Below are 115,343 nucleotides of genomic sequence, written 5' to 3'. Positions count from 1 at the left end.
GGTGCCGCGAGCAGGGCGCCGACCGCGTGACCCTCTCGCGCGAGCTTTCCATCGACGAGATCGCCGCCATCCACGACGCCGCGCCCGACGTTGACCTGGAGGTCTTTAGCCACGGCGCCATCTGCTTTTGCTACTCGGGCCTGTGCCTGCTCTCGAGCTTTGCCATGGCGGGCCGCTCGGCCAACCGCGGCATGTGCGCTCAGCCCTGCCGTCTGCCCTACGAGCTGATCGACGAGAACGGCCGCACGCTCTCCCCCGCCGGTCGCGAGCGCGCGCTATGCCCGCGCGACACCAACACTTCACAGCTTGTTCGCCGCCTGTATGACGCCGGCGCCGCATCGCTCAAGCTCGAGGGCCGCATGAAGGCGCCCGATTACGTGTACTCCATCGTCGATGTGTATCGTCATCAGATCGATGACATGCTGGCCGAGGCCGTCGTAGATAAGGACGAGGACGCCGCTCGCCAGCGCCAACTCAAGCGCTGCTTTAACCGCGACTTTACGCACGCCTATCAGGACGGCACCTCGGGCGACGAGATGATGAGCTACGAGCGCTCCAACAACCGCGGCCAGATCGTGGGCACGGTGCTGGGCAGCCGTCTGGCCAACCGCGACGTGCGCGGGCTCAAACCCGACGACCGTCGTCGCCGCGCCGCCATCGCCCGCATTGAGCTGTTTGAGCCCGTGGGCAAGGGCGACCTGTTGGAGCTTCGTCACGACGACGAGTTCGACCAATTCCTGACTACCATCGCCGCCGATGATGCCGCCGTCGGCGACATCATCGAGTGCCGCGTGCCCCGCAGCATGCCCGAGGGCTGCCGCGTGCGTGTGATTCGCAGCCAGCGCGCCATTGACGCTGCCGGCGCTGCGCTCAAGCGCGATGTGCTACGCCGCCGCGCCGTAGACGTGTCCGTCGCGGCGCGCCTGGGCGAGGCGTTTACCGTCACGCTCACCTGCTGCGACGACCCCACGCTCACCACCACCGCCACCGGCTTTACCGTCGAGGCCGCCAAGACCCGCGCGGTTGAGGCGTCCGATCTGGTGGAGCATGTGGGCCGCATGGGCTCCTCGCCCTTTGAGGCCGCGAGCTTTGACGTGGCGCTCGATGAGGGCTGTGGCATGGGCTTCTCCGCTGTGCACAAGGTGCGCGCCGCCGCTTGCAAGGCGCTCGAGGAGGCCATTCTGGCGCCTTACGAGGAGCGCGCGAAAACGCTCGAGCTGCCGGCGATTGTCACCAGTGATTCCCGCCCCGCGCCCGAGCACTACCGCGATGAGCCTCAGATCTGCGCCACCGTCACCTCGCTCGAGGCCGCCGAGGCAGCGCGCGCGGAGGGAGCCGCGCGCATCTACATGACCACCGACGCGCTCGATGCGGCCGAGCTCTCCCCCGCCGATGCGTTTGAGCAGGGTATTGTTCCCGTGCTCGATGAGGTCTGCCGCGCCGTCGACCACGCGCGCGTCGACCCGTGGGTCGTTGCCGGTGCCACGGTCGCTATTGGCAACATCTCTGAGCTTGCCCTGGCCGCCCAGGTTGGTGCCACGGCCGAGATTCGCTCTTGCCTGCCCGTGCACAACACGCCTTGCATGGAGGCACTTGCCGAGCGCGGAGCCGGGGCGTTTTGGCTCTCGCCCGAGATCACGCTCGACGAGATTATCTCGCTTGGTACCTCCGCGCCCGCGGCCCTGGGCATCACCGTTTTCGGCCGCCCGCGCGTTATGACGAGCGAGCACTGTATCCTGCAGGTGGCCAATGGCTGCATCCACGATTGCGCCCACTGCCGCCTGCGCGCCCGCAAGCTGTCGCTCAAGAATATCGACGGCAAGGTCATGCCGGTGCGTACCGACATCCACGGCCGCTCGCGCCTGTACGACGCCTACCCCATCGACCTCACACCGCAGGTTCCACAGCTGCTCGACGCCGGCGTGCGCCGTCTCATGGTCGACGGGACCCTGCTCGAGGCCGATGAGATTGGCCGCGCCGTCGCACGCGTCCGTCGCGCCGTCGAGGCCGCGCAGGCCGGCCGTAAGCCCGCCGCCCGCCTGCGCGGCGCCACTTCGGGCTGCATGTTTGTGGGAATTAGCTAACCGAAAGGCTTACACGTGAACGAAGAACCTCAAGTCCTCTACTGCGACGCCTGGCTCATGGCCATCGATAAGCCCGCCGGCATGATCGTCCACGGCGACGGCACCGGCGAGCGCACGCTTACCGACTATGCCAGCGACCTTTTGCTGGCGATGGGCGACGGCTTTGCCGCGACCGACATGCAGCCGCTCAACCGCTTGGACCGCGACACCACCGGCGTGGTGTTGTTCTCGCTCGACAAGCAAACGCAGCCCGCCTTTGACCAGATGGTCATCGACCACGCCTTCGAAAAGCACTATCTGGCGCTCGCCGAGGGCAAGATCGACTGGAACGAAAAGCTCATCGACAAGCCCATCGCCCGCGATCGCCACGATAGCCGCAAGATGCGCGTCGGCGCCAGCGGCAAGCCGTCGCAGACACGCGTCAAGGTGCTCAAGCGCCTTAAGAGCCGCCGAGGCCTGCCCGCCCGTTCGTATATCGATGTTGAGCTGCTCACCGGCCGCAAACACCAGATCCGCGTGCACCTGGCAAGCGAGCATCATCCCCTGGTTGGCGACGACCTGTACGGAACGCCGCGCCCCTGTGGCCTCATGCTCCACGCCCACAGCGTATCCTTTACCCATCCCGTAACCGGCGAGCACATCCACATCGAAGCCTCCTGCCCCTGGGAGCCCTAAAACCTGCCAAAAAGGGACAGGTTTATTTTGGCAGGTTTTATCTGGGCAAACGTCAAGCCGCCACGATGGCTCAGCCGCGGCGCCAAAACGTCTCGATCTGTAACAGTTAGAACCCATTTTCCGGTCTATCTGTTACAGATCGAGACATTCAAATCCCCCTCAAGGGAAAATCTCGATCTGTAACAGCAACTCGGCAAAATCGGTCCCAGATGTTACAGATTAAGACAAAGGGATGGTGCGGTTCGGAAGTATCTCAATCTGTAACATCTAGCCCACTTTTAACGGTCCAGTTGTTACAGACTTAGACAAACCGGCGGACAACGAAAGCGGCAACGCCTGTGATGAACGTTGCCGCTTTTCTATTGAGAAAACTACTCGGTTTTCGTTACGAACCACCACAATGGGGACAGGCACCTTTGTGATGGTTTTGGCTTTGTCCCGTTGCTAGACCGTGATGACGTTGTCCATTGCCCGGTACTTGGCGGGCACCTCGCCCGCGGTAATAATCGTTGCGTCGCGAAAGTCCGCGAACTTGACGGGCGCCACCATGCCAAATTTACTGGCGTCCGAGATTACAAAGCGCTTGGCCGTATGGCGCATCGAGATGCGCTTAATCTGCGCCTCCTCGATATCGGGCGCCGTGAAGCCCTGCTCGGCGGCAATGCCGTTAGAACCCCAAAAGCCACAGTTGAAGTTGTAGCGGTCTATGGTTGCCAAGGCATCGGGGCCAACGAGTGCTTCGGTCTCGGGCTTGAGCTCGCCGCCCAGCACCACGGTACGCATGCCGCGCAAAGCGAGGTGCTGAGCATGGAGCACGGAATCGGTCACATAGGTGACATCTTCAAGGTGTGGAAGATGCTCGATGAGCTTGAGCGTCGTCGAGCCCGAGTCGATGTATACAAAGCTCTCGGGCTCCACCAGCGCCGCGGCGCGGGCGCAGATACGCTCCTTATCGTCGTTATGGAGGTCGCTGCGCTCATTGAGCGTTAGGTCGCGCGTCACGTGCGCGCGCTCAAGACTCGTCGCTCCGCCGTGGACCTTGGCGATGCGGTGTGCTCGATCGAGCGTCTGCAGGTCGCGCCGAATGGTAGACGCCGTCACGCCCAGGGTATCGGCAAGCTCTTGCACAGTAACCGAGCCAGCCTGCTGGACCATCGACACGATCGCGTTGAGCCTATCCTCCGCAAGCATCGCTTACTCCTCCTCGGGGTACACGACTCCCCAGTCGGCGCGGAGCTTGGTCATAAGCTCCATAACATCAGAAGCATAATCCAGAAGCGCGCGCTTCGAATCATCACCGGCAACGGCCTTCTCCAGGTCGGCCATCTCGTAGCACAGAGCGTATGCCTCGGTGCCGGTGTGGATCTCCTCACGGTGCCCGTCCGCAGTCCACACGATGGTCGCGTGATCGGCGCGGGGATACTCGTTGACCTCGATATAGCACTTATCGAAGCTGATGACCGAGCGCTTGGGCTGCTTGGAGTGAAGTGTAAGGCTCACCACGCCCAGCTGCTGCTGGGCATTACGGCAGACGATGCCGCCCGCAACGTCAACGCCGGTCTCACAGGTGTTGCCGAGCGAAACGACCTCAACAGGCTGGCTTGCCATAAAGAGGCGCATGACGGACAGGGCATACACGCCAATATCGAGCATGGCACCGCCAGCAAGGTTGCGATTGTAGAAACGGTTGGTCAGGTCGCCGTATTCCTTGTAGCTGCCAAAGTTGAGCTGAGCGAGGTTCATGCGGCCAAACTCGCCGGCATCCATGCGGCGACGCAGCTCCCGATACAAGGGCATGTGGAGCACCGTGGTGGCGTCCATAAGGACCACGTTATGCTCGTCGGCAATGGCACGCGCTTCGTCGAGCTCGGCGGAGTTGAGGGTGATGGCCTTCTCGCAAAGCACGTGCTTGCCAGCTGCCAGAGCGGCGCGCAGGTAGGTGATATGCGTGTTATGCGGCGTGGTGATATAAACGGCGTCGATGTCGGGATCGGCGTAGAGGTCCTCAACCGTCTCGTACACCTTCACGACGCCATACTGCTCGGCAAAAGCCTGGGCCTTGGAAAGCGTACGGTTGGCGACGCCCGCAAGCTTGCGACCGGCAAGGGCGAGAGACTGGGCCATCTGGTTGGCGATAACGCCGCATCCGATCACGGCCCAACGAAGCTCGGGAGCCGTAAAGATGTCGTTAGGGAACGGCTGATCTTGGACCGAGGCAAACGCCGCCTTAGCGGCGGCTTCGGCGTCGAGCGGAGCCTGTTTGGAATCTGTCATCATGTGCCTCCTGAGTTATCGGAAGTTCTTCATTTCCAACAGCCTTATATTCGCACAAATTTGCGCGCATTTGCTTGTATTTGCGTGTTTATTTGTTTATCGGTTATAATTAAACCATAACTAGCAGATATTTGCGCGGCTATGCGCATTATCGCGCAAGACTCTGTGCGTAAATACGCATGCATCGATCGTTATGATGCAGAAAAAGGCGGGACACCAAAACCCCTAAAGAAAAGCAGGCTGTCTTACTCTGCCCCCTAGGGGCATCAGACATCAAAAGACCATCCCTAACTGCCGACACATAGGGACTGTCCCAGGCTGCCGAAACCTGGGGGCGTTTCCCGTACGACGCTTTCGTGGCAAGACTGTCCCCATCAACCAGCCGTTAAAGAACGTCCCCAACGACCAGTCATTTATGTCTGTCCCCAATGAGGAGTAGCCACTCATTTATGTCTGTCCCCAATGAGTGGCCACTCATTTAAGTCTGTCCCCAATGAGTAGGGATAGAAAAAGGCCCGGGTGCCGTGGCATCCGGGCCTTTGCTAGCAACTTAGATGTTGCGGGCAGCTTAGAACTTGTGGCCGCACTTCTTGCAGACGCGCAGCTTGTTCTTGCCATCCTTCTCGTGACCGACGCGGGTAACCTTACCGCACTCGGGGCAAACGAGATTGACGTTGGAGGCATCGATGGGAGCCTCCTGCGAAACGATGCCGCCCTGCTGGTTGGCAGCGTTGGGCTTGACGGCCTTCTTGACGACCGAAACGCCCTCGACAACGACCTTGTTCTCGGCGGGGAGAGCACGCAGGACAACGCCCTGCTTGCCACGATCCTTACCAGAGAGAACCTGGACCTTATCGCCCTTCTTGATATACATATATCTCCCCTAACTACAGGGTCTCGGGAGCGAGCGAGACGATCTTCATGTACTTCTTGTCACGAAGCTCGCGAGCGACGGGCCCGAAGATACGGGTGCCGACGGGCGAACCATCGTTGTTGATGACAACGCAGGCGTTATCATCAAAGCGAATGTAGGAGCCATCCTTGCGGCGGATCTCCTTAACGGTGCGAACGACGACGCAACGGACAACGTCCTTCTTCTTGACGTTGGCGCCAGGGGTAGCCTCCTGGACAGCACCGATGAACACATCGCCGATGCCTGCATAACGACGCTTGGAACCGCCAAGCACCTTGATGCAGCGAATCTTGCGAGCGCCGGAGTTGTCGGCGACGTTCAGCATGGTTTGCATCTGAATCATGGTAGATGTTCCTCCGAACTAAGAACCGAAGAGAGGTGCGCAGCCTTTATGCGGCCCATGGTATGCAAGCCAGGCATACGCACATCTTCGGAAACGTACAAGTCGTAAGAGCGACTGCTTATTTAGCGCGCTCGACGACCTCGATGAGGCGCCAACGCTTCATCTTGGACATAGGACGGGTCTCCATAACGCGGACGGTATCGCCCACGCCAGCCGTGCACTCCTCGTCGTGAGCGTGCAGCTTCTTGGAGCTGGTCATCATCTTGCCGTACTTGGGGTGACGCTTGCGCTCGGTGATGGTGACAACGATGGTCTTGGCACCGGAGACGGAGGTAACGACACCCGTACGGACCTTACGCGAGTTACGCGAATCAGTCATATTCTCTCCTTAGGTCCTACTCGGCGACAGCGGACTTCTCCGCTGCGATCTCGCGGGCGCGCTGCTCCGTGAGGACGCGAGCGATGTCCTTCTTCACGGTGTTGACGCGAGCGGTGTTGTCCAGCTGGCTGGTGGCCATCTGGAAACGAAGGTTAAAGAGCTCGGCGCGCATTTCCTTCAGCTTCTCAACGAGCTGGGCGTCCGAGAGCTCACGAATCTCTGCGGGCTTCATTAGTTCTCCTCCTCGGCCGTCTCTGTAGCGGCAGGCTTAGCGACGATCTTGGTCTTGATGGGGAGCTTGTGCTGCGCCAGACGCAGAGCCTCGCGAGCGACCTCCTCGGGCACGCCCTTGACCTCGAACATGATGCGGCCGGGCTTGACGACGGCCACCCACTCCTCGGGGTTACCCTTACCAGAACCCATGCGAGTCTCGGCAGGCTTCTTAGTGATGGGCTTATCGGGGAAGATCGTGATGTAGACACGACCGCCACGCTTCATGTAGCGGGTCATGGCAATACGAGCGGCCTCGATCTGACGGTTGGTGATCCAATGGGCCTCGAGAGCCTGGATACCAAAATCGCCGAAATGCAGCTCGGTATTACCCTTGGCCTGGCCCTTCATGGAGCCACGCTGCACCTTGCGGTGAAGAATACGCTTAGGGGCAAGCACTACTGACCCCTCCTCTCGGAGTTACGACGACGAGGACGGGAAGAGCCCTCGAGTGCAGGGTTGGGAACAGGCTGGCCCGGGAGCTTCTCGCCCAGGTAGATCCAGACCTTCACGCCGCAGGCACCCATGGTGGTGCTGGCGACAGCCGTGCCGTAGTCGATCTTGGCACGGAGGGTGTGCAGAGGCACGCGACCCTCACGGTACCACTCACGACGGCCCATCTCGGCACCGCCGAGACGACCGGAGCACTGGATACGGATGCCCTTAGCGCCGGCCTTGCGGGCGGACTGGACAGCCTTGCGCATAGCGCGACGGAAGGCAACGCGGCCCTCGAGCTGCTCAGCGATGGACTGAGCAACGAGGTTGGCGTCGAGCTCGGGGCGCTTGATCTCGACAACGTCGACGGAGAGCTGGCCCTTGGAGACGCCAGCGACCTTCTCGAGCTCGGTGCGGAGGGTATCGATCTCGGCACCCTTCTTACCGATGACAACGCCGGGGCGAGCGGTGAAGATGATGACCTTCACCTTGTCGCCAGCGCGCTCGATCTCGACGCGGGAGACAGCTGCGCGGGAGAGACGCTTCTCGAGGTACTTGCGGATCTCGAGATCGTTACCGAGGGTCTTAGCGTAATCCTTCTCTGCGAACCAGCGGGAGCGCCAGTTCTCGGTGATGCCAAGACGGAAGCCGGTGGGGTAGACTTTCTGACCCATACAGCTTTACGCCTCCTTTCGAGGAGCAACGACGACGGTGATGTGGGAAGTACGCTTCAGAATGCGGGAAGCGGAACCCTTGGCGCGGGGACGGATGCGCTTAAGCGTCGGACCCTCGTCAACATAGGCAGCAGCGACAACCAGGTTGTCGGCACGCAGACCGTTGTTGTTCTCGGCGTTCGCAACGGCGGAACGGAGAACCTTCTCGACATCCACGGCGACGGCGCGGTCGCAGAAGTGGAGGATGTCGAAGGCCTGAGCGACAGGCTTGCGGCGGATCAGATCGACCACCAGGCGGGCCTTGCTGGGGGAAACACGCACGTACTTAGCGACGGCGCGAACCTCGGTGGCCTCAGTTTCAATAGACTTAGTTGCCATTTACGGTTAACCCCCTATTTGGCCTTGTGGCCACGGAACGTACGAGTCGGCGCGAACTCGCCGAGCTTGTGACCAACCATGGACTCGGTAACATACACGGGCACATGCTTGCGGCCGTCGTGGACGGCGATGGTGTGACCAACCATCTCGGGGAAGATGGTGGACGCGCGGGACCAGGTCTTCACGACGTCCTTCTTGCCAGCCTCGTTCATCGCGGTGATACGCGAGAGAAGGCGAGTCTCCACGAACGGGCCCTTTTTGAGACTTCTGCTCATAAGTGCTTTCTCCTAAAACTCGGTATCCGAAATTACTTCTTACGGCGACGAATGATGTGCTGGTTCGAGACCTTCTTCTTCTTGCGCGTACGAAGGCCCTTCGTCGGCTTACCCCAGGGGGTAACAGAGGGACGACCAGAGGTGTGGTTCTTGCCCTCGCCACCGCCGTGCGGGTGGTCGACAGGGTTCATAACGGTACCGCGGACGGTCGGGCGCACGTTCATGTGACGCTTACGGCCGGCCTTGCCGATGACGATGTTGGCGTGATCGGCGTTGCCGACCTCACCGACGGTGGCGCGGCAGGTAACGAGGATGCGGCGCATCTCGGAGGAAGGCATACGGACGATGGCGTACTTGCCCTCCTTACCCATCAGCTGGCAGGAGTTACCGGCGGAACGGGCGATAGCGGCGCCCTTGCCCGGCTGGAACTCGACGGCGTGGATGAGCGTACCGACAGGGATGTCGGCGAGGGGCAGAGCGTTGCCCGGCTTGATGTCGGCGTCAGAACCGGACATGACGGTCTGACCGACCTCGAGGCCCTTGGGGGCCAGGATGTAGCGCTTCTCACCGTCAGCATAGTGCAGCAGAGCGATGCGAGCGGAACGGTTCGGATCGTACTCGATCGTGGCAACCTTGGCGGGCACGCCGTCCTTGTTGCGCTTGAAGTCGATCACGCGGTAACGACGCTTCACGCCGCCGCCCTGGTGGCGGGTGGTGATGCGGCCGTTGTTGTTACGACCGGCCTTCTTGGGCAGGGGCTCGAGAAGAGACTTCTCGGGCTTGGTGCAGGTGATCTCGGAGAAGTCGGAGATCGTCTGCCAACGCCTACCAGCGGAGGTCGGCTTAAGGTGCTTTACAGCCATTACAATCCCTTTCAATAGGTATCCGTTAGCCATCGCAGACAGGGATTCGAGGTTCTGCCTCGGGTGCGATGACACCGGACGTATACACGGTTCCGGGCGTGTCCATTTTATACGCCCAAAACCTTGAGCTCTCGCCTCCCCTATTTGGGAGGCATGAGCTCACTCAACAGCAGCGAGTCTTAGGCCTGGTTGCCAAAGACCTCGATGGTGTCGCCCTCGGCCAGCGTAACGATGGCCTTCTTCCAAGAACGGGTCTTGCCGGCGACATAGCGCACGCGCTTGGTCTTGGGCTTGACCGTCAGGGTGTTCACGCGAACGACCTTGACGCCGAAGATCTCCTCGACAGCGTCCTTGATCTGATACTTGTTAGCATCCTTGGCGACCTCGAACGTGTACTTGTTCTGCTCCATGCCGGAGAAGGAACGCTCGGACACGATCGGACGGATGATGATCTCGTGGGCGGTCATTTATGCAAGCACCTCCCCGAAGTGAGCGGCGATGTCGGCGGGCATCAGCACAGCGTTGTTGTTGACGAGATCATAGGTGTTGGCCTCGTCGGCAGTGATGATGAACGTCTTGGGAATGTTGCGGAACGACAGGTAGGCGTTGACGTCCTCATCGCGAACGATGATGGTCAGACGCTTGCCCTCAAGGCCAAGAGCCTTGAGCATGGCAACGGCAGCCTTGGTGGAAGGCTTCTCGAAGCCGTAGTCGTCGACGAGCACGAGCTCGCCATCGGCCAGCTTGGCGGACAGCGCAGAGCGCATAGCCAGCTTGACCTCCTTGTTGTTCATGCGCTTAGCGTAGGAACGGGGCTTGGGGGCGAAGACAACGCCACCGTGACGCCACTGGGCAGCACGGATGGAACCCTGGCGGGCACGACCGGTGCCCTTCTGACGCCAAGGCTTCTTACCGCCACCGGAAACCTCAGAGCGGCCCTTAGCGGACTGGGTGCCCTGACGCCAAGAGGCCATCTGGCACTTGACGATGTGGTGCATAACGTGGATGTTCGGCTCGATGCCGTACACCTCAGCGGCGAGCTCGGCCTCGGCGACCTTCTTGCCCTCGCTGTTCTTTACTTCAAACTTTGCCATTTAAGTGTTCTCCTTGGTATGACGCTGGGCTAAATGGGCTGGGCCCTTAGGCCATACGGATGGCGACGAGACCATTCTTGGCACCCGGGACAGCGCCCTTGACCAAGATGAGGTTCTGCTCGGCATCGATGCGGACAACGGAAAGGTTCTTGACGGTAACGCGCTCGTTACCCATGTGGCCGGCCATCTTGACGCCCTTGAGGACGCGCGCAGGATAGGCGCACTGACCGATAGAACCGGGGTGACGCTGGAAGTGAGAACCATGCGTCATAGGACCGCGGCGCTGACCCCAGCGCTTGATGCGACCCTGGAAGCCCTTACCCTTGGAGGTACCGATGACGTCGACCTTCTCGACATCAGCGAAATCAGCGACGGTGACGACCTCGCCGACCTTGTGCTCCTCGCCGTTCTCGACGCGGACCTCACGAAGGAAGCGGACAGGCTCGACGCCGGCCTTGGCGAAGTGACCAGCCATGGGCTTGTTCACGTTCTTGGCCTTGATGTCGCCGAAACCGATCTGGACGGCGTCATAGCCGTCGGTTGCCTGAGTTTTAACCTGCGAGACAGCGCAGGGGCCAGCCTGGATGACCGTGACGGGAACGACGTTGTCGTTCTCGTCCCAAACCTGGGTCATGCCAATCTTGCGGCCGAGAATCATGCTGATCAAGATATGATCCCAACTCTCGCGTGGTCTTGGGACAATGCGTACACCACCGAGCGTACGCCCCTAGAGGACCACTACTTACACAACGTGCTCCCCAGCCTTGTATTGCGTCCGAACTACCTGACAACCCTATTAAGCAGGCATTTTGTCCAGCCAGAATACTCCCCTGGTTTCACACAGCTGTTTAGTATACACGGCTGCGGGCGTATCCATCGAGATTCATATTTCACTCACATTGTTTACGCAGGTAAAGTGCGTGGCACGTTCCCAGTGTGCGGCGGAGGGGGCGGGCCTGAGACATATTAAGGTTGCTGCTCTACAGTCCTGCTCACGACGGAGAGCACATTAAGTGCTCTCCTGTTCGTGCGGAACTCGCGACAACCTTAATATGTCTCAGGCCCGCCCCCTCCGCCGCACACTGGGAACGACACGTTGATGTCTGCTTAACTCTGCTCGCTCAGCTAATGACTTTGTTGGGGATCCACAATTTGCTGCAAGGTGAACTTGCATTGGGGCGTATCGTCCTCTTCTCGCGCATCGTCGAAATCGAAGATCATAATGGCGCAGTTGGGGAGTTTTGCTGGGAGCTCGAAGCCCTCTGGAGCTGCAGCCTTGATGAATTGGCGGCTGGCGCTGCCGTGGCTTACTGCTAGGAGGGTTTCGATGCCCTCGGCGCCCATGAGATTGGTGAGGGTGTCTACCATGCGTTCTTGCAGCGCGCGGCTTCCTTCTCCTCCAAAGGGGACCAAATCCTCGCCCGGATCCCAAACGTCGGTAGGCAATGCGTCGTGCGGGCCTTCCTCGAAGGTCCCATAGCCGCGCTCGATGATTCCTTCGCAGGGCTCGACAGTAGCATCCGGACCGAGGATCTCGCATGCGACGAGACTTGCCGTGTCCATGGCTCGGCCTAAAGGCGATGAGACCACTTTGTCGGGGACGACGCCGTGGGCTTTGAGCCATTCGGCTGCCGCTTGGGCCTGTTGACGGCCCAAATCGGTAAGCGGTGAATCACAGCGACCCTGGACGAGCTTTTTGACGTTGAATTCCGTCTGGCCGTGGCGGAGCAGATACAGCCTCTTCATATTCTCCCCTTCTGTATAACGTGCTTTGCCGGCGCAGACCTACTCGTGGGTATGCCCTACGTAGTCATCGTCGATCGTAATCTTGGCAATCGACTTGGGATATTCCGATTCGACCCTCTGGGCCAACGCGTGCTTGAGCTCATCGGACCCCATGCCCAAATCCGAGGGACGCACGCAGTCAAAGATCACGTTGGTGTGCGTAGGACCCGGCACGCAGCGCAGGTCATGAATCGAAAGGCGGCTATCGATCTGTTGGGCCATGGCGTGAATGCGCAAGCGCATGCTCGCCACCTTGGGGTCATCGGTCACGATGGGATCGTAGTGAAGCGTGACAATCATGTCGTCTTCGTCCCTAAATGCCTGTTCAATGTTATCGAGCGTGTCGTGACTTTCCAGCGGGCTAGCCTCGGCCGCCATCTCGGCGTGAGCGCTTGCGAACTTCCTGCCCGGGCCGTAGTCGTGAACCATTAGGTCATGAACGCCCAAAACGCCAGGGTAGCTCATGATCTTGCCGCGAATATGTTCGACCAGCTTGGGATCGGGCGCCTGACCCAAAAGCGGGCTCACCGTATCCTGGATGAGCTCAAAACCGCTCCAGCCAATATAGGCGCCAACGGCAAGGCCGACCCAAGCATCAAGATTGATATGCGTCACCTGCGAAACAATTGCGCACGCTAACACGGCGCCTGTAGCAAGGACATCGTTCTTGGAATCCTGCGCGGTCGCATGCAGCGTCTCAGACTCAATACGGTCACCGAGCTTTTGGTTGAGGGCCGCCATCCACAGTTTAACAACCATCGAAAGCGCCAAGACTGCCACCAGGGCAAGCGAGAACTCGACGGGTTCGGGGTGGACGATACGCTCAAACGAGGACTTCACCAGTTCGAGGCCGATGAGCAGCACGAGCGCCGCCACGACCAGACCCGAGAGATACTCGTAGCGGCCATGGCCGTAAGGGTGCTCGGGGTCTGCCGGCTTGCCCGCCAGCTTAAAGCCAAGCACGCTCACGATGTTTGAGCTGGCGTCAGACAGGTTGTTCATGGCGTCCGCCACAATCGAAACCGATCCCGACAGCACGCCAATTGCACCCTTCGCAGCGCATAGTGCCACATTGGCGAGAATGCACACCACGCCCGCCAACGTGCCCACGCGCGCACGGTCGCCCTGCGCACGACGAACGATCCACTCGACCATCTATATCTGCCCCCAACAGTTTTACTCATACACTCGTTTGTCGAATAGCTCAGTAGTGTAGACCCTTTACCCCATCGATACAAAAAAGGCCGCAACCCTTAGGGCTGCGGCCTTACAAATCGCACTATCGAGCAAAAAGCTTAGAGCTTGATGTCGATGTCGACGCCAGCGGGGAGGTCGAGACGCATAAGCGAATCAACGGTGCCCGAGGTGGGGTCGAGGATGTCGATGAGGCGCTTGTGGGTGCGCATCTCGAACTGCTCACGGGAGTCCTTGTCCTTGTGCGGCGAGCGGATAACCGTGTACAGGTTGCGCTCGGTGGGCAGGGGGACAGGACCGGAAACGCGAGCGCCGGTCTTCTGAGCGGTCTCGACAATGAGCTTCGCGGACTGATCGACGACCTCGTGATCATAGCCCTTGAGGCGAATGCGGATCTTCTGGGTAGCCAACTTAAACCTCCAAAGAGTGCGAGAGATGTTCTCGCGGATTACGTAACAGGGAGCTCGAACTTAGGCGTTCTTGCTCATGACCTCGTCCACGATGGACTTGGGCGCAGGCTCATAAGAGTCGAACTGCATCGTGTAGGATGCACGGCCCTGGGTCTGGGAGCGAAGGTCGGTAGCGTAACCGAACATCTCGCCCAGCGGCACCTTGGCACGGATGAGCTTGGTGTTCTTGCGATCCTCCATGCCCTCGATCTTGCCGCGGCGACCGGAGAGGTTGCCCATAACGTCGCCCATGTACTGCTCGGGGGTCTCGACCTCGACAGCCATGATCGGCTCGAGCAGCTGCGGATCGGACTTCTTGAGGGCGTCCTTGATAGCCATGGAACCGGCGATCTTGAAGGCGGCCTCGGAGGAGTCGACCTCGTGGTAAGAACCGTCGAACAGGGTGACCTTAACGTCGAGGACCGGGAAGCCGGCGATAACACCGGTGTTCAGGGCCTCCTGGATGCCCTTGTCGATGGACGGGATGTACTCCTTGGGCACGACGCCGCCGACGATAGCGTTGACGAACTCGTAGCCGAAGCCCTCCTCCATCTTCTCGAGCTTGATGACGGCGTGGCCGTACTGACCGCGACCGCCGGACTGACGGACGAACTTGCCCTCAGCCCTCTCGACGTCGTGACCAGCGGTCTCGCGGTAGGCAACCTGGGGCTTACCGACGTTAGCGTCAACCTTGAACTCACGGAGCAGACGGTCAACGATGATCTCGAGGTGCAGCTCGCCCATGCCGGCGATGATGGTCTGGCCGGTCTCGTGGTTGGTGGACACCGTGAAGGTCGGGTCCTCCTCGGCGAGCTTGGTCAGAGCCAGGGACATCTTGTCCTGCTCGGCCTTGGTCTTGGGCTCGATGGCAACGTCGATAACGGGCTTAGCGAACTCGATCTTCTCGAGGACGATCTCCTTGCCCTCGGCGCACAGGGTGTCACCGGTGGTGGAGTTCTTGAAGCCGACGCAGGCGACGATGTCACCGGCGCAAGCGTCGTCACGGTCGATACGCTCGGCGGCGTTCATCTCGAGGATGCGGCCGAGGCGCTCGCGCTGACCGTTGGAGGCGTTGACCACGTAGGAGCCGGACTCGGCGCGACCGGAATAAACGCGGACGTAGGTGAGCTTACCGACGAACGGGTCGGTCATGATCTTGAAGACCAGGCCGGAGAAGGGCTCGTCGAAGGAGGGATGACGCACGATCTCCTCGCCGGTTTCCGGATCGGTACCGGTGACGGCCTCAACGTCGAGGGGGCTGGGCAGGTAGTCGACGACAGCGTCGAGCAGCTCCTGAACGCCCTTGTTCTTGTAGGCGGAGCCCACAAAGACGAGGTTGAGCTCGTTGGCCAGAACGCCCTTGCGCAGAGCAGCCTTGAGCTCCTCGACGGTGAAGTCCTCCTCCATGAGGATCTTCTCCATGAGCTCGTCGTCAAAGCTGGCAGCGGCGTCGAGGAGCTCCTCGCGCTTGGTGGCAGCGATGTCGGCGAACTCAGCCGGGATCTCATCCATCGGCTCGGGGTAGGTCATGCCCTTCTCGTCGGCCTTGAAGTCCCATGCAGTCATGGTGACCAGGTCGATGACGCCCCAGAAGTTGTCCTCGGCGCCCATCGGGACCTGAGCGGCCACGGCGTTGGCGTCGAGACGATCCTTCATGGTCTCGATAGCGTTGAAGAAGTCAGCGCCCACGCGGTCATACTTGTTGATGAAGGCGATGCGGGGAACGTTGAAGGTAGAAGCCTGACGCCAAACGGTCTCAGACTGGGGCTGGACGCCGGCAACGGCGTCGAAGACGGCGACAGCGCCATCGAGGACGCGCAGGCAGCGCTCGACCTCGGCGGTGAAGTCAACGTGGCCCGGGGTGTCGATGATCTGGATGCGGTAGTCCTTACCGTCCTTGTTCCAGAAGCACGTGGTAGCAGCGGAGGTAATGGTTACGCCGCGCTCCTGCTCCTGAACCATCCAGTCCATGGTGGCAGCGCCCTCATGGACCTCACCGATCTTGTGGGTCTTACCGGTGTAGTAAAGAATACGCTCGGTCGTGGTGGTCTTACCGGCATCGATGTGGGCCATGATGCCGATGTTACGGGTATCGGAAAGCTTGTGCTTAGCCTTAGCCATATTAGTTCCTTACCTTAACTTACCAACGATAGTGAGAGAACGCGCGGTTGGCCTCGGCCATCTTGAAGACGTCCTCACGCTTCTTGACGGAAGCGCCCAGGCCGTTGGAAGCGTCAAGAATCTCGTTTGCGAGACGCTCAGCCATGGTCTTCTCCTTGCGAGCGCGGGAGAAGTTGACGATCCAGCGGATGCCCAGAGCGGTGGAACGACGGGAGTTGACCTCCATCGGGACCTGATAGGTAGCGCCACCGACACGCTTGGGCTTAACCTCGAGCGTGGGCTTGACGTTGTCCATAGCCTTCTTGAAGGTAGCGAGAGCGTCGCCACCCTCGGACTTCTCGGCAACGATCTCGAAAGCGGTGTAAACGATGCGCTCAGCGGTGGCCTTCTTGCCGTCAAGAAGGACCTTGTTGATGAGCTGAGTCACCAGGCGGTTGTTGTAAACGGCGTCAGGCTGAACCTCACGACGATTAGCTGCTGCACGACGCGGCATGTGAAATCTCCTTAAGTGTCTACCGTGCGGCGCTTAGGCGGCACACGGCGAAAGTATCAAAACGTTATCTGGCTTATTTGGCCTTGGGGCGCTTAGCACCGTACTTGGAACGGGCCTGCATACGGTTCTGGACCGGAGCAGCATCGTAGGCGCCACGGATGACGTGATAACGGACACCAGGGAGGTCACGAACACGACCGCCGCGGACGAGCACGATGGAGTGCTCCTGCAGGTTGTGGCCCTCACCCGGAATGTAAGCAGTAACTTCGATGCCGTTGACGAGGCGAACACGGGCAACCTTACGAAGAGCCGAGTTCGGCTTTTTGGGGCTCGTGGTGAAGACGCGGGTGCACACGCCGCGCTTCTGGGAGTTGTGCTGTAGAGCAGCGTTCTTGGACTTCTTGGGCGCGGAACGACGGCCCTGGCGAACCAGCTGGTTAATAGTAGGCAAAGCGTACTCCTTCTCGAATGATTCCAGCTTTCTGTAAAGTGCAACGGCTTGAATCGAGGGGTCAGCATCCCCCTACGAAACACGCAGTTCGATAGGATACGTGCCGTTAGCTGTGTCGTCAACAGACCACGCTGCCGGGCGTATCCTAAAATAGCCACATTTCCGCAAAGCCTACACAAAAGGAATCCCCTCCTGTGCGCGAGGGCGGATTTCCGGGACGGGCGGCCCTGGGGTTAAGTTTGCTGCTCTACAGTCCTGGCTCGCACGGAGGCCACATTAAGTGGCCTCCGGCTCGTGCGGAACTCGCGACAAACTTAACCCCGGGGGCCGCCCGTCCCGGGAATCCTACGTGCTCGTCAGGGCAACGTTCCTCAACAAAAAAGACCCGCTCCCCTGTTGGGAAGCGGGTCTTTGGAAGGGCGGTTAACGTACTGGGAAATTACTCCCCGTCGTTGTCCTTGGCCTCTTCGGCATCGTCGGTGTCCACGAGCTGGTTGAGCAGCTCGTCGAGGGAAGCCATGTCCTCGTTGATGGCACCGTTGGCGGAAGCCTTCTTGTCGTCGATCGGGGCGCCCAGGAGCTCCTCGTCGGCATCGGCGTGATGCGTCGGAGCGGAGGTGCCCAGCAGGATGTCGTCCGGACCGTCGGGGCTAAAGACCATCTGCAGCAGCTGCGAAAGGTCTTCCTCGTCGGCAACGTCGTCGTTGTTCTCGAGGATGTAGAGCAGGTCGTGGGCCTCGAGGCCGTCACGGAGCTCCTCGATCGCCTTGGCACCGATGCCATCGATGCGCAGCAGATCCTCCTCGGACTTGCCAACCAGGTCGCCGACCGTCTCGATGCCGACCTCGCTGAACTTGTTGGTCCAGCGCTGCGACACGCCAAGGTCGTCGAACAGGTACAGGCGAGCCTTCTCGGCGGAGATGGTGTGGCCGTTGCGGGTGAACGAACCGTCGGCACCGCCAAACTCGTCGTAGCCGGCCCAGTCGAGCTGCTGTGGGAGCCGCTCGTCCAGGTCCTTGAGCTCCACGGGAGCCCACTCGGGCAGCGACTTGGCGTTGGGCGAAGCCGGACCATCGATGTCCACGTAGCCGTCGGCCGTGCGATACGTCAGCTTGGCGTTAGCGTACGGCTTGAGGCCGGTACCAGCCGGGATCTTCTTACCGACGATGACGTTGGACTTAAGGTCGAGCAGGTGGTCGACCTTGCCCTCAATAGCAGCCTCGGTAAGGACGCCGGCGGTACGGATGAACGAAGCGCTCGACAGCCAGGAGTCGATGTTGGACGCAACCTTGAGCGTACCCAAGATGACGGGCTCAGCCACGGGAGCCTGACCGCCCAGACGGGCAACGCGCTCGACCTCGTCGGCGAACTCGTAGCGGTCGACGTACTGACCAAGCAGGTACTTGGAGTCGCCGGGGTTGGTAATCTGAACGCGACGCAGCATCTGACGTGCGAGCACCTCGATGTGCTTGTCGTTCAGGTCGACGCCCTGGCTGGTGTAGACGTCCTTGACGCTCTCGACGAAGGTGTGCATCGTCGACTCGATGTCGGTCAGCTTGCGCAGGTTGCGGAAGTTGACGAAGCCCTTGGTGATCTGGTCGCCGGCGCGAACCTCGCAGCCGTCCTCGATCTCGGGCATAAAGCGCACCGAAGCGGGGACGCGACGCTCGTCGAGGACACGGGTGTGATCCTCGGAGTCGGTGAGCGTCAGCACGTACTCGGACTTCTCGGGCTTAATCGAGAGGTGGCCGGAGTACGGAGCCAGCTCGGCCTCGCGACCCAGGATCTTCTCGTTGACGTTGCCGACGATATCGAACATACGGCTGACCGTAGGCAGACCCTGCGTAATATCGTCGACGCCAGCGACGCCGCCGGAGTGAATGGTACGCATCGTAAGCTGCGTACCGGGCTCGCCGATGGACTGGGCGGCAATAATGCCGACTGCGGTACCGATGGCGACCGGACGACGGGTGGAAAGATCCCAGCCGTAGCACTTCTGGCACACGCCGTACTTGGAGCGGCAGGTGAGCAGCGCGCGAAGCTTAACCTTCTTAAGGCCCGCATCGACCATCTTCTGGATGTCGGCGACCTTCTCGATATAGCCGTCCTGCTCAAAGAGCACGGTGCCATCGGGAGCCACGACGTCCTCAATGAAGCAACGGCCGACAAGATCGGTGTTGAGGTCGGTGGTGCCGGGGATGATGAGGTTGTAGGTGACGCCCTCGTGCGTACCGCAGTCCTCCTCGCGGACGATGACGTCCTGGGCCACGTCGACCAGACGACGGGTCAGGTAGCCGGAGTCCGAGGTGTGGGATGCGGTATCGACCAGGCCCTTACGGGCGCCGTAGGTCGAAATGAAGTACTCGAGCGGCAGCAGGCCCTCGCGGAAGTTCGCCTTAATGGGAAGGTCGATCGTCTCGCCGGACATATCTGCCATCAGGCCACGCATGCCGCCGAGCTGACGCAGCTGGGTCTTAGAACCACGGGCGCCGGAGTCGGCCATCATGTACAGCGGGTTCTCCTCGTCGAACATGTCGAGCATGAGCGCTGCGACCTTATCGGTACAAGCGGTCCACTCGTTAACGACTTCGATGTGGCGCTCCGTCTCGTTGATGAAGCCCTCCTCGAAGTACTCGTTGATCTGGTCGACGTTGGCCTGGGCGCGGTCGAGCAGCTCCTGCTTCTCGGCAGGGATGAGAGCGTCCCACACCGAGATGGTGAGGCCGGCGCGGGTAGCGTAGTGGAAGCCGGAGTACTTGATAGAGTCGAGGATCGGGCCGACCTTGGCCTCGGGGTAACGATCGCAGCAGTCGGCAACCAGCTTAGCCACATCGCCCTTGACCATCTTGTAGTTCATGAACTCGTAGTCTTCGGGCAGGCACTGGCGGTTGAAGATGATGCGGCCGATAGACGTCTCGAAGCGTGCGGTCTTGTTACCGGTGACATCGTAGTCGACGAACTCGTTCTTGCCGTTCTTGACGCGGAAGATACGGGTGCCGTCCTCGTTGATGACGTTGGCGTTCTCGGCGGACACACGGACCTGAATCTTGGCCTGCATGTCGACCTCGGAGCGGCAGTCATAGGCGTGCAGCGCGTCGTCGAAGCTCGAGAACACGTGGTTCTCGCCCGGCAGACCGTCGCGGACCTGGGTCAGGTAGTACACACCAATGATCATGTCCTGCGAGGGGATGTTGACCGGCTTGCCGGATGCCGGCGAGCGCAGGTTGTTCGCAGAGAGCATGAGCACGCGGGCCTCGGCCTGAGCCTGGCTGGACAGCGGCACGTGGACAGACATCTGGTCGCCGTCGAAGTCGGCGTTGAAGGGCGCGCAGACCAGCGGGTGCAGGTGGATAGCCTTGCCCTCGACCAGCACCGGCTCAAAGGCCTGGATGGACAGACGGTGCAGGGTCGGTGCACGGTTGAGCAGCACGACACGACCGTCGATGACCTCTTCGAGGATGTCCCACACAAAGGTGGCACCGCGGTCGATAGCGCGCTTGGCGCCCTTGATGTTCTCGACCTTGCCAAGCTCGACCAGGCGCTTCATGACGAAGGGCTTGAAGAGCTCCAGCGCCATGGTCTTGGGCAGACCGCACTGGTGCAGCAGCAGCTTGGGGTCGGTAACGATTACCGAACGGCCAGAGTAGTCGACACGCTTGCCCAGCAGGTTCTGGCGGAAACGACCCTGCTTGCCCTTGAGGGCCTCGGCGAGCGACTTGAGCGGGCGACCACCACGGCCAGAGACCGGGCGCCCACGGCGGCCGTTGTCGAACAGGGCGTCCACGGACTCCTGGAGCATGCGCTTCTCGTTGTTCACGATGATCGCAGGGGCGTCCAGGTCGAGCAGGCGCTTGAGTCGGTTGTTACGGTTGATCACGCGACGATACAGGTCGTTGAGGTCGGACGCGGCAAAGCGGCCGCCGTCGAGCTGGACCATCGGGCGCAGATCGGGCGGAATGACCGGGATGACATCCAGAATCATGTTCGCGGGGCTGTTGCCGCCCTTCAGGAAGGCGTCAACGACCTCGAGGCGCTTGACGGCCTTCTCGCGCTTCTGCTTCTGAGAGTCCTCGTCGGCGATGATGGCCTTGAGCTTCTCGGCCTCGGAGGGGAGGTCGATGGCAGCGAGCAGGTCGCGGACGGCCTCGGCACCCATGCCACCCTTGAAGTACATGGAGTAGTAACGGGTCATCTCGCGGAACAGCGGCTCATCGGAGATGAGGTCGCGCTCGGTGAGCTTCATGAAGGCGTTGAAGGCGTCCGTACGGAGCTGCTTCTCGTCCTTGCACTCTTCCTCGATGTCGACGATGCCGGAGGCGATCTCCTCGGGGGTCAGCGGCTCCTCGTCGGAGAACTCGTCAAAGTTCTCGGGGTTGCCCTGCTCCTTGAGGGACTCGATCTGGCGGGCGCACTCGGCATCGATCTCTTCCAGATCGGCGGCGAGCTCCTCGCGCAGGTCGTCAGCGTCGGCCTCGCGAGCCTCGTAGTCGACCTCGGTGATGATGTAGCTGGCAAAGTACAGAACCTTCTCGAGGTCCTTGGACTTGATGTCGAGCATACGGCTCATCGGGAAGCTCGTGGGGCTCTTGAAGTACCAGATGTGGGACACGGGAGCGGCGAGCTCGATATGGCCCATGCGGTCGCGACGCACCTTGGCCGAGGTGACCTCGACGCCGCAGCGCTCGCAGACGATGCCCTTAAAGCGGATGCCCTTGTACTTGCCGCAGGAGCACTCCCAGTCCTTGGCGGGACCGAAGATCTTCTCGCAGAACAGGCCGTCCTTCTCGGGCTTGAGGGTACGGTAATTGATGGTCTCCGGCTTCTTGACCTCACCGTGCGACCAGGAACGGATCTGGTCGGCGGAGGCAAGGGAGATCTTTACCGAGTCAAATTCAGTAGCTTCGAAATCTGCCACAGTCAACTACTCCTTATCAGTGGTCGTGGCGGCGACAGCCTCGGGTGCCTCGGCGGTCTCGGCATCCTGGGCCTCGACGTCGGCGTCAACGCCGGCGAGCGCAGCCAGGTCATCGAGGGCAGAGGTCTCCTCGGCGGTCACGGGGGCGGAGGCGTCCTCGTCGGCATCGCGCATGGGCTCGATGTCCAGTGCGAGGGAACGGATCTCCTTGACGAGAACCTTGAAGGACTCGGGGATACCCGGAACCGGGACGTTCTCGCCCTTGACGATGGACTCGTAGGTCTTGACGCGGCCCACGGTATCGTCGGACTTGACGGTCAGGATCTCCTGCAGGACGTTGGAAGCACCGTATGCGTACAGTGCCCAAACTTCCATCTCGCCGAAGCGCTGGCCGCCGAACTGGGCCTTGCCGCCCAGCGGCTGCTGGGTAACCAAGCTGTAAGGGCCAGTCGAACGGGCGTGGATCTTGTCGTCGACCATGTGACCGAGCTTGAGGATGTAGGACGTACCCACGGTAATGGGCTCGCGGAACTCCTCGCCGGTACGGCCGTCAAACAGGCGGGTCTTTCCGCGCTCGTCAAGCTGGGTGACAAACTCGGGGCGCATGTGATCGCCAAAGGCAGCGGTGGCCTTGTTGAGCATATTCTTGTTGGCACGACGGATGACCTCGGCGATCTCGTCCTCCTTGGCGCCGTCGAAGACGGGCGTCGCGGTAAAGAACGGACCGGGGACGTACTTGTCGGAATCGGCATCCTCGGTATCCCAACCGCAGGCAGCAGCCCAGCCAAGGTGGCACTCGAGCAGCTGGCCGACGTTCATACGCGAAGGAACGCCCAGCGGGTTGAGGATAACGTCGATCGGGGTACCGTCAGCCATGTAGGGCATGTCCTCGACCGGCAGAACGTTACAGATAACACCCTTGTTGCCGTGGCGGCCGGCAATCTTATCGCCCTGCTGGATCTTACGGCGCTGGGCGACGTAGACGCGCACCTGCTCGTTGACGCCAGGGGCCAGGTCGTCGCCGTTCTCGCGGCTAAAGCGGACGACGTCGATGACGCGGCCGTAAGCGCCGTGAGGCATCTTAAGGGAAGTGTCGCGAACGTCATGAGCCTTGGCACCGAAGATGGCGCGCAGCAGGCGCTCCTCGGCAGTCAGAGCGCTCTCGCCCTTAGGGGTAACCTTGCCGACCAGGATGTCGCCAGGGCCGACCTCAGCGCCGATGCGGATGATGCCGTCCTCGTCGAGGTTGGCAAGCATGTCCTCGGAGAGGTTCGGGATCTCGCGAGTGATCTCCTCGGGGCCGAGCTTGGTATCGCGGGCGTCGATCTCGTGACGGGTGATGTTGATGGTCGTCAGCAGGTCCTCGGCCACCAGGCGCTCGGACACGACGATACCGTCCTCGTAGTTGAAGCCTTCCCACGGCATGTAGGCCACGGTGAGGTTCTGGCCCAGTGCGAGCTCGCCGTGATCGGTCGAAGGACCGTCGGCCAGAGGCTCACCCTGCTCAACGGTGTCGCCGACGCGCACGAGCGGGCGGTGGTTGATGCAGGTGGACTGGTTGGAGCGCTGGTACTTGGCCAGGTGATACTCGTCCATGCCGCCGGCATGCTTGACGATAATCTTGGAGGCGTCGGCAAAGATGACCTCGCCGGCGTTCTTGGCCAGGGTGACCTCGCCAGAGTCCAGGGCGGCGCGACGCTCCATGCCGGTACCGACATAGGGAGCGGCGGGGTGAACCAGCGGCACGGCCTGACGCTGCATGTTGGCGCCCATGAGCGTACGCTTAGCGTCGTCGTGCTCGAGGAACGGGATCAGCGTGGCTGCGACGGAGAGCATCTGGCGCGGCGAGACGTCCATGTAGTCGACGTCCTCGACAGGCACGTCGGCGGGAGCGCCGAAGGAGCCGTCGAAGTCGCGGGTACGGGCGATCACGGAATGCGGACGGACGATCTTGCCCTCGGCATCGGTCGTGATGAACTCGTTGGTCTTGGGATCGAGCGGCGTGTTGGCCGGCGCGATAACGTGCTTCTCTTCCTCGTCAGCGGTCATCCAGTCGATCTGGTCGGTGGCAACGCCGTTCTCGACGCGGCGGAACGGGGCCTCGATGAAGCCATACTCGTTGACGCGGGCGTAGAGGGCAAGCGAGCCGATCAGGCCGATGTTGGGGCCTTCGGGGGTCTCGATCGGGCACATGCGGCTGTAGTGCGAGTTGTGAACGTCGCGGACGGCCGTCGGCACGTTGGTGCGGCGGCTGGAGCCCGACTTGTGGCCGGCAAGACCGCCAGGGCCGAGTGCGGACAGACGGCGCTTGTGGGTCAGACCGGTCAGAGGGTTCGCCTGGTCCATGAACTGCGAGAGCTGCGAGGAACCGAAGAACTCCTTGATGGAGGCCACGATCGGGCGGATGTTGATGAGCGACTGCGGGGTAATCTCGTCGATGTCCTGGGAGCTCATGCGCTCACGGACGACGCGCTCCATACGGCTCATGCCGATACGGAACTGGTTGGCGACAAGCTCGCCGACGGTGCGGATACGGCGGTTGCCAAAGTGGTCGATGTCGTCAACCTTGAAGCCCTGCTCGCCGGCAGCGAGGGACAGGAGGTAGCGCAGCGTCGCGACGATGTCCTCGTCGGTGAGCACCGTGACCTCTTCCTCGGTAGTGAGGTTGAGCTTCTTGTTGACCTTGTAGCGACCGACGCGGGCCAGGTCGTAGCGCTGCGGGTTGAAGAGCAGGCCCTCGAGCAGGCTGCGGGAAGCGTCCACGGTGGGAGGCTCGCCCGGGCGCAGACGACGGTAGATCTCGATAAGAGCATCCTCGCGGGTGAGGGCGGTATCGCGCTCGAGGGTGCGCTTGATCACATCGGAATTGCCGAGCAGCTCGATGATGTCGTCGTTGGTGACGGCGATGCCAAGGGCGCGCAGGAACATCGTGGCGCTCTGCTTGCGCTTACGGTCGATGGAGACCATGAGCTGGTCGCGCTTGTCAACCTCAAACTCAAGCCAGGCACCGCGGGACGGGATGATCTGAGCCTTGTAGATCTGCTTGCCCGAATCCATCTCGGAGCTGAAGTACACGCCCGGGGAACGGACGAGCTGCGAGACAACGATACGCTCGGTACCGTTGATGATGAAGGTGCCCTGATCGGTCATCATGGGGAAGTCGCCCATAAAGACGAGCTGCTCCTTGATCTCGCCGGTCTCCTTGTTAGTGAGACGGACGTCGGTCAGAAGCGGAGCCTGATAGGTCATATCCTTCTCGCGGCACTCCTCGACGGTGTGCGCGGGGTCGCCAAACTGATGCTCGCCGAAGGTAACCTCGAGAACATGGTTCTGGCTCTGGATGGGGCTGGATTCCTTAAACGCCTCACGAAGGCCCTCGTCCTTAAAACGCTCAAAGGATTCCCTTTGAACAGAGATAAGGTTGGGGAGCTCCATGGCCTCCGGGATTTTCCCGAAGCTGACGCGCTTGCGCTCAGTGGCAGTGTATGCGTAGGTCACCAGGTTTTTCCTCCTTCACGGAAATGCTCGGTGGGTTGGCGAGGCATAGCTTCGCCAGTTATCGCAACCTAATAGTTTATCAGGTACCGACCGTTGGGCAAGAAAAGCCTTGACGCGATTGAGTTTTTGGAGTAGCAAAGTTTTTTGACAGAAAATGCGGAGGTAGATGTGCTTATATCGAACATATGTTCATATATTTTCTGTGAACAGAGTTGCTGATGCACGTCGCTGAATGGCGGAATGGCGGCGAAGGCTGATCGGGCGGAAACTGCGTCCCGTTTTGAGGCCTCAAACTAGGTCGTAGTTTCCGATTGAGCCCTGTTTGGGAAACTGTATCCCGTCCTGAGCCGATATTCTGGGATGCGCTTTCCGCTAGGGTCCTCAGCCGGAAAGCGCATCCCAGAATTCGACCAAATTGTGGGTCGCACTTTCCGGAGCTAAGCGGCAGTTCGCAAAAAAACGGGTGCAGACCGAAGTCCGCACCCGTAAGCGCTGTTTACTTGCGCATCAAGCCGCCGCGCTCGTCGATGGCATCCCAGAAGGCATCGGCAAAGCGAGGATCGCTTGCGGCCATAAGGGCGTTGGTGGCCATCCAGCCAGAAGGCGTGCCGGTGTCGTAGCCCGACAGAGGATCGATGACGACGGCGTACATGGCCTCGCGGTCGAGCGAACGGGCCATGGCGTCGGTCAGCTGGATCTCGCCGCCCTTGCCGGCCTGCTGGTCGGCAAGCAGCTCCATGACCAGCGGGCTCAGCAGATAGCGTCCGACGATGTAAAGGTTAGAAGGCGCAGCCTCGGGAGCAGGCTTCTCCACCAAGCCGCCGATACGCCACACGGCGCCAGGCTCGGCATCGCCAACGCCCTCAGCGCCCTCGAGGGAGCCCACGCGCTCGCCGGCGATAACGCCATAGCGGCTGACCTCCTCGGGAGCACACGCGGCAACAGCGATAACCGAAGCGCCGCCATGCTCCTTGGAGACGGCAAGCATCTTGTCGCAAATGTCATGGTTGGGCACAACATAGTCGCCCAGAAGAACCAGGAAGTTCTCCCCCGCCACAGCATCGGCCGCCGAGCGAATGGCATGGCCGAGGCCCTTGGGCTCGTACTGATAACGGAAATCGACCGGCATACCGCCAGCGTGGGCGACGGCATCGGCATAGGCGTTCTTGCCGCGCTCGCGCAGCAGGTTCTCGAGCGAACGGTCGGGCTGGAAGTAGCTCAGCAGCTCGGGCTTACCGGGAGAGGTAACGATGATGGCGTCGTCGACCTCCTCGGGGTCGAGTGCCTCCTCAACGACGTACTGGATAACCGGCTTGTCGAGCACCGGCAGCATCTCTTTGGGCGTGCACTTAGTGCCAGGCAGAAAACGCGTGCCAAGGCCGGCGGCGGGGATGATTGCCTTCATATTATTCAAGGATCCTTTCGCAGGCGCAAAGCGCCCCAAGCGTGCGGCACGGCGGCCGCAGACCAAATTGCGATACCGAAGTATCTTACCGCCGGAGACATACGTCCCCGTAAGGCAAACGCAATTCTTCAGCAGGTCAACGCAAATTATTGCTCGAATGGTGCAATTTTATGCCCCAGCGGTAACGGGATTGGCACGGCGAAGACGGCGGTGTTCTGCGTGCCGAGCAATGGGAATGAGGGGCCAAAACAAAAAAGACGGGGCTCGCAATGCGAACCCCGTCTGCAAAGAAATCTGGCGAGAAAGCCTGATTACTTGAGGGTGACAGCAGCGCCAGCAGCCTCGAGCTTCTCCTTGGCAGCCTCGGCGTCCTCCTTCTTGGCGCCCTCGAGAACAGCCTTGGGAGCGCTCTCGACGACCTCCTTGGCCTCCTTCAGGCCAAGGTTGGTGAGCTCACGGACGGCCTTGATGACCTGGATCTTGTTGTCGCCGAAGCCCTCGAGCACGACGTCAAACTCGGTCTTCTCCTCGGCCTCAGCAGCGCCAGCAGCGGGAGCGGCGACAACAGCGGCAGGAGCAGCGGCGGAAACGCCGAAGGTGTCCTCGATAGCCTTAACGAGCTCGGAAGCCTCGAGAAGGGTCATTTCCTTAAGAGCATCGATGATCTCATCGGTGGTAAGCTTAGCCATTTCTAAGTCCTTTCGGTTTCCGTGTCTGTGCACGGAGATCAGTTAAAACACGGCGCGAATGCGCCAGGGGTGCGGCGTTGCCGCCGCGGGTGAAAACAGCGACTAGGCTGCCTTCTGCTCGGAGACCTGCTGGATCGAACGAGCGAGACCAGAGGAAACGCCGTTGACGCAGACAGCGATGTCGCGAGCGAAACCGGAGATGAGACCGGCGATCTGGCCGAGAAGCTGGTCCTTGGTGGGCAGCTCGGCGATAGCCTTAACATCATCAGCGGAAACGGCCTTGCCGTCGGAGATACCGCCCTTGATCTCAAGGACGCCCTTGGACTTAGCGGAGAAGTCCTTAAGGGTCTTAGCGGCCTCGACCGGCTCGGTCTCGTAGAACACATAAGCGACGGGGCCGGCGAGGATCTCGTCGAGCTCGGGCTGCTCCTGGTTCTTGAGAGCGATCTTGACCAGGTTGTTCTTGTAGACCTTCATCTCGGCGCCGCACTCGCGAAGCTGATGACGCAGCTCCTGAGCCTGCTTAACCGTCAGACCGTTGTAGTTGACGACGAACAGACCGGCATTCTCGGCGATACGGGACTCGATCTCTGCAACCTTGTCGATTTTGTACTGCTGGGGCATGAATTACACCTCCTCGAATTCTTTCCGGGCACGGTCCGCCACAAGGACGTGACGGGGGCATGTCCAAAAAAGAAAGCCCCCGCGCTGCATGAGCGACGGGGGCGAGAAGACATATCTACTCGACCACCTCGGCTGGCGGGATATCCCATTAAGCTCGCGGGCAATGCCCGTTTGCACCGGCTGTCTCTGGCAGCGGATTCGTGCGTGAACCGAAAGTATTATGGCGGGGACCCCGGCTTCGGTCAACGGCAACCCTGGCTGCACACAATTCCACCATCTCGGTCGCGCCGCCAAAGGCCAGGCGCAAGCTTTTCGCTCGGTCAGGTCCTGGGCTCGCACGAAGAGCACATTTAGTGCTCTTCGGCTCGTGCGGAATCTACGAAAAGCTTGCGCCTGGCCTTTGGCGGCGCGACCTGTGTTGACTTTGGGGCAGCCAGGGTTGCCGTTGGCCGACGCGCCCCACTCACAATCCTTATGTCGGTGGGCTGATGTGTTGCATCCCTGAGGACTACAAAGTCGAAATGAAGGTGGACAGGCGGCGGAGGCCTTCGTCCAGATCTTGGTCGGAGACGCAGTAGCTTAAGCGGACGTGGCCTTCGGTTCCGAAGCAATCTCCGGGGACTAGGGCTACGTTGGTTTCTTTGATGGCTTTGATGCAGAAGTCTTCGCTTGTTAGGCCGAATTGTTTGATGCTGGGGAAAGCGTAGAAGGCGCCGGCTGGTTCCACTACGTCGAGGCCCATGGTATCTAAGGCTGCGAGCACGCGTTCGCGGCGGGCTCGGTAGACTTTGAGCATAGGGGTTGGGTCGACGGTCAGGGCTCGGGCCGCGGCGTCCATCTCAAAGGAGACGGCGCTCGATACTAAGTATTGGTGGGCCTTTGCGATCTCGGCGATGACGGGGGCTGCAGCTGCGAGCCAGCCCAAGCGCCAGCCGGTCATAGCCCATGGCTTGGAGAAGCTCTCGATGACCACCGTCTGCTCGCGTAGCTCCGGGTGGCGCTGGGCAAAGCGCTCATAGCCATCCACATAGACCAGGCGGTTATATACGTCGTCGCAGATTACGTAGATGCCCGCTTGCTCTGCCACGTGTGCCACGGCGTCGAGCGATGCCGCGTCGAGGATACAGCCCGTGGGATTGTTGGGCGTGCAGATGACGATGGCCTTAGTCGCCGGCGTCACGCAGGCGCGAAGCGCGTCCTCGTCAATCTGAAATTGCGCGGGCTCCGTATCCAAAAAGACCGCTTTGGCGTGGTTGGCCACGACGATGCTCTCGTACAGACCAAAGGCCGGCGTGGGGATAATAACCTCGTCGCCGGGGTTGAGCATGGCCATAAATGTTGCCGACAGGGCCTCGGTCGCGCCGTCGGTCAGGATGACCTCGTCGGCCGAAAACGTAAGGCCCGCGTCTCCCATGTAGGTAGACAGCGCCTCGCGCAGGGCGGGGCGACCGTTGTTGGGCGGATAGTGCGTGTCGCCGCGGCCCAGCGCGGCGGTCACCTCGGCGCTAATCACATCGGGCGTGGGAAAATCGGGCTCGCCAAGCGCGAGCGCGATGCACCCCGGATGCTGGGCGGCGAGTGCGTTGATCCGGCGGATACCGGAGGGCTTAAGCGTGGCAAGCGAGGTGTTCATGGGTAGACGCATGGCGTTCCTTTCGTAAGGGTTGCACTAGGATAGCGCGCCCGCGCGCCACCAGACGGTGTAACCTAAACGGAAACCAACCGGAAAGGAGGCGGCATGGAGACAACTGCACGCGGCGATGTACCAAAAACGCTGCAAACCATTGCATATATCAGTATTCCCGAGAGCGCCGATCTTGAGTTTTTGCTTTGGGACCTGCAGGATGCCATCGCCGCCTATGCTCAGCTTTCCGACACCGCGCTCCCCCGTTCGGTCGACTTGGAGGCGGATGATGCCGGTGTAGTCGATGGCATGGTGTTCGCTGTTGATGATGCATTTGATGATGAGGCGATGATCGCTGTCGAGCAGATACTCGATCGCTTCGGGGATACAGAGACACGCGTCTATGTCGTCGTCCAGGCCCTGTCAAAAAACAACAAGCAGGCGGACGAAGTCCTCGACCACCTGTACCGGGCATGTATTCTACGCGACCTGCCATGGTGCGGTGGCGTTGTCATCTGTGCCGGCAGCGGTATTGCGGCGCTTCGCCACTCCCCGCGTATGGGCCTCTTACGCCGTCCATTTTCCGAAGCGATGGATAAGCTTGTAGGCGCTGTGCGCATGGGCTGTTCCATTGAACATGCGCAGCTGCTTGGCGGCGGCGATGCCGATAGTGTCGATGTCGACGGCATGGTGCGCGTCAAGCCCGCCGTGCCCGCACCAATCTGGCATGCCATCATCAAACGCCTCGGCGCCCATGCTCAATCAAGGATCTAGATTACCGTGCGGTCCAGTCAACTGCCTCGCGCCAGCGCTCGACAAGCCGCTCCAGGCGCCAGGCCGCGTTAGCGGGACTAGTTGACGGCAACACGACAGCGGACAGACCCGTCCGCTCCTGTAGATAGCGCTTATAGAGGCGCCCCGCCGTACCTCCGTTGCATACCACCCGCTCGATGGGCGCAGCTCCAGTGATGCGTTCGATATATGCCGGCACAACGTTTTTGATGCTCGCGTCGCTCGACCCCTTAATGTCGCAGCTCTCGACCACATCCCACAGGGCCACACCACCGTTCAACAGCATGGATCGCTTGGCGGCAATAGAGGCGTCGAGCGTCGCGGGCTCGCCGCCCACCAAAGGGTCGCCCTCGTTGGGTGGTACAGGCACACCAAGGCACGCGGCCATCACGCGCCAAAAGCGATTCTGAGGGTTGCCGTAATAAAAGGCATTGGCGCGCGAAAGCACCGAGGGAAACGACCCGAGCACCAAAACGCGCGAGTGCTGGTCAAACACGGGCTCAAACCCATGCTCAATATGTTGATAGCCCTCGTCTGACGCCGCCATGACCTAGGCCCTCAACAGATAGCGCACCTCGTAGGGCGCAAGTTCAAGCGCACCCGTCAGCTCGACCGTGGGTGCATCGTCGGCAAGTAGGTCGACGAAGGAACCGTTGAGTTCGCCGGCTCCAAAGGTATAAGGCTCGTTCACGGCATTGACCGCCACGAGCACCGTCGCGTCGTCGCAGGCGCGCTCGAACAGCAGCTGTTTGTTCTGAATCACCACGTTGCGGTACGCGCCGTAGCTGAGAGCGCGTGCCGCCGCGTCGTCGGCCGAGCGCAGGTGCGCAAGCTGTGTGATGAAGGCCGTCAGCTCGTTGGGCGCAGGCTCATCGAGCGCAGGGCGCAGCGCCCAGTCGCCATCGGGGCCGCCCTTTTCGCCAGCAATTCCCCACTCGCTGCCATAGTAGATGCACGGGATGCCCGGCATTCCAAAGAGCATGCCATAGGCGGGACGCAGGCACGACTTGTCGGTGAGGATGCTCGCCAGGCGCGGCACGTCGTGGTTGTCGACAAACGACAGCAGGTGCTTGCCGCGGTAGATGCACCACGGGTCGCCGCCAAACTGACGGTGCAGCGAGTGGGCGATCTCGAACATGTTGATCGAGTTAAAGCTGGAGTACAGTCCCTTGTAACACTCGTAGTTGGTGCAGGAGTCGAGCATCTCGTCGTTGACGATCTGGTTGTAGTCGCCGTGGAGCGTCTCGCCGATCAGCACAAAATCGGGCTTGAGCTCACGGGCAAAGGCGTGCAGGCGGCGCATAAAGTCGCGGTCGAGCATATAGGCGACGTCCAGGCGCAGACCGTCGACGCCAAAGACATCGGCCCAACGGCGCACGGACTCGAGCAGGTAATCGACCACGGCGGGGTTTTGCAGGTTGAGCTTCACGAGCTCAAAATGGCCTTCCCAGCCCTCGTACCAAAAGCCGTCGCCGTAGCACGAGTCGCCGTCAAAGCTGATGTGGAACCAGTCCTTGTAGGGCGAGTCCCACTTGCGCTCCTGCACATCGCGGAAGGCCCAAAAGCCACGGCCCACATGGTTGAAGACGGCGTCGAGCACCACGCGGATGCCGTGGGCATGCAGCGTCTCGCACACGGCGGCAAAGTCGGCATCCCCACCCAGGCGACGGTCGATGTGGCGCAGGCTGCGCGTGTCGTAGCCATGGCTATCGGACTCGAGCGGTGGGTTGATGAGCACAGCGCCAATACCGAGTTTTTGCAGGTAGTCGGCCCATTGGGCGATTTTCATGATGGGGGCATCGGGGTTGGGCGCGTCGCTGACAGCCTGGGCAAGCTCATCCTCGGCAACGGGCGCGGCGTTTTCGTGCGGAGCTCCACAAAAGCCCAGCGGATAGATTTGATAGAACGTCGTCTCGTATGCCCACATAGCAGCCTCCCGGTAAGCTCAACACAACGACATCCATTGTATGCCCGGCTTGCATCCTCTTCCCCAAAATAAGTTGCGGTGAAATAGTTCCCGCTTGGACCTTCAGGGGCCTTAAACAGGAACTATTCCACCGCAACTGATGAGGAAACGTGATTAGGCGACGGGCTTTGCGCGGCGTATGGCCGGGAACATCACCGTGATGGCGAGGATGACGCCCACGACGGCAATCGCCCCGCCCACGAAGCCGATCCAGGCGATACCGGGGCCCGAAACCACGGCGCCGCCGATCGCGGTGCCCGTGCCGATACCCAGATTAAACAGGCCCGAGAAGATCGACATGGCGACAGCCGACGAATCCGCGGGCGTGTACTTGATGAGCTCGGCCTGAAATGCCACGTTAAAGGCCGTGGCGCAGCAGCCCCACAGCACGCAGACGGCAAGCACTGCTGCGAGCGACGATGCGGCCGAACCCATGAGCAGCAGGGCCGCTGGCACGCCGGAGAGTGTGATAGCCAAAAACGGGAAGCGGTGCCCGTCGAACAGGCGGCCAAACAGCCAGCTGCCCACCAGACCGGAGCAGCCAAACGCCGTCAGCGTCATGGTAATGGCACCCGCGTCGACGTGCGCGACCTGCGCCAGGAAGGGCTCGATATAGCTGTAGCCTGTGTAATAGCCGGTCGCCATAAAAACCGTGACCGCGTAGAGCGCGATGAGGAACGGGTTCTTGAGCAGCTCGGGCAGCTGTTTAACCGCAAACCGCTCACCCGCCGGCATGGCCGGGAACACCGCTGCCTGGTACACCACCGCGGCGGCAGAAAAGGCCCCGACCACGGCAAACGTCATGCGCCAGCCCACGGCCAGGCCGATGGCGCGGCCGATCGGCAGGCCAAAGATCTGTGCGATGGACGAGCCCGTGGCGATCATGCTGATGGCGAGCGCCCCGTGACGGGTGTCGACCAGGCGCGAGGCCATAATCGAGGCGACCGACCAGAACACGGCATGTGCGCAAGCGACCACCAGGCGTGCGCAGACCAAAATAGGATAGGTGGGCGCCACGGCGGACAGGAACTGACCCAGAGAGAACACGGCGAGCACGCCGAGCAGCATACGCTTGAACTCAAAGCGCGAGGCAAACACCATAAGCGGCAGCGACAGCAGCATGACGCCCCAGGCGTAGACCGAAATCATGATGCCTGCCTGGGCCTCGGTGAGCGAGAACGATACGGCAATATCAGTCAGAAGGCCGATGGGCATGAACTCCGATGTGTTGAACACGAACGCGCAGCAGGCAAGCCCGATAAGCGGGAGCCACTGCTTGAGCGAGATGCCATCTTGTCTTGCCTGAGTCATGTAGGAAACCTCTCCGATTGTCTTGGGCGGTGGGCGATTATATAGCAACGGCCCCGCATCCGTCAGTACAGATGCGGGGCCACAATCAACTCAATACACAGAGGTTGCGCCGTCAATAAATAGCTAAGCCAACCCCAGCAATATGCCCGCCGAATGCACGACAAACGCCACAATCCAGGCGACCATCACCTGAAACGCGAACACGGCAACGGCATAGCGCGCGCCCAACTCGCTCTTGACGGCACCGATTGCCGCCACGCAGGGCGGGTACAGCAGCGTAAAGACCAAGAACACGTAGGCGGTAAACGGCGAAAACATGGTCGACAGCGCCGCGGGTGACGTTGCATCCAAAAGCACGGTGAGGGTCGAGATGACGCTCTCCTTGGCGATAAGTCCGGTGACGAGCGCCGTGGATGCACGCCAGTCGCCAAAGCCAAGCGGCGCCAACGCCGGCGCGATGATGCTACCCAGACCGGCAAGTAGACTCTGCGACTGATCGGCGACCACATTAAAGCGGATGTCAAACGTCTGGAGGAACCAGATGACCACGGTGGCGGCAAAGATGATGGTAAAGGCCTTGGTAATAAAGTCCTTGGCCTTATCCCACGCCAGCATCACCGTCGTCTTGATGCTCGGCAGGCGGTAATTGGGTAGCTCCATGATAAACGGCACCGGGTCGCCCTTAAATGCCGTGCGGTTGAGCACCAAAGCCGCGATGCAACCGACCGCAATGCCAATCAGATAGAGCGAGACCATGGCTGGGACCGTCGCCTGAGGGAAGAATGCTCCGCACAGCAAGCCGTAAACCGGCAACTTGGCCGAGCAGCTCATGAACGGCGTGAGCATGACCGTCATCTTGCGATCATGCTCGGATGGGAGTGTACGGGTCGACATGATAGCCGGCACGGTGCAGCCAAAACCGACGAGCATGGGCACAAAGCTGCGGCCCGACAGGCCAAAGCGACGCAGCACCTTATCCATGACAAAGGCCACGCGCGCCATGTAGCCGGAGTCTTCCAGAATGGAGAGGAACAAGAAGAGCACGACGATAATCGGCAGGAAGGTCAGCACGCTGCCCACGCCCGTAAGCACGCCATCGACAGCCAGCGAGCGCACCACGTCGTTGGTTCCGAACGCCTTGAGACCCGCATCGGCCGAGGCGATGATGACAGCGATGCCGTCCTCCATAAGTCCCTGCAACGCCGCGCCGATCACGCCAAACGTCAGCCAAAAGACGAGGCCCATGATCACCAGAAACGCCGGGATGGCCGTGTAGCGACCCGTCAGGATGCGGTCGATCTTAACGGAGCGCACGTGCTCGCGGCTCTCGTGCGGCTTCACCACGCAGCGCCCGCACACGTCGCCGATAAAGCTAAAGCGCATATCGGCCAGCGCGGACAGGCGGTCGGTGCCAGCCTCGCCCTCCATCTGGGTAATGATGTGCTCGATAGCGTCAAGTTCGTTGCGATCCAGGTGAAGTGCCTCGGTCACCAGCTCGTCGCCCTCAACCAGCTTGGTCGCCGCAAAACGCACCGGAATGCGGGCCGTCACGGCATGGTCCTCGATCAGGTTGGCAATGCCGTGGATGCAGCGATGCAGCGCACCGCCGTCCGGGCCATCGGGCGCGCAGAAGTCCAGGCGACCCGGGCGCTCTCGGAACCGCGCCACATGCAGAGCGTGATCCACCAGCTCGCCGATACCCTCGTTGCGGGCAGCGCTAATGGGGACAACAGGCACGCCCAACAGGCTCTCGAGCAGGTTGACGTCCACGGCGCCGCCGTTGGCCGTCACCTCGTCCATCATGTTGAGCGCGATGACCATGGGGCAGTCGAGCTCCATAAGCTGCAGCGTCAGGTAGAGGTTGCGCTCGATATTGGTGGCATCGATGATGTCGATGATGGCGTCGGGATGCTCGTCAAGGATGAATTGACGGCTGACAATCTCCTCGCCCGTGTACGGCGACAACGAATAAATACCGGGCAGGTCGGTAACGCTCGTCTCGGGGTGGTTACGGACAGTACCGTCCTTGCGGTCGACCGTCACGCCGGGAAAGTTGCCAACATGTTGGTTGGAACCCGTCAGCTGGTTGAACAGCGTGGTCTTGCCGCAATTTTGGTTGCCGGCGAGGGCAAAGTGCAGCGGCGCGCCCTCGGGCACGGCCGTTTTTGCCGCGCGGGGCGAATACGTCCCCTCACCGAGCGCCGGGTGCTCCGTCGTGCCGATTGCGGCGTTAACGCGCGGGCTCGTATCGGTGTCGTGAATACCCACGAGCTCAATGCGAGCAGCATCGTCTTTGCGCAGCGTCAACTCGTAGCCACGCAGGCGAATCTCGAGCGGGTCGCCCATGGGGGCGTACTTCATCATGGTGACTTCGGTGCCCGGCGTTAAGCCCATGTCCAAAATATGCTGTCGGAGTGCCTGGTCGTCCGATGCCACCGATGCGACAACGGCGTCCTTTCCAATCTCGAGTGTATCGAGCTTCACGTACGTGTTCCTCCCCCGACGCCCACAGGGCGTTGCATTTATGTTCACCATTGCTAACCGTTTGCCATGGCTAACCAATTTTAACCATGCATGATAGCGCGAACATGCAGCGACGTTCAATCAACAGATTGTTGCAATGGGGATTCCGGACCCCAGTTTTCCAGACGAGTCTGCTGCGGAAACTGCATCCCACTACTCAGGCGAATTCCGGTCCCCGATTTCCCGATGGGGCCTCTCGGGGAAACCGCATCCCACTCTGAAGCTTCAAAACGGGATGCGTTTTCCGGTTGAGGCATCTTGCGGAAAATGCATCCCGGAATCGTCGCTCAGACCGGGACGCATTTTCCCGATCGGCCCTCTGCGAGAAACTGTATCCCACCTTGAGGGGCAAAACTGGGACGCGGTTTCCGGCCCGGGCATCAAAACGAAGTTACGGTGGAATAGTTCCTGCTTGGGGCTTTAACCAGCAAAAACAGGAACTATTTCACCGCAAGTCATGAGGGACGGGAGGGACTGGCCCTCTTACTCTTACAGATGGCGCTCCAGGAAGCGGAAGGCTAGGCGAATCCAAGGGCGAACTGCCACCTGCTTGTCCTCGTTGTCGACCGCGGTATTGGCATTGCCGAGCGAAAGGCCGTGACCGCCTTGGTCAAAGACGTGCATCTCGCAAGCGACGCCCTCCTCGGCCATACGCTGAGCAAACGGATAGACCTGCGCGATCGGCGCCGTTTTGTCATCGGACACGCCCCACACAAAAGTCGGGGGCATCTGGCGCGAAACATGCGTGGTAGGGCAGATATCGGCCAGGTGCTCTTCGGTGGCCTCGCCGCCGGTCACCATCGACAGGTAATCGTTGAGCAAATCGCGCCCCGTCTTGCCACCTGTCTTGGGCACGCGCAAGTCGATGCGCGGATCGCGCGTCTGCATGTCGCGGACATAGGCAAAGTCGAGCAATGGATAGCCCAGCACCACGGCATCGGGACGAATGTCGTCCGGACGCGCCCCGGCAAGTGCCGCGAAGGGGCCGGTCTTCCATTGCGTTGCCAGCGAAGCGCAGATCATGCCACCCGCCGAGAATCCCACGACGCACACGCGCTTGGGATCGACATGCCACTCGTCGGCATTCGCACGAACCGTGGCGACCATCTTGGCAAGATCTGCCTGGGGGTGCGGAAAGCTCACGTCACCCGTGCCACTCGTGACATAGTTGAGAACAAAGGCCTGGTACCCGTGATCCAAAAAGGCAAACGCCACCGGATCTTGCTCGTGCGGAGCGATGTGCGTAAACGCGCCTCCGCCGCAGATGATCACTGCCGGGCGACGACCATTGGGCTTGCCGGGCAGCGGTTCGGCCCCCATATAGGTAAACGTCGCCGGATATTCCTCGGTCGGCTCCTCGCCCCACAGCGCATGGCTCTCGACGATCATATATGCTCCCTTCGCGCGATTCGCGCGCACGTTATGTATCGCCTTCAAGCGTACCCCACTTGGACGCACGGCATCGAAACGTATCCGCAATAAGTTCCCTTCAACTGATATATCACATAATCCCAGCTCAGGGCCGTCGTTGAGCAGCGTAAAATAGAGACGCTGACCGAGCCGGTAACACACACGAAACGTTTCCGGCAAAACTACGCGTGCGCCACATGCGCACTTGATACGTTGGAGGCATCTATGGGTCTACTCGATTCGCTCAAGTCCACGTTCAGCTCGTCGGGCGAGGCATCCGTACCGCCCGCAGCAAGCTTCGCCACCCGCGAAGGCGTCATCTACGCTCCCGTTAACGGTGTGCTCGTCAATCTAAACGAGATTCCCGACGAGACCATCGCCTCGGGTATGCTCGGCCAGGGCTACGGCATCGAGCCCATCACCGGCACCATCTATGCGCCCGCTAACGGCCGCATCGGCGCCACCACCGTCACCAACCACTCTATTGGCATGATCACCGAGGACGGCCTTCGCGTGTTCATCCATGTCGGCCTGGGCACCGTACAAATGAACGGCAAGGGTTTTGCCCGCTTTGTCGAGATGGGCGATGTGGTCAAGGCAGGCCAGCCGCTCATCAGTTTCGACCGCGATGCCATTAAGGCCGCTGGCCACGAGGACATCGTGACCGTCATCATCTCCGAGCTCGATCGTCTTAAGAGCATCGACCATGTCGGCGAGTCTGGAACGCTTATCGGCGGCAACCCGCTCGTCAAGCTGGGCGACCCGCTGCTGGTGGCTAAGACCAAGTAACGAGTCCTGCGCCGTACAGCCAATAGGCAACACGCAAGCGCCCACGACCATCTGGCCGCGGGCGCTTTTCGTTTGAAAACCGTCCCGTCAATGCCTTATCTGTATAGCCCAAATGAGCCGAGCTGCTAGAATATCGAACTATATGGATAACTATCATTCAACCGCTATGGGAGGATACGTGAACCGCACCAAAATCGCGCAGCTCTATGCCGATGCCGAGTCGCTCGGCGGCCAGACCGTCACTGTCGCCGGCTGGGTCAAGTCCGTCCGCGACATGAAGAACTTTGGCTTCGTCACGCTCAACGACGGCAGCTGCTTCCGCGACCTGCAGGTCGTCATGAACCGCGAGACGCTCGGCAACTACGACGAGATCGCCCACCAAAACGTCTCGGCTGCACTCATTTGCACCGGCACCGTCAAGCTGACCCCCGATGCGCCCCAGCCTTTCGAGCTTTCTGCCACCTCCATCGAGGTAGAGGGCACGAGCGCCCCGGACTACCCGCTGCAGAAGAAGCGCGCAACCGTCGAGTTCCTGCGTACCCAGCAGCACCTGCGCCCGCGCACCAACCTGTTCCGCGCCGTGTTCCGCATCCGCTCTGTCGCGGCTGCCGCCATCCACCGCTTCTTCCAAGAGCAGGGCTTTGTCTACGTCAACACCCCCATCATCACCACGAGTGACTGCGAGGGCGCCGGCGAGATGTTCCGCGTGACCACGATCGACCCCAAAAATCCGCCTCTCACCGAGTCCGGAGAGGTCGACTGGAGCCAGGACTTCTTTGGCAAGCATGCAAGCCTTACCGTGTCCGGCCAGCTCAATGCCGAGAACTTTGCCATGGCCTTTGGCGACGTGTACACCTTTGGCCCCACCTTCCGCGCCGAAAACTCCAACACCACGCGCCACGCCGCCGAGTTTTGGATGATTGAGCCCGAGATGGCCTTTGCCGACCTGAACGACTACATGGATAACGCCGAGGCCATGCTCAAGTACGTTCTTAAGGACGTTATGGCCACTTGCCCCGACGAGCTCAACATGCTCAACAAGTTTGTGGACAAGGGCCTGATCGAGCGCCTGAACCACGTTGCCAACTCCGACTTTGCCCGCGTCACCTACACCGAGGCCGTCGAGATCCTGGAGCAGGCCGTCGCCGCCGGTCACAAGTTTGACTATCCTGTCAGCTGGGGCATTGACCTGCAGACCGAGCACGAGCGCTTCCTGACCGAGGAGCACTTTAAGCGCCCGACCTTCGTGACCGACTACCCGGCCGAGATCAAGGCCTTCTACATGCGCATGAACGACGACGGCAAGACCGTCGCCGCCGCCGACTGCCTGGTTCCCGGTATCGGCGAGATTATCGGCGGCTCCCAGCGCGAGGAGCGCCTGGATCTGCTCGAGGCCCGCATCAAGGACCTGGGCATGGCCCCTGAGCAGTACAAGTACTACCTTGACCTGCGCCGCTATGGCTCCTGCAAGCACGCCGGCTATGGCCTGGGCTTCGAGCGCTTGGTCATGTACCTGACGGGCGTGGGCAACATCCGCGACGTCCTTCCGCACCCCCGCACCGTGGGCAACGCCGATTTCTAATCGCCACAGCTCCGTCCCGCGCGTTACAGCGTGTCGCACCAGCGCCTCTCGGCAAGCCGAGGGGCGCTTTTTTCAACAGCATCCGTCAGGCTTTTGTCAAGTTTTTGGTCAGCTGATCAGGGCTGTTGAAAACTCGACCCGCCGCTTGCCGACGACTACCGACCACCCAGAGTGCCCTGTGCCCCTAAGCAAACCCCGTGTCCTAGGCTCCGTAGCGTCATCACCCAAAAACGGAAAGGACGTGAACGCAATGGCCAAACCCGCTGTTGAGAACTACGAGGCCACGACCAGGGGTGCTGCTTCCATGGCAGCCTATCGCGCTGTGCGCATCCTGCAACTCTTAAGCGAGCATACCGGTGAGGACAAAGCGCTTCCTCCCGATGAGCTGATCGAGCGTCTCGCCCATCCCGACGACCCCGCTCGCATGCCCATCTCGGCAGCGCGGCGCAGTATCCATACCGCGATTTCCGCCCTGCGACATGCCGGATACGAGATTGAGTACAAGCGCGGCGCGGGTTACCGACTTCTCACCCGACCGCTCTCCGACGAGGAAATCATTCGACTCCATGGCATGGTCATGCGCAACCGCTCCACACCCATCGCGACCAGAAAAAGCATAGCGCGCCATCTGGTCGCCATGGCAAGCGCCGACGTTCGCGGCTACCTCGATACGTCCGAGCCGGCACCAAGCGCAGAGGGCAAACCCGCCAAGACCACGCGACCGCCCGCCAAACGCATCGATACCTGCGAGCTCATCGAGCGGGCCATCGACCACGGAACCACGGTGAGCTTTGACATTTCAAGCGTCACGACACATGACAAGATCGAAGTGACGCGGATGACCGTTCGGCCTTTTGCCATCAAACAGCGAGACGGCGTCTCGTATCTGCTGGGAACGGTCGTCGACGAGCACGGCTCCGACGACACCCTGCGCACCGTCGAGGTCGGCCGCATGAGAAACGTTAGCACGCGCCTGCTCGACGGCAAGAAGCTCTTTGCCGCGCTGGACGAGGGGGAGCGGCCCGCGCCCGCCGCCTAAGTCTTGCCGTTGCCCGCCAAATCCCCCGCCGTCCATCCGGTTCAGTATTAAAAAACCCGACAGGTTGTTGAAAAAATGGGCATCGGCGCTACTATAGACCCACTTGCACTTTGTTTGAGTGCAGTGTTTCCAGCAATTTCTATACTGGGGGTAATGACATGAACGACATCACCATCAGCCGCAGGAGCCTTCTGGTCTCCGCCGGCCTGCTCGCACTGGCCCCGCTCGCCGGATGCGGCGGCAACTCTGGTTCCGGCTCTGCAGCCGCCGGTTCCGACTACACCATCGGCGTTCTGCAGCTCACTGAGCACTCCGCGCTCGACGCCGCCAACGACGGCTTTGTCAAGGCCATCAAGAAGAGCGGACTCAAGGTCAAGATCGACCAGAAGAACGCCCAGAACGACCAGTCCACGTGTAAGTCCATCGCCGACAAGTTTGTGGGCGACAACGTCAACTTGATCTACGCCATCGCCACGCCTGCCGCACAGGCTGCCGCCGGCGCCACGGCCGATATCCCCATCGTGGGCTGCGCCATCACCGACTACGCCGCCTCCGGCCTGGTCCAGGACAACGACAAGCCCGGCACCAACGTCACCGGCGCCTCCGACCTCACCCCGGTCGCCGAGCAGCTCGAGATGATGCAGAAGGTCCTGCCCGACGTTAAAAAGGTCGGTCTGCTCTACTGCACCGCCGAGTCCAACTCCGACGTCCAGATCAAGGCCGCCAAGAAGGAACTCGACAAGCTGGGCCTGGAGTACACCGATTTCACCGTCTCGAGCTCCAACGAGATCCAGTCCGTCGTCGAGTCTGCCGTGGGCAAGGTCGACGCGCTCTACTCCCCCACTGACAACACCATCGCCGCGGGCGCTTCGCAGGTCGGTCAGATCTGCAAGGAGAACAAGCTTCCCTTTGTGACCGGCGAGGAGGGCATGTGCATGGCCGGCGGCCTGTTCACCCTTTCCATCAACTATGAGGACCTGGGCTACGCCGCGGGCGAGATGGCCGTTAAGATTCTGAAGGGCGAGGCCAAGCCCGAGGATATGCCGATCAAGCACCTCCCAAGCAAGGATCTGGTCGTCATCAAGAACGACGAGATGGCCGAGGCCCTGGGCATCGACCTTTCCGCTCTAGACGAGTAGCGCCATGCGCGGTAACGCAGCTAGGCACGCGCTTGCGCCATAGCTGCGTTATTCAATATCTGAGTCATTGGGGCGAACGCTAAAGACCGGCGTTCGCCCTGCTTGTTTTTGGTAAAACAAAATGTCCGTCCGCTGCTCTTTTATGCATTGGTACCGCTATTATGGAAAATCACGTGTCCACCCTATCCTAGGAGGTATGAAGCATGCTCATTGCGTTGCAGGGCGCCGTTTCGCAGGGTGTCCTCTGGGGCATTATGGTGCTTGGCGTGTTTATCACGTTCCGCCTGCTCGACATCCCCGATATGACCTGTGACGGCAGCTTTGCCCTCGGCGGCTGCGTCTGCGCCGTGCTCATCGTCAACAACAATGTCGACCCGTTGCTCGCCGTTTTGGCCGGCATGTGCGCCGGCGCCATTGCGGGCGCGGTCACGGGCATTCTGACCACCGTCTTTGAGATTCCCGCGATCCTCGCCGGAATCCTCACCCAGATCAGCCTGTGGTCCATCAACCTGCGCATCATGGGCAAATCCAACACGCCCATCCTTGCCAAGGGCACCGTGTTCTCGGCCGTCAGCAATATGACGGGCCTGCCGCAGTCCACCGTTGCCATCATCCTGGGCATCTTGCTCGCCGTGGCTATCGTTGCCATCCTGTATTGGTTCTTTGGCACCGAGATCGGCTCGGCGCTGCGCGCCACCGGCAACAACGAGTACATGATCCGTGCCCTGGGCGTCAACACCAACTCCACTAAGATGATCGCCCTCGTGCTCTCCAACGCCCTCATTGGCCTTTCGGGCGCGCTCATCTGCCAGAGCCAGAAGTACGCCGACATTGGCATGGGCACCGGCGCCATCGTTATCGGTCTTGCCGCCATTGTTATCGGCGAGGTGCTCGGCCGCCTGCTGCCCGGCGGTCTCACGCAGTTTAGCGTCCGTCTTGCCTCCGCCGTCTTTGGCTCCGTGGTGTACTTCCTCATCCGCGCCATCGTGCTGCAGCTGGGCATGGACGCCAACGACATGAAGCTGCTCTCCGCCGTGATTGTCGCCGTGGCCCTATGCGTGCCCGTGGTTTGGGAGCGCTATAAGCTCCGCAGCTCCTACACGAAGGGGGATGAGGCAGATGCTTAAGCTCTCGCACGTCAAGAAGACCTTTAACAAGGGCACCGTCACCGAAAAGCGCGCTCTTACCGGCGTCGACCTTACCCTCAACGATGGCGACTTTGTAACCGTGATTGGCGGCAACGGCGCCGGCAAGTCCACGCTGCTCAACATGATCGCCGGCGTATATCCGCTCGATTCGGGCGTTATCGAGCTCGACGGCACCGACATCTCGCGTCTGAGCGAGTCGCAGCGTGCCAAGTACCTGGGCCGCGTGTTCCAGGACCCCATGCGCGGCACCGCAGCCGACATGCAAATTGCCGAGAACCTGGCACTCGCCAAGCGTCGCGGCCAGCGTCGCGGCCTTTCGTGGGGCGTCACCAAGGCCGAGAAGGACGAGTACGTCAAGCTGCTCAAACGCCTGGACCTTGGTCTGGACACGCGCCTCAACGCCAAGGTCGGCCTGCTCTCGGGCGGCCAGCGCCAGGCACTCACCCTGCTCATGGCCACGCTCACCAAGCCGCGCCTGCTGCTGCTCGACGAGCATACCGCGGCACTCGACCCCAAGACGGCCTCTAAGGTGCTCAATCTGACCGAGGAGATCGTCGACGAGAACCACCTGACCACGCTCATGGTCACGCATAACATGAACGACGCTATCCGTCTGGGCAATCGCCTGATCATGATGCACGAGGGCCACGTAATCTACGACGTGGCGGGCGATGAGAAGAAATCGCTCACCGTGGCCGACTTGCTTCAGAAGTTCGAGGAGGTCTCGGGCGGCGAGCTCGCCAACGACCGCATGCTGCTGAGCTAAACCTACCAAAAAGGGACAGGTTTATTTTGGCAGGTTTTATCTGCGCAGACGTCAAAACCGCCGCAAAGGGACAGACACCTTTGCGGCGGTTTTCGCATATTATGTCGATAATCCAGCGTCAGCAGGGACCACTGGTTAAGAACTAAGGAAACTGCCATGAGAGGATCTCTTCCTCGTCTTGCTTGACCGCCGCACTCCTTGCCGGCGTACTCGCCGGCGCCCCAGCTTACGCCACCGCGGACGCCCCATCTCAAGCTATCGGCCCGTCCGTTGTGATCGGACGGGCTTTTTGGTGGGTATCATGGTTGAACGATCTTGAGGAGGTTTTCCCTACATGGAATTGTTTGAGCCGATTCTTCATTTCTTTGAGCAGCGGTGGGTCCACAACATCATCTGGGCTGGTATCTTGGCGATAGGCACCGCCGTCGCCGCCAAAGTCGTTTCCAAGACGCTGCGTCACCTGCTCAACCGCGACGATAACCCGCTTCCGGCATCGAGTATCTTCATCAACATTGCGCGCGCCGTCATCTGGATGATCGGCGGCAGTTTTATCCTCGACAACTGCTTTGGCATTAACGCAAACGCGCTCGTCGCCGCTCTTGGCGTCGGCGGCATTGCCATCTCGCTCGGCTTTCAGGACACGCTGTCGAACCTTATCGGCGGCATGCAGGTGACCTTTATGGGCATCATCAAGCCCGGCGACAATATCGAGGTCGGCGGCGTGTCGGGCGTGGTACAGGACATCACCTGGCGCCACACGACCATCGAGGATGCCTACGGGCAGACCATCATTGTGCCCAACTCCAACATCTCCAAGGACACGCTCGTGCATCTGATGCCCTTTGGGCGCGTGGCCGTGCCCGTTGCCGTAAAGGACACGTCTAAATGGGCTTCCCTTGACGCGCTGGCAGACGAGCTGACCAGCGCCACCAAGGCCGCCGTGCTTCCCATCTCGGGCTTTGACCAGGAGCCCTACGTGCTCTTTAGCGAAATCGGCGACTTTGGCATCAAGGGCAAGATCATCTTTATCGTCAGTGACGACAGCACCACACTCACCGCTGCCGACGCCTGCATCCGCGCTATCGCTCCCATCATCGCCTAAACCGCCACAAAGGGGACAGTGAACTGCCTCCCATTTCTTTGACATCGGGAAATGGGAGGTTTTCATTCGTGGTACCATAGTTCATACAGTTGTTTAAACGACTAAGGGAGCAAACTATGGAAGAGGCCTACCGTCAAGCACGCAAGCGCGGCGAGCAAGGACGTCGACGCGCCATTAGCCAAAGCGAGCATCCATACCTTACGGACCTCGACAGTTTGGTTGCCCAGCTCCCCCTAGGTCAGCGAGAGAATGTCGGCCTGCGGGATATTCCGCTCGAAATGGTTGTCGGCACGGTTACCAAGGGCCGTCAGTCCGCCTTTTCATGCAACTTTATGCCCCTGCTGCCGTTTAGCACCGAGTTCGCCCGCAAGTGGTCCAACCTCTACGACATTCAGGTAACCGAGGGCTATCGCGACCCCATCATCGTCACCGAGTTCATGCATCGGTTCTATGTCCAGGAGGGCAACAAGCGCGTCAGCGTCCTCAAATTCCTGGACGCCCCGACGGTTTCGGCCAAGGTCACCCGCCTCTACCCCGGCAAATGGGATTCCGTCGAAAGTCGCCTGTACGGCGAGTTCTGCGCGTTTTGGCGTGTCTGCCCCCTATACGAGATCGAGTTCTCGCGCGAAGGAAGCTACGAAACGCTCGCCAAGATGCTCGGTCAGAACCTTATCGAAAAATGGCCCCAGAAAAAGGTCGATTACCTGCGCCACACCTTCCTACTCTTTAAGCGCGCCTACCTTCGCGCGGGCGGCGACCACCTGGACATTACGCCCGCCGACGCCATGCTCGTGTACCTCAATGTGTACAACCAGGACCGCCTGCTGGATACGCCGACAGATATCGTCGTAAACCGCCTGTGCAAGATCTGGCGCGAGCTGGTCATTGCCGGGAAAAGTGACGAGGACAAGGTCGATCTTGTCGAAGCGCCGAACGTCGATGAGGAGGAGTTGCCCGCCAAGTCCACCTCCGGCATGCTCAACTTCTTTATGGGCAAGACCGTCTATTCGGCGGCCAACCCCCTGCGCATCGCCTTTATCCATGAATTCACCTGTGCGACGTCGAGCTGGGACAGCCTGCACGACCAAGGGCGTCAGTATCTCGATGAGCACTTTGGCGGTATCGTGCGCACCGAGGCGTTTGAGGACTGTCACGATCCGGACGTGTTCTACGCCGCCGTGGAAACGGCTGTCAAACATGGAGCTAACGTCATCTTCTCGACCTCGCACCGCCTGATGGAATACACGCTCAGGGCTGCCGTTGAATATCCCCGGGTTCGGTTCCTTAACTGCTCCATCGGCCTTCCCCACCAAAGCGTCCGTTCGTACTTTGGCAAGATGTACGAAGCCAAGTTTCTCCTGGGCGCCCTTGCCGCCAGCATGGCGGACAACCACCGCATCGGTTACCACGCGTCGGTCTTCGCCTCGGGTGCACTCAGCGAGATCAATGCCTTTGCGATTGGCGCCTCGCTGCTCGACCCCCGCGCGCAAATTATCCTGACCTGGGGCGATGTGCCCGCCGGAGGCCTTGCCGAGGCCATGTGCCGCGAAGGTGTGAGCGTCATGACCGGCGCCGACATGTCAAAGTCGCTCGAAGACCCCACGGCCTACGGACTCCACCGCCTGGTCGATGGCAAGGTTGCCGGCATTGCCATGCCGGTATGGAACTGGGGCCGATACTACGAGCTTATCGTGCGAAGTCTGCTGCATGGCACCTGGGATGAGACCAGTGACGACAGCCAGCTTCGCGCCGTCAACTACTGGTATGGCATGAGCTCGGGCGTTATCGATATTCGCTACGCTCCGGGTCTGCCCTATCAGACGCGCAAGCTTGTTCAGCTCCTCCGCAATGGCATCGTCGAGGGCTCCATCAATCCATTTGGCGGCGAGCTCCATAGCCAAGACGGCGTGGTGCAGATTGAGGGCTTTCCCCCACTGCCGAGCACGCAAATCGTCGAGATGGACTGGCTGGCAGACAACGTGGTGGGCACCATTCCGCAGCCCGACGATGAGCCGAAGGTCCGTGCTCTATGAAAATCCTTGCCATAGCCGATACCGAAGAGCGATGCCTGTGGGAGTGCTTTCGCAAGGAACGCTTTGAGGGTGTCGACCTAATTTTGTCCGCTGGCGATCTGGACCCGGACTATCTTGAGTTTTTGGTCACGGTCATCAACAGACCGCTCATCTACGTGCGTGGCAATCACGATGACCGCTACGCGCGTCATGCACCGGGCGGCTGCATCTGTGTCGAAGACACCGTGTACGTGTATCGCGGCGTCCGCATTGCGGGGCTTGGCGGCTCCATGCGCTATCGAGATGGCGCTAACATGTACACCGAGCGCGATATGGCCAAGCGCATGCGTAAGCTGTCCCGCAAAGTGAGGATGGTCGGCGGCTGCGACATCTTGCTCACCCATGCGCCCGCCGCCGGCATGGGCGATCTGGACGATCTGCCGCATCGGGGATTCGAATGCTTTAACACAGCGCTCGAGACATGGAATCCCGACTACATGGTGCACGGGCATGTGCACCAATGCTATGTTCGCGACTTTCAACGCGAACGCCAGCACGCATGCGGGACGACGATTATCAACGCCTGCGGCTATACGCAGTTTGAGCTGGACGAGGCGCGCTACCCCATCCGTGGATGGCAGGCAGCCTGGCTCAATTCGCAAACCATGCGCCGCGAGCTCAAGCGCCACGAGGCAATCGAGTCCTCAACCGCCAGAACCCCCTGGTAACCACCACAAAGGGGACAAGCACCTTTGTGGTGGTTCCGGACATCTCGACGCTACAGCGCGGCGATGACCTTATCGCCCATCTGGGTCGTGCCGAGGATCTTATCGGCAGGGGTACTGGCATCGGCAATGTCGCGGGTGCGCCAGCCTTCGTCAAGCACACGTGCCACGGCATTTTCGATCCAAGCAGCCTGCTCACCCATGTCGAGCGCGTACGTGAGCAGCATTGCCGCCGACAGGATCTGCGCGAGCGGGTTAGCGATACCGAGCCCCGCGATGTCGGGCGCGCTGCCGGCGCTCGGCTCAAACAGCGACACACCATCGCCCAGCGAAGCCGAGGCAAGCATGCCGAGCGATCCGGTAATCTGCGCCGCCTCGTCGGAGAGAATGTCGCCGAACATGTTCTCCGTAACTACGACGTCAAAGTCGGCCGGTCGGTTAATGAGCTGCATGGCGGCGTTGTCGACGAGCAGGTCCTCAAGCTCTACATCTGGATACTCCTCGTCATGCACGCGATGCACGACCTCACGCCACATGCGGCTCGTCTCCAATACATTGCGCTTATCCACGCTTGTCACCTTGCCGCGGCGCTTGCGAGCTGCCTCGAACGCCTGGCGGGCGATGCGCTCAACTTCGTACTCGCGGTACTCCATTACGTCAACCGCGCGCTGGCCAGCCACACCGTCGGTGCCCGCACCGCCCTCGTCATAAAAGCGCTCGTGCTTGCCAAAGTAAATGCCACCGGTAAGTTCGCGGACGAGTACCATGTCAACGCCCTTGATGACTTCGGGACGAAGCGTCGATGCGCTGGCAAGTGCGTCGTAGATTTTTACAGGGCGAAGGTTGGTATAGAGGCCGAGTTCTTTGCGGATACGCAGCAAGCCTTGCTCGGGGCGCGGGACCGCCGGATCGGTCGAATCCCACTTTGGGCCACCGACGGATGCCAACAGCACGGCGTCCGACGCCTTTGCCGCCGCAAGGGTTTCATCGGGCAGCGGATTGCCGCACGCATCGATCGCCGCGCCACCAATCAGGTGATCCTCAAAGGCAAACTCTACGCCAGCGCGCTTGCCCACGGCAGCCAGCACCTTCTTACCCTCGGCAATGACCTCGGGCCCAATGCCGTCACCAGGAAGACAGCAGATCTTATAGGTCTTCTTCACGTTGCAGCTCCAGCTCTCGCTACTCGGCCCGTTTGCAAACGGATTATCCAGCTTGACCGTCATAATCGCTTACGCCTCCTGAGCCTTTGCCGCGACAATCTTGGCACGCGTGCGCGCAACCAAACCGCCGGCCTCGATAATCTCGGCAATAAATGGCGGGAACGGCTCAGCTGTAAAAGTCTCGCCAGTACGCTCGTTGGTGATGACACCCGCATCGGTATCGACCTTCACGGTATCGCCGGCACAAATCGCATCGACAGCTTCGGGGCACTCCATAATGGGCAGGCCCACGTTAATGGCATTGCGATAGAAGATGCGTGCGAAGCTCTTGGCAATAACACACGACACCCCTGCAGCCTTAATGGCAACCGGGGCATGCTCACGCGAAGAACCGCAACCAAAGTTCTCCTCAGCCACAATGATGTCACCGGGCCTCACGGCAGAGGCAAACGCGGGATCAATATCCTCCATAGCATGCGCCGCCAAGTGCGCATGATCCGACGAGTTCAGATACCGAGCAGGAATAATCACGTCCGTATCAACATCACGACCATATCGAAAAACCGAACCTTCAAAGTTCATATCATTCTCCGTTCAAACATGGAATGCGGGGGATTTGATATTTACTTACTTACTCGGACAGTCCTGCTCGCACGGAGAGCACATTAAGTGCTCTCCGGCTCGTGCGGAACTCGACGCAAGCAAATATCAAATCCCTCGTTCGCGTTTCGGCTACAAAAAAGCTAATGGAAAGTTAGCGTTCGCCTTCGGCGAACAAAAAAAGTGCCAGGACTGTCCGCAGTAGCGAGCAAAGGTCGAAGGACCCCGTAGCCCCTACAGGTCAGACGGCAAGCATATGTGCCCCGCCACGGCAGAAGCAGCCGCCACGGCCGGCGAGGCCAGATAGACCTCGGACGTGGGGTCGCCCATACGGCCGACAAAGTTGCGGTTGGTCGTAGAAACGCAACGCTCCCCCGCCGCCAAGATGCCCATGTAGCCGCCCAGGCACGGACCGCACGTGGGCGTGGAGAACACACAGTTGGCATCTAGGAAAATGTCGGTCAATCCCTCCTTCATGCACTGGCGGAAGACCGCCTGGGTCGCCGGAATCACGATGCAACGCACCCCGTCGGCAACCTTATGGCCGCGCATGACTTCGGCCGCAGCACGCATATCCTCGATACGTCCGTTGGTGCACGAGCCGATGACCGCCTGGTCGATCATGATGTGACGGCTCTCGCTCACCGGATGGGTGTTGCTGGGCAGATGCGGCCACGATACACACGGCTTAATGTCGGCCGCGTCAATGGCAATAACCTGGGCATACTCGGCGTCTGGATCGGCGTGATACTCAACGTAATCACGTTCGCAGCGCCCCTTGAGCCAGGCGCGGGCAACATCATCGACCTCGATAATGCCCGCCTTGCCGCCCGCTTCGATCGCCATGTTCGAAATTGTCATGCGACCTTCCATCGACAGGCCCTCGATGGTGTTGCCGGCAAACTCCATGGCCTGGTACAGGGCACCGTCCACGCCGATCATGCCAATAATGTGCAGGATGATGTCCTTGGCGGTGGCACCGTCCTCAAGCTCGCCGTTAATCTCAAAGCGAATCGTCGGCGGAACCTTAAACCATGCGCGCCCCGTGGCAATGCCCACGCCGGCGTCTGTTGAGCCCACACCGGTCGAAAACGCACCCAAGGCGCCATACGTGCAGGTATGCGAGTCGGCACCGATAATCAGATCGCCCGGGACCACCACGCCGCGCTCGGGCAGCAGGGCATGCTCAATGCCCGCGCAGCCTTGCTCGTAATAGTGCGTCACATGCTGCTCGTGCGCAAAATCTCGCATCTTCTTTGTCTGCTCGGCGCTCTTAATGTCCTTGTTGGGCGCATAGTGATCGGGCACCAGGCAAACGCGGTCGCGATCGAACACCTCGGTGGCACCCAGCTCGCGAAAGACATCGATCGCGATAGGTGCGGTAATATCATTGGCGAGCACGATGTCCAGGTCGCATTCGACCAGCTGGCCCGGCTTTACCTCGTCCAGGCCTGCGTGTGCCGCCAAAATTTTCTCTGCTACGGTCATGGGACGTGCCATGTGATTCCCCTCTCAAGCGGGCTTTGCCCTGCCGAATATCGTTACTTGCCCGCCTTGGAACGGTTGGTCTGAATCATGCGGTTAATAGCGTTGATGTAAGCCTTGGCCGAGCTCACGATAATGTCGGTATCCGCGCCGCGGCCGGTGTAAATCTTTCCATCCTCGGCGGTGATGCGCACCGTCACCTCACCGATGGCGTCGATACCACGCGTAATGGCCTTAACGTTGAACTCCGTCAGCTCGCCATGGGCAGAGATGGCCTTGTCAACCGCCTTGTAGGCCGCATCAACCGGACCGGTACCCGTCGAGCAAACCACCCGTGTCGCGCCGTCCTCGTCCGTGATGGTCGCCGTGGCCGTAGGAATAAGCGGGTCGCCGCAGGAAACCTGGAGCGCGTCGAGGGTGTAGATCGCCTTGACCTCGCGCTGGCGCTCCTGAATCATCGACTCCAGGTCCTCGTCAAAGACCTCTTTCTTTTGATCTGCAATCTCCAAGAAGCGCTGATAGATCGACTCGAATTCCTCATCGCCAAACGTATAACCCAGCTCGGCGAGACGATGGCGCAGTGCCGCATGGCCCGAACGTGCCGAAAGGATAATCTCGGATCCCGCTGCACCCACGTCCTTGGGATCGATAATCTCGTAGGTGTCACGCGCCTTGAGCACGCCATCCTGGTGAATGCCCGAGCTGTGGGCAAACGCATTAGCACCCACAATGGACTTGTTGGGCTGCACGTTGATACCAGTGATTGAACTGACGAGCTTGGATGCGCGCGTGAGCTCGGTCGTTACGATATCGGTATGTGCATCCAGATCCTGCTCGTGCATCCTCATGGCCATGACGACCTCCTCGAGCGCCGTGTTGCCCGCGCGCTCGCCCAAGCCGTTGACGGTGCACTCGATCTGCGTCGCGCCATTGCGGACCGCCTCGAGTGCAAGGGCTGTGGCCATGCCCAGATCGTTATGCGTGTGGACCGAAATCGTAACGTCCTCGATTCCGGCCACGCGCTCGCGCAGATCGCGAATACGAGCACCAAACTCCCAAGGCATGTTATAGCCCGTGGTGTCCGGAATATTCACGACCGTAGCGCCGGCCTTGATCGCTGCCTCGATAATGCGGACCAGGAACTCCTGATCGGAGCGGCCCGCATCCTCGGCATAAAACTCGACATCGTCGACAAACTTACGAGCGTGCTTTACAGCGTGAACGGCACGCTCGATAGCCTCGTCTTCGGTCATATGGAGCTTGTCGCGCAAATGGCTGGGGCTCACACCCAGACCGGTATGGATACGGGGCCTCTGAGCCGTCTTGAGGGCTTCTGCGGCCACTTCGATATCCTTATCGACCGCACGGGTGAGACCGCATACCGTGCACCGGTCACCCGCGATCTTGCCAATCTCCTGTACGGAACGATAATCACCGGGGCTCGAAATAGGAAATCCCGCCTCGATCACATCGACATTCATACGTACCAGCTGGCGTGCAATAACGAGCTTTTCCTCGGTATTCATGCTGGCGCCGGGAGACTGCTCCCCGTCACGAAGCGTTGTGTCAAAGATTGCGATTTTGCGGCTCATGATTTCCTCCTGACAGGCTAAAGATACAGATGGCTTTCAGGAGAGATGGAGTGCCCCAAGATAGAATAATACCCGTGTCGCCCATCACGCCCAAAAGCGGCGGAAGATAGCGCACCCGGGTACAACTAATCGTTATAGCGAAATTACAACCCTAGCGCGCTATCTAATCTAGTAGCGCTAGGCCTAGGAGCTGCTGTTTGTTATAGAACATGTCTGGCTCCTTTCAGCCTCGGGTATTCACTACATTGGGCTAAAGTGTAACACAGGCAAAACGACGCGCAACGGGGATTTTGAACCAAAACCACCACAAAGGCGCCTATCTCCTTCGTGTTGGTTTTGGCCCGAAACAGCAAGGAACCCGGTCCTGCACAAGACAGAACCGGGTTCCTTTAGCAATGCTTGCTTTGCTCAGGCAGTAACTAGAAGTTACTCAGCCAGGAAGTCACGCTGGACAGCGGGATCGACCTTGACGCCAGGGCCCATGGTGGAAGACACAGAGATGGACTTGACGTACTTGCCCTTAGCAGAAGAGGGCTTGACGCGCAGGATCTCGGTGTACAGGGCAGCGTAGTTCTCAACGAGCTGCTGCTCAGAGAAGGACTTCTTGCCCAGGGGCACGTGGCAGATGCCATAACGGTCGGCGCGATACTCAACGCGGCCGGCCTTGAGCTCGGAGACCATCTTGGCGACGTCCATGGTCACGGTGCCGAGCTTGGGGTTCGGCATGAGGCCACGGGGACCAAGGATCTTACCGATGCGGCCAACCTTGGCCATCATGTTCGGCGTAGCGATAGCGGCGTCGAAGTTGATCTCGCCCTTCTGGATCTGGGCGACGAGCTCGTCGGAACCGATGATGTCGGCGCCGGCAGCCTCGGCCTCACGGGCCTTCTCGCCCTCGGCGAAGACGGCAACACGAACGGTCTTGCCGGTGCCGTGGGGCAGGGAGATGGAACCACGGATGTTCTGGTCAGCCTTACGAGTATCGATGCCCAGACGGAAGTGGGCCTCGACGGTCTCGTCGAACTTGGCGGTGTCGAGCTCCTTGATGAGCTTGGCAGCCTGAAGGGGGGTGTAGAGCGTGGCGCGGTCGACCTTCTCGGCAGCGGCGTTATAGCTCTTACCATGCTTAGCCATGTGCATTACCTCCTGTGGTTAAACGGGCGTGAGCCCTCCCACATCGTATCGTGTGCCCTATTGCACACATTTAACGGGCGTCCCGGTCGGAGCACCCGTCGTTACCTAGAAAAACGCTACTCAGCGATGGTGACGCCCATGGAACGGGCGGTACCGGCGATGATCTTCTTGGCGGCGTCAATGTCGTTGGCATTGAGGTCCGGCATCTTGATCTCGGCGATCTTGGTGAGCTGCTCCTGAGAGAGCTGGCCAACCTTGTCGGCCTGGGGCTTAGCGGAACCAGACTTGAGGTTCAGCTCCTTCTTGATGAGGTGAGCCGCCGGCGGAGTCTTGGTGATGAAGGAGAAGGACTTATCCTCGTAGACAGAGATCTCAACGGGGATAATGTCGCCCTTCTTGTCCTGCGTCTCGGCGTTAAAGGCCTGGCAGAACTGCATGATGTTCACGCCAGCAGCGCCCAGGGCGGGGCCGACGGGAGGAGCGGGGTTAGCGGCACCAGCAGGAATCTGGAGCTTAATGACGTTGGCAACCTTCTTCTCAGCCATGGTCATTCCTTTCGAATCACGAGTGTGAAGTACTTGCTATATCGTAAGCACGCACGTGTTAGAAGCACTCCTGAGATGAGCAGTCACAGAAGAAGCACGCTCGCGCGAACGGACGAAAACTTAAGCGATGACAGCGACCTGGTTAAAGTCAAGCTCGACCGGCGTCTCGCGGCCAAAGATCATCAGCGTGACCTTGAGCTTGCCTGCCTCGGCGTTAACCTCGGAGACCTTGCCATCAAAGTCGGTAAGCGGGCCATCGGTGACGCGGACGGACGTACCAACCTCAATATCAACCGACGTACGCTTGGGCGAATCGCCCTTACCGGGACGACGAGTCATCTTATTGTACTCGTCGCGGGAAAGCGGAGCGGGCTTGCCGTTGCCGCCCAGGAAACCGGTGACGCCGGGCGTGTTGCGAACACACGTCCATGCATCGTCATCCATCTCCATGCGAACCAGGACATAACCCGGGAAGATCTTAGAATCCTTGGTCTCGCGCTTGCCACCCTCTTTGATCTCGGTGACGCGCTCCATAGGAATCTCAATATCAAAGATACGATCCTGCATGCCCATGGTCTCGATGCGATGCTCGAGATCGGACTTAACGCGGTTCTCGTATCCAGAGTAAGTGTGGACGACGTACCAACGCTTAGACATGGTTTAGCCCCTCAATCCCGAGAACAGAGCAAGAGCCTCGCCAAAGCCAGCATCGAGCAGAGCGATGACGACGCCGACGACGATCAGAGAAGCGCAAACGACGACCGAGTAGTTCACGAGCTCCTTCTTATCGGGCCACGTGACACGCTTCATCTCGGACTTCACCGAAGCAAAATACTTCTTGGTGCGGGCGAAGAAACCGGGCTTCTCGTTCTTCTTGGACTTCGCAGCCTTCTCGCTCTTCTTGGCAACGGCCTTCTTGGCCTCAACCTTGGAGTTGGCGGCAGCTTTGTTGGCAGGCGCCTGCTGCTGTGCCTTCTTCTTGTTCTTCTTGTTGGCCATTTGGGTTACCTCCGCGCAATGCGCTTATACATGAGTAAACCGTAAGCCCCCAAATGGGAGCTTACGGAATAATGACTGGCACGCCAGGAAGGACTCGAACCCTCAACACTCGGTTTTGGAGACCGATGCTCTACCAATTGAACTACTGGCGTATGTTACTAGAGACTAGCGAGTCTCTTTGTGCAGCGTGTGGTGACGGCACCAGGGGCAATACTTCTTGATCTCCATACGATCAGGCATGTTCGCCTTGTTCTTAGTGGTCGTATAGTTGCGGCGCTTGCACTCAGTGCACGCAAGAGTAACTAGAGTACGCATGTATCCTGAACCTTTCATATCCGCCCCGTACGGGCACGAGTTGGTACTTTATCAGCTCTACGTAAGTGCTGTCAATGAAAACCTCGCATCAATTGGTTCTCGGTAGATCCATTCATATTTGGAACACATCAATGGAGCCAACGAGATCTAATCGATCCCTCACGCTCAACTTAAGAGCGAGCTAAGCGTAATCATCAGGCAAAAAGACCCACGTAGAAAAGAACCCGGCACCCATATAAGTGCCGGGTTCTCTAAGTCAGCTGTATCAGAGAGCTAATTTACTCAATGATCGTGGAGACGATGCCCGAACCGACGGTGTGGCCACCCTCGCGGATAGCGAAGCGCAGGCCCTCCTCCATAGCGATCGGGTGAATGAGGTCGCCCTCGATGGTGATGTGGTCACCAGGCATAGCCATCTCGGTGCCCTCGGGGAGCTTGACCGTACCGGTAACGTCGGTGGTACGGAAGTAGAACTGAGGACGATAACCATCGAAGAACGGGGTGTGACGGCCGCCCTCCTCCTTGGTCAGAACGTAGATCTCACCGGTGAACTTGGTGTGCGGGGTAACCGAACCGGGCTTGCAGAGAACCTGGCCGCGCTCGATGTCCTCGCGCTTGATGCCGCGGAGCAGCAGACCGACGTTGTCGCCAGCCTCGCAGAAGTCCATGGACTTACGGAACATCTCGATACCGGTAACGACGGTGTTCTGGGTATCCTTGATGCCGACGATCTCGACGGGCTCGTTGAGCTTGAGCTCACCGCGCTCGACACGGCCGGTAGCAACGGTACCACGGCCGGAGATGGTCATAACGTCCTCAACGGCCATCAGGAACGGGAGGTCGTTGTCACGAGCAGGCGTCGGGATGTACTCGTCGACGGCAGACATGAGCTCGCGAATGGCGTCCATCCACTTGGCGTCGCCCTCGAGAGCGCCCAGAGCGGAACCACGGATGACGGGGATGTCGTCGCCGGGGAACTCGTACTCGGAAAGGAGCTCACGGGTCTCCATCTCGACGAGGTCGATGAGCTCGTCATCGTCGACCATGTCGCACTTGTTCAGGAAGACGACGATGTAGGGAACGCCGACCTGACGGGCGAGCAGGATGTGCTCGCGGGTCTGAGCCATGGGGCCGTCGGTAGCGGCGATGACCAGGATAGCGCCGTCCATCTGAGCAGCACCGGAGATCATGTTCTTGACGTAGTCAGCGTGGCCCGGGCAGTCAACGTGGGCGTAGTGACGGGCAGCAGTCTCGTACTCGACGTGGGAGACGGAGATCGTAATGCCGCGCTCGCGCTCCTCGGGAGCCTTGTCGATGTTCTCGAACGCAGTGAAGTCAGCCTTGCAGCCCTCGGTCTCGGAGAGAACCTTGGTGATGGCAGCGGTCAGCGTGGTCTTGCCGTGGTCGACGTGACCGATGGTGCCGATGTTAACATGCGGCTTAGTGCGCTCAAACTTCTCTTTGGCCATAAAGCCCTCCTCTAAACAGGTCGTCCCCGGACGGGACTATGCCTTTATACCATAGTGGCCTCTCAACATACTATTGAGAAGCCACCGTGTTACCTATGGTAGCGGTGACTGGATTCGAACCAGTGACGCCACGGGTATGAACCGTGTGCTCTAACCAACTGAGCTACACCGCCGGATGGAGCCTGCAACCAGACTTGAACTGGTGACCTCTTCGTTACCAACGAAGTGCTCTACCGACTGAGCTATACAGGCACTTGACGGGTGGGAGCTATAGGATTCGAACCTATGTAGGCAGAGCCAACGGGTTTACAGCCCGTCCCCATTAACCACTCGGGCAAACTCCCAATCGTTCAAGTATCCGCAGGTTCTTTGGTCTTTTGGGCCTCCGCCCCCGCGAACGAAAAAGATAATACGATGCAACCTTGGGGGCTGTCAACGAAAACCTCTAAATACACGGTGCCGGGCGTATCTATATACCTTTGACCTGCGGTTTTGCTGAATTTAGATATGAAGGACGGCGGATTTGGCTGCGCTGGCGACATTTCCCGAGGGAACACTTTGGTGTGGTGGAGTACCCTTGCGGTATCGACTTTCGATACCGATCCTCGTGCGTCCGAATATCCTCGCTCAACCAGGATGACTGGGACCAGTCCGGCCTTTGTCTCGATCTGTAACATTTAGAGAACATTTTCTCCCCTATTTGTTACAGATCGAGATGTTTCCCTGGCGGTTTCCCATTTATCTAAATCTGTAACAACAAGAACGGTTTTCCTTCCCTAGTTGTTACAGATTGAGATGTTTCGCAGAGACCCCAGCTTACGTCTCATTCTGTAACAGTTAGAACGGTTTTCCTTCCCTAGTTGTTACAGATTGAGACACTTCTCAGCTCGCCCCCAGATTGTCTAAATCTGTAACAGCTGGGAGCTGAACGCTCGTCCTCGTGTTACAGATCGAGACAAACCTGAAGCTTGGTGGGAGTCAAACCCGCTTACATATCGACATAAATAGAAACGGACCCTGTCCCACAAGGAACAGAGCCCGAAACTCTCATGGAGCCAGTGACAGGAATCGAACCCGCAACCCACTGATTACAAATCAGTTGCGCTACCGTTGCGCCACACTGGCACACTTGGCGCTTTCGCGCGAAGCCAATTAAGAATAAAGGAATTGCGGACGGGGCGCAACAGGCCCTTTGATCGACCATATCTCAAAACTATTCGTCAGAACGAATAGTTTTATCTGTTCGCCAGAACCAAAAACTATTCGTTTTGGCGATGCCAAGCCGCAACCCATTGATTACAAACCAGTTGGTTGATCAATCGAGAAAGCAGCTCCCCATAGAAGGTTTACCTACCTCCCGCGCAGGGCCTTGAGCTTGGCCAGTGCCTCGGGGCTCAGGCGACTGCCCAGAGTCATCTTGATCTGCGGAGCCTCCTCGGCCTCGCGGACGTCGTTATCGATCTGTTTGATCTCGTCCACCAGCATGCGGCTCGAGATGCGCGTAACGCCCTTGCCCATGACGACGGCTTGAATTGTGCCGTCACTCGATACCACGGAGCACGCGCGGCCTTCCTCGCGCGCCTCGATGCAGAGCTTTTGTACCACGGTATCGGCCGATACACCCGTCGGCGAAAACTCGATGCGCACGCCGCGAGCCGGCAGGTTGGGGCGCTCGCTAGAGATATTGCCTGCACCGTCAAACACAATTACGGCCTCGTAGCGGCCCTGGGCAAAGGCGGCGACGTCGTTGATAAGGGCGGTGCGCGCCATATCGTGAACGTCGCTGGAATACGGATCGTCGGAATGGTCGTACACGAGCTTTTCGTAGCGCGGCGTGCAGTGGATCACGTTGTAGCCGTCGACCACCAGCAGCTCGGGCTTATTGGAGTGCACCGTGGAGACCGGGTCGGCGATAGCCTGCGCAAACGCATTGCCGCCCACGCCGTAGGTCGCGGCCGAGACAATCGGCTTGGCCGAGCCTTCGCCAAAGCGCTTGGCCTTAGACTTGGCGCGGTTCTTCTTGGACATGCGCTACTCCTCCCCCATGAGCTCGCCGGCGTTGCGACGTAGCCACTCAAAGCACAGCGCCGTCGTTGCCTGGGCAACGTTGAGGCTCTCGGTCATGCCACGCTGAGGAAGCTTGGTCAAAAAGTCGCATTTCTCGAGCACCAGGCGCGAGATACCGTCGCCCTCGGAGCCCATGACGAGCGCCACGCGGCCCTCGAAGGGAGCATCCCAGCAACTGCCCTCGGCGTGCTCGGAGGCACCGCCCACCCAAAAGCCAGCGGCCTTAAGATCGTCGAGTGCACGAGCGATATTGGGGACCTGTGCGATAGGCAGATGCATGACGGCGCCGGCTGAGGTCTTGTAGCTGCCCACGGTCACGCCGGCAGCGCGCTTGTTGGCAATAATGACGCCCGCCGCGCCCACGACCTCGGCGGAGCGCACGATAGCGCCAAAGTTACCGTCGTCGGTCACGTGGTCGAGCACCACGACAAGTGCCGGACCCTCGCCTGCACGGTCGAGGATATCGGTGACATCCGCATAAGGGAAGCTGCCCACCTCGAGCGCAATACCCTGGTGAGCGCCATGGCTCGACAGCGCATCGAGCTGCGCGCGCGGCACATACTTAATGCGGACACCCGCGGCGTTGAGGTCATCGACCAGACGAGACAAGGCGGCATCGCGCTCCCCGCCCTCGGCAATGAGCGCGCACTTGATGGGAAAACCGGTGCGCAGCGCCTCGACGGCAGCACGACGGCCTTCGATAAACTCGCCCTTGGGAGCCTGGACAGCGTCGCGGTTGCGATCGCGCTGCGGACGCGCAGCTTGGGTGCGATCGCGCTGGCCCTTGGAAGCGGCAGCACGGTCATTTCGGCGAATCGAACGCGAGCCAGAAGCGGCCTGCTTGCCGCCACGAGGCGCACGCTTGCGATTGTCGGCCATAGGACGGCCTCCTAAATACAACTATCAAACGAAACAAATAGACCGACCGCCCGAGGTGCGGCAGATTGCCTTGAAAGAGGAGGGCATAGACCTTGGGGCCATGCCCGACGATTGAAAGGCAAGGTGCCGTGGCTCGGGCGGTCGGGTGCTTGGGAAACCCGCGGGGATTAGAGGGATTTGATACGGGTGCCGGCGGCGGTATCTTCAATCGTCAGGCCCAAGTCCTTGAGTTGATCGCGGATGGCGTCTGCCAAGTCCCAGTTCTTGGCGGCACGGGCCTCGGCGCGAGCCTCGAGAATCTTGGCAGCGGCCTCGTCCACGTCGTCACCAGTGTAGGCGACCAAGCCGGCGGCAACGCCCAAAAGACCCAGCGGCAGCTCGACCTTGGGCTCGGGAAGCTCAACGCCAAACGTATCGAGCAGCTCGACCAGCGTATCGGCGGCAGCAAGAGCCGCGGCCTTGTCGGCAGCGTCGCCCGCCTGCTCCAGATACTGATTGCACTCGGTGACAAAACCAAAGACGGCGCCCATGGCACCGGCGGTGTTAAAGTCGTCGTCCATGCACTCCTTAAAGGTGGCACGGGTCTCGGCAGCCTTGGCGGCAAACGCCTCAGATGCTGCCTCATCGGCATCGGCCGTCGCATGGTTCGCGGCCCAGCGCAGGTTCTCGACCGTACCGGCGATACGCGTGAGCGAATTCTCGGCACCCTCCAGGCGCTCCCAGGAAAAGTCGAGCGGCGAGCGATAGCTCGTCTGCAGCATCAGCAGGCGCAGGGCGGCAGCGGAGTGCTGCTCGAGCACCTCGGCCAGCGTAAAGAAGTTACCAAGCGACTTGGACATCTTCTCGCCGTCGACCAGCAGCATGCCCGTGTGCATCCAGGTGTTGGAGAAGCCCTGGTGCCAGGCGCAGGCAGCCTGGGCGCACTCGTTCTCGTGATGCGGGAAGGCAAGGTCGGAGCCACCGCCGTGAATGTCGATCGGGGTACCCAGGTAGCGGTGCACCATGGCGGCGCACTCGGTGTGCCAGCCGGGACGGCCCTCGCCCCAGGGGCTCGGCCAGCTGGGCTCGCCGGGCTTGGCGGCCTTCCACAGGGCAAAGTCGAGCGGGTCGTTCTTGTCCTCGTTCTCCTCGATGCGCGCACCCACCATAAGGTCGTCGATGTTGCGGCCCGAGACCTGACCGTAGTTGGGATCGCTGCGCACGGAAAAGTACACGTCGCCGTTATCGGCGGCGTAAGCGTGGCCCTGCTCGATGAGCGCCTTGATCATGGCAATCATGGGGCCGATCTCCTTGGTGGCGCGGGGGCGCACATCGGGATCGAGCACGTTGGCAGCGCGCATGACGCCAATAAACTTATCCGAGAACTCCGTCGCGACCTCGGCGGCCGTACGGCCCTGCTCGTTAGCGCGCTTGATGATCTTGTCGTCGACATCGGTGAGGTTCTGGGCGAACGTGACCTCGTAGCCGCTCGCGATGAGCCAGCGTCGAATCACATCGAAGCTGATGAACGTGCGGGCGTTGCCGATGTGGATGTTGTCGTAAACCGTGGGGCCGCACACGTACATGCTGACCTTGCCGGGCTCGATGGGCTGGAACTCTTCCTTTTTATGGGTAGCGCTGTTGTAGATACGCATTCGTTACTCCTTAACGGTTTTCTGTAGCAGGCAGACGGCCCAGGCGCCAATTCCCTCGCCTTGACCTTCCCAACCGAGCTTTTCGGTCGTGGTGGCGGCGACGCCCACGTTTTCAACGTCAACGCCCAGGGCATGGGCCAAGTTGGCACGCATGGAATCGCGGTGCGGGGTGATCTTAGGCTGCTGGCAGGCAATGGTGCAGTCGGCATCGACAAACTCAAAGCCCAGCTCGCGCGCATAGTCCATTACGCGGGCAAGCAACACCATCGAGTCGGCACCCTCGTAGGCGGGGTCGGTGTCGGGGAACAGCTTGCCAATGTCTCCCCCGCGGCAGGCGCCCAGAATAGCGTCGGCCAGCGCGTGCGCGAGCACATCGGCATCCGAGTGGCCCAGCAGGCCGCGCTCGTAGGGAATGTCGACCCCGCCGATGATACATCGACGCCCCTCCACCAAACGGTGGACGTCGTAGCCGTGGCCAATGCGCAGGTTACTGAACATGGGGAAGGTCCTCTCTCTCGGCCATCCGCCCGAGCAAAATCGCGGTTACGGGACGCAAGTCCTCGGGCACCGTCACCTTAAGGTTGTCGCGCGGGCTCTGGACGCAGCGGACGCGCCCACCCATGCGCTCGACCAGTGACGAATCGTCCGTACCGATAAAGCCCTCGGCAATCGCCGCGGCATGGGCGCGTTTCATGGCGTCGACACTAAAGATCTGCGGCGTCTGCGCGGCCCAATAGAGTTCGCGTGGCGGCGTCTCGACGATGTTGTCCCCATCGACGATCTTGAGCGTGTCGATCGCGGGCTGGCCACACACGACACCGTCGAGCGAGCGGTCACTCACGAGCACGTCGATAGCGTGATCGATGGCCTCGGTAGTAATGAGCGGACGAGCGCCGTCGTGAATGGCGACGTATTCAAAGCCTGCCGGCACCGCATGCACGCCGGCACGAGTGGAGTCCTGGCGGGTATCGCCGGCATCGGCGAAGCTGATGGGCGTGTTATACGAATACGGGCTGATGGCCAGGCGGCGCATCTCGGCACGACGCTCGGCAGGGCAAACCACGACGATATGGCCGACCTTATCGCTACGGTCAAACGCGCGGATGGACCAGCTCATAAGCGGACGGCCCGCTACATTGACGAGCTGCTTGCCACCGGGATTACCAAAGCGCTGGCCGCTGCCACCGGCAACGACCACGGCGCATACGGGCGCCATTATGCGTTCCCCTGTTTGGTGCCCTTCATGCGGTACAGGGAGTCCGCAAGAATGGCAGGGTTGTTAACGCCAAAGTCGCCCAGGCGCTCCGGATCCTTGCTGATGTCGTCCATGAGCTCCTGCAGCGAGCCATACTCGTCGACGATCTTCTCGGCCACGCCGTCGCGCACGACGGACACGCGCGAAAGCGTGCGCAGGCCCAGCGGCGTCATGACGGAGTCCTCGTCCAGGTCGTCGTAACCCAGAACCGCCGCCACATGCTGCGGGTCAGACAAGTCCTTGGGCGTCATGCGGCTAAGCTCGGCACGGATCTTCTCGGCGTTTGCCTCGGAGGAATCGCTTGCGTAGTCGCGAATCATCAAGTCGTACTCGGTATCCATGCTGGAGCCGGCGAGCTGCTCGAGCTGCATCTGCACGAGCTTGCCCTGGTTGCCCAGCTTGACAATGCAATCCTTAAGCTCGGTCTTTGCCTGCTGCATAATCTCGAAACTCGAGAAAATGCCGGTGATGTCGGCGAGCGTGACGTAGTCGTCCAGCTCGAGGGCCGTCAGACGCAGCAGGGAGCGGTCGAGCGACTGACGGGTGGTCTGAAGCGTAGCGACGAGCTGGTTGACCGAGCTCATGATGGTGGTGACGGGCTGAATCTCATAGCTCTTGCCGTGCACATACACGTTGACGACGGCACGACGGGCCGAGACCGAGATCACGATGGCGTCGGTGAGCACCGACATGCGAGCGGCAGTACGGTGACGCATGCCCGTCTCGCTCGTGGCGAGCGAGGGGTCGGGATTGAGGTGGAAATTGGCGCGCAGGATCTGGGTAAGGTCGCCGTCGATGACGATGGCGCCGTCCATCTTGGAAAGCTCGAACAGGCGGTTCGAGGTAAACGAAATGTTGAGCGGGAAGCCGTCGTTACCGGCAGCGAGCACGTTTTCGGTGTCGCCGACGCAGATAAGGGCGCCCAGGTGACCGGCGATGATCATGTCAAGGGCGGTGCGGATCGGCTGGCCAGGTGCCGTCAGGCGGATGGCCTGTTCCATACGCTTTTGCAGCTCGTTCTTATCCAAGGCATCGCTCCCATCGTATACGCTCCATAAACGTCAATAAGTTTCTCACGGTTTGCCCCTGTGACGCCCGCAAATTCCGATGCTTACAGAATGAGCGAACACCGCTTAGGTAGCTCATTTGGGACGGGGCTCTTTTGGCTGCTCATGTGGTAGCATCGGGTCTCATATAAATGAGGGAGTGGTCGTGTAATCGGGTTCGCCCGCAGAGAGGGGGCCAGACTATGGGACTCGCAGAGCTCGTGTTGCTCGCCGTTGGCCTTTCGATGGACGCCTTTGCCGTTTCCATCTGCAAGGGTCTCGGCATGAAAAAGATCAACCTTAAAGTCGCCGTTGTGCTCGGCCTGTTCTTTGGCGGCTTTCAGGCCGGCATGCCCGTAATCGGTTGGGCACTCGGCAGCCAGTTCATGGGCATCATCGGTCCCATAGACCATTGGATCGCCTTTATCCTTTTGGCCTTTATCGGCGGCAAGATGCTGTGGGAAACCTTTACCGAAGACGAGGATGAGGACGAAGGCGACGGCAAGGATGCCGAAAAGATCGACCTGGGCGAATACCTAATCCTTGCCATCGCCACCTCGATTGACGCGCTCGCCGTGGGCATCTCGTTTGCCGCGCTCTCGGTCGATATCGTGCCCTCTGTATCACTTATCGGCGTCACAACGTTCATCTTCTCCGTCGCCGGCGTAGCGATCGGCCACACCTTTGGCGCGCGCTACGAAAAACCCGCCACCATCGTGGGTGGCGTCGTACTCGTCCTCATCGGGCTTAAGATCCTACTTGAGCACCTTGGGATCCTCGCACTGTAACGAATAACGGCCGCCCGGCATTACGCCAGGCGGCCGTTTTCATAGCCAGCCGTTTTAGAGCGGCTTAACCAAGGCGACCTTTACGCGGCAAGGCGCTTGAGGACGTCGATGAGCAGCTCGTAGAAGCGCTCGGCAGAAGCGAGCTCCATGCTCTCGTCCGGGGTGTGGACATCGGAGAGCGTCGGGCCCACGGCGATGGCGTCCAGGCCGTGCAGGGCCTCGGCAAACAGGCCGCACTCAAGGCCGGCGTGAATGGACTCGATGCGCAGCTCGGAGCCAAAGAGCTCGCAATAGCTCTCGATAAAGACGTCGCGGACCGGCGAATGCTCGGCATAGCTCCAGCCGGGATACTCGAACTCAAACTTGGCGTCGAAGCCCAGGACATCGGCCAGCGTCTGCAGGCGGTCCTTGAACTCGTTCTGCAGCGAGGTGATCGAGGAGCGCGGGGACAGCATGATCTTGACCTCGTCGTCAGAAGTGGCAACCACACCGATGTTGGAGGAAACCTCGACGGAGCCGTCGGTAGCGACGTTGCGACGGATCACGCCGTTGGGGGCAAGACGCAGGGCGCGGATGAGGGCAAGCGCGGACTTCTCGTCCATGGCCTCGACCTCGGCGTCGTCGGCAATCTCGACAGTGCAGGTAAAGCCGGGGTCGAAGACCTCGAGCTCGGCAGTGACGTCGGCGATAGTGCCCTTTGCGATCTGGGCCGCGGCCTCGGCGGCAGCGTGGTCGGCGTAGACCAGAACAGCCTTGCACTCACGGTTGATGGCGTTGTCCTTGGTGCCGCCGTTAAAGCTAACGATGGCGGGCTCGCCGGCAACCATCAGGCGGTCGATGATGCGGGCCATGATGAGGTTGCCGTTGCCGCGCTCCAGGTGGATATCGCTGCCGGAGTGACCGCCCAGCAGGCCGGAGATGTCGAACGTGAGGGTACTACCGGTCTTGTGCTCGCGCGCGATCGGGCAGGTGTAGGTAACGACGACGCCGCCGGCGCAGCTGACGGTGGCAACGCCCTCTTCCTCGGAGTCAAGGTTGATCATGGTGCGGGCGCTAATCTGGGACTTGTCGAGCGTCTCGGCGCCGACCAGGCCAGTCTCCTCGTCGGTGGTGAATACGCACTCGAGGGCGGGGTGAACGATCGAATCGTCATCGAGAACAGTGAGCATCAGAGCGACGGCGATACCGTTGTCGGCGCCCAGCGTGGTGCCGTTAGCGGTGAGAACGCCGTCCTTGACGAGCAGGTCGATACCATCGGTCGTAAAGTCGTGCTCAACGGAGCCCAGCTTGTCGCACACCATATCGATGTGGCCCTGCAGCATCACGGTCGGGGCATTCTCGGCACCGGCAGATGCGGGCTTGCGAATGATGACGTTGTAGACCTCGTCCTGGTACACATCGAGGCCGCGCTCCTTGGCAAACGCAACCAGGAAATCGCTGATACCCTTCTCGTTGCCAGACCCACGGGGAATCGCGCTGACCTCCTCAAAGAAATGGAACAGCTGGGCGGGCTCATAGCCGGTGATCTTGTAGTCCATGGTGCCTCCTTGGCGCAACTGGTTAGACAATAAGACATGCGCCTTGTATATTCCCAGACTTCGTTTGCATAAACCAGTCGAAAACGCCGAGCGCTCTCGCATCATCGGCTAACGGCGGAGAAACGCCACTTTATTAAGATAAAGCAGGTAGACGGACCGCGCCGAAGGGACGTTGGACCCTTCAACCAACCTCAACGCTTGATCAACGCTTATGCATACGCCGTTGGTATGTTTAATGAGCTTTACTTTGAACGAGGGGCCTTTCCAACAGAAAAAAGGGCGCTCCTTTGGAACGCCCTCGTGGACACAAGGTTTTGTTACGCCCTACAGCGCGCCGGAACCGGCTTGCATCATGCCGCCGGGGCCCGAGCTTACGCCACTGCTCACAGGCGCGGCGTTTCCGGTGTGCGGCGCTTCCGGAGCGGTATCGCCCCCAAGCGCACCTGCCGGACGCGGCGCTGGGATCTCGCCCGTACCGTGGCTAAAGACGAACTTGCCGTCGGCCACGTCGCACATGACGGTATCGCCGCTGCCCCACTCGCCGGCCAGCAGCTCCTCGGACAGCGGATCCTCGATGAGCTTTTGGATGGCGCGGCGCAGCGGACGTGCGCCGTTGGTGAGGTCGGTACCCTCGGCTACGATCTTGTCGTAGGCCGCATCGGTGAGTTTGATGTTCATGCCGTTGGCAATCAGGCGCTGGCGCAAGTCGTCCACCAGCAGGTGAGCGATCTTGGTCAGGTTCTCGCCCGAAAGCTTCTGAAACACCACGATGTCATCGATACGGTTGAGCAGCTCGGGGCGGAACAGGCGCTTGAGTTCGCCCATCGCACGGCCCTTAATCTCGCTCGAGGTAAGACCCTGCTCACCGGTGGTGCCAAAGCCAACGCTCGCATCCTGCGCAATCTCGCGGGCGCCCACGTTGGACGTCATGATGATCACGGTGTTGCGGAAATCGACCGTCTTGCCCTGGCTATCGGTCAGGCGACCCTCCTCAAGCACCTGCAGCAAGATGTTGAAGATATCGGGGTGCGCCTTCTCGATCTCGTCGAACAGCACGACCGAGTACGGGTGACGGCGAACGGCCTTGGTGAGCTGACCGCCCTCGTCGTGGCCCACGTAGCCCGGGGGGCTACCGATAAGCTTGGAGACCTCGAACTCGCTGCCAAACTCCGACATGTCGAAGCTGATGAGCGCGTCCTTGCTGCCAAAGAGATACTCGGCGAGCGTCTTGGCGAGCTCGGTCTTGCCTGTGCCGGTAGGACCCAAGAAGATAAAGCTGCCGCCGGGACGACGCGGGTCCTTGAGCGGCGAGCGGCTGCGGCGCACTGCCTTGGCCACGGCCTCGACAGCCTCATCCTGGCCGATAATGCGGGTCTTGAGCACGCTTTCGGTCTGCAACAGACGACGGCTTTCGCTCTCGGTGAGCGAAGACACCGGCACGCCCGAGGTCACGGACACGATGTCGGCAACCTGGGCGACATCGATGGTGAGCGGGCTGGCGTCGAGCTCGGCCGTCCAAGCTGCCTTGGCCTCGGCGAGCTCAATCTCGGCAGCCTTCTGCTGCTCGGTAATCTCGGCGGCCTTGTTCATGTCGTCGCCCTCGGTGGCCTCCTGCGCGGCAGCCTTGAGCTCCTCCACGCGATGCTCGGCCTCGCGCACCGGCTCAGGCGCACGGTTGGCGGCAATGCGGGCGCGGGCGCCGGCCTCGTCGATGAGGTCGATGGCCTTATCGGGCAGGAAGCGATCCTGGATGTAGCGGTTGGAGAGGTTCGCGGCGGCCTCGATGGCACCCTGCGTATAGCGCACGTGGTGGTGCTCCTCGTAGCGCGGCTTGAGCGCGGTCAGGATCTTGACCGTGTCCTCGACGCTTGGCTCCTCAACATCGATGGTCTGGAAGCGGCGCTCGAAGGCCGGGTCCTTGGTGAGGTACTTGCGGAACTCCTCGGCCGTGGTGGCACCGATGATCTGGAAAGCGCCGCGCGCGAGCACGGGCTTGAGCATGGAGCTTGCATCGATGGATCCCTCGGCAGAACCGGCACCGATGATGGTGTGCATCTCGTCGATAAACAGGATGACGTCGTCGGCTTCGGTTGCCTCCTGGATTACGTTCTTGAGACGCTCCTCAAACTCACCGCGATATTTGGCGCCCGCGACAAGACCCGGCAGGTCGAGCGTCCAGATGTTCTGGTTCATAAGGTTCTCGGGCACGTTGCCGGCAGCGATCTGCTGCGCCAGGCCCTCGACGATGGCCGTCTTGCCCACGCCGGGGTCACCCAAGATAAGCGGGTTGTTCTTGGTGCGGCGCGAAAGGATCTCCATCATGCGCTGGACTTCCTTTTCGCGACCGATCACCGGGTCGAGCTCGCCGTCGCGCGCCTTCTGCGTAAGGTTGGTGGCGAACTGCTTGAGCGTGTCGGTGCCGCTCCCCTTTTGCTGCGAGGCGTCCGAGCCGCTAAAGAACGGCAGGCCTGTACCGGGACGCCCGGCACCGGCACCGGCGAGCGGGCGCTTCTTGTCTTGATCCTTGGCGGTAAGCTTCTCGATGGCTTTTTTAATGGAAGCGGACGAAACACCCAGGCGCATGAGAATGTCCATGGCCATGCCGTTGCCCTCTTCGACGATACCGATGAGCAGGTGCTCGGTCGACACATAGGTCTGGTTGTTCTCGCGCGCCACGCGGAAGGAACGCTCCATCACGCTGATGACGAGCGGCGTAAAGGCGAGCTTAGCGGCCTCGGTCTCCTCGCTGGGCTCGGGAACGGTGGTCTGGACCTCCTTGAGCGTGTCCATGATGTCATCGTAGGAGATATCGAGTGAGCGCAGTGCCTCGGCGGCAATGCCCTCGTCCTCCTTGGCGAGCGCGAGCAGCAGATGCTCAGTACCCACCTTATTTGAGTGAAGATCGAGCGCCTCCTGCTTGGCCATGGACATGACCTTGCGCGCGCGATCGGTAAAACGGTCCAACATGCTAGTTCCTCTTAGACGAGCTAGTTTTTCAAGCGCAAAGCGCCACTCGTGGCGGCGCTTTGGTCTCTTTACCCATATGGAGTATATGTTAACCGCTGTGGCCTTTTCCGCGTGCAGCCATACGACAACGTCTACAAAAAAGGAATCGCCGGGTGCGGCGGGTGCTCTAGGTTAGAGGCTCTTGCCTAGCAGGCTGGCTCGGCGTCCATGCTCTCGGCATCGTCATCGTCGACATCGGCAACGGGAGCGCCCGGCATACGTACGAGCTCCATATGCTGCTCTTCAAAGACGGTTCCCATGGGGAAGGCGCGTCGGAAGATAAAGCGAGCAACCGGACCAGCCACCAGCAGGTTCCAGGGCAGGGCCATGATAAAGTTGCGCGGAATGTTGACGAGCCACATCATCGGCAGCACCTGCAGATTGGCAAGCGGGCCGCCGGGCATATGGAGCAGGCCTTCGCACGCGCCGTAGAGCGACATGATGATGACCATGGGAACGACCATGCAGGAGCTGACGGCGAGCGTCATGGCAAGCGGTGAGCTCTTACCCGGCGTGACCAGGAATTTAAAAGCGAAACCCTTGGCAAGGGGGCTGGCAACAAACCAGTCGCAGCACATGGCAAAGACATAGGCAACGGGGAAGCCGAGCCACGCGGCGGCAATGACCTCGCCGTTGATGGCCCCGTGCTGCAGGGCAACGTTGTAGATGCTCATCCAGAGCACCATGCAAAAGCACATGATAAAGGTGAACAGCAGGCTCTCTCGTTTGTTGATAGGCATAAAGGGCATGGTCCTTTCTGTGTTGCGTCGCGGCGCCGCCAACAAAAACGGGCGGGCGAGATGGAGTTACTGGGACTTCATCTCGCCCGCCCGTGGTACGTGCGTCTGCGACTACTTATGTGGTGGAACCACCCTAACACGAACGGCGCGCGCTTCGTAAGCGTTGAGTTTATGAAGATGCAGGGCACCGATAATCCCCCGACCTCATAAGTTGCAGTGGAATACGGACTGTTTTGACCCTTTAAGCAGCAATTCAGTCCCTATTTCTCCGCAACTCATTTGGTGCAAAGTAACCTGTCCCCCTTGTACCAATTAGCTGGTGTAGCGCCAGCGAGGGTCGGTGAGCGTACGCGCCACACCCAGCCCAACGGGCAGAAACGCTACGATGAGCACTGCGCGCACAAACCAGCCGAGCATATTGACTGTGTCGAAGGTGCACATGTAATACATAGAGCGATAGAGATACAGACCGGGCACCATAATGACAATCGAAGGCACCGTGAGGGCGATGCGCGGGTAGGTGAGCTTGACTTCGGCCAAGCTTGCCAGCAGACCCGATACCAGCGCGCCGATAAACGCTGCTGCCTCGGGAGGCATTCCCGTGCTGAGGCCCAGGAAGGGAATCATCGTCGGCGCATCGACAAGGGTCAGACGCAGGGTATTGGACACGGCGCCGATCAACCCAGCCGCCGCGGCCATCTTTACCGGGCTGTTGAACATCACCGAGAAGCCGAATACGCCAACGAAGCTCATCACCACGCGCAGGAGCGTAAGGGCATGCGGCGAAAGGCCCAATGGGGCAAAGTCGTCCGGCGCCAGTCCCACACACTCGGCAACCATCCAACCTACGAGGGTCGCCATCACAATAATCGACACAGCATACGAAAGACGCTCGATACCGCTTCGCATGTCGAGCTTAGCGATGTCGAGACCTGCCGTAATGAGCGGAAAGCCAGGAATCACAAAGAGCATGGCGCCGATATAGCCTTCTTGGTGCGACATTGCACCCGGAACAACCTGGGCGAGGCCGAGCAATGCCAGCAAATATGAGATACAGGCCAGTGCGACACCGAGCGTCAAAGCGCTGAACTGGCCAAGGCCTTGCTTGAGAATATGGGAGCGGGCAAAGTTGCCGACACCCGCGCCCACGAACGCGCATGCCATCTCAATGGGACCGCCACCAAGTAAAAAGACAAAGGCGCCACAGGCGCAGGCTGCCGCAAGGCCCTGTTGCCAGGGCGCGTAATCAGGTTTTGAACTCTCAACGGTCTTGAGCATCTCGTGATACTCGTGCACCGTAAAACGGCGGCCATATGTCTCGATTTCCTTTAGGAAGCTCTCCATCATCCAAATGCGATGGGTATTGACGCCCGTTGTGGGCAGGCTGACGACCTCGTTAAAGCAGTGGCCATCTTCGATGCAAGTACACTCAAACGACAGGAGACTTAAGTCAACATGGATGGTGACACCGAGTACGGCGGCGACTCGATTCATGGTATCGCGTACGCGCCAGGCACCCGTTCCACTCGCGAGCATAAGCATACCGGTGCGGCAGACGATGGATGATTTATCGGTGAGCGGCGCATCGACGGCAAATTCATCGCCTGCCGTCACGATCTGGTGCCAGTCAGTTTTCATATGGAGCGCGCCGGCACGAACGCCGTGGTGCATGGGGGCTCTCGAAAGCAGCGAGTTAAGGCGCGAAGACTGTGGGGACTCCGTTGATTCGTCCTCAACCTCATCAGTCTCTTCATCGACCAGATCAAAGGAATCAAGCGGCGCTGGCTCGCGACGGTCGATCAGCTCCTCGTCCTCATCATCAAAGTAATTGAACTGATCGAGCATGTCCTCTTCGATTGCGCGCTCGCTCGCATCGTCCATATAGGCGCTCCCTTCCTGCCGACTAACCCCCATCCTAGACAGCGACAGCTAAAGGAAACATAAAAGAGACAACTGTCATGCGAGACATGTGCACAATAGCCGTTGGGTAGTCGTTTAAGAACGTCCCCAACGACTACTCCGGCAACGCCGATGTTTTGGCAACGACAGCGAGCGACGTCCAGGGCGAACAAGTTGGCATGAAAAAGGCAAGGCATAGACCTTCTGGTCATGCCTTGCCTTTTGAATGACAAATTGTCGCCCTGGGCGGCGCGCAGCGTCGGCTGGTCCGCCGTTCGGTAGAACGGCGGAACCAATTAGTACATCTTTGCGCCGGCGGGAATGGAGGCGTCGAGCTGGATCAGGTTGAGGCGCTCCTCGCCCTCCTCCTCGTGGATGGCACTGATGAGCATGCCGCAGCTGGGGATGCCCATCATCTTGCGCGGAGGCAGGTTGGTGATGGCAAGCAGGGTCTTACCGACCAGGTCCTCGGGCTCATAGTATTCGTGGATGCCGGAGAGGATGGTGCGGTCGGCACCGGTACCGTCGTCGAGCGTAAAGTTCAGCAGCTTCTTGGACTTCTTGACGGCCTCGCATGCCTTGACCTTCACAGCGCGGAAATCGCTCTTGGAGAAGGTATCGAAGTCGACGAACTCCTCAAACAGCGGCTCAACGGCGATCTTGGAGTAATCGAGCGTGGGCTTAAGCGACTTAACGAACGGGCTCGCGGCGTTGCCGGCCTCGGCAGCCTTGGCGGCAGCGGCACCGGACTGGAAACCCTTCTCGGGCTTCATGTGCGGGAACAGCAGGACATCGCGGATGGAAGCCTGGTTGGTGAGCAGCATGACCACACGGTCGATACCGATGCCAATGCCGCCCGCGGGAGGCATACCGTACTCGAGGGCGCGCACGTAGTCCTCGTCATACTCCATGGCCTCATCGTCGCCGCCGGCCTTCTCGGCCATCTGGGCGGCAAAGCGCTCAGCCTGGTCGACCGGGTCGTTGAGCTCGGAGAATGCGTTGGCGTACTCGTGGCCGGCGATGACCAGCTCAAAGCGGTGGGTCAGACGCGGGTCGTCCTCAAAACGCTTGGCGAGCGGGCTGACCTCGATGGGGTAATCGCACACGAAGGTCGGGTTGACGATGGTGTCTTCGCCCAGCTCATCGTAAATCTCGGCGATGATCTTGCCGGCAGTCCACTCGGGCTTGATCTCCAGGCCCTTCTCGCGCGCGGCGGCAGCAAGCTCCTCGACAGGCGTGTCGATGGTGACCTTCTTGCCGAGCACGTCAGAGACAATATCAGTCATGGGGCGGCTTGCCCACTCACCGGAAAGATCGATGGTCTGGCCCTGGTACTCGATGACCTCGGGGTTGCCGATGGCCTTGTTGGCAGCCTTGATGACGCCCTGGGCGAGCGCCTTCATGCCCTCGAGATCGGAGAAGGCACGGTAGGCCTCCATCGTGGTGAACTCGGGGTTGTGGGTGAGGTCCATGCCCTCGTTACGGAAGATACGACCGATCTCGAAGACGCGCTCAAAGCCACCGACGATGCAGCGCTTGAGGTGCAGCTCGGTAGCAATGCGCAGGTAGCACTCCTGATCGAGAGCGTTAAAGTGCGTGATGAACGGCTTAGCCGTAGCGCCACCCTGAATGGTCTGCAGGATGGGGGTCTCGACCTCCATGTAGCCGTCGGACTCCATAAAGCGACGGAAGGTGGAGAGGATCTGCGAGCGCTTGCGGAAGGTCTCGCGGACATCGTCGTTGGCGATCAGGTCGACATAGCGCTGACGATAGCGGGTCTCCTTGTCGGAGAGACCGTGGAACTTCTCGGGCAGCGGGCGAACGGCCTTGGAGAGCAGGGTCGCGCTCTTAGGGGCGACGGAGAGCTGGCCGCGCTGAGTACGCACAACCACACCGGTCACACCCAGGATATCGCCAAGGTCGAGGGCCTTGAGCGTATTCCAGGCTGCCTCATCCATGTCGTTGATGCGGCAGAACAGCTGAATCTCGGCGGTTGCGTCGCGCACGACGATGAACATGATCTTGCCCTGACCACGCTTGGCGACCACGCGGCCGCCGATCTTCACGACGTCCTCGGTGTCTTCGCCATCGGCAAGATCGGCATACTTAGCCTCGATGTCGGCAACGTAGTCCTCGATCTCGGAGTGCTCGGGATAGGGGTTCTGGCCCGCCTCGAACAGGGCGGCGCGCTTGGCCAGGCGCGTGGCGCGCTCGTCGTTGAGCGTCGATGCCTGCTCGGCGGCGTTCTGGTTCTCTGCCATAAGTTAGCTCCTCAAACTAAAACGCTCCCCAGGATTCGGTCCCAGGGAGCGAAAACATACCTTTACGCGGGACCGTGGTCTAGCGTGCGATCTTGGCGATGGTGTAGACGCGAGTCTTGCCGGAAGGCGTAACGACCTCGACGGAGTCGCCCTCGCCGTGGCCGATGATGGCGTGGCCGACCGGGGACTCGTTGGAGATCTTGTGCTCGAGCGAGTTGGTCTCGGTGGTACCGACGAGCGTGACTTCCATGACCTCACCGTTGGGATCAATCAGCGAAACGGTGGAACCGATGGAGACGGTCAGATCGCCCGTGGTGGCAGCAACCTGAGCGTTGGCGAGAATAGCCTGAATCTCGGCAATGCGAGCAGCATTCTGAGCCTGCTTGTCCTTGGCGGCATCGTACTCGGAGTTCTCCGAAAGGTCGCCAAACGCGCGGGCTTCCTTGATGTCCTCGACGATCTCCTTGGCGTAATCGCCCTCACGCCAAGCGAGCTCCTCGACGAGCTTCTGGCGGCCCTCAGCGGTCAGTACGATCTGGCTTGCGTCCATACGGATATCTCCCCAACTATGATGTAACAATCAACTGTCAACATAACGAAAAAGACCGGCTAGCCTGCGGGCAAGCCGGTCAGGTGCTCACCCCAAAGGGATGGGACTACTCTGCGTCCGCGTCGCCGTCCTCTGCCTTCTTTTTCTTGGCGGCGGCGAGCTGGGCCTCGAGCTCTGCGATCTTCTTGTCCTCCTCGGACTCCTCGACCACAACGTCCTCGGCCTGCTTGGTCTCGTCCTTATCGTCGCCCTCCATACCCTCGCGGATATTCTTGACGGTAGAGCCGAGGGACTTGCCGAGCTTCGGCAGGTTCTTGGGCCCGAAGATAATCAGGACAACGACGAGAATAATGATGAGCTCAGGAGCCCTCAGTCCAAACATGTAGACCTCCACAAAACAGCGAGACAAGCTCGAATGAGTATACCGCGGGTATCGCGGTATCACAACAATAGCTAAAAAAAGGGACCGCAAGAAGCGGTCCCTTCTCATGCTCTGGTCGGGTTGACTGGATTTGAACCAGCGACCCCTGCGTCCCGAACGCAGTGCTCTACCAAACTGAGCCACAACCCGTTAGCTCGACTATAGTAACAAAGTTTTTCGCCGCGTGCTAGAGAAATTTTTATTTCTTTGGCGCGTCGATTTGTACCGTGTTGGGAATAAGCTCAGTCGCGCAGGACCACCAGCCATTTTGCTGGGCGGCGTCGGCAAGCCTTTCGGCCGTGGCGGCGGTGTCGCAAATGGCAAACGAGCAGGCACCCGACCCGCACACGTCCACGGCAACGATTCCCTCCTGTTCGCTCAGCCAGTCGAGAACCGCCTGGATCTGCGGCTCCATCAAAGCAGAAATGATGCCCAAGTTGTTATGGATGAGCGAATACGCCATCTTCGCATCACTCACGCGAAGAGCCAATGCAATGGCACCGGGCGCAGTCGCGGGCACCGGGGCCTCGTCAAAACGTCGATAGGCCTCAATTGTCGAAACGCGCGCCTCCCGCGGCTTGACCAGCACAACGGGCGTCACAGGAAGCGCGGGGTACTCAGTTGCCAGAACGTCTCCCCCACCCACGTAGAATGCGGGGCTCGTATGCAAAAAGAACGGCACGTCGGCGCCGATGCCACGCGCAATCTCGTCCAGCGCAGGATCAGTGCGGTCGATGCCCCACAGCTCAGCCAGGGCAACGATAACCGCCGCGGCATCCGTCGAGGGGCCGCCCAGGCCGGCGCACAGCGGGATGCGCTTCTCAATCGTCACGCACACGTTTGCCTCGCGCCCGAAATGATCAGCCATGGCGACGGCGGCGCGGTAGGCAGTATTCTTTTGCATGGGAAAATCTGATGCCGGAACCGTCTGGACGGTCAACGCCTGCGCCGGCGTGACCGTCACGGTATCGGCTAGGCCGACAGCTGCCATCAGGGAATCGACGTTGTGGTAGCCGCGGGTATCGCGCTCGGTATGAACCCCCAGGTAGAGGTTAATCTTTGCCGGCGCAGTAAGGATGAGGGACCGATCGGTCACCGTTAATGCTCCTCGAGCTGGTTGCCGAGCGGAGTAAAGATGTGCTCGCCGCTCTCGGGGTCGAACAGTTCAACCTGACCGGTAAGGACGTCGATGTACTGGTAGGACTGACGCGACTTGCGGCCGCGGCGCTCGTCAACCTCGACGATAAAAACAGCCGGGTGGACGCTCTTGATGGTACCCATGCGCTCGACAACGCGGGTACGGCCCATGTTGGCCTTCACCTTGACGCGATCGCCCACCATATCGGTCAGCTTCTCGTGGATGTCGTCGACGTAATTGACTTCCATCTCTTCCATGAACAGGGCCTCCAGAAGGTGCAATTCAAAAAGGGGATAATACCCCTAAGATAGACAAAACTCTAATACTATAGCACCCTGTTACAATCCCACGCAAGTAGCTAATTAGGCTACTTACAGATTGTCGGTATCGAGGACAATGGTGAACGGGCCGTCGTTGACCAGGTCGACTTTCATGTCGGCGCCAAAGATGCCGTGCGCCACGTGGTCGACGTCCTGGGCGACGAGCGTCAGAAAGTACTCATAAAGCTCGTTGGCGACATCGGGCGCGCCAGCATCCGTAAACGACGGACGACGGCCGTGGCGGCAATCGGCAAACAGCGTAAACTGCGACACCACGAGCACCTCGCCGTCGACATCGGCAAGCGCCAAGTTAGTCTTGCCGTTCTCGTCCTCGTTGATACGCAGCCCGCGGAGCTTGCCCCATAGTTTATCGGCCTCGGCACGCGTATCGCCATGGCCCACACCCAGCAATACCAGATAGCCGCGCCCAATGCGGCCCACGCACTCGCCGTCGACCGTCACACCGGCGTTGAGCACGCGCTGCACCACCGCACGCACGGCCTACTCCTCGCCCGTGAGTTTGGCGGACAGGTGCTCGAGTGCATGGAAACGATGGCTGATGGCGTTCTTCTCGTCCGCTGTGAGCTCGGCCATAGTTTTGCCCGGCGTATCGACCGGCAGGAACAGCGGGTCGTAGCCAAAGCCGTGGTCGCCGCGGCCCTCGTGTGCGATAACGCCCTCGCAGGCACCCTCGCCATAGGTGACCAGGCCGTCTTGGTCGATGAGCGCAACGACGCTCATAAAGCGTGCGGTGCGATCCTCGTCTGCCACGCCTTCCAGATTAACGAGAAGTTTGGCATTGTTGGCGGCATCATCGCCGTGTACGCCCGCATAACGCGCGCTATACACACCCGGCTCACCGTCCAGCGCGTCGACGACCAAGCCGGAATCGTCGGCGATGGCCATAAGGCCCGTCTCCTCGACCGCAGCCTGCGCCTTGATGATGGCGTTCTCCAAAAACGTCGTGCCGTTTTCCTCGGGGTCCTCAAAATCGCCCAGCTGGCCGAGCGCCACAAAGCGCACCTCGGGCATGACCTTGCCCAAAATGGCCTCGATCTCGGTGAGCTTATGGGCGTTACCCGTGGCCACAACAATGGTCGCCGCCGGGTCGAGGGTGTCGATATCAATCTTCTCAAGTGCCATAGATGGCCTCCTTGTCTCTTATAGCAATGCCGTGTAGAGGACGACGAGGGCCTCGGCCTCTCCCCTCTCAATCAACGGCAGTCTTATACTTCGGCGTTTTCGCAGATTAAACCTGCCAAAATCAACATCCCCTTTTGGCAGGTTAGGCGAGGGCTTGACGCTGAAGCTCGATGAGCTCGGCGATGCCCTTGTCGCCCAGATCGAGCAGGGCGTTGAGACGCTTGCGGTCAAAGGGCGCCTGCTCGCCGGTACCCTGGAGCTCGATCATCTCGCCGGAGTCGGTGGCGACGAGGTTCATGTCGACCTCGGCGTGGCTGTCCTCGGAATAATCCAAGTCGAGCAGGGTGTTGCCGTCGACGACGCCCATGGAAATAGCGGCAACCTGACCGGTAAGCGGAATGCGCTCGAGCTTGCCCGCCTCGACCCACATGGCAAGGGCGTCGTGCAGCGCCACCCAGGCGCCGGTGATGCTCGCCGTACGCGTGCCGCCATCGGCCTGGATCACATCGCAGTCAACGGTAACGGTGTACTCGCCGAGCGCCTTCATATTGACGACGGTGCGCAGGCTGCGGCCGATCAAGCGCTCGATCTCCATGGAACGGCCCTTGCGGTTGGCATGTTCGCGCTTGCAGCGCTTGCCGGTCGACGCCGGCAGCATCGCATATTCCGCCGTTACCCAACCGGCCTTAGCGCCCTTGCGCCAGCCCGGAACGCCCTCCTCGATGGTGGCGGCGCACAGCACGCGCGTGTCGCCAAACTCTGCCAGGCACGAGCCGTGGGCGTGCTTCATGACGCCGCGGGTGAGCTTAACGGGACGCAGCTCATTTGCGGCGCGGCCGTTGGCGCGGTTGACCTGCATATATTCCATGGAACTATCCTTTCGGCAAAAGATGTGGCGAAGACTCCGGCGACATTGCGTGCCTAACCGAGTTCGTCGATATCGACATGCTCGATGCTTTTGAGCGGCTGGCCAAAGATAAAGCTGCCCGCCACCGCAAACTCGGCAATGTTGTCGGACGTGGTGGCAAAGCGATGCTGCGGCTCGGCGGTGTTGCCCGCCAGCTGCTCACGGCGCGTGAGGATATCGGTCAGCTCGCGGGTGGTCTCCTCGGCGGAGCTCACCACGCGCACCCCGGGCCCCAACGCATGACGGATGGGGCCCACCAGCAACGGAAAGTGCGTACAGCCGAGCACCACGGTATCGATGCCACGATCGTGCAGTGGCTCGACTGTGGCGTTGACCAGCGCGCGAACGGCTGGCGTATCAAAAATATCCTCGTTCTCGAGCCATTGCTCCTGCAGATGCGCGCCCGAGGCGAGCTCGTGCTCGACAACCTCGACAAAGCTCGAGGCAGGGCAGCCATACACGTCCACGCCGGCATCCAAGTCCTGGATGGCGCGCGTGTAGGCGCCCGAGCGGATGGTGAGGTTGGTGGCGAGCACGCCCACACGGCGCGTGCGGGTGCTGTTGATGGCGGCACGCGCGCCCGGCGCGATTACGCCAATCACGGGGACATCGAGCACCTGCTGAGCCAGGCGAAGCGCCGCTGCCGTCGCCGTATTGCAGGCGATGACCATGATCTTGACGTCGTGTCTCGAAAGCCAGCGCCCTGCCTGTAGCGCAAACGAGCGCACCTCGTCCTCGGTGCGGGTGCCGTAAGGGCAGCGCTTGGTATCGCCAAAGTAGTAGACGGACTCGTGCGGAAGCGCCGTCGCAATCGCGCGCGCAACCGTCAAGCCGCCCAGGCCCGAGTCGAACACGCCGATGGGGCGCGTATCACCGGCCAGATTCTCGATATCGGACATTACCTCACCAGATTCTCTCTCGAAAAGATATGGCCAAGCGTAACGGCACTGCGCTATGAACGGGCCGCGACGAGCAGCTCCGCCGTCGCCGCCCAGCCGTCAACGATCCTGCCACGCGTGACAAAGGCGTTATCGCAGGACGCAAGAAACTCGGACGCGCCGGCGCTGGTCAGACCGTTCTCGACCAGGCAGAACGTGCCCACGTGGTCGGCCATGTAGAAATCAGACTCGGAATCGCCGAGTGCCAGCGTCTCGTCGCGCTCGATGCCCAGATGCTCGCAGAAACGCGCGACCGCCACGCCCTTGTCGAGACCCGACGGATTGATGTTAAAGGCACGACCGTCCTCGACGCGATCGAGCTCGAGGGTCGTCGGCTTGGACAGATGAGTCAAGTGGCCGTTGCAGGCCCAGACCAGACCGCAGCCGGCCTCGTCGAGGATGGCCTGCGCCTCGTCATCGGGAATATCGCCGCGCATGCCGACGGTGACCTCGCGGTACTTATAGCCAGTCGACATGTCGTTGTGGTACTCGATCTTGTGCGGCCAGCGAGCGAGAATCTTCTCGCACACGCCGGTCTGCTCAATCACCTGGTGCGGCGTAAGGCCGCAGGCGGGGTCGTAAGGCATGTCGCCGGTCAGATACTCCCAGTCGTTGGCCTTGAGGTCGTACATGACCAGGCCACCCATCTCGCCAATGTAGGAGTTGAGGCCGAGCACGCGGGCATCTTCGTGGATCATGGTGCGGTTGCGACCCGAGGTGGGAATTACCTGGATGCCAGCGCGGGCAAGCGCCACGACGGCCTCGACGAGCTTGGTCGAGGGATTGCCGTCGTTGTCGCGCAGCACGCACGAGCCGGGCGCGAGCATCGTGGCGTCCAGATCGGTAAAGACGTACTTGACCTTGGCAAGGCGCTCGCGCATCTCGCCCGAAAGCTCGGCAACGGTCGGCAGGGTGTTGTGGGACATGGTCACTCCGTTTACGTAGAAGGGTTTGGACTTGGACGGCATGTTTTGATTGAGGGAACACGCTTATGGCGACAGCGCACTCAGGGCGCCGCCGCCATCATGGTTCATTAGTCAAACTGGGTAACATCGATCAGGCGATTGGCCAACGAAAGGTCGCTCTCGATGGGCACGAACTCGTCGCCCACGTGCATGAGCTCCTCGTCACCCTTTGCCAGCAGCAAGACAATGGTGGGAGCATCGGGGTTGACGTACTCCTCGCGCGCCGCCTTGAACGCCGCATGCACAGCGGCTTCGCGATCGAGGATGATCTTGTTCGGCGTATCGTCGGGAACATGTTCGGCAAGCTCGCGACAGACCTTCATCGGGTCCTCGTGAGCCGGGTCCTCGTTGGCAAAGATCATCAGGTCGGAATATGGTGCGGCCTCGCGCGGAAGCTGCTCGCGGCGCTCCTGCGCCTTGCCGCCGGCAGCGCCAAACACCGCAATGACTGGACTAGCGGGAAACGCGCGCTTGACCGACGAGAAAAGCGAACGGAACGAAAGCTGGTTATGCGCATAGTCAACGACACAGATCACGCGGCCGTCCTTCGACTCCACGACCTCCATACGGCCCGGCACACGCAGTTTGGAGAGGCCCTTCTTGATGGCCTCGATACCGATGCCGATCTCGCGCGCGGCGGCGATAGCGACCAGCGCGTTCTCCACGTTAAAGTCTCCCGCGATACCCAGCAGGATCTTCTCCCCCGCCTCGGACTCGTCGGCACACAGGCCATGCAAGTTGAACTCGATGCTAAAGCCGACCATGCGCACGTCGCTCGCCCACAGGCTTGCCTCGGGATGCTCGACACCAACGGTCACCAAGCGCTCGGCCGTCGACGCTGCCTCCAGCACACGGTCGACCTCTTCGGTGCCCAGATTCACCACGGCGGTCTTTGCCTGGTCAAAGATCCTGAGTTTGCTCTCAAAATAATCCTCAAACGTGGGGTGTTCAATCAGCGAGATGTGGTCGCGGCCGATGTTGAGGAAGCACGCCACGTCAAACGGCAGATTCTCGACACGTTGGTACTTGAGCGCCTGGCTCGAGACCTCCATGACCATGGACTGGCGACCGGACGTGCGGCAGTTGGCGATATGGCGCCAAACCTCGGGGGCCTCGGGCGTGGTGTTGGTGCTCTCGTAGCACTCGATACCATCGTCGGTACTCACCGAGCCGATCATGCCGCAGGACTCGCCCGCCGCCTTGATGATGGACTGGAGCATAAAAGCGGCCGTGGTCTTTCCCTTGGTGCCGGTGATGCCCACGATCTTGACGTCGTGGTCAGGACGGTCGTAGACCTCCGGCGGCAACAGGGCCATGGCCGTGCGAACACTATCAACAACCAGCATCGCAGCACCGCTCTCCTGCGCCAGCGGCTCCAGAGACTCGACCAGCGACTCCTCGCACACAAATGCGACGGCGCCCGCATCGAGCGCCATGCTCAAAAACGCGGGCTTAAAGGCAGCACCTTTGCAAAAGAATACGTCACCTGCCGAGACCACGCGCGAATCAAACGAGCAGCCGGTCACGGCACGCTCGTCAACCTGCTCTGATGCGCGCAGCTCGCCGCACACGTCGAGAAGCTTGGCAAGCGTATCGACCGTGGTCACGGTCGCGGAATCCGAATGGTGCATCTTTCACCTTTCTCAGCCATTTGGCAGGGACGGTTTTTATAGTAACTGAAACGCACCCATGCAAAAACGGCTCCCGGAGGAGCCGTTACGCGCAGGCGTTCGTAAGCCGAGGCTAGGCAGCCTGAACAGAAGGCTGGCCCTCGTCGATAAAGAAGCGCTTGTACCACACTAGGAACACGAGCGGCGTATAGATCTTGCGCTGGAAATCGCCCTTGCCCGCAAAGTGCAGATCGAGCAGGTGCATGAGCTCGTCGGTATTGAAGAACTCGCTTGCCCACGGCGCGGTGAAGTACTCCTTGACATAGTCGTACCACTTTTGCTCGCGCAGCCAGTAGACAATCGGCACCGGGAAGCCCACCTTGGGACGGGTGGCCCACTCATCGGGCAGCGACTTGTTGGCAGCGTGGCGGAGTACCTGTTTGTTGCCGTTCTCGTTGATGCGGTAGCGGTCGGGAATGTGCTCGGCGAACTCCATGACTTTGCGGTCCAGGAAGGGCACGCGCAGCTCCAGTGAGTGTGCCATGCACATCTTGTCGGCCTTGAGCAGAATGTCGCCCGGGAGCCACATGTTCATGTCCAGGTACTGCTTCTTGACCAGCTCGGGCTGACCCTTCACGCGCGCATAGATGGGAGCGGCAAGCTCGAAGGCGCCATCGCCGGTGTTGTACTCGGGCTTGAGCACGCCGTCGACCTCGCGCTCCGGCCATACCAGAGCCTGTCCCAGGAACGACTTCTCAGGGATCTCGGCACCCTTGACCAGGAAGTTATGTCCCTTGAAGTACGGCATATGCAGCGCCAGGTTACCGAGCGCGCGACGGATGGGCAGCGGCACCATCTTTTTGTACTTGCGGACCGGGACCGTGTCCTCGTAGTAGGCGTAGCCGCCAAAGAGTTCGTCGGCGCCTTCGCCCGAAAGCACTACGGTGACGTCCTTGCGGGCCATCTCGGCCAAGAACCACAGCGGCACAGAAGACAGGTTGGACTGCGGCTCGTCCATGTGATACTGGATATCCTCGAGCGCACCGAAGAACTCGTCGGCGGTAATCATCTTGCGGACGTTCTCGACGCCGAGCTTATCGGAAAGCTCCTTGGCGTAGTTGGTCTCGTTGAAGTTCTTGTAGTCAAAGCCCACCGAGAAGGTCTTGTCGGGCATGAGGCAAGCAGCAATATAGCTGGAGTCGACGCCGCCGGAGAGGAACGACGCGACCTTGACGTCGGCGATGCGATGGGCCTCGACACTCTCGTGCACGACCTCGTCCAGCTCATCGACATACTCTTCGAACGGCTTCTCGACGGCAGAGTAATCGCAATCCCAGTAGCGCTCGATGTTCATCTTGCCGGTCGGGATATCGACGGTAAAGTAGTGCGCCGGCGGCAGCTTGTAGACACCCTCGAAGAAGGTCTCCTCGGTTGCCGAATACTGCAGCGTCATGTACGGACGCAGAGCCTTTTTGTTGACCGCCTTGTGGAAGTGCGGGTAGTCCAGGAAGCTCTTGATCTCGGAACCAAAGAGCACGCCCGGAGCGCCGTCGCCCGCATCGGCCATGGGATAGTAGTAAAGCGGCTTGATGCCAAAGATGTCGCGGGCGCCAAAAAGCTTGTTCTTCTTTTTGTCCCAGATGACGAAGGCGTACATACCGCGCAGGCGATCGAGGACGGCCTCGCCCCACTCCTCGTAGCCGTGCAGGAGGCTCTCGGTGTCGGCGCCGCAGTGGAACTTGTAGCCCTTGGCCTCGAGCTCGGAACGGAGTTCTTGGAAGTTGTAGATCTCGCCGTTGAAGACAATGACGACGCTACCGTCCTCGTTGGCCATGGGTTGGGCGCCAGCCTCGGTCAGGTCAAGGATCGACAAGCGGCGGAAGCCGAGGGCAACGCGGCCGTCGATAAACTGACCGCCCATGTCGGGACCGCGATGGACGATGCGGTCCATCATCTTGGTGAGCACCTCGGATTGGTTATCCGTCCCACCGACAAAACCGACAAAACCGCACATATACTATCCCCTCTGCTGTTGCTGGGCATCAAATCGAATCAGTAGCTTTTAAGTATACCCGAGGGCGTAAAGAGGGGCGGAATGTTCAGGCAATCTCAACTGAATCAGCTCCGCTGTGACACGCGCCGGTTACCTTTAATGGATATGAGGTGAATGGGGCGATTGTTTTGCTATACTCTCTCCGCACGGGCGATTGGCGCAACGGTTAGCGCAGGTGCTTTACACGCACAAGGCTGGGGGTTCGAATCCCTCATCGCCCACCACTGATTTGATAGGCTCCCAGCAATGGGGGCCTTTCTTTTTTGGACCCATCGCAGAGGGATTCGAACCCGACAGGGTGCGAAGCTGAGGAAACGCGAAGCGTTTTCCAGCGCAGCACGCGAGGAGCGGAGCGACGAAGCGGATGCGGGCGGCGCCAGCCGCACGCGGACATCCCTCATCGCCCACCATTGAATTGTTAGGCCTCCGGTGTTGGAGGCCTTTCTTTTTTGTGCCCGGCGCATGGGATTCGAACCCTAAGGACCCCTTATTTCAAGGTCCGTGGTCAAAAATGGCAAAAATGAGTACTGCTACTTTGCTTGCAACATATAAACAGATAGTGTTTGCTTAGGTTACGCAACATATGTCCATTATAAGGACTAACAGTCAGATCAAAATCGTGTATTCATCGCCATTTCGACTTGCCATCTGGCCTTATTAGTCCAAAATTGCTGCTACCAAATCGGTAACAGTACTCATATTTGATGTTTTTTGACCAGCAGGTCTCCCTGCCTTAGCAAATCTAAGGCAAAACGGGCTCCAGACCGCTGAATCATGCCGCATAGGGCACGTCCGCAGTCCGGAATCCGGTCCAAATTGAGTTATTGCGCCGCGTTAGCCCAAGACACCCGACAGAATCTCGATCAGACTGTCTACGTCAGCTTCCTCGCAGACGAGAGGCGGCAAGAAACGCAGCGTATGGGCACCCGTAGCGTTGATCACGGCACCAGCCCCCAATGCATGGGCCACAACGTCGTGAGCATCACCCGCAGTATCGTCCAGATCGCAGCCGAGCATCAAGCCACGGCCACGAACCTCTACCACATGCGGAAGCTTAGCCAGCGCCTGCTCCATATAGGCACCCACCTTGGCGGCATGGTCTGCGTAGTCACCGCGCACAAGCGCGGAGAGCGTCGCGGCACACGCCGCGATGGCCAAGCAGCTGCCGCCGAAGGTCGAACCATGGTCGCCGGACTTAAAGATGTCAGCGATTTCTTTCTTTGCCACCACGGCACCCATGGGCACGCCGTCGGCGATGCCCTTGGCAAGACTCATGATATCGGGCTCCACACCATAAGTCTGGAACGCAAACGGCTTGCCGGAGCGGAAAATACCACACTGGACCTCGTCGGCGATAAGCACGGCACCCACCTCGTGTGCCAAGTCTCGCGCCGCAGCCATAAACTCCTCGGTCATGGGATGCACGCCGCTTTCGCCCTGGATCGGCTCGAGCATCACAGCGCAAATCTCGCTTCCCAGCTGCTTAAAGATTGCGTGCAGTTCATCTACATCGTTGGGCGTGCATGCCACAAAGCCACCCGGCAGCGGGCGGAAACTGTCCTGCAGCCAATCCTGCATGGTCGCCGCAATGGTCTCGAGCGTACGACCATGAAATCCGCCGCGCATACACACGATGGTGTTGCCACCGTTGCCGGCACGTTTGGCGTACAGACGCGCGAGCTTCATAGAGCCCTCGTTGGCCTCGGCGCCGGAATTGGCAAAGAACGTCTCCCACACCTGCTCGCCCGCAGTCGGAGCGCCAAGCGCCGCCGCCGTGGTCTCGTCGCCAGCGGCAATCGCGTCGGCAAGCACGCGCGCACCGTCCACATCGTCGTTAGCGAGCTTGGACAGCAACGCCGCGACCTGGCCGCGCTGCTCAATGTAGAAGTAATTGGAGACATGCAGGAGCTTTTTGGCCTGGGCCTCGAGCGCCGAGAGCACCGCCGGATTGCCGTGGCCTAGGCTGCATACGCCAATACCTGCAAGAAAATCGAGATATTCGCGACCGTCGTCGCCGGTGAGCTTCATGCCGTGGCCCTCGACAAACTCGACCGGCGAGCGGCCAAAGGTTTGCATAACGTAGTGGGATTCGAGCGATTGTTGAGCTGCAAGTGACATGAGATGCCTTTCGTTAAGCGCCAGGTGGCGCGGACTGTGGGTGTAACGGTGTGACGATTTCTAACCAGCTAGACCATCTGGAGCTTCTCGACCTCGTCGAGGTTCTCGGTCAGGCGCGCCGCAAAGGTCGAAAGCGGGTGCGGGTGCGTATCAAATTCGTAGGCCGTCTCGGTAGAGTGGATCACGGTGCCGACGCCGGCATCGGTCAGCAGCTCCAGGAGCAGCGAATGCGGCGTGGTACCGTTAATGATGTGAGCGCGAAATACGCCGCCGACAAGCGCATCGACGGCCGCGCGCAGTTTGGGAATCATGCCCTTATCGACCTCGCCACCGTAGAGCATCTCATTAACCTCGTCGAGCGTTAGGTTGGAGATGAGCGAGTCTTTATCGCTAAAGTCCTTGTACAGGCCGTCGACGTCGGTCAAAAAGATCGCCTTGTGCGCGTGGAGCGCCGCCGCAACGGCACCGGCGGCGGTGTCGGCGTTGATATTGAAGAAGCCACCGTCCTCCCCCGCCGCGACGGTAGCGATGACGGGAATATACTCGCTATCGAGCAAGTGCTCGATGTAGTCGGTGTTGACGTGCGTCACTTTGCCCACGCGTCCGAGCTCGGGGTCGAGCGGCTCGGCGATGAGCGTGCCGGCGTCGCTGCCCGATACGCCCACGGCCAAGTTACCGTGGTGGTTGATTGCCGCCACCAGCTCTTGGTTAACCTTGCCGCCCAGCACCTCGCGCACGATATCCATGGTCGCCGGCGTGGTCACGCGCTGGCCGTTCTTAAACTCGACGGGCATATCGTAATGGCTCAGCGCCTCGTTGATGGCTTTACCGCCGCCATGCACGATGACGGGGCGCATGCCGATAATCTTGAGCAAAACGATGTCGCTCATCACGTCGCGACGCAGTTGCTCGTCTACCATGGCGGCCCCGCCATACTTGATAACGACCGTCTTGCCGGTCAGGTTTTTAATCCACGGCAGCGCTTCGAACAGCAGCTGCGCAGTTGCTTCGTTGGATTCGCTCGAACGACAATCGCGTGCGAATTTCATAATCTGCCTCGTCTTTCGTATCGTTATCGCGCTGTGCTTCGCTGCCCGCAATCGCGGCGAGATGCGCAGCGTGCCTGGAGTCTAGGAGCGGTAGTCACCATTGATTGAGATGTACTCGTGCGTGAGGTCACAGGTCCACACGGTCGTTGCCGCGTCGCCTGCGCCCAGGTCGGCCGAAATCACGATCTCGGGCGCCTCAAAACGTCGCAGGGCCTCGTCCTCGTCAAAAGGAACAGTCAGGCCATCGCGGCAGACGGGCATGCCCATCATGTCGATGGAAACGTCTTCCTGATTAAACTTTACGCCGCACTTGCCGAGCGCCATGGCAACGCGACCCCAATTGCAGTCGTGGCCAGCGATGCAGGTCTTGACGAGCGGCGAGTTGGCGACGGCGCGGGCGGCGATATCGGCTTCCTCGTCGTTGGCGGCGCCGGTGACGTTAACCGTCACGAGCTTTGACGCGCCCTCGCCATCGGCCGCGATGTTACGCGCCAGGCTCTCGCACACCTCGTGCACGGCAAAGGCCAGCTCGTCAAAGGCGTCAGTGCCCTCGACGATGGCCTCGGCATCCGCGGCGGCAGCGCCAGAAGCCAGCATGATACAGGTGTCGTTGGTCGAGGTATCGGAATCGACCGTCACTTTATTAAAGGTCTGTTTAACGGTCGAGAGCAGTAGGGTGTGGAGCGCCGCCGACTCGACGGGGGCATCGGTAGTAATGACCGCGATCATGGTGGCCATATTGGGCATGATCATGCCCGATCCCTTGCACATGCCGCCCACCGTATAAGCGTTGCCCACATGGCCCACAGCCTCACTGCGGTAGCGAATGGCATACTCCTTGGAATGCGTATCGGTCGTCATGATGGCACGGGCTGCATCGGCGCCGCCATGGGCAGAGAGTGCCTCGTAGGCGGACGGAATTGCCGTCTCAAACGTGCCGATCGGCAGAATCTGTCCGATCACGCCCGTGGAGGCAACTAAAATCTGTTGGGGTTCACAGCCAATGACCTGCGAGGCGATATTGCACGTCTCGCGCGCACAGGCAAGGCCGGTCTCGCCCGTGGCGGCGTTCGCGTTGCCGGAGTTGATTGAAACACCGGCGATGATGCCATAGCCCTTGTCCGTACCGCCCAGGTTGGCACGGCTCACCTGCACGGGCGCCGCACAAAAGCGGTTGGTCGTAAACACGCCGGCCCCGGGACAGGGTTTATCGGGCACAACGAGCGCGTAATCCAGGCGCTCGGGATTCTTGCGGAATCCGGCATGGATGCCCGCCGCCTTAAAGCCGGCTGCCGCCGTTACGCCGCCCTTGACGGCGTGAATCTTGATATCGAACTGCTCAGCATTCATCGTCTTTACGACTCCTTATGTCAAACAAAAAATGGGCATCGGTTGGTGCGCCATGCCAGCCACAATCATGAGACCAGCTTAAAAGTGGCGCCAAACTCGATACCCGACTACCAAATCGTTAATAATCGAATGTGCTACACCGGGCACGCCACTGTGGGCAAGCCTCGTCGCTCGTCAAAACCAAAGACGATGTTGGCGCACTGGACCGCCTGGCCCGCAGCGCCCTTGCACAAATTGTCGATGGCGCCCGTCGCCACCAGCACGCCCGCACGCTTGTTGAGCGCAAGGCCGATCTGGGCGGCATTGGTACCGACAACCGAAGCCGTCTTGGGCTGCTGGCCGGCATCGAGCACGCGCACAAAGGTACGACCGGCGTAGAACTTCTTGTAATGGTCGACGGCATCCTCAAGAGTCAGCGCTTCGAGAGCCTGCGTTGCGAGCGGCAGCGTCACCGTAGAGAGCAGGCCGCGCTTGAGCGGTGCCAGGTGCGGAGTAAAGACGACGCGATCGGTAAGGCCCAGAATTTGCTCGATTTCTGGCGTATGGCGATGTTTTCCTACGCCATAGGCCTCCAGATTCTCGTCCGCGCTGCAAAAATGGGTGCGGGTGTTGCACGACTTACCGGCACCCGTCACGCCACTGATGGCGTCGACGACTACGGGGCCGCTCTGGGCCACCCAGCCCGCACGCACGGCAGGCGCGGCAGCAAGACTCGTTGCGGTGGGATAGCAACCGGCGCAGGCGACCAGCACGGGTCTGCCAGCGGCATGGCTGGAAGCAGCGGTCTCTAAGTCCTGGCAGAACAACTCGGGCAGACCGAAGGCACGTGTTTTAAGCAACTCGGGGCTCGTGTGCTCGGCGGCATACCATGTCTCAAAGACAGACGCGTCGCTCAGACGGTAATCGGCCGAAAGATCAAAGCAAGAGACACCCGATGCAAGCAGAGCGGGCACCTGTGCCATGGCAGCCGTGTGCGGCACGGCGAGAAAAACCGCATCGCAGCTCTTGAGTTCAGGGGCGTCATGCGTGGTGAAAACCAGATCGCTCACGCCAGCAAAGCTCGGATACACCGCGGACAGCAGCTGGCCGGCATCGGCGTTGGACGTAATGGCAACAAGTTCAAACTCGGGATGGCCGAGCACGAGGCGAATAAGCTCGGCGCCGGCATATCCAGCCGCGCCGACGATTCCAACCTTTAAAGACATATCGGACTCCTTGTCTGCGGTCTTATGCGTCATTGCGCATTCCGCAGCCGTCGTTATGAGGTAGGTTGAAACTTTAGCACCCGAGAATGCATATTTACGCAAATAATTTGTGTCTTCATGCATTGAAACATACCCGACACATTCGCTTGAAAGAATTGACAAAAATAAGCGAGCTCTGCATTAGCCGCAGCGCATCATGCTGCTGGCCAATGCAGAGCCCACCTTATACGGAATACCAAACTTAAGGGTCGCCCAGAGCAGCCTAGAGCTCGACCGGAACCCATTCGTCGTGATTGCAGATAAAAGCCTCGGGGTCCTCGACGCTAAAGAAGACAAGCGTGGGATCGTTAGGCCCCTCATAGTGCTCGCTCAAGCGCTCAAGATGCTTCCACCCGGCCTCGCGCATTTCATCCGAAGCCCGGTCGTCCAGACCCGCACGTCCTCGCAGGATCAACCAACCATGGCCCGGCCACCAACTCGTGGCCTCAAAGCGCTGGTTTTGCAGCAGCTCTTGCCACACATCTTTGGTGCGCGCCGTTACAAACCACAGTTTGCCGTCCTGAATCTGCGCAAACGAGAACGGACGCACATGCGGCTGCCCATCCACGCTCGTCGCTAGGTACCACGCCGGCACCGACGTCAGATACTCCAGCACCGTATTCAATCCGTCCACGTTTCCTCCTGTCATCTGACCAGTCTTTTTGGAATGGGCAGCTAATTTGGGAAATTAAAGCTCGAGGAGCTCTTCGCTGCCGTCGATATCGCAGAACCGCGCGGCGATGTTGCGGACCGAGAAGAACGCAAGGCGGCCATCGTTGGCACTATCGTGTTGCTCGCCAATGCCCACCATATGCTTAAAGCCCGTCTGGCGCACCTTGTCACTCACGAATGCATCGTCCTCGAGTGCGGCCTCGCCAGTTAACACGATCCAGCACTCCCCCGGCTTCCAGCCCGATACCTCAAACTTGGGATTCTTGCTCAACTCCGCCCACACGTCCTTGTCGCGCGACGTGCAAAACCACAGCTTGTCGTTATCGACCATGGCAAACGAAAACGGCCTCACGCGGGGCTGATGCCCGTCGCTTGCATCGGTCGTGGCAAGATACCACGCCGGAATGCGCCTGAGATACGAGCAGACGCGCTCGAGCTGAGCCGTGCGATCGATGTCGGTCATAGAGACCCCTTTCTTGCGCTCGAATCGAGCTTAGACGAGTTGAAGATTGATAACGACAACGCATGCCACCAGCAGCGCCATCGCCACCGCGGCCAGTGCATCCCCGCGGCCAAACGTAAGCGCATGCAGACGCGTGCGTCCCCGCTCGCCGTGATAGCAGCGCGCATCCATGGCGGCCGAAAGCGTCTCGGCATGACGGAACACGCCAGCAAACAGCGGAATCGCCACACTGCCGAGCATGCGCACGCCACCGAGCGGACCGCCCGTCACGCGCGCGCCACGGCTTGCCTGTGCATCGGCCGTCTGTTTCATCTCGGTGGCAAATTGTGGCATAAACCGCAGTGCGATACCCATAATCATGCCGAGCTCGTGCGCCGGAAGCCCCACACGCGCGAATGGTGCGAGCAGGCGCTCAAAACCCGCGGTGAGGTCGAGTGTCGGCGTGGTGAGCGTAATGGCGCTCATGCCGGCCATCATCATCGTCAGGCGACACGCCATAAACGTCGCAGAACGCAGCGAGCCCTCGCTCACCTGCAAAAAGCCAAACTGCCACAGGATGCGGCCACTCTGATCGGAAAACAGGTTGAGCACCGCGACCACCACGACAATCGCCAGCAGTGGTGCCATCGACGATAGGACCCGACGCAACGGAACCCGGGCCGCGACATAGACCAGCACGACAAAAATTGCGACCGGAACCAGCCCGCGGAAGCTGCCGACGGTGAGCGCAGTGATCAGAAATGCGAAACCTAGGAGCAACTTAGTGCGCGGATCCAGACGATGCGCTGCGCTTTCCCCCGGATAGTAGCTGCCAAATGAGAATGCCTCCATTAGCAGCCCTCCTCTTGCGTGGCCATCTTGGAACCAGCCTGACGCGACGCCCTCAAAGGTCCGTCCGCGCAGCCTAGCAGCATGCCGGCCAACTCGTCGGCCAGCGCCTCAACCGTATAAAGCTTGTCGTAGCGGAGCGGCACACCGGCTTGCACGAGCGACAATGCCATGCGCTGCGCAGCGGGAACGCCCAAACCGATCGATTTGAGCTCGTTCGCGTGCGCAAAAACCTGTGCGGGCGTTCCATCGGCAAACACCGCGCCCTCGTTCATCACAACGATACGGTCACAACAATTTGCCAGGTCATCCATGCTGTGCGAAACCATGACAACGGTCAGGCCCTCACGATGGAGCCGATCGATGAGCTCCAGGAAATCCCTGCGCGCAGCCGGATCGAGCCCCGCCATGGGCTCGTCGAGCACCAGGACCTCGGGCTCCATGGCGAGCACGCCGGCAAACGCCACGCGGCGCTGCTGGCCGCCCGAAAGCTCAAAGGGGCTCTTGTCGCCTATCGCGGCAAGGTCGAGGCCCACGCGCGCAAGCGATGTTGCGACACGGCGAACAACCTCGTCTTGCGGCAGGCCAAGGTTGCGCGGGCCAAACGCCACGTCCTGCGCCACGGTCTCGGCAAATAGCTGGCGCTCGGGATACTGAAACACCACGCCGACCTTGGCCTTAACCGCGGCGGCGCCTTTCTTGCTTGATAGGTCGAGTCCCAGTGCGCAAACGCTCCCCTCCTGTGGACGAATCAGCCCGTTGAGATGCTGAACCAGCGTTGATTTACCCGAGCCGGTATGACCCGCCAGGCCCAGAAACTCGCCGCGACGCACCGTCAGCGAAACATCACGTAGCGCCCAGGGGCTGTTTGGATCGTTGCCCCAAAGAGCCTGTTTGCCCGATGCGCCCACAGTGGTCGAGCGCTTGCGCCATCGGCGGCGCTCGCGGGCGCTCAGCGTGTAACTATGCGAGAGATGCGAAATCTCGATGACGGGTTCCGACGCGACCATCCCGTCGGCTGCTGAGGATGCATGGTCAAGTACACGAGAATCGGATGCGGAGGGCCGCCCAGCGACGTCCGCCCCGCTCCGCTCAGCATAAACCCGTGCAATCTCGGCGACCATATCCGCCTCACGCACCTGCGCGCAAACGGGTACGCCCTTCGCGCGGAGTGCCCTACCTAGACAGCACGACGCCGGCATATCCAGGTTGAGCTGGGCAAGTTCGTCCGCCCGCGTCAAGATTTCCTCGGGCGCACCGAGCATGGCAACGCGCCCCGCCCGAAACACCGCGACACGATCGGCCTCGGCGGCCTCTTCCATAACGTGCGTAATCATCACGATGGTCATGCCGCGATCGTGCAACGCGCGGCAAACCTTCATGAGGCCCTTACGTCCACGCGGATCGAGCATCGAGGAAGCCTCGTCCAATATGAGCACGCGCGGTTCCATGGCGAGCACGCCGGCAAGCGCCACGCGCTGCTTTTGGCCGCCCGAAAGTGCATGGGTCTCGTGGCGCTCAAAGCCCACCAGGCCCACACCCTTCAGCGCCTCGCGTACGCGCTGCGCAATTTGCGCCGATGGCACGCCAAGGTTTTCGGGACCAAACGCAACGTCATCTTCGACAAGCGTTGCCACCAGCTGATCATCGGGATTCTGGAACACCATGCCCGCGGTCGAACGAATGTCGTAGACCAACTCGGGATCGGATGCATCCATGCCGTTGATACGCACCGTTCCTGCATCGGGCTGCAGCAGCGCATTCAGATGCTTGGCAAACGTCGACTTGCCCGACCCATTGCCGCCGAGGATGCAGAAAAACTCGCCATCCTCGATGTTCAGATCGATACCGTCGAGCGCCGGCGTGACACCGTCATAGCTAAAGGAAACGCCTCGACAATCAATCATGCGCGGCCTTTGACCTGGTTCTTTTTAGGCGTGATGAGGTTGGAGACCGCCTTGTACACTGCAAGCGTGAGCACCGAGTTGAGCACGGTCTTGATAAGGTTGAACGGCAGCACGGCAGGAACCATGAGCGGAGCGATCGCATCGACCGAGCCATACCAGAACCATACGCCAATGGTAAGGTTTGCGACCATAGACAGCGCCGTAGCGGCAATGACGCCGAACACCAGGCCAATCACAGCACCCTTATAGGTATGCATCTTCTGGTAGACGATAGCCGCGGGCAGAATGTAGCCCAGCGTGGCAACCAGGTTCATAAGCGCACCGACCCAGTCACCCGTGGTGAGCGCGTGAATAACGATAGCCATAGCGGCAACAGCAGTACCGGCGCCGGGACCATACGCAAAACCGCACACCATCGCCGGCACCAGCGACGGGTCGTAGGTCAAAAACGGCGCCGAAGGAAGGATGGGCAGCTGCACGTACATAAACAGGGCGCCCAAGGCGCACATCAGCGCCATGGTAACGAGCTGTTTGGTGCTCCACCTATTCGTGTTCTCAAAATGGATATGCTGCGACTGTTCAGACATAAGATCACCTGCCTCTTTCATCCGGACTCTAACCGTTGGTACTGGGATCTCACCAGTTCAGCCGGCATGCGAACCAACGCACGTACGGGTCGCGGACTCATCGGCTCGGACGCAGGTATCTCGCCTGCGCCACGGCACCCCTCTGGCACCGTCCGATTTACCGCCAGTGGGGAATTACACCCCGCCCTGAAACAGCAATTCCAAGTCTAGCACGGGCAGGCTTTCGCGCAAGTATGCCAAAGGTAATTTGTGGTGGGGATCAGTTGCCGCAACAACCACGTTCCCCACCCTCCCCAAAGTAACGCGCTTTTCGCGGCAAAGCCGCGAAACAGCGTCCGGGATACGTATCCCCAACAGCCACGTTCTCCGCCCGCCGACTTCAAGGCCGTAAACGCAGGGGATCCGGGGGCGTGACGGGGTTTCTCTCCGGAACATTCCGCAGGACGCAAAGAGGCTCCGCAGCGCGAAGCGCGATGCGGAGCCTCTTTGCATGTCCGAGGACGTTCCGGAGAGAAACCCCGTCACGCCCCCGGGATTCCCGGTGGGAGTTCTAGACCTTGTCGGCCTTAGTACATACCGCCGCCCTGCTGACCAGCGGTAGCAGCAGCGATAGCATCCTCAAGCTGAGTGTTCTTGGGCACATCGGAAACCGTGGCCTCGGTGATGAGGATCAGGCTGGCGACAGAAGCAGCGTTCTGCAGGGTGACGCGGCTGACCTTGACGGGGTCGAGGACGCCCATCTCGATCATGTCGCCCCACTCGCCGCTGGCAGAGTTGAGACCCTGGCCAGCGGGCAGCTCGGCGACCTTGTCGACCACGACAGCGCCCTCAAAGCCAGCGTTCTTGGCAATGGTTGCGACCGGAGCGGTCAGAGCCTTCTTGACGATGTCGACGCCGATCTTCTCCTCGGGGTCGTCGATCTCGACGGCATCGAGCGCAGGCACAGCGTCCATGAAGGCGACGCCGCCGCCAGCGACAATGCCCTCCTCGACAGCAGCGCGGGTTGCCTGCAGGGCGTCCTCGACGCGGTGCTTGATCTCCTTGAGCTCGGACTCGGTGGCAGCGCCGACCTTGATGACGGCAACGCCACCGGAGAGCTTGGCCAGGCGCTCCTGGAGCTTCTCGCGGTCGAAGTCAGAGGTGGTGTTCTCCATCTCGCCCTTGATCTGAGCAATACGGGCGTCGATGGCCTCCTTAGAGCCAGCGCCGCCGACGATGACGGTGTTGTCCTTGGAGATGGTGACGGACTTAGCGGTACCGAGCATATCGGCGGTGATGTCAGCGACCTTCACGCCCAGCTCGTCCAGAGCAGCCTGACCACCGGTGAGAACGGCGATGTCCTCGAGAATGCGCTTGCGGCGATCGCCGTAGCCCGGAGCCTTGACGGCGCAGACGTTGAGGGCGCCGCGGATCTTGTTGAGGACGAGGGTGGGCAGAGCCTCGCCGTCGATGTCCTCAGCGATGATGAGCAGGCCACGGCCAGCGCGCTGGACAGCCTCGAGAACAGGCATGATGTCCTGGACGCTGGAGATCTTCTGGTCGGTGATGAGGATGTACGGATCCTTCATCACGGCCTCCATACGGTCGTTGTCCGTGACGAAGTAAGCGGAGACGTAGCCCTTATCGAACTGCATGCCCTCGACGGTGTCGATGGTGATGTCGAACGTCTGGGAATCCTCGACGGTGATGACGCCGTCCTTGCCCACGACTTCCATGGCCTCGGCGATCTTCTCGCCGACCTCGGGGTCACCGGCGGAGATGGTACCGACGGAAGCAATCTGCTCCTTGGTCTCGACCGGCTTGGCCTGCTTCTTCATCTCGGCGACGGCGGCGTTGACGGCCTTGTCGATGCCGCGACGGATGGCCAGCGGGTTGGCGCCAGCGGCGACGTTGCGCAGGCCGTCGTTAACGATGGCCTGAGCGAGCAGGGTTGCGGTGGTGGTGCCGTCACCCACGGTGTCGTTGGTCTTGGTGGCGACCTCCTTCACCAGCTGGGCACCCATGTTCTCGATGTTGTCCTCGAGCTCGATCTCCTTGGCGACGGAGACGCCGTCGTTGGTGATGGTCGGGGCACCGAACGTGCGCTGCAGGGCGACATAGCGACCCTTGGGGCCCATGGTGACGGTAACGGCATCGGCCAGAGTGTTGACGCCCTTGGCGAGCTTAGCGCGGGCATCGGTATTGAACGTAATGTTCTTTGCCATGGTAGGTAATCCTCCAAAAGAAATGTGACTCACGTCGCCGCTTCCGAGTCCTATGCGGCGACCGCGTTCAAAGACGAATCAGAGAGCCTGATGAGACTAGGCCTCGACGACGGCGTAAATGTCGTCGGCGCGCATCAGCAGATACTTCTCGCCGTCGACCTTGACCTCGTTGCCACCGAACTTGCCGTAGATGACAACGTCGCCTTCCTTGACGTCCATGGGGATGCGCTCACCCTTGTCGTTGACCTTGCCAGCGCCAACGGCAATGACGGTGCCGCGCTGCGGCTTCTCCTGAGCGTTGCTGGCGATATACAGACCAGAAGCGGTCTTCTGCTCGGCCTCGTCGGGCTTGACCAGAACACGATCTGCAAGCGGCTTCAAAGACGACATGCTTGTCTCCTCCTTTTTGGGCCGCGTGGTTATGCCACGCGAATTAACCCTATTTGTTTGCGTACGCGTTGAATGGTACCCACGAATGGCGGGTTATACAACACAGAGTCAAAAAATCTTATTTTTTGGCACTTAGATTTTCTGAATGCCGGGGGGATAACTTGTGCGCAGCTCCCGTGTGGCGCCGGAGGGGCGGGGCATAAGGTTTCCTGCTCGGGCAGTCCTGCTCGCACGAAGGCCACATTACGTGGCCTTCGGCTCGTGCGGAACTCGCGATAAACCTTATATCCCGCCCCTCCGGCGCCACACGGGAGCCAAGTTAACTAGTTCGGGCGCGGCATTCAGAAACGTCAGTGCAGCAAAATGGCGATGCGGATAGGAACATGGGCATGGCTTTCGCTGCACGCACGGGTCCCCTGGGGAGCACCGTGCATTTTTGGGAGTATTCAGCAGACCAGGATGGCTGTATACGCGCCAGACACATCTTATTGGTCCCAAGGACGCCTTCGACCGGCGATTTGGGTCGGCAGGCAGACCCCATCAGGGCATAAAGGCATGCCTCGTGCCTGCCCGGACGCCAAAATGACGTCAATCCCCATGACATTACCCGACCGCAACGGCGCCGGCAGAGCTCGCAGTGCTGAATACTCCGTTTTTTGCACGGCCCAGGCGGGGGTACACCAGGGCCAGAAAGAACATCCCAACCTTTTTATGCAATCTGTAATGGGAAGTATGCAAAACACCATGAGGCAGCATTGCAAATGTCCAATTTGAACGCGCGGGGCAGCAGCGCCTCCACCCCACGCACAAATCCGGCAGAGCGGGGACGCTCATAACGAGTCCCCACCGATATGCAGACGTGGCTCGAGCGCCATCCCAAAATAAGTCGCCCGGGCCGCGTTTAACGACACGGCATGAGCATCAGCGCTCGTAGATCACGTTACCTGCCAGGTAGGTGGCCTGAACCTTGGTGGCTTGCAGCTCTTGGGGGTCAACGGTGAGCGGGTTTTGGTCCAAGACTACCAGGTCAGCATACTTGCCGGGCTCCAAGCTGCCGAGGTTTTGCTCGTCGCCTGCTGCATAGGCGCTGCCCAAGGTGTAGTTGCACAAAGCCGTTGCCGCGTCGATGCGCTCGCTCGGCAACCAGCCGCCCTCGGGCCAGTGGCTTTTGGGGTCCTGGCGCGTGATAGCCGTGTAGAGCACGTCCATGCTGGTGACGGGCGTGATGGGGCTGTCGGTACCGAAGGCTTGGCGAATGCCGCGCTGCTTATAGGTTGCGAACGGCCACATGATGCGGCTGCGCTCCAAGCCCAAATCGCGCTCCGGTCCACCCGGGTCGAGCGTAATGTGGCAGGGCTGGCTCGAGGCGACCACGTTGAGCTTGCGCAGGCGGTCGATGTCCTCGGGCAGGAGGTTCTCCAGGTGCTCGAGCGTGTTGTGGCCGTGCTGGGGCAGGCCGTACAGACCGGCGGCTTCCTCGAAGATATCCAGCGCGGCATGAATCGCACCGTCGCCGATAACGTGGATGCGCACGGCGCGGCCGCGCTCCGCAGCCGCCAGAACCAGCTTGCGCATGCGCTCGGCGGAAACCGTCAGACGGCCTTGGTCGCCCGGGAAGCGCGGATTGGTATAGGGCTCGGTGAGATATGCCGTATGTTCGCTCGACACGCCGTCAAAGAACTGCTTAAAGCCCGGCGCCGAAAGCAGTGCGTTGTTCGCGTAACGTGCCTGCAGCTCTTCTAGACGCGACTGGTCATCCAGCAGCGTGGGGAACAGATGGGCACGAATGCCCAGCTTGCCGGCTGTCTGCAGTTTGTCGTAGACGTCGTCGCGGATAAAATCGCAGCCCGGCATGGGCATGAGCGACATGTCGCAGATCGAGGTGATACCCTGCTCGGCCATGCGCCTCATTTGATCGGCGTAAGCGCTTGCGATGCGATCTTCGCCCAGCCACTCAAGGCAGCGCGGCAACAGCTGCATGGCAGCCGCCTCGTGAGCAATGCCCGTGAGCTCACCGTTTGCGTCCTTGTCGTAGCTGCCGCCCGCTGGCGGCTCGCTATCGCGCGTGACGCCGAGCGCCTCGAGAGCGCGACTGTTGAGCCACAGCGTGTGGCCGTCGCCCGAGTACATAACGCAAGGACGATCGGGAAATACCGCATCGAGCGACGCCTTGGTAGGATGCTCGGGCGGGTCCCAACGGTAGTCGCGCCAGCCCTGCGTCACAACCCAAGCGTCGTCGGGCAGATCCTGGGAAAACTCGAGCACGTGCTGCACCAGCGCCACCTCGGACGTGCCCCCATCCATGAGCATATACGGCGAGGAACCGACCGAGGTATGAAAGAAGTGCAGATGAGCGTCATGGAAACCGGGGCAGACAAACTGCTCGCCGTAGTCGATAACCGGCGTGGCGGCAGGCGCGGCGGCGATCACGTCATCGGGCTTGCCGACTGCGATGATACGGTCGCCTGCGATGGCAATCGCCAGCTCACGGGCGGTATCGATGCCATCTTGCGAGGTAAAGACGTTCTTAGAGCGGATAATCCGATCGATATGTTGCATGGGCATCCCCATCTCTGGCAGGAAATTCAACACCCCCGAGTGTACTCCACCGCCACAGCCGCAAAACGTCAAGCGGTAAACGGCACCTTTCCCAACCCCAACGGCCCCGCCTGCCCCTTGGGGACGGGGTAGAAATGGTAGATTTCAAGCTTGAAAGCCGCATCCAAGGCTGCGTGCACAAGCAATTTGGACCTGTCAAGGTTACGGAGGTATCCATTTCTACCATTTCTGCCCCGTCCCCAAGTGGCAGGTGGCATACTGGAAAGAGCCTGTACGATTTTGCGATAAACCAGCAAGGAGCAAATCGACCATGACGAAGACCAAGGCACAGCAGATTATGGCAGCGACCGAGGCCCGCGCGGCTGATGACGTCACCGCAGCCATCCAAGATATCGCCGCCGAGTTTGAGCCCTACATCATCAAGCAGCGCCGGCACTTCCATAAGCACCCGGAGCTGAGCCTCGCCGAAGAGCGCACGACTTCTGACATCGCCAACCAGCTCGACGCCATGAATATCCCCTACGAGCGCCCGCTTAAGACGGGCCTGGTGGCGACCCTTCGCGGCACCGCACCCGACGCCTACCGCGAGGACGGCACGCCGCGCCGCCGCATCCTGCTGCGCGCGGATATCGACGCCCTACCCGTCACCGAGCAGACCGGCGAGGAGTTCGCCAGCGTCAACGAGGGCTGCATGCACGCCTGCGGCCACGACTGCCACATTGCCATGATGCTCGGCACGCTGCAGATCCTGCGCCATATGACCGACGACATCCACGGCGAGGTCCGCATCGTCTTCCAACCCAGTGAGGAAAACGGCCAAGGCGCCAAACTCATGATCGGCACGGGCGTGCTCGACGGCGTCGACGGCGCCTACGCCGCACATATCTGGAGTGAGGTCGACGCCGGCACCGTAAGCTGCGAGCCCGGTCCGCGCATGGCCAATACCGACTGGTTCCGCATCGATGTCCGCGGCACCTCGTGCCACGGCGCCATGCCCCAGCGCGGCCACGACGCCGTCATGGTGGCGGCAGAGATCGTCAACGCCCTGCAGACCATCGTTTCGCGCGAGATCAGCCCCTACGAGCCGGCCGTCATTACCGTCGGTGAGCTGCACGGCGGCACCGCGCGCAACGTTATCGCCGGTACCGCCTACCTCGCCGGCACGGTGCGCACCTATGGCGATTCGACGCACGAGGAAATGCCCGAGCTCATGCGCCGCATCGTAGAGCACACTGCGGCGGCCCTGGGCGCCGAGGCTGAACTTACCGACTACACCATCGCCAACTACAAGGTCGAAAACGACGTCGCCTCGAGTGAGCGTTGTCGTCAGGCCGTGGTCAAGTGTCTGGGTGCAGCCGGCGAAGGCCATTATCGCGGCACGCTTTCGGGCGAGGATTTCTCGGAGTACCTGCGCCGTGTACCGGGTGTGCTTGCCTTTGTGGGCACGCGCAATCCCCAGATCGGCGCCACGTACGCCCAGCACTCCTGCTTCTATAAGATCGACGAGAGCGTGCTCGCCAAGGGCTCCATGGTAGCCGCTCAGTATGCTATCGACTTTTTGGCCGAGCCCACGCAAGAGGAGCTCGACGGCCCCGCTATCGCCGCAGTCGCCGAAACCAATCCCGATCTGGCAGCCAAGCTACGCTCTGCCAAGGCAACGGCCGCCGAGGCCCGCGACGCCATGCACGACGCCCGCACCGCCCGCCATGCCGCGATCAAGGGCATCCACGAAGCTCGTGCCGCCGCTCGTCACGAGGAGAAGCACAACGAGTAGTCGAATCGCGACCATCTCGCAGCCGTAGCCACATCGCGATGTCAAAGCGGGGGCGGACGTTTCGACACGTCCGCCCCCGCTCATTCGTCAAGCACTATTTCTACCATTTCTACCCCATCCCCAAATGGCAGGCGACAGGGCTACTCGTCTTGCGGGTCCTCGTCGGAGCTTGGCGCGGGCTCCGTCGTGGGCTCGGACTCCGTCGTGGGCTCGGACTCCGGGGCAGACTCAGGCTCGGGCTCAGGCGCGACATCCGGAGCGCTGCAACCCGAAGGAGCGGACTTCTTCTCGAAGGGCAATACAAACGTCAGGACGTCGTCCTTATCCTCGTCGGCCCACTCGCTTGCATAACGTGCGACCCAATAGCCAACGGCACGGTGCTTGAGCATCTTGCCAAAGACCGTTAGAAATACGGTGACGAAAGCGATCAGCACCAGGAACAGTACGAGTGCGATGCCACCGCCGGTAACAATTGCCTCAATACCCGTAGGACGATAGTGGTAGCTATACATACCGACAGAGGCAATGGCGCCAAAGACGGCCGTCAAGATCCATGTGACAACGTTGGCGACCAGGCCCGTCAAAAACTCGGGAAGGAATGAAGCGCAAAACAGCTTGGTCTTATTGTTCTTAAAGGCCGCCCAGACCTTGTCGAGCGAAAACGCGCTCTCGACGCGACCGGTCACCGCAAAGTGCATCACGGCAATATCGGCGAACATCTTAAAGAAGACTCCCAAGACCGCCGTGGCAATCATAGCCAGGACAAGCAGGCCAAGCGAGCCAAACAGCGCAGTCTCGAGCGCAGAAGAGCCGTAATACGAATACGAGCCCGCCGCGCCAATTACCACGCTCTCCACCAGCGAAAGCACTACACCAATAACGGGAATGGCAGCGATAATCTCGAGCACGACCGAAATAACGCTCGAAAAGACCCCGAGGCCAAACGATGTGGAACGCATCAACGGACGATCCATGCCGTCATCGATCTTAAGCGACAGGTCGCGACCCCACTCGATGCCAAAGCCCGAACCGCACACACTCGCCACGCAGGCGGCCAAAAAGCCGATGGCAGCTGCAATACCGCCGATAACGGGAATGAACAGCACGAGCACCGACACGACACAGATAAGCGCCGGCAAAAAAGCAATCTGGCACACGCGCTGCAGCACGCCCGGAGTCTTGGTCATGTCTTGGAACGCCTGAGCCACACAGCCCTTTGGCGCATTCGCCACGGGCGGTTGCGGAACAAACTGCTGGGGCTGAGACTGTCCCTGGGGAGCGGGGCCAGCGGCCTTGACCTCGGTATTAGGGGCACCGCACACGCCGCAGAACTTGTCGTTATCGCCCATGGGGGCGCCACACTGCGAACAGAACATCGAAATCATCCCTTCGTATCTAGAGTGAATCACCTGGATCGCAAACGACGTCTTTGGCAACATTATCGCGCAATGTGGGGACAAATACCCCAAGATGACCGATTTGAAACGTAGGCGGCTTTATTCAATGGTTCGAAGGGTATATCCGCGCTAGTTCGTGCCGCGGAAGCCCTTGCCCACGATCTCGGAGCTGTCAACGATCGTGATAAACGCATCTGGATCGATATCGCGGGTATAGCGGCGCAGTTGCACTGCTTCGCGACGGCTCAACACGCTCATAATCACTGTGACGCAATTGCCCGAGAAGGCACCGTAGCCGCGGCTGATCGTTGCCGTGCGGTTGAGATGCTTGACGATAAACTCCTCGACTTTGCGCGGTTCGGAGCAAATAATCGTACAGACCTTGCGCAAGTGAATGCTCTCGATGGCCTTGTCGACCACAAGCGTCTTGGCAAACAGGCCGAGCACGCAGTACAGGCCAACGCGCGGACCGTACAAAAAGGCCGCGATGGTCACGATGCCGATATCGACCAGTAGCAAGGCGCGTCCGATCTCGAGCGTCGTGCGACGCTTGAGGATCATGGCAAGGATATCGGTGCCGCCCGTCGAGGCGCCAATGTCAAAGACAATGGCACTGCCCAGCGCCGGCAAAATCACGGCAAAACACAGGTCGAGCCACATATCGCCCGTCATCGAAACATCCGTCGGAATGAAGAGCTCAAACAGCGAGACGTAGGCCGAAAGCGCAAACGAGGCAAAAACGCTCCAAAGGATTGCCTTGCGCTCCAAAAAGATAAAGCCCAAGACGACGAGAACCGCATTGATGATCCACATAAAGACGCCGACGGGCAGAGTCGGGAACAGCGTGGAAAGAATGACCGACACGCCCGAGGTTCCGCCGAAGGCAAAGTGATTGGGGGTTTTAAAGGCCACGATGGCGAACGCCGTGAGGATCAGGCCCAGATTGAGCTCGGCGAAAAAGCGCGGGAAGCCCGGCTCCTGGCTGCGCTTGCGGCCGGCACGCTCGCCGCGCTCGATATCGGCGCGATCGACCACGCGCTCCATCGGCACCACGGGAGGACGATGCACCTCCTCGGCGGCACGCGATGCCGCCTCTGCCGCGGCGGCCTCAATCGCCCATGCCTTGCTTTCTGTTTCGTGCTCGTCGGCCATTACGGCAACCCCTCGTTAACAATTTGGAAACAATGCGCCCATTAGGGTAACGCGGAACGCGAAGATTGCAACCCTAAGTTAGACGAGCGGAATGACTACATCGAGGGCATATAGAAAACGGTCGACCGCACTTTTGCTTGCGCGGTCGACCGTTTAGCGTTTTCGCAGGTAAAACCTATCGAAACAAACCTGTCCCTATTTGGTAGGTTACTCGTGCTGGCTGGTGCGATGCTCGTACTCCTCGGGGGTGATGACATCCTCGATGCGCAGGTTGACGCCTGCCACCTCAAGGCCGGTCATCGCGGCCAGACGCTCGGTCACGCGCGCCTTAACGTCGTCGAAAATCGCGGGTGCGTAGGCGCCGTACTCGATAATGACGGAAATGTTGACGACCACGCGGTTGTCATCGGTGACCTCGACCGTCACGCCCTTGGTCAGGTTCTCGGCACCAAACTGCTCCTGCACAAAGTGCATAAGGTTGCCCTTCATGCCCAGGACGTGCGGCACCTCGCGGGTGGCCATGGCGACGATCTTCTCGATCACACCGTTGGAATAGGTCAGCGAATCCTCGGACTCGTCCGCTTCCTCGTCATCCTCGTCCGCATCGTCGGCGGGCTCGGCCTCGACGAGCGCCCCGTCCTCGAGCGTTACGTCCTCAGCCTCGGCGGCGACGGTCTCGTCTGCCTCGAGCTCGGTATCGGCCACATCGACCTTCGTGTTAAAAGCCATGGTTCCTCCTTATGCCCACCGCGCACGCGGCGGTCGAATACATACTAGCGGCCGCTAAACAGACGGCCGAAGAAGTTGACGATCCCGTTCTCGCCGTCACGGATCTGGCCAATCACGGCGCCGATCAGCACAAAGAATGCGATGACGAGTGTGTCCCATAGGCCGAGCGTGAGCACCAGCACGGCGAGCACAAAACCAGCGACGGCCCCGAGCGTGGTGTTGGGATGACGGACGGCATAGCTCCAGATGGCCGCCCCCGTACCCTTAATGAGACCCATGGCCTCGTCAAAGTCGTTGGCGGCGCTGTCGTGCTGCTCGCCAGCCTCGGGGGTGGTGTCGGCGGACTCGCTCGCCGGCGTAGCGTTCTGGTCGATCGTCAGGCGCGGGGTGCGGACGGTCTTGTCTTGATTGGTATCACTCACCGGAAACCTCCACGGTCTGGACGGTAGTCTTGGACGGCAAAAAACGGACGCGCGCGGTCGTGCCCGGCGTGCCGAGCATGGTGTCGCAGGCCTCCTCGATACGTTGCTGCATCGCGGTTGCAAGGGAGGCCACGTCCCGGTCATCGAGCGCGATGGCGTCGACCTTAAAACGGACGAGCGATTCGTCGGAACCCTGCACGCGCGCCTCGACATGCTCGACCATCACACGGTCGTCGCGCTCTGCCGCGGCACGGGCGCACGAGGAAAGCGCTGCGAGGGTGACCTCGATGTTGCGCTCCCCCGCCGGATGCACGCAGGACGGCTCGCGACGCGCGAACATCAGGCGGAAAAACCCGATGAGCACGCCAAGTGCCACGATGGCGGCGCACACCGTGACGACGACGCGAGGCATGGTGTCACGCAACAGCAGCATAAAGCGATACGTATACGGTCCCCAGAACTGGCAGACAAGCGTGCCCAGCGCCACGATGGCGGCGGCAAGGTACACGGTTGCTAGGGCTCGTTTGAGTACGCGCACGCGCGCTCCCTTCAGGTTTCGGTCCACAGAATGCAAAACGATTCGCATCATTATAAAAGAGCCGGGTCCGGTGCCATACGCACGCGGATCCGGCTCATCTATTCCACGAGGCTTGTATGCTCGCTTCATTATGCCCAGATATGCACGGCTTAACCCGTGCAGGCGCTACTCCTCCTCGAGGGCAGCGATAACCTCGTCGGTCATGTCCATGGTGCTGTAAACATCCTGAACGTCGTCGAGCTCCTCGAGACGGTCGATGAGGCGCTGGACCTTCTTGGCATCGGCTCCGGAGACCTCGGTCGGGGTGGTCGGAACCATGGTGGTCTCGGAGCCCTTGACCTGGATGCCCTGCTCCTCGAGCGCCTTGGAAACAGCCATGACGTCGTTGGCGGCGGTCCAAACGATCCACTCCTCGCCGGCGTCCTCGTAGTCGTCGCCACCGGCCTCGGCGATAGCCATCATGAACTCTTCCTCGTCACCGGCAGCACCGTTGGCGATCATGGTCTCCTTCTTGGCGTTCTCGTCCAGGATCTCCTTGGCGACGACGATCTGGCCCTTGCGCTCAAACTGGAAGGCGACGGAGCCAGAGGTGCCCAGGTTGCCGCCAGCGTGGGAGAAGGCGGAACGGACATCGGCGGCGGTACGGTTGCGGTTATCGGTCAGGCAGTCGACGTAGACGGCAACGCCGGCGGGACCATAGCCCTCGTACACGATGTTCTCGTAGACGGCGGCATCGGCACCCGAACCGAAGGCCTTGTCGATAGCGGACTTGATCTTGTCCTTGGGCATGGACTGAGCCTTGGCCTTAGCAACGGCAGCGGCGAGGCTGGCGTTGTTCTCGGGCAGCGGGTCGCCGCCGAGACGGGCAGCAACGGTGATGTTGCGGCTCAGCTTGGAGAAGAGGGCGGAACGCTTGGCGTCCTGCGCGCCCTTACGATGCTTGGTTGTGGCCCACTTAGAGTGTCCGGACATACGTGTCTCCTATCGGTTTCGACCTAAAGCCCAGCGCAGATGCTCGGGCAATATAAACAAACGTCGTTATGATATACCTACTGGCCTGCGAGATAAACCCCAAAATGAAGGCGTCGTGATGATGCAGCCCCTTGGTGCAAAGTAACCTGTCCCCTTTGCACCAAGTTAGAACCAGAGAAGGTCGCTGCGGGTGATGGTGGCGCCGATGGCGAAGGGCATGCAGGCGATGACTGGATACAGGTAGCGCATGTAGGTCGAGCCGTTGCAGGGACCGATCAGGCACACGGCGAGCACGCCCAGCAGCGGCACCCAAATGGCCAGCCCGCGCCACGAATGACGACGTAGCAGATAGACCACCACAGCGATCATGATCCACACATAGGTGGCCGAGCTCATGGTGAGCGAGATAAACGGGATGCGTTGTACTGCCACGCGGTACAGGTTGATCAGGTGGTCGCACCAGCGCACAACCTTGCTATCGACCGGATGGAAGTCGAAGTACTTGAGGTTATCGGGCTTCGCCATGATCTCGGCACTGCGCGCCGTGCTGTAGACCCACGCATCGCGGGCACTCGGATAAAAGTAGCCGTAGTAGTTATTGATGAGCGCCGAGATATAGCACTCGGGATCCTTTTTGAACATCTGGGCCCACACCTCAAAATAGGCCTTGATGTCCTCCTGCGAGGCGTACTCGTTAAAACAGTTTTTTACGGCATCCGACTTGTCGGGGTTGTAGCGGCGGCCCAGATTCTCGTACTTGAGCACCCGATCGATCGCAGCGCGTTCCTTATCGGTCACCAGACCGTCGCAGGGAGCTTCCTCAATCGTGCCGTCGTCTTTGACCTTGGGGTTAACGCCCGAATTAAGGCCGTCGTGCTTTTGGACGAAGCGCGCCGTCTGTTGAAACGGAATCGAGAGGATCTCGCGCTTGGAGCCCGGCGTGATATCGTGCGCGGGCATAAAGACCTTGGTAAAGTACATGTTGGAGGCAAGGCAGAGCACGAGCACCGCGAGAACGCCGGCCCAGCGGAAGCGCGGTGTGGCGCATGAGGGTGCGACGCCAGACTGTTTGACCACGCGACGGGCCACATGCGCGTCCCAGGCGCAAAACGCCGCCGCAATCACGCAGGCCGCCAACGGAAAGACCAGGCCGCCATTGCGCAAAAACGTGGAACCCATGGCGCCCAGCACGAGCAACAGCCAGTCGTGGCGCGCAAAGAGCACAGGCGTGCGCTCGCCCGCGCGCTCGGCATTGACATCGCGACGGGGCAGGCCACATGCCACGAGCTTGACGGTCTGAACGAGCAGTACCAGAAACGCATCGGCAAACAGTACGTCTTTGGTCAGCAGCGCCGCGTAGTTGGAGAACATCGGCATAAACGCAAAGAACAGCAAGATGACGCCGCGGACCGGCAGGCTCACGCCCAGCTTACGCAGCGACGATATGGAATAGGCCACGCAGGCGGCCGTGATGACAAATTGGGCGTAGGTGTAGATGGTAAGACCCGCATTGGCGCTATTGAATAGCGAAAGCCCCAGTTGCACACACGAGCCGATGATGGCCGTGTGCACCACCGGATGATGGCCGTTGAGCAGCACGTTGGGGTTAAGAAGGCGCAGGTAGTCGCTCGTGCCGTTGGGGTAGTTGAACCATTGGCGAATCTGCGCGCCCGTATCTCCCATAAAGAGGCCGGGCAGCGAGGCGATAAGCGTGGGCGCCCAGACAATCATGAGCACAAGAAACGGCCCAACAAAAGGATGGACCGAGAGCACGGCGTGGGTAACACGCCACACGCGGCCAAAATGCGCCTCCGAAAACGGAATGCGGCGAGAACTCAACCAATCCAAAAACTCAAAAGCCAGATAGAAGGACACAATCGCCAGAAGCATCCAGCCCGCGCCGCCAATCCAGGCGCAGATAACGCGCGCCTTGTCGCCCAGCACAATCTCGGCCGAATCGGTGAGGTCGTAACTGCGGCCGAACACCATGCAGACGGCAAAGAATAGCGATGGCAGCACGACCGAGGGGCGCCAAGCGTCACCGCGGCCAAAGAACACATAGCGAAACGGCAGCGTGAGCAGGCAGGCTAGCGCGAGCAGCATCACAGCGTCGGTATGGCCGGCAAATGAGAGGAGTACCTCGTAGCACACGTAAAGCATGCCCGAGGCCTTTGGATCGATCGCCAAGACCGCGTTGCTCGACACCGGGGCGGGATCGATGGAAAACGCCGTGGTCGCCAGCAGGGCGAGCAAAAATGCGACGAGCGTCTGCTTGGCGGGATAGCGCTTAAACCAAACGATGCGGGCGGCGTCGCGCGCAGCCGTTGTGGAGAGATCGGAATCCTTCACAGTCCGAAAAGCCTTTCTAGAAACCTGCCAAAAAGGGACAGGTTTATTTTGGCAGGTTTTATCTGGGGAAACGTTACGGTTCTGTCATCGTTGCCTGGCAAAACCACCACAAAGGTGCCTCTCCCCTTTGTGGTGTATGTGGTGGTTAGGCGTCGAGATAGATGCGCTGGGGACGGTTGCGGCGGAGGGCAAAAATGATGAGCGCCAGGCCCGCAATCACGAGCGGCAAACTCAGCAGCTGACCCATGGTGATGACGCCGCCCAGCAGATAGCCCAGCTGGGCATCGGGCACGCGCACGAACTCAACGAGAAAGCGGACGATGCCGTACCCCATCACGAACACACCCATAAACGTACCCTGGGGCAGCAGCGGTTTTTTGCGGCTGAGCACCTGCAGAATGCAGAAGAGCACAATGCCCTCGAGGAATGCCTCGTAGAGCTGGGATGGATGGCGCGGCATATCGCCCGCGGTGCCGCCAAAGATCACGCCCCAGGGCAGATCGGTCGGCTTGCCCCACAGCTCGCCGTTGACAAAGTTGGCGCAGCGCCCCAGGCACAGGGCCAGCGGAGCACCGATAACGGCAAGGTCGGCGATGGTCCAGGCGTCGAGTTTGTACATACGGCACACGAGCACGCCGCCGATGATGCCGCCCACCAGGCCGCCATGGAAACTCATGCCGCCTTCGTTGGTGGCAAAGATCTCGAGCGGATGCGCCCAGTAGTAGCCGTCACCGTAAAAGATGACGTAGAACAGACGGGCGCCAATGATGAGGCCAAAGACCACACCAACCACGACACTCATCAGGTCGTCGACCGTAATGTCAAAACCCCAACGACGCTGCGTTCGGTACATGACGACCGCCGTGAGCAGAGCTCCGACCACATAGGCCAAGCCGTACCAGTAGATGGTGATGGGCCCCGCCGAAATGGCGACAGGATCAAGCATATGGTAGAGGTCGTTGAGCATATCGGTCCCCCTGCTCCCTACATACAAATGCGGCCGCGGGCCTTTCGCTCGCAGCCGCACATTTGGGCATGACGTCTATGCGGAGCACATCGCCCGCAGCTTTCGCTTCTCAGAACGGCGCATACTCGTCGTACAGATCCTCGACCTCGCCGGAGGCATTGACCTGCTCGACACGCGTAACGCCGGGCACGTGCTCCTTGAGGATACGCTCGACGCCCATGGAAAGCGTCAGAGCGCTCATGGGGCAACCGGCGCAGGCACCCTGGAGCTCCAGCTTGACGACGCCCTCGTCATCAACGCCCATATACTCCATGTCGCCGCCGTCGGCCTGCAGGTTGGGGCGAATCTCTTCAAGAACCTTCTTAAGCAGCTCTTCGTTAACAGCCACAGGGGCTCCTTTCTCACAATAACGCGGGCGCGCCCGCGGACAGAGCTATGTTACTACAGCCATGTACCCGCTCGCGAGCCGTCCATGCGCGCGGACACGACTTTCACGAGCAGTTAATTTGACAGTCACTTTGGGACGGGACTTAATTAGCCGCTTTTGTCAACGCCCGGCGCTCGTACACGCTGCCGCTACTGCTGCGTTTGTTCCCCGGTACCAATGTGGACATCGACGATAACCTGGCGGAAGCTAATGCCACAGGAGTCGAGAATGCGGCGACTGATGCGGCCGTCGTCGGTGTCGGCGTACTTATTGTCCAGATAGACAACCTCGCCCACACCTACCTGCGCCAGGATTTTGGCACAGTCGTGGCACGGGAACAGCGTGACGTAGACCGTGGAACCCTCAAGGTCCTTGAGCGAGCCGCGGTAGTTGAGCACGGCATTGGCCTCGGCATGAACTACGTAGTTATGCTTGTCCTGCAGCGGGTCATCGCTCGTGCCCCACGGGAAAAAGTCGTCGTTGAGCGCCGAGGGCGTACCGTTGTAGCCCACCGAAAGAATGCGGTGGTTGGTGCTGGCGATGCACGCGCCCACCTGCGTATTGGGATCCTTGCTGCGGCGCTGCGCGGCGATGGCCACGCTCATAAAGAACTCGTCCCAGCTAATAACGTCGCGGCGCTTGCCCGACGCGGTTTGATGAAGATCGTCCGACATGGCAGACACCTCCGAAATCGAAATAGTTTGGCCCATTGTAGCAGGTGAAAGGCGGGGCTGTTTCCTCCCGGCGCCGACGTCCTTGGCTTTATGCGCGGCGAGGCTTTTGGTTGATGCGGTACAGCTCGGCGAGACCCCGCAGCGTCAGCGCGTCGTCTACCGTCAGGCTGTGGCCGACCAACGCCGCGAGCGCCTCGGCATCGTCGCCGGTGATGACAATGGGCACGCTGCCCTCGCCTGCCGCCTTGGTCGAGCGCATCTCGGCAAGCACCATGTCGAGCATGCCGTCGATACGGGCCACCTCGCCCAAGACCACGCCCGAGCGCATGGCCTCGCGCGTGTTGCGACCGATCACATGCGTGGGTGCCGAGGGCTCGACTTGCGGCAGGCGCGCCGCAGCGGCCGAGAGCGAGCGAGCGCCGAGCGCCAGCCCCGGCGCGATAACACCGCCGACAAAGGTTCCGCGCGCATCGATGACCTCGATATTGGTCGTAGTGCCCAGGTCGATCACGATGCACGGAGAGCCGTAGACGGCACGGGCCGCCACGGCGTCGGCGATGCGATCGGGACCGATCTCGGCCGGGTCGTCGTAGTGCACGGGCATGCCGGTCTTAAGTCCTGGCCCCACGGTGAGCACGCGCCCCGTGCAGGTACGGGAAAGTGCCGCCTTCCACGGGCGCTCGAGCGCCGGCACCACACAGCTCAGCACTGCTGCCGCGGGAACGAGCACACCAGGCATGCCCGCATCGGCTGCCAGTGCGCCCATGACCCGCGCGAGCCTCATGCGCGCCTCATCGGCCGTAATGCTCGGCGGCGTCGTGATCTCGCACGTCGCAAGCGGGCATTCCTGCGCCGCGGCCGAATCCTCGGCAAACAGACCAAAGCGAATGAACGTGTTGCCCACGTCGACCGTCAATATATATGCGCACCCATTAAGCATCGTCGGCGCTCCTTTCGTCTGCCCAGCAGTATATCGCCTACCCGAACCAGCCATCCCAGGTAGTCATTTTGGGACGGGGCTATTTTAGCTACCCCAATATGTCGGTTGATATTTGCCCCAATCCCAGATAATTCGTCGACTGTCAAAGGGTAGCTAAAATAGCCCCGTCCCAAAATGACTACCTTGCCGCTATACTGATGCGCGGTCGTGCGCGAGCTCACGCGACGGCCCTTGGTAACCCGACTTCCCGCGCCGTATCCGTAGCGGCGCTTGCGGGGGAAGCGGATATACGCAAAGGAGTTCTATATGGGCAATCCCTCGAACCGCACCTCTATGCGCGGTCAACTCACGCTGCGCGGCGTCGTCATCGGCGTCCTTGGCTGCGTGATTATCACGGCAAGCTCGGCCTACACGGCCCTCAAGATGGGCGCCCTCCCCTGGCCGATCATTTTCGCTGCCGTCATCTCGCTGTTCTTCCTTAAGCTCATGGGCAATGCCAGCCTCAACGAGGCCAACGTTACCCACACCATCATGTCCGCGGGTGCCATGGTCGCCGGCGGCCTGGCGTTTACCATCCCGGGCGCCTGGATGCTGGGCTATGCCGACCAGATCAGCTGGCTCGACATGTTTATCGTAGCGCTCGCCGGCACCATCTTGGGCCTTCTGGCAACGGCGCTCATCCACCGTCACTTTATCGTGGACGCCGCGCTGGAGTTTCCTACCGGCAACGCCGCAGCCCAGACCCTGCGTGCTACCGAGGCCGGCGGCAAGACCGGCAAGCAGCTCTTTGGCTCCATGGCCATCGCAGGCATCTATAGCGTGCTGCGCGACGCCCTGGGCGTGGTGCCCAGCATGCTGTGCACGCTCAATATCCCCGGCGTGACCTTTGCCATCTACAACTCGCCCATGTTGCTGTCCATCGGCTTTTTGGTGGGCTTTGCCCCCGTCGCCTTCTGGTTTGCCGGCGCGCTGCTGGGCAACTTTGGCATTATCGTCGGCGGCACCGCTGCCGGCCTGTTCGATATTGTGACCGCGCAGGGTATCGTCAAGTCCTTAGGTATGGGCCTTATGATGGGCTTTGGCGTCGCCGTCGTCCTTAAAGACATTCTGCCGCAGGTCGCCGGTATCGTTCGCGGTCTTGCCGCCGACAGCTCCACCGACACCGACGAGCAGTCGCTCATCTCGGGCTCGCTTAAGCTCGACGCCGGCATCATCGGCCTGGGCACCGCCGCCATCGCCGTGATCATCGCTATCGCGCTCGACCTTGGCCCCGTCCCAGCCGTCATCGTCACGCTGTTCATCTTTGTCACCACCATCATGAGTGCGCAGAGCTGCGGTCAGACGGGTATCGACCCCATGGAGATCTTTGGCCTCATCGTCATGCTCATCGTAGCGGCCTTCGCGCAGCTTGCGCAGGTCAAGCTGTTCTTTATCGCCGGCATCGTGGCCGTGGCGTGCGGCCTCGCGGGCGACGTCATGAACGACTTTAAGGCCGGCGCCGTGCTGGGCACCAACCCGCGCGCACAGTGGATCGGCCAGGCCATCGGCGGCATCGTGGGCGCACTGGTCTCTGCCGCCGTCATGGTCGCGCTCGTCACCGCCTATGGTCCGGACGCCTTTGGTCCCGACAAGAGCTTTGTGGCCGCGCAGGCAAGCGTAGTCGCCACCATGGTCTCGGGCATCCCGAGCGTGCCGTGGTTCGCAGGCGGTTTTATCGCCGGCATCGTCATGTATTGGCTCGGCATTCCGGCCATGATGATCGGTCTGGGCGTGTACCTGCCGTTCTACATGTCGCTCACGGCCTTCTTGGGCTCCTGCGTCAAGCTCGCCTACGACAAGTGGGCAGCCCACCGCGACGCCGGTGCCGGTCTTTCGGGCAAAGAGAAGGCTTCCAAGGATGCTGCCTTCCAGGAGCAGGGCCTGGTCGTCGCCAGCGGCCTGTTGGGAGGCGAGTCCGTCGTTGGCGTTATCCTGGCGTTTGTCTCCGTCGGCCTGAGTCTGCTGGGCTAAACCCAACAACAATGTACCCGTACAGAGCGCGGGGCCGGAGACCATCCGGCCCCGCGCTCTGTATCTGTCGAAACACTCGGCCGCAACCGCATTTGACGTCCCCCTTACCTGCTCGTCTAAGTTTCACGTCAAGATGACCGCCCCGCCCGCCACGGTGTAGAGTACATGCTGCGAGCGCACCCGCGTTCCTGCGGCAATACGAGGTGGACATGGAACTCGACAAACAACAGATCAAGCGACTACGCAAACGCCATCACCGGCGCCACGGCATTCGACCTGCCCATAGTGAGGCCCTGGAGAACACCGGCCGCTTCCTAAAGCGCGCATTCAACATTCGCGAGGGTCGCGCGCCCTATCACGTGATTCGCAAGCGCTTTGTAAACGGGGCGCGGCTGACCGGCTCGCACTTATGCATCCTCATCATCGCCATGCTCATCGCGAGCATCGGCCTCGATATCGACTCGGACATTGCCATCGTGGGCGCCATGCTCATCTGCCCACTCATGGGATCGGTCCTTGCCATGGCATATGGCATCGCCACGCTTGACCGCGAGATTGCCGTCGAGGCCGTCGCCGGCCTCGCGCTACAGATGGCCTTTTGTCTGATCACGTCCACGCTGTATTTTAAGCTCTCGCCCCTTGGCACCACCACGGCCGCCATCATCGACAACTCGACGCCCACTGTGTGGGACCTTGCCGTCGCGCTCGCGGGCGGCTTTGCGGGCGGGCTGGGCAACTCGCGTGACCAGGAACCTGCCACGCTTATCGCCGGCGTGGCCGTGGCGACCGCGCTCATGCCGCCCCTGTGCGCGGCGGGCTATGGCATCGCCATTGCAAGCGGGTCACTGTTTCTCTCGGCGCTTTATGAGTTTGGCATCAACGTGGTCTTTATCGCACTGGCTGCCGAAGCCGTGCTGCTTCTTTTGCGCGTGCCGCTCAAGCGCGACCTGAA

The 115,343-nt window shown here is 60.5% G+C and carries 102 protein-coding genes, 7 tRNA genes and 1 riboswitch (2 of these 110 cut by a window edge); of the genes, 17 read left to right on the top strand and 92 right to left on the bottom strand.

Annotated elements, in window-relative coordinates:
• Window positions 1-2,084: the 3' portion of a DUF3656 domain-containing U32 family peptidase gene (locus ACTQ48_RS00750; protein ID WP_441569874.1), read on the top strand. It extends 412 nt beyond the left edge of the window; only the last 2,084 of its 2,496 coding nucleotides appear in the window; the start codon falls outside the window, past its left edge; it ends in the stop codon at window positions 2,082-2,084.
• A gap of 15 nt (window positions 2,085-2,099) precedes the next feature.
• Complete coding sequence (locus tag ACTQ48_RS00745; protein WP_441569873.1) at window positions 2,100-2,759, top strand: RluA family pseudouridine synthase; 660 nt, start codon at window positions 2,100-2,102, stop codon at window positions 2,757-2,759.
• A gap of 444 nt (window positions 2,760-3,203) precedes the next feature.
• Here the strand turns inward: ACTQ48_RS00745 and ACTQ48_RS00740 are convergent, their stop codons facing one another.
• From ACTQ48_RS00740 to ACTQ48_RS00615, 26 genes are all read right to left on the bottom strand, one after another.
• Window positions 3,204-3,950, bottom strand: a complete 747-nt coding sequence (locus ACTQ48_RS00740; protein WP_441044588.1) for a DeoR/GlpR family DNA-binding transcription regulator — start codon at window positions 3,948-3,950, stop codon at window positions 3,204-3,206.
• Window positions 3,951-3,953: 3 nt separating this feature from the next.
• Window positions 3,954-5,033: a Gfo/Idh/MocA family protein gene (locus ACTQ48_RS00735; protein WP_441570001.1), complete on the bottom strand. Its 1,080-nt coding sequence runs from the start codon at window positions 5,031-5,033 to the stop codon at window positions 3,954-3,956.
• 568 nt (window positions 5,034-5,601) lie between these two features.
• Window positions 5,602-5,907 carry a 50S ribosomal protein L24 gene (rplX, locus tag ACTQ48_RS00730; protein WP_006235043.1) on the bottom strand — a complete coding sequence of 102 codons (306 nt, stop codon included), beginning with the start codon at window positions 5,905-5,907 and terminating at the stop codon, window positions 5,602-5,604.
• A gap of 13 nt (window positions 5,908-5,920) precedes the next feature.
• Window positions 5,921-6,289 (bottom strand): 50S ribosomal protein L14, encoded by a 369-nt coding sequence (gene rplN, locus ACTQ48_RS00725; protein ID WP_117734331.1) that lies wholly within the window; start codon window positions 6,287-6,289, stop codon window positions 5,921-5,923.
• 118 nt (window positions 6,290-6,407) lie between these two features.
• Window positions 6,408-6,668 carry a 30S ribosomal protein S17 gene (rpsQ, locus tag ACTQ48_RS00720; RefSeq protein WP_006235040.1) on the bottom strand — a complete coding sequence of 87 codons (261 nt, stop codon included), beginning with the start codon at window positions 6,666-6,668 and terminating at the stop codon, window positions 6,408-6,410.
• Between the two features lie 16 nt (window positions 6,669-6,684).
• Complete coding sequence (rpmC, locus tag ACTQ48_RS00715) at window positions 6,685-6,900, bottom strand: 50S ribosomal protein L29 (RefSeq protein ID WP_006235039.1); 216 nt, start codon at window positions 6,898-6,900, stop codon at window positions 6,685-6,687.
• The gene (gene rplP / locus ACTQ48_RS00710; protein WP_441569872.1) at window positions 6,900-7,337 is read right to left on the bottom strand and encodes a 50S ribosomal protein L16; all 438 of its coding nucleotides are present in this window, start codon (window positions 7,335-7,337) and stop codon (window positions 6,900-6,902) included. The genes rpmC and rplP overlap by 1 nt, the downstream gene beginning before the upstream one ends.
• Entirely contained in the window at window positions 7,337-8,047 is a 711-nt protein-coding gene (rpsC, locus tag ACTQ48_RS00705; protein WP_154514689.1) for a 30S ribosomal protein S3, read from the bottom strand. The genes rplP and rpsC overlap by 1 nt, the downstream gene beginning before the upstream one ends.
• 6 nt (window positions 8,048-8,053) lie before the next feature.
• The gene (gene rplV, locus ACTQ48_RS00700) at window positions 8,054-8,425 is read right to left on the bottom strand and encodes a 50S ribosomal protein L22 (protein WP_006235036.1); all 372 of its coding nucleotides are present in this window, start codon (window positions 8,423-8,425) and stop codon (window positions 8,054-8,056) included.
• A 14-nt stretch (window positions 8,426-8,439) separates the two neighbouring features.
• A complete protein-coding gene (gene rpsS, locus ACTQ48_RS00695) occupies window positions 8,440-8,700 on the bottom strand; it encodes a 30S ribosomal protein S19 (protein WP_006235035.1) in 261 nt (86 codons plus the stop codon).
• A gap of 32 nt (window positions 8,701-8,732) precedes the next feature.
• On the bottom strand, window positions 8,733-9,563 hold the full coding sequence (gene rplB, locus ACTQ48_RS00690; protein ID WP_117583062.1) for a 50S ribosomal protein L2: 831 nt from the start codon (window positions 9,561-9,563) through the stop codon (window positions 8,733-8,735).
• A 179-nt stretch (window positions 9,564-9,742) separates the two neighbouring features.
• Window positions 9,743-10,030, bottom strand: a complete 288-nt coding sequence (gene rplW / locus ACTQ48_RS00685) for a 50S ribosomal protein L23 (protein ID WP_006235033.1) — start codon at window positions 10,028-10,030, stop codon at window positions 9,743-9,745.
• Window positions 10,031-10,657 carry a 50S ribosomal protein L4 gene (gene rplD / locus ACTQ48_RS00680; protein WP_006235032.1) on the bottom strand — a complete coding sequence of 209 codons (627 nt, stop codon included), beginning with the start codon at window positions 10,655-10,657 and terminating at the stop codon, window positions 10,031-10,033. It abuts the gene before it with no gap.
• A 46-nt stretch (window positions 10,658-10,703) separates the two neighbouring features.
• Window positions 10,704-11,324: a 50S ribosomal protein L3 gene (rplC, locus tag ACTQ48_RS00675; protein WP_089572481.1), complete on the bottom strand. Its 621-nt coding sequence runs from the start codon at window positions 11,322-11,324 to the stop codon at window positions 10,704-10,706.
• A gap of 458 nt (window positions 11,325-11,782) precedes the next feature.
• The gene (locus ACTQ48_RS00670; RefSeq protein WP_427727116.1) at window positions 11,783-12,403 is read right to left on the bottom strand and encodes a histidine phosphatase family protein; all 621 of its coding nucleotides are present in this window, start codon (window positions 12,401-12,403) and stop codon (window positions 11,783-11,785) included.
• 39 nt (window positions 12,404-12,442) lie between these two features.
• The gene (locus tag ACTQ48_RS00665) at window positions 12,443-13,597 is read right to left on the bottom strand and encodes a cation diffusion facilitator family transporter (protein ID WP_441042034.1); all 1,155 of its coding nucleotides are present in this window, start codon (window positions 13,595-13,597) and stop codon (window positions 12,443-12,445) included.
• A 140-nt stretch (window positions 13,598-13,737) separates the two neighbouring features.
• The gene (gene rpsJ, locus ACTQ48_RS00660) at window positions 13,738-14,046 is read right to left on the bottom strand and encodes a 30S ribosomal protein S10 (RefSeq protein WP_427717612.1); all 309 of its coding nucleotides are present in this window, start codon (window positions 14,044-14,046) and stop codon (window positions 13,738-13,740) included.
• Window positions 14,047-14,106: 60 nt separating this feature from the next.
• Window positions 14,107-16,206, bottom strand: coding sequence for an elongation factor G (fusA, locus tag ACTQ48_RS00655; RefSeq protein WP_154514697.1), 2,100 nt, complete (start codon window positions 16,204-16,206; stop codon window positions 14,107-14,109).
• 19 nt (window positions 16,207-16,225) lie between these two features.
• Window positions 16,226-16,699, bottom strand: a complete 474-nt coding sequence (gene rpsG / locus ACTQ48_RS00650; RefSeq protein ID WP_006235013.1) for a 30S ribosomal protein S7 — start codon at window positions 16,697-16,699, stop codon at window positions 16,226-16,228.
• 73 nt (window positions 16,700-16,772) lie between these two features.
• Window positions 16,773-17,150 carry a 30S ribosomal protein S12 gene (gene rpsL / locus ACTQ48_RS00645; protein ID WP_154514699.1) on the bottom strand — a complete coding sequence of 126 codons (378 nt, stop codon included), beginning with the start codon at window positions 17,148-17,150 and terminating at the stop codon, window positions 16,773-16,775.
• A gap of 439 nt (window positions 17,151-17,589) precedes the next feature.
• Window positions 17,590-22,065 (bottom strand): DNA-directed RNA polymerase subunit beta', encoded by a 4,476-nt coding sequence (locus ACTQ48_RS00640; protein WP_370450532.1) that lies wholly within the window; start codon window positions 22,063-22,065, stop codon window positions 17,590-17,592.
• A 6-nt stretch (window positions 22,066-22,071) separates the two neighbouring features.
• On the bottom strand, window positions 22,072-25,500 hold the full coding sequence (rpoB, locus tag ACTQ48_RS00635) for a DNA-directed RNA polymerase subunit beta (RefSeq protein WP_229770619.1): 3,429 nt from the start codon (window positions 25,498-25,500) through the stop codon (window positions 22,072-22,074).
• Window positions 25,501-26,059: 559 nt separating this feature from the next.
• Window positions 26,060-26,968, bottom strand: coding sequence for a UTP--glucose-1-phosphate uridylyltransferase (locus ACTQ48_RS00630; RefSeq protein ID WP_368136490.1), 909 nt, complete (start codon window positions 26,966-26,968; stop codon window positions 26,060-26,062).
• 311 nt (window positions 26,969-27,279) lie between these two features.
• Complete coding sequence (rplL, locus tag ACTQ48_RS00625) at window positions 27,280-27,657, bottom strand: 50S ribosomal protein L7/L12 (protein ID WP_154514707.1); 378 nt, start codon at window positions 27,655-27,657, stop codon at window positions 27,280-27,282.
• A gap of 102 nt (window positions 27,658-27,759) precedes the next feature.
• Complete coding sequence (gene rplJ, locus ACTQ48_RS00620; protein WP_117646079.1) at window positions 27,760-28,281, bottom strand: 50S ribosomal protein L10; 522 nt, start codon at window positions 28,279-28,281, stop codon at window positions 27,760-27,762.
• Between the two features lie 508 nt (window positions 28,282-28,789).
• Window positions 28,790-29,926 (bottom strand): pyridoxal phosphate-dependent aminotransferase, encoded by a 1,137-nt coding sequence (locus ACTQ48_RS00615; protein WP_441569871.1) that lies wholly within the window; start codon window positions 29,924-29,926, stop codon window positions 28,790-28,792.
• Between the two features lie 93 nt (window positions 29,927-30,019).
• Between ACTQ48_RS00615 and ACTQ48_RS00610 the strand changes: the two genes are divergently transcribed.
• Complete coding sequence (locus tag ACTQ48_RS00610; protein ID WP_441537905.1) at window positions 30,020-30,679, top strand: hypothetical protein; 660 nt, start codon at window positions 30,020-30,022, stop codon at window positions 30,677-30,679.
• Between the two features lies 1 nt (window position 30,680).
• Here ACTQ48_RS00610 and ACTQ48_RS00605 read toward each other — a convergent pair whose 3' ends face one another.
• From ACTQ48_RS00605 to ACTQ48_RS00585, 5 genes are all read right to left on the bottom strand, one after another.
• The gene (locus ACTQ48_RS00605; protein WP_427718419.1) at window positions 30,681-31,244 is read right to left on the bottom strand and encodes a uracil-DNA glycosylase family protein; all 564 of its coding nucleotides are present in this window, start codon (window positions 31,242-31,244) and stop codon (window positions 30,681-30,683) included.
• A gap of 3 nt (window positions 31,245-31,247) precedes the next feature.
• Window positions 31,248-32,624, bottom strand: coding sequence for an alpha-amylase family glycosyl hydrolase (locus tag ACTQ48_RS00600; RefSeq protein WP_441569870.1), 1,377 nt, complete (start codon window positions 32,622-32,624; stop codon window positions 31,248-31,250).
• A gap of 153 nt (window positions 32,625-32,777) precedes the next feature.
• On the bottom strand, window positions 32,778-33,974 hold the full coding sequence (locus ACTQ48_RS00595) for an MFS transporter (RefSeq protein WP_441057208.1): 1,197 nt from the start codon (window positions 33,972-33,974) through the stop codon (window positions 32,778-32,780).
• A 123-nt stretch (window positions 33,975-34,097) separates the two neighbouring features.
• Entirely contained in the window at window positions 34,098-36,509 is a 2,412-nt protein-coding gene (gene feoB / locus ACTQ48_RS00590; RefSeq protein WP_441569869.1) for a ferrous iron transport protein B, read from the bottom strand.
• Window positions 36,510-36,986: 477 nt separating this feature from the next.
• Entirely contained in the window at window positions 36,987-37,886 is a 900-nt protein-coding gene (locus ACTQ48_RS00585) for an alpha/beta hydrolase (RefSeq protein ID WP_427793558.1), read from the bottom strand.
• Window positions 37,887-38,132: 246 nt separating this feature from the next.
• On the opposite strand from ACTQ48_RS00585, the gene ACTQ48_RS00580 reads away from it, so the two are divergent.
• The 9 genes from ACTQ48_RS00580 to ACTQ48_RS00540 all read left to right on the top strand — a co-directional run bounded on the left by ACTQ48_RS00580 (window position 38,133) and on the right by ACTQ48_RS00540 (window position 48,212).
• Window positions 38,133-38,696: a PTS sugar transporter subunit IIA gene (locus ACTQ48_RS00580; RefSeq protein ID WP_441569868.1), complete on the top strand. Its 564-nt coding sequence runs from the start codon at window positions 38,133-38,135 to the stop codon at window positions 38,694-38,696.
• A 178-nt stretch (window positions 38,697-38,874) separates the two neighbouring features.
• The gene (gene asnS / locus ACTQ48_RS00575) at window positions 38,875-40,278 is read left to right on the top strand and encodes an asparagine--tRNA ligase (protein WP_441569867.1); all 1,404 of its coding nucleotides are present in this window, start codon (window positions 38,875-38,877) and stop codon (window positions 40,276-40,278) included.
• A 250-nt stretch (window positions 40,279-40,528) separates the two neighbouring features.
• Entirely contained in the window at window positions 40,529-41,317 is a 789-nt protein-coding gene (locus ACTQ48_RS00570) for a hypothetical protein (RefSeq protein ID WP_441569866.1), read from the top strand.
• Between the two features lie 158 nt (window positions 41,318-41,475).
• Complete coding sequence (locus ACTQ48_RS00565; protein ID WP_427747699.1) at window positions 41,476-42,456, top strand: ABC transporter substrate-binding protein; 981 nt, start codon at window positions 41,476-41,478, stop codon at window positions 42,454-42,456.
• A 203-nt stretch (window positions 42,457-42,659) separates the two neighbouring features.
• Window positions 42,660-43,583, top strand: coding sequence for an ABC transporter permease (locus ACTQ48_RS00560; RefSeq protein ID WP_006234992.1), 924 nt, complete (start codon window positions 42,660-42,662; stop codon window positions 43,581-43,583).
• Window positions 43,576-44,370: an ABC transporter ATP-binding protein gene (locus tag ACTQ48_RS00555; protein ID WP_117839998.1), complete on the top strand. Its 795-nt coding sequence runs from the start codon at window positions 43,576-43,578 to the stop codon at window positions 44,368-44,370. The genes ACTQ48_RS00560 and ACTQ48_RS00555 overlap by 8 nt, the downstream gene beginning before the upstream one ends.
• Window positions 44,371-44,704: 334 nt before the next feature.
• The gene (locus ACTQ48_RS00550) at window positions 44,705-45,472 is read left to right on the top strand and encodes a mechanosensitive ion channel family protein (RefSeq protein WP_427718391.1); all 768 of its coding nucleotides are present in this window, start codon (window positions 44,705-44,707) and stop codon (window positions 45,470-45,472) included.
• A 116-nt stretch (window positions 45,473-45,588) separates the two neighbouring features.
• Window positions 45,589-47,505, top strand: a complete 1,917-nt coding sequence (locus tag ACTQ48_RS00545; RefSeq protein WP_441569865.1) for a BMP family ABC transporter substrate-binding protein — start codon at window positions 45,589-45,591, stop codon at window positions 47,503-47,505.
• Window positions 47,502-48,212 carry a metallophosphoesterase family protein gene (locus ACTQ48_RS00540; RefSeq protein WP_441569864.1) on the top strand — a complete coding sequence of 237 codons (711 nt, stop codon included), beginning with the start codon at window positions 47,502-47,504 and terminating at the stop codon, window positions 48,210-48,212. The genes ACTQ48_RS00545 and ACTQ48_RS00540 overlap by 4 nt, the downstream gene beginning before the upstream one ends.
• A 50-nt stretch (window positions 48,213-48,262) precedes the next feature.
• Here ACTQ48_RS00540 and leuB read toward each other — a convergent pair whose 3' ends face one another.
• From leuB to disA, 21 genes are all read right to left on the bottom strand, one after another.
• Complete coding sequence (leuB, locus tag ACTQ48_RS00535) at window positions 48,263-49,435, bottom strand: 3-isopropylmalate dehydrogenase (protein ID WP_441042007.1); 1,173 nt, start codon at window positions 49,433-49,435, stop codon at window positions 48,263-48,265.
• A gap of 6 nt (window positions 49,436-49,441) precedes the next feature.
• Window positions 49,442-49,954 (bottom strand): 3-isopropylmalate dehydratase small subunit, encoded by a 513-nt coding sequence (locus ACTQ48_RS00530; protein ID WP_427727054.1) that lies wholly within the window; start codon window positions 49,952-49,954, stop codon window positions 49,442-49,444.
• 252 nt (window positions 49,955-50,206) lie between these two features.
• Complete coding sequence (gene leuC / locus ACTQ48_RS00525; protein ID WP_441569863.1) at window positions 50,207-51,472, bottom strand: 3-isopropylmalate dehydratase large subunit; 1,266 nt, start codon at window positions 51,470-51,472, stop codon at window positions 50,207-50,209.
• 41 nt (window positions 51,473-51,513) lie between these two features.
• A complete protein-coding gene (locus ACTQ48_RS00520) occupies window positions 51,514-53,049 on the bottom strand; it encodes a 2-isopropylmalate synthase (protein WP_441569862.1) in 1,536 nt (511 codons plus the stop codon).
• A gap of 426 nt (window positions 53,050-53,475) precedes the next feature.
• On the bottom strand, window positions 53,476-54,183 hold the full coding sequence (rplA, locus tag ACTQ48_RS00515) for a 50S ribosomal protein L1 (RefSeq protein ID WP_154514750.1): 708 nt from the start codon (window positions 54,181-54,183) through the stop codon (window positions 53,476-53,478).
• A gap of 116 nt (window positions 54,184-54,299) precedes the next feature.
• Window positions 54,300-54,728: a 50S ribosomal protein L11 gene (rplK, locus tag ACTQ48_RS00510; protein ID WP_022093893.1), complete on the bottom strand. Its 429-nt coding sequence runs from the start codon at window positions 54,726-54,728 to the stop codon at window positions 54,300-54,302.
• Between the two features lie 120 nt (window positions 54,729-54,848).
• A complete protein-coding gene (gene nusG, locus ACTQ48_RS00505; protein ID WP_427718370.1) occupies window positions 54,849-55,385 on the bottom strand; it encodes a transcription termination/antitermination protein NusG in 537 nt (178 codons plus the stop codon).
• A 3-nt stretch (window positions 55,386-55,388) separates the two neighbouring features.
• Window positions 55,389-55,727, bottom strand: a complete 339-nt coding sequence (gene secE, locus ACTQ48_RS00500; RefSeq protein WP_154514754.1) for a preprotein translocase subunit SecE — start codon at window positions 55,725-55,727, stop codon at window positions 55,389-55,391.
• Window positions 55,728-55,803: 76 nt separating this feature from the next.
• Window positions 55,804-55,879: transfer RNA gene (locus ACTQ48_RS00495), tRNA-Trp, on the bottom strand.
• A gap of 13 nt (window positions 55,880-55,892) precedes the next feature.
• A complete protein-coding gene (gene rpmG / locus ACTQ48_RS00490) occupies window positions 55,893-56,042 on the bottom strand; it encodes a 50S ribosomal protein L33 (protein ID WP_102372646.1) in 150 nt (49 codons plus the stop codon).
• 278 nt (window positions 56,043-56,320) lie between these two features.
• Complete coding sequence (gene tuf / locus ACTQ48_RS00485) at window positions 56,321-57,511, bottom strand: elongation factor Tu (protein WP_154514756.1); 1,191 nt, start codon at window positions 57,509-57,511, stop codon at window positions 56,321-56,323.
• 96 nt (window positions 57,512-57,607) lie between these two features.
• A tRNA-Met gene (locus tag ACTQ48_RS00480) sits at window positions 57,608-57,684 on the bottom strand.
• A 3-nt stretch (window positions 57,685-57,687) separates the two neighbouring features.
• A tRNA-Thr gene (locus tag ACTQ48_RS00475) sits at window positions 57,688-57,763 on the bottom strand.
• Window positions 57,764-57,773: 10 nt separating this feature from the next.
• A tRNA-Tyr gene (locus tag ACTQ48_RS00470) sits at window positions 57,774-57,855 on the bottom strand.
• A 706-nt stretch (window positions 57,856-58,561) separates the two neighbouring features.
• Window positions 58,562-58,636: transfer RNA gene (locus ACTQ48_RS00465), tRNA-Thr, on the bottom strand.
• Window positions 58,637-58,861: 225 nt separating this feature from the next.
• A complete protein-coding gene (locus ACTQ48_RS00460; protein WP_154514764.1) occupies window positions 58,862-59,539 on the bottom strand; it encodes an NYN domain-containing protein in 678 nt (225 codons plus the stop codon).
• Between the two features lie 3 nt (window positions 59,540-59,542).
• Window positions 59,543-60,457 carry a 23S rRNA (guanosine(2251)-2'-O)-methyltransferase RlmB gene (gene rlmB / locus ACTQ48_RS00455; protein WP_441569861.1) on the bottom strand — a complete coding sequence of 305 codons (915 nt, stop codon included), beginning with the start codon at window positions 60,455-60,457 and terminating at the stop codon, window positions 59,543-59,545.
• Between the two features lie 167 nt (window positions 60,458-60,624).
• On the bottom strand, window positions 60,625-62,091 hold the full coding sequence (gene cysS / locus ACTQ48_RS00450; protein WP_441067660.1) for a cysteine--tRNA ligase: 1,467 nt from the start codon (window positions 62,089-62,091) through the stop codon (window positions 60,625-60,627).
• A 3-nt stretch (window positions 62,092-62,094) separates the two neighbouring features.
• The gene (gene ispF / locus ACTQ48_RS00445; RefSeq protein WP_441547180.1) at window positions 62,095-62,589 is read right to left on the bottom strand and encodes a 2-C-methyl-D-erythritol 2,4-cyclodiphosphate synthase; all 495 of its coding nucleotides are present in this window, start codon (window positions 62,587-62,589) and stop codon (window positions 62,095-62,097) included.
• Window positions 62,579-63,307 (bottom strand): 2-C-methyl-D-erythritol 4-phosphate cytidylyltransferase, encoded by a 729-nt coding sequence (ispD, locus tag ACTQ48_RS00440; protein WP_154514770.1) that lies wholly within the window; start codon window positions 63,305-63,307, stop codon window positions 62,579-62,581. The genes ispF and ispD overlap by 11 nt, the downstream gene beginning before the upstream one ends.
• Window positions 63,307-64,347 (bottom strand): DNA integrity scanning diadenylate cyclase DisA, encoded by a 1,041-nt coding sequence (disA, locus tag ACTQ48_RS00435; protein ID WP_370450554.1) that lies wholly within the window; start codon window positions 64,345-64,347, stop codon window positions 63,307-63,309. The genes ispD and disA overlap by 1 nt, the downstream gene beginning before the upstream one ends.
• A 248-nt stretch (window positions 64,348-64,595) precedes the next feature.
• On the opposite strand from disA, the gene ACTQ48_RS00430 reads away from it, so the two are divergent.
• Entirely contained in the window at window positions 64,596-65,180 is a 585-nt protein-coding gene (locus tag ACTQ48_RS00430) for a manganese efflux pump MntP family protein (RefSeq protein ID WP_427793585.1), read from the top strand.
• 80 nt (window positions 65,181-65,260) lie between these two features.
• Here the strand turns inward: ACTQ48_RS00430 and ACTQ48_RS00425 are convergent, their stop codons facing one another.
• The 17 genes from ACTQ48_RS00425 to asnB form a co-directional block, all read right to left on the bottom strand.
• Window positions 65,261-66,718 (bottom strand): aminoacyl-histidine dipeptidase, encoded by a 1,458-nt coding sequence (locus ACTQ48_RS00425; protein WP_441569860.1) that lies wholly within the window; start codon window positions 66,716-66,718, stop codon window positions 65,261-65,263.
• A gap of 324 nt (window positions 66,719-67,042) precedes the next feature.
• The gene (locus tag ACTQ48_RS00420; RefSeq protein WP_441535963.1) at window positions 67,043-69,685 is read right to left on the bottom strand and encodes an ATP-dependent Clp protease ATP-binding subunit; all 2,643 of its coding nucleotides are present in this window, start codon (window positions 69,683-69,685) and stop codon (window positions 67,043-67,045) included.
• 185 nt (window positions 69,686-69,870) lie between these two features.
• Window positions 69,871-70,464, bottom strand: a complete 594-nt coding sequence (locus ACTQ48_RS00415; protein ID WP_441569859.1) for a DUF2798 domain-containing protein — start codon at window positions 70,462-70,464, stop codon at window positions 69,871-69,873.
• Between the two features lie 312 nt (window positions 70,465-70,776).
• Window positions 70,777-72,345, bottom strand: coding sequence for a threonine/serine ThrE exporter family protein (locus ACTQ48_RS00410; protein WP_441569858.1), 1,569 nt, complete (start codon window positions 72,343-72,345; stop codon window positions 70,777-70,779).
• 314 nt (window positions 72,346-72,659) lie between these two features.
• Complete coding sequence (lysS, locus tag ACTQ48_RS00405) at window positions 72,660-74,624, bottom strand: lysine--tRNA ligase (RefSeq protein WP_154514782.1); 1,965 nt, start codon at window positions 74,622-74,624, stop codon at window positions 72,660-72,662.
• A gap of 79 nt (window positions 74,625-74,703) precedes the next feature.
• Window positions 74,704-75,174 carry a transcription elongation factor GreA gene (gene greA / locus ACTQ48_RS00400; protein ID WP_006234960.1) on the bottom strand — a complete coding sequence of 157 codons (471 nt, stop codon included), beginning with the start codon at window positions 75,172-75,174 and terminating at the stop codon, window positions 74,704-74,706.
• 106 nt (window positions 75,175-75,280) lie between these two features.
• Window positions 75,281-75,556 carry a twin-arginine translocase TatA/TatE family subunit gene (tatA, locus tag ACTQ48_RS00395; protein WP_195838497.1) on the bottom strand — a complete coding sequence of 92 codons (276 nt, stop codon included), beginning with the start codon at window positions 75,554-75,556 and terminating at the stop codon, window positions 75,281-75,283.
• A 112-nt stretch (window positions 75,557-75,668) separates the two neighbouring features.
• Window positions 75,669-75,745 (bottom strand) — tRNA-Pro (locus ACTQ48_RS00390).
• Window positions 75,746-75,794: 49 nt separating this feature from the next.
• A complete protein-coding gene (gene ispE / locus ACTQ48_RS00385; protein WP_441569857.1) occupies window positions 75,795-76,691 on the bottom strand; it encodes a 4-(cytidine 5'-diphospho)-2-C-methyl-D-erythritol kinase in 897 nt (298 codons plus the stop codon).
• A 2-nt stretch (window positions 76,692-76,693) separates the two neighbouring features.
• Window positions 76,694-76,990, bottom strand: coding sequence for a Veg family protein (locus ACTQ48_RS00380; RefSeq protein ID WP_118206416.1), 297 nt, complete (start codon window positions 76,988-76,990; stop codon window positions 76,694-76,696).
• Between the two features lie 114 nt (window positions 76,991-77,104).
• Window positions 77,105-77,551, bottom strand: coding sequence for a D-aminoacyl-tRNA deacylase (dtd, locus tag ACTQ48_RS00375; protein ID WP_117797049.1), 447 nt, complete (start codon window positions 77,549-77,551; stop codon window positions 77,105-77,107).
• Window positions 77,552-77,554: 3 nt separating this feature from the next.
• Complete coding sequence (gene rdgB, locus ACTQ48_RS00370) at window positions 77,555-78,196, bottom strand: RdgB/HAM1 family non-canonical purine NTP pyrophosphatase (RefSeq protein WP_118206636.1); 642 nt, start codon at window positions 78,194-78,196, stop codon at window positions 77,555-77,557.
• A gap of 142 nt (window positions 78,197-78,338) precedes the next feature.
• Window positions 78,339-79,064 (bottom strand): ribonuclease PH, encoded by a 726-nt coding sequence (gene rph / locus ACTQ48_RS00365; protein ID WP_117799672.1) that lies wholly within the window; start codon window positions 79,062-79,064, stop codon window positions 78,339-78,341.
• A gap of 53 nt (window positions 79,065-79,117) precedes the next feature.
• Complete coding sequence (gene murI, locus ACTQ48_RS00360) at window positions 79,118-80,002, bottom strand: glutamate racemase (protein WP_117769301.1); 885 nt, start codon at window positions 80,000-80,002, stop codon at window positions 79,118-79,120.
• Between the two features lie 53 nt (window positions 80,003-80,055).
• A complete protein-coding gene (locus ACTQ48_RS00355) occupies window positions 80,056-80,967 on the bottom strand; it encodes an HAD family hydrolase (protein ID WP_427793596.1) in 912 nt (303 codons plus the stop codon).
• A 107-nt stretch (window positions 80,968-81,074) separates the two neighbouring features.
• The gene (locus tag ACTQ48_RS00350) at window positions 81,075-82,637 is read right to left on the bottom strand and encodes a Mur ligase family protein (RefSeq protein WP_427727009.1); all 1,563 of its coding nucleotides are present in this window, start codon (window positions 82,635-82,637) and stop codon (window positions 81,075-81,077) included.
• 112 nt (window positions 82,638-82,749) lie between these two features.
• The gene (gene asnB / locus ACTQ48_RS00345; protein WP_161115110.1) at window positions 82,750-84,630 is read right to left on the bottom strand and encodes an asparagine synthase (glutamine-hydrolyzing); all 1,881 of its coding nucleotides are present in this window, start codon (window positions 84,628-84,630) and stop codon (window positions 82,750-82,752) included.
• A gap of 187 nt (window positions 84,631-84,817) precedes the next feature.
• On the opposite strand from asnB, the gene ACTQ48_RS00340 reads away from it, so the two are divergent.
• Window positions 84,818-84,893, top strand: a tRNA-Val gene (locus ACTQ48_RS00340).
• Between the two features lie 610 nt (window positions 84,894-85,503).
• Here the strand turns inward: ACTQ48_RS00340 and ACTQ48_RS00335 are convergent.
• The 12 genes from ACTQ48_RS00335 to ACTQ48_RS00280 form a co-directional block, all read right to left on the bottom strand.
• Window positions 85,504-86,787, bottom strand: a complete 1,284-nt coding sequence (locus ACTQ48_RS00335; protein ID WP_441569856.1) for an aminotransferase class III-fold pyridoxal phosphate-dependent enzyme — start codon at window positions 86,785-86,787, stop codon at window positions 85,504-85,506.
• Window positions 86,788-86,855: 68 nt separating this feature from the next.
• Entirely contained in the window at window positions 86,856-87,836 is a 981-nt protein-coding gene (gene argB, locus ACTQ48_RS00330; RefSeq protein WP_441569855.1) for an acetylglutamate kinase, read from the bottom strand.
• A gap of 81 nt (window positions 87,837-87,917) precedes the next feature.
• Entirely contained in the window at window positions 87,918-89,186 is a 1,269-nt protein-coding gene (argJ, locus tag ACTQ48_RS00325) for a bifunctional glutamate N-acetyltransferase/amino-acid acetyltransferase ArgJ (protein ID WP_441569854.1), read from the bottom strand.
• 134 nt (window positions 89,187-89,320) lie between these two features.
• Entirely contained in the window at window positions 89,321-90,391 is a 1,071-nt protein-coding gene (argC, locus tag ACTQ48_RS00320; RefSeq protein ID WP_427727000.1) for an N-acetyl-gamma-glutamyl-phosphate reductase, read from the bottom strand.
• Window positions 90,392-90,653: 262 nt separating this feature from the next.
• Window positions 90,654-91,064, bottom strand: coding sequence for a pyridoxamine 5'-phosphate oxidase family protein (locus ACTQ48_RS00315; RefSeq protein WP_427718303.1), 411 nt, complete (start codon window positions 91,062-91,064; stop codon window positions 90,654-90,656).
• Between the two features lie 54 nt (window positions 91,065-91,118).
• Window positions 91,119-91,565 (bottom strand): pyridoxamine 5'-phosphate oxidase family protein, encoded by a 447-nt coding sequence (locus ACTQ48_RS00310; protein ID WP_441569853.1) that lies wholly within the window; start codon window positions 91,563-91,565, stop codon window positions 91,119-91,121.
• Window positions 91,566-91,595: 30 nt separating this feature from the next.
• A complete protein-coding gene (locus tag ACTQ48_RS00305) occupies window positions 91,596-92,396 on the bottom strand; it encodes an energy-coupling factor transporter transmembrane component T family protein (protein ID WP_441569852.1) in 801 nt (266 codons plus the stop codon).
• Window positions 92,396-94,300, bottom strand: a complete 1,905-nt coding sequence (locus ACTQ48_RS00300; protein ID WP_441569851.1) for an energy-coupling factor transporter ATPase — start codon at window positions 94,298-94,300, stop codon at window positions 92,396-92,398. The genes ACTQ48_RS00305 and ACTQ48_RS00300 overlap by 1 nt, the downstream gene beginning before the upstream one ends.
• On the bottom strand, window positions 94,297-94,887 hold the full coding sequence (locus ACTQ48_RS00295; protein WP_229770605.1) for an ECF transporter S component: 591 nt from the start codon (window positions 94,885-94,887) through the stop codon (window positions 94,297-94,299). Before ACTQ48_RS00295 ends, ACTQ48_RS00300 begins: the two co-directional genes overlap by 4 nt.
• Window positions 94,888-94,892: 5 nt before the next feature.
• Window positions 94,893-95,085: riboswitch (FMN riboswitch) on the bottom strand.
• A gap of 368 nt (window positions 95,086-95,453) precedes the next feature.
• Window positions 95,454-97,091, bottom strand: a complete 1,638-nt coding sequence (gene groL / locus ACTQ48_RS00290; protein ID WP_154514811.1) for a chaperonin GroEL — start codon at window positions 97,089-97,091, stop codon at window positions 95,454-95,456.
• Between the two features lie 96 nt (window positions 97,092-97,187).
• A complete protein-coding gene (gene groES / locus ACTQ48_RS00285) occupies window positions 97,188-97,481 on the bottom strand; it encodes a co-chaperone GroES (protein WP_154514813.1) in 294 nt (97 codons plus the stop codon).
• A 921-nt stretch (window positions 97,482-98,402) separates the two neighbouring features.
• The gene (locus ACTQ48_RS00280; RefSeq protein WP_441569850.1) at window positions 98,403-100,046 is read right to left on the bottom strand and encodes an amidohydrolase; all 1,644 of its coding nucleotides are present in this window, start codon (window positions 100,044-100,046) and stop codon (window positions 98,403-98,405) included.
• A 304-nt stretch (window positions 100,047-100,350) separates the two neighbouring features.
• Here ACTQ48_RS00280 and ACTQ48_RS00275 point away from each other — a divergent pair, with 304 nt between their 5' ends.
• Window positions 100,351-101,814 carry a M20 family metallopeptidase gene (locus ACTQ48_RS00275; protein WP_441040755.1) on the top strand — a complete coding sequence of 488 codons (1,464 nt, stop codon included), beginning with the start codon at window positions 100,351-100,353 and terminating at the stop codon, window positions 101,812-101,814.
• A gap of 140 nt (window positions 101,815-101,954) precedes the next feature.
• On the opposite strand, the gene ACTQ48_RS00270 is transcribed toward ACTQ48_RS00275, so the two are convergent.
• From ACTQ48_RS00270 to ACTQ48_RS00220, 11 genes are all read right to left on the bottom strand, one after another.
• Window positions 101,955-103,190 (bottom strand): zinc-ribbon domain-containing protein, encoded by a 1,236-nt coding sequence (locus ACTQ48_RS00270; RefSeq protein WP_441569849.1) that lies wholly within the window; start codon window positions 103,188-103,190, stop codon window positions 101,955-101,957.
• A gap of 150 nt (window positions 103,191-103,340) precedes the next feature.
• Window positions 103,341-104,363, bottom strand: coding sequence for a YitT family protein (locus tag ACTQ48_RS00265; protein ID WP_427747673.1), 1,023 nt, complete (start codon window positions 104,361-104,363; stop codon window positions 103,341-103,343).
• A 207-nt stretch (window positions 104,364-104,570) separates the two neighbouring features.
• Entirely contained in the window at window positions 104,571-105,092 is a 522-nt protein-coding gene (locus ACTQ48_RS00260) for an Asp23/Gls24 family envelope stress response protein (protein WP_154514821.1), read from the bottom strand.
• A gap of 44 nt (window positions 105,093-105,136) precedes the next feature.
• A complete protein-coding gene (locus tag ACTQ48_RS00255; RefSeq protein ID WP_427795557.1) occupies window positions 105,137-105,514 on the bottom strand; it encodes a DUF2273 domain-containing protein in 378 nt (125 codons plus the stop codon).
• A complete protein-coding gene (locus tag ACTQ48_RS00250) occupies window positions 105,507-106,052 on the bottom strand; it encodes a hypothetical protein (RefSeq protein WP_441015154.1) in 546 nt (181 codons plus the stop codon). Before ACTQ48_RS00250 ends, ACTQ48_RS00255 begins: the two co-directional genes overlap by 8 nt.
• Window positions 106,053-106,217: 165 nt before the next feature.
• Window positions 106,218-107,024 carry a YebC/PmpR family DNA-binding transcriptional regulator gene (locus ACTQ48_RS00245; RefSeq protein ID WP_154514825.1) on the bottom strand — a complete coding sequence of 269 codons (807 nt, stop codon included), beginning with the start codon at window positions 107,022-107,024 and terminating at the stop codon, window positions 106,218-106,220.
• Window positions 107,025-107,189: 165 nt separating this feature from the next.
• On the bottom strand, window positions 107,190-109,373 hold the full coding sequence (locus ACTQ48_RS00240; protein ID WP_441569848.1) for a DUF6020 family protein: 2,184 nt from the start codon (window positions 109,371-109,373) through the stop codon (window positions 107,190-107,192).
• Between the two features lie 145 nt (window positions 109,374-109,518).
• The gene (gene lgt, locus ACTQ48_RS00235) at window positions 109,519-110,340 is read right to left on the bottom strand and encodes a prolipoprotein diacylglyceryl transferase (protein ID WP_154514827.1); all 822 of its coding nucleotides are present in this window, start codon (window positions 110,338-110,340) and stop codon (window positions 109,519-109,521) included.
• A 109-nt stretch (window positions 110,341-110,449) separates the two neighbouring features.
• The gene (locus tag ACTQ48_RS00230) at window positions 110,450-110,728 is read right to left on the bottom strand and encodes a NifU family protein (RefSeq protein WP_427718265.1); all 279 of its coding nucleotides are present in this window, start codon (window positions 110,726-110,728) and stop codon (window positions 110,450-110,452) included.
• A 188-nt stretch (window positions 110,729-110,916) separates the two neighbouring features.
• Window positions 110,917-111,441 carry a deoxycytidylate deaminase gene (locus ACTQ48_RS00225; protein WP_154514829.1) on the bottom strand — a complete coding sequence of 175 codons (525 nt, stop codon included), beginning with the start codon at window positions 111,439-111,441 and terminating at the stop codon, window positions 110,917-110,919.
• Window positions 111,442-111,529: 88 nt separating this feature from the next.
• Entirely contained in the window at window positions 111,530-112,381 is an 852-nt protein-coding gene (locus ACTQ48_RS00220; RefSeq protein ID WP_154514831.1) for a type III pantothenate kinase, read from the bottom strand.
• Window positions 112,382-112,687: 306 nt separating this feature from the next.
• On the opposite strand from ACTQ48_RS00220, the gene ACTQ48_RS00215 reads away from it, so the two are divergent.
• Both ACTQ48_RS00215 and ACTQ48_RS00210 read left to right on the top strand, forming a co-directional pair.
• The gene (locus ACTQ48_RS00215) at window positions 112,688-114,391 is read left to right on the top strand and encodes an OPT/YSL family transporter (protein WP_441569847.1); all 1,704 of its coding nucleotides are present in this window, start codon (window positions 112,688-112,690) and stop codon (window positions 114,389-114,391) included.
• A gap of 209 nt (window positions 114,392-114,600) precedes the next feature.
• Window positions 114,601-115,343 carry the 5' portion of a DUF389 domain-containing protein gene (locus ACTQ48_RS00210; RefSeq protein ID WP_441015161.1) on the top strand. It continues 397 nt past the right edge of the window, so 743 of the gene's 1,140 nt are visible here — the first part of the coding sequence; its start codon is at window positions 114,601-114,603; its stop codon lies beyond the right edge, outside the window.

This window comes from Collinsella sp. Sow4_E3, assembly GCF_052116285.1.
GTDB lineage: Bacteria > Actinomycetota > Coriobacteriia > Coriobacteriales > Coriobacteriaceae > Collinsella.
The sequence above is the reverse complement of the archived record's forward strand: the minus strand, read 5'-3'. Positions and strand labels throughout refer to the sequence as shown.

Bases quoted from the DNA above. Each gene is read 5' to 3' on its own strand.
- ACTQ48_RS00740 (WP_441044588.1), bottom strand. From the start codon at position 3,950: ATGCTTGCGGAGGATAGGCTCAACGCGATCGTGTCGATGGTCCAGCAG.
- ACTQ48_RS00735 (WP_441570001.1), bottom strand. From the start codon at position 5,033: ATGACAGATTCCAAACAGGCTCCGCTCGACGCCGAAGCCGCCGCTAAG.
- rplX (WP_006235043.1), bottom strand. From the start codon at position 5,907: ATGTATATCAAGAAGGGCGATAAGGTCCAGGTTCTCTCTGGTAAGGAT.
- rplN (WP_117734331.1), bottom strand. From the start codon at position 6,289: ATGATTCAGATGCAAACCATGCTGAACGTCGCCGACAACTCCGGCGCT.
- rpsQ (WP_006235040.1), bottom strand. From the start codon at position 6,668: ATGACTGATTCGCGTAACTCGCGTAAGGTCCGTACGGGTGTCGTTACC.
- rpmC (WP_006235039.1), bottom strand. From the start codon at position 6,900: ATGAAGCCCGCAGAGATTCGTGAGCTCTCGGACGCCCAGCTCGTTGAG.
- rpsC (WP_154514689.1), bottom strand. From the start codon at position 8,047: ATGGGTCAGAAAGTCTACCCCACCGGCTTCCGTCTTGGCATCACCGAG.
- rplV (WP_006235036.1), bottom strand. From the start codon at position 8,425: ATGGCAACTAAGTCTATTGAAACTGAGGCCACCGAGGTTCGCGCCGTC.
- rpsS (WP_006235035.1), bottom strand. From the start codon at position 8,700: ATGAGCAGAAGTCTCAAAAAGGGCCCGTTCGTGGAGACTCGCCTTCTC.
- rplB (WP_117583062.1), bottom strand. From the start codon at position 9,563: ATGGCTGTAAAGCACCTTAAGCCGACCTCCGCTGGTAGGCGTTGGCAG.
- rplW (WP_006235033.1), bottom strand. From the start codon at position 10,030: ATGACCGCCCACGAGATCATCATCCGTCCGATCGTGTCCGAGCGTTCC.
- rplD (WP_006235032.1), bottom strand. From the start codon at position 10,657: ATGGCAAAGTTTGAAGTAAAGAACAGCGAGGGCAAGAAGGTCGCCGAG.
- ACTQ48_RS00670 (WP_427727116.1), bottom strand. From the start codon at position 12,403: ATGAAGAGGCTGTATCTGCTCCGCCACGGCCAGACGGAATTCAACGTC.
- ACTQ48_RS00665 (WP_441042034.1), bottom strand. From the start codon at position 13,597: ATGGTCGAGTGGATCGTTCGTCGTGCGCAGGGCGACCGTGCGCGCGTG.
- fusA (WP_154514697.1), bottom strand. From the start codon at position 16,206: ATGGCTAAGGCTAAGCACAAGCTTTCCGATACCCGTAACATCGGCATC.
- rpsG (WP_006235013.1), bottom strand. From the start codon at position 16,699: ATGCCGCGTCGTGCAGCAGCTAATCGTCGTGAGGTTCAGCCTGACGCC.
- rpoB (WP_229770619.1), bottom strand. From the start codon at position 25,500: ATGGAGCTCCCCAACCTTATCTCTGTTCAAAGGGAATCCTTTGAGCGT.
- ACTQ48_RS00630 (WP_368136490.1), bottom strand. From the start codon at position 26,968: ATGAAGGCAATCATCCCCGCCGCCGGCCTTGGCACGCGTTTTCTGCCT.
- rplL (WP_154514707.1), bottom strand. From the start codon at position 27,657: ATGGCTAAGCTTACCACCGATGAGATCATCGATGCTCTTAAGGAAATG.
- rplJ (WP_117646079.1), bottom strand. From the start codon at position 28,281: ATGCCCCAGCAGTACAAAATCGACAAGGTTGCAGAGATCGAGTCCCGT.
- ACTQ48_RS00615 (WP_441569871.1), bottom strand. From the start codon at position 29,926: ATGCGTCTACCCATGAACACCTCGCTTGCCACGCTTAAGCCCTCCGGT.
- ACTQ48_RS00610 (WP_441537905.1), top strand. From the start codon at position 30,020: ATGGAGACAACTGCACGCGGCGATGTACCAAAAACGCTGCAAACCATT.
- ACTQ48_RS00605 (WP_427718419.1), bottom strand. From the start codon at position 31,244: ATGGCGGCGTCAGACGAGGGCTATCAACATATTGAGCATGGGTTTGAG.
- ACTQ48_RS00600 (WP_441569870.1), bottom strand. From the start codon at position 32,624: ATGTGGGCATACGAGACGACGTTCTATCAAATCTATCCGCTGGGCTTT.
- ACTQ48_RS00595 (WP_441057208.1), bottom strand. From the start codon at position 33,974: ATGACTCAGGCAAGACAAGATGGCATCTCGCTCAAGCAGTGGCTCCCG.
- feoB (WP_441569869.1), bottom strand. From the start codon at position 36,509: ATGGTGAACATAAATGCAACGCCCTGTGGGCGTCGGGGGAGGAACACG.
- ACTQ48_RS00585 (WP_427793558.1), bottom strand. From the start codon at position 37,886: ATGATCGTCGAGAGCCATGCGCTGTGGGGCGAGGAGCCGACCGAGGAA.
- ACTQ48_RS00580 (WP_441569868.1), top strand. From the start codon at position 38,133: ATGGGTCTACTCGATTCGCTCAAGTCCACGTTCAGCTCGTCGGGCGAG.
- ACTQ48_RS00570 (WP_441569866.1), top strand. From the start codon at position 40,529: ATGGCCAAACCCGCTGTTGAGAACTACGAGGCCACGACCAGGGGTGCT.
- ACTQ48_RS00565 (WP_427747699.1), top strand. From the start codon at position 41,476: ATGAACGACATCACCATCAGCCGCAGGAGCCTTCTGGTCTCCGCCGGC.
- ACTQ48_RS00560 (WP_006234992.1), top strand. From the start codon at position 42,660: ATGCTCATTGCGTTGCAGGGCGCCGTTTCGCAGGGTGTCCTCTGGGGC.
- ACTQ48_RS00555 (WP_117839998.1), top strand. From the start codon at position 43,576: ATGCTTAAGCTCTCGCACGTCAAGAAGACCTTTAACAAGGGCACCGTC.
- ACTQ48_RS00550 (WP_427718391.1), top strand. From the start codon at position 44,705: ATGGAATTGTTTGAGCCGATTCTTCATTTCTTTGAGCAGCGGTGGGTC.
- ACTQ48_RS00545 (WP_441569865.1), top strand. From the start codon at position 45,589: ATGGAAGAGGCCTACCGTCAAGCACGCAAGCGCGGCGAGCAAGGACGT.
- ACTQ48_RS00540 (WP_441569864.1), top strand. From the start codon at position 47,502: ATGAAAATCCTTGCCATAGCCGATACCGAAGAGCGATGCCTGTGGGAG.
- leuB (WP_441042007.1), bottom strand. From the start codon at position 49,435: ATGACGGTCAAGCTGGATAATCCGTTTGCAAACGGGCCGAGTAGCGAG.
- ACTQ48_RS00530 (WP_427727054.1), bottom strand. From the start codon at position 49,954: ATGAACTTTGAAGGTTCGGTTTTTCGATATGGTCGTGATGTTGATACG.
- leuC (WP_441569863.1), bottom strand. From the start codon at position 51,472: ATGGCACGTCCCATGACCGTAGCAGAGAAAATTTTGGCGGCACACGCA.
- ACTQ48_RS00520 (WP_441569862.1), bottom strand. From the start codon at position 53,049: ATGAGCCGCAAAATCGCAATCTTTGACACAACGCTTCGTGACGGGGAG.
- rplA (WP_154514750.1), bottom strand. From the start codon at position 54,183: ATGGCTAAGCATGGTAAGAGCTATAACGCCGCTGCCGAGAAGGTCGAC.
- rplK (WP_022093893.1), bottom strand. From the start codon at position 54,728: ATGGCTGAGAAGAAGGTTGCCAACGTCATTAAGCTCCAGATTCCTGCT.
- nusG (WP_427718370.1), bottom strand. From the start codon at position 55,385: ATGTCTAAGCGTTGGTACGTCGTCCACACTTACTCTGGATACGAGAAC.
- secE (WP_154514754.1), bottom strand. From the start codon at position 55,727: ATGGCCAACAAGAAGAACAAGAAGAAGGCACAGCAGCAGGCGCCTGCC.
- rpmG (WP_102372646.1), bottom strand. From the start codon at position 56,042: ATGCGTACTCTAGTTACTCTTGCGTGCACTGAGTGCAAGCGCCGCAAC.
- tuf (WP_154514756.1), bottom strand. From the start codon at position 57,511: ATGGCCAAAGAGAAGTTTGAGCGCACTAAGCCGCATGTTAACATCGGC.
- ACTQ48_RS00460 (WP_154514764.1), bottom strand. From the start codon at position 59,539: ATGTCCAAGAAGAACCGCGCCAAGTCTAAGGCCAAGCGCTTTGGCGAA.
- rlmB (WP_441569861.1), bottom strand. From the start codon at position 60,457: ATGGCCGACAATCGCAAGCGTGCGCCTCGTGGCGGCAAGCAGGCCGCT.
- cysS (WP_441067660.1), bottom strand. From the start codon at position 62,091: ATGCGTATCTACAACAGCGCTACCCATAAAAAGGAAGAGTTCCAGCCC.
- ispF (WP_441547180.1), bottom strand. From the start codon at position 62,589: ATGTTCAGTAACCTGCGCATTGGCCACGGCTACGACGTCCACCGTTTG.
- ispD (WP_154514770.1), bottom strand. From the start codon at position 63,307: ATGGCGCCCGTATGCGCCGTGGTCGTTGCCGGTGGCAGCGGCCAGCGC.
- disA (WP_370450554.1), bottom strand. From the start codon at position 64,347: ATGGAACAGGCCATCCGCCTGACGGCACCTGGCCAGCCGATCCGCACC.
- ACTQ48_RS00430 (WP_427793585.1), top strand. From the start codon at position 64,596: ATGGGACTCGCAGAGCTCGTGTTGCTCGCCGTTGGCCTTTCGATGGAC.
- ACTQ48_RS00425 (WP_441569860.1), bottom strand. From the start codon at position 66,718: ATGGACTACAAGATCACCGGCTATGAGCCCGCCCAGCTGTTCCATTTC.
- ACTQ48_RS00420 (WP_441535963.1), bottom strand. From the start codon at position 69,685: ATGTTGGACCGTTTTACCGATCGCGCGCGCAAGGTCATGTCCATGGCC.
- ACTQ48_RS00415 (WP_441569859.1), bottom strand. From the start codon at position 70,464: ATGCCTATCAACAAACGAGAGAGCCTGCTGTTCACCTTTATCATGTGC.
- ACTQ48_RS00410 (WP_441569858.1), bottom strand. From the start codon at position 72,345: ATGGACGATGCGAGCGAGCGCGCAATCGAAGAGGACATGCTCGATCAG.
- lysS (WP_154514782.1), bottom strand. From the start codon at position 74,624: ATGGCAGAGAACCAGAACGCCGCCGAGCAGGCATCGACGCTCAACGAC.
- greA (WP_006234960.1), bottom strand. From the start codon at position 75,174: ATGGACGCAAGCCAGATCGTACTGACCGCTGAGGGCCGCCAGAAGCTC.
- tatA (WP_195838497.1), bottom strand. From the start codon at position 75,556: ATGTTTGGACTGAGGGCTCCTGAGCTCATCATTATTCTCGTCGTTGTC.
- ACTQ48_RS00380 (WP_118206416.1), bottom strand. From the start codon at position 76,990: ATGGAAGAGATGGAAGTCAATTACGTCGACGACATCCACGAGAAGCTG.
- rdgB (WP_118206636.1), bottom strand. From the start codon at position 78,196: ATGGCACTTGAGAAGATTGATATCGACACCCTCGACCCGGCGGCGACC.
- rph (WP_117799672.1), bottom strand. From the start codon at position 79,064: ATGGAATATATGCAGGTCAACCGCGCCAACGGCCGCGCCGCAAATGAG.
- murI (WP_117769301.1), bottom strand. From the start codon at position 80,002: ATGTCCGATATCGAGAATCTGGCCGGTGATACGCGCCCCATCGGCGTG.
- ACTQ48_RS00355 (WP_427793596.1), bottom strand. From the start codon at position 80,967: ATGTCCCACAACACCCTGCCGACCGTTGCCGAGCTTTCGGGCGAGATG.
- ACTQ48_RS00350 (WP_427727009.1), bottom strand. From the start codon at position 82,637: ATGCACCATTCGGATTCCGCGACCGTGACCACGGTCGATACGCTTGCC.
- asnB (WP_161115110.1), bottom strand. From the start codon at position 84,630: ATGTGCGGTTTTGTCGGTTTTGTCGGTGGGACGGATAACCAATCCGAG.
- ACTQ48_RS00335 (WP_441569856.1), bottom strand. From the start codon at position 86,787: ATGTCACTTGCAGCTCAACAATCGCTCGAATCCCACTACGTTATGCAA.
- argB (WP_441569855.1), bottom strand. From the start codon at position 87,836: ATGAAATTCGCACGCGATTGTCGTTCGAGCGAATCCAACGAAGCAACT.
- argJ (WP_441569854.1), bottom strand. From the start codon at position 89,186: ATGAATGCTGAGCAGTTCGATATCAAGATTCACGCCGTCAAGGGCGGC.
- argC (WP_427727000.1), bottom strand. From the start codon at position 90,391: ATGTCTTTAAAGGTTGGAATCGTCGGCGCGGCTGGATATGCCGGCGCC.
- ACTQ48_RS00310 (WP_441569853.1), bottom strand. From the start codon at position 91,565: ATGACCGACATCGATCGCACGGCTCAGCTCGAGCGCGTCTGCTCGTAT.
- ACTQ48_RS00305 (WP_441569852.1), bottom strand. From the start codon at position 92,396: ATGGAGGCATTCTCATTTGGCAGCTACTATCCGGGGGAAAGCGCAGCG.
- ACTQ48_RS00300 (WP_441569851.1), bottom strand. From the start codon at position 94,300: ATGATTGATTGTCGAGGCGTTTCCTTTAGCTATGACGGTGTCACGCCG.
- ACTQ48_RS00295 (WP_229770605.1), bottom strand. From the start codon at position 94,887: ATGTCTGAACAGTCGCAGCATATCCATTTTGAGAACACGAATAGGTGG.
- groL (WP_154514811.1), bottom strand. From the start codon at position 97,091: ATGGCAAAGAACATTACGTTCAATACCGATGCCCGCGCTAAGCTCGCC.
- groES (WP_154514813.1), bottom strand. From the start codon at position 97,481: ATGTCGTCTTTGAAGCCGCTTGCAGATCGTGTTCTGGTCAAGCCCGAC.
- ACTQ48_RS00280 (WP_441569850.1), bottom strand. From the start codon at position 100,046: ATGCCCATGCAACATATCGATCGGATTATCCGCTCTAAGAACGTCTTT.
- ACTQ48_RS00275 (WP_441040755.1), top strand. From the start codon at position 100,351: ATGACGAAGACCAAGGCACAGCAGATTATGGCAGCGACCGAGGCCCGC.
- ACTQ48_RS00270 (WP_441569849.1), bottom strand. From the start codon at position 103,190: ATGTTCTGTTCGCAGTGTGGCGCCCCCATGGGCGATAACGACAAGTTC.
- ACTQ48_RS00265 (WP_427747673.1), bottom strand. From the start codon at position 104,363: ATGGCCGACGAGCACGAAACAGAAAGCAAGGCATGGGCGATTGAGGCC.
- ACTQ48_RS00260 (WP_154514821.1), bottom strand. From the start codon at position 105,092: ATGGCTTTTAACACGAAGGTCGATGTGGCCGATACCGAGCTCGAGGCA.
- ACTQ48_RS00245 (WP_154514825.1), bottom strand. From the start codon at position 107,024: ATGTCCGGACACTCTAAGTGGGCCACAACCAAGCATCGTAAGGGCGCG.
- lgt (WP_154514827.1), bottom strand. From the start codon at position 110,340: ATGCTCAACGACCTCTACCATATGCTTGATCCTGTCGCCATTTCGGCG.
- ACTQ48_RS00225 (WP_154514829.1), bottom strand. From the start codon at position 111,441: ATGTCGGACGATCTTCATCAAACCGCGTCGGGCAAGCGCCGCGACGTT.
- ACTQ48_RS00220 (WP_154514831.1), bottom strand. From the start codon at position 112,381: ATGCTTAATGGGTGCGCATATATATTGACGGTCGACGTGGGCAACACG.
- ACTQ48_RS00215 (WP_441569847.1), top strand. From the start codon at position 112,688: ATGGGCAATCCCTCGAACCGCACCTCTATGCGCGGTCAACTCACGCTG.